Here is a 115,343-nt window from a genome sequence, read left to right as displayed (position 1 = left end):
GTAGATGGCGATATCGGTCGTACCACCGCCAATATCGACCAGCACCACGCCCAGCTCTTTTTCGTCCGCCGTCAGGCAGGACAGGCTGGAGGCCAAAGGCTGCAAAATCAGGTCCTGCACTTCCAGGCCGCAACGGCGCACACATTTGACGATGTTCTGCGCCGCGCTGACCGCACCAGTCACAATGTGCACCCGCACTTCCAGACGCAGACCGCTCATGCCGATGGGTTCGCGAATGTCCTCTTGCGAGTCCACGATGAATTCCTGCGTCAGCACGTGCAGCACCTGCTGATCGGTGGGGATGTTCACGGCCTTGGCCGTTTCGATCACGCGCGCCACATCGGTGGCTGTCACCTCTTTGTCCTTCACCGCCACCATGCCGCTGGAGTTAAAGCTGGTGATGTGGCTGCCTGCAATGCCGGTGTAGACCTCACGGATCTTGCAATCGGCCATCAACTCCGCCTCTTCCAAAGCGCGCTGGATGGAATTGACTGTCGTCTCGATATTGACGACCACCCCTTTGCGCATGCCCTGGGATTCATGCTGGCCCAGACCAAGCACTTCAAACCGGCCTTCCGGCAGCACTTCGGCCACCACCGCAACCACTTTGCTGGTGCCGATGTCCAATGCAACGATCAGGTCTTTGATGTCACGAGTCATATATTCTTTACTTCACAGGGGTAGATGAAACCGGAGCCAGCGTTATCGCAAAGCCATTCGGGTAACGTAAATCGGCACTTTGCAAAGCACGGTCGCCAAGCCGTTGCATCAAGGCAGGCCAGGCCTGCACAAATCGTTCGACACGAACCGCAAAGGGCAAGGCCCCTTTTCGGCCGTGCGGGTCGGCGATATCAGCCGCCGGGTCGCGGCCCAGGCTCAACTGCACACCGTTCGACAAAACCACATCCCAGGCATAGCGCGGGCTCAAGGTCACTTCACTGACTTGCACATCCAATGGGCCAAACCAGCGTGCCAGCTCGGCATAGCGCTGCACCACCAGACGCTCCGAGTTCGGAGGGCCACTTAACTGAGGTAAATCCACATCATCGGGCACCACCGCTTTATTAGCCGAAAATGACTCACCCCAGGTGTTGATCATCTCGTCTTCATTCCAATACGCCAGTGGCTGCTGCTCTTCAATCCGTACCGACAGGCTGTTGGGCCAGACGCGGCGAATTTGCGCGCGTCGCACCCAAGGGGCCGTTTCAACCAAAGCGCGAGACTGATCCAGGTCTACCGTAAAGAAATTTCCCTGCAAACGACCGGCAATCGTGGCTTTCACCCCTTCTGGAGTGACGTAGGCCAGACGTTCGCCTTGCGAGGACTCGATCTGAATGCGCTCGATATTGAAGTACGGACGACGCACCGCCCAAACCACAACACCGATCACCAATGCCGATACCGCTAGCAAAGCCAGCGTATTGGCGATCAGGTTGGTCAGACGGGCATCGGAAAACATGACTCAGACTCCACGCTCTATAGGCTGCGAGCAATGGCCTGCACTTTGCAGCGTGCCGTTGCCAAAATGTTCACGCACAACTGGGCGTAGCTAATACCCTCCGCTTTGGCCGCCATAGGCACCAAAGAGTGGCTGGTCATGCCAGGAGAGGTGTTCATCTCCAGCAACCAGGGACGGTTCTGCTCGTCCAGCATGAAATCGGCACGGCCCCAGCCTTCGCAGCCCAGTGCATTAAATGCACGAACCGAGAGGTCCTGAATATGCGCCGTCAGTTCAGGCGACAGATCAGCAGGACAGAAGTATTGGGTTTCGTCCGAGTAGTACTTGTGTTCAAAGTCGTAATTGCCTTGCGGAGCCACAATGTCGATCACAGGCAAGGCACGCGCCTGGGCACCCACGCCGATGATGGGCACTGTCAGCTCGCGACCACGAATGAATTGCTCTGCCAACACGTTTGTGTCGTAATGCATAGCCGTTTCGAAGGCGGCAACAGCGTCCTCGGCGCGATCCACACGCACCACACCCACAGTCGAACCTTCATGAGGCGGCTTCATGATCAGGGGAACACCCAGACGTTCCACCGCAGCGGCAACCTGGCTGACATGATCCAATTGCGCAAAGCCAGGGGTGGGTAAACCCAGATGCTGCCAGACGTGCTTGGTCATGATTTTGTCCATGGCCAGACCGGAGGCCATCACACCGCTACCGGTGTAAGGGATACCCATCCATTCCAGTGCCCCCTGCAAGGTGCCGTCTTCGCCGTAACGACCATGCAAAGCAATGAACACGCGATCAAAACCGGCCTGAGCCAGTTCGGTCAGTCCTTTCTCGCCCATATCGAACAAATGCGCATCCACCCCCATGCTGCACAGAGCTTCATGCACGCCTGCACCAGACATCAAGGACACTTCCCGTTCGGCGGACTTGCCGCCGTACAACACGCCGACCCGACCAAAATCCGCTGTCATGCCATTTCTCCCAATTGAGCAGGAATCCGGCTGATGGATCCTGCACCCATTACCAACACCACATCACCATCACGGACAAAGTCCAGAACGGCTTGTGCCATATCGCTGATTTCGGCCACAAAAATAGGTTCGACCTTGCCCAGTACGCGCACGGCGCGACTCAAGGCACGGCCATCGGCGGCCACCAGGGGCGCCTCGCCTGCGGGATAGACCTCACCCAGGAGGACAGCGTCAGCCTGGCTAAGTACCTGCACGAAATCTTCAAAGCAATCACGGGTACGCGTATAGCGGTGTGGCTGGAACGCCAACACAATGCGGCGATCAGGCCAAGCACCCCGTGCGGCCGCCAAGGTAGCAGCCATTTCGACAGGATGGTGACCATAATCGTCAACAACGGTAAACGTCCCGCCGCCTTGCGCCTGGGAAACCGGGAAGTCCCCCACCATGGAGAAGCGACGGCCCACACCGGTGAACTCTTTCAGGCCTTTGGCAATGACCTCGTCGCTGACACCCAATTCAGTGGCTACTGCAATAGCGGCCAAGGCATTGAGTACATTGTGTTTTCCGGGCAGATTCAGACACACGGACAGCAAAGGAAGCTCACCTGTTGCCCCTTTGCGCTGCACATCAAAACACATGGTGGTGCCACGGCTTTCGATGTTGATCGCGCGGACCTGAGCATCGGTATCAATACCGTAAGTGGTGACAGGGCGCGATACAAAAGGAATGATTTCGCGCACATTCGCATCGTCATTGCACACAATGGCACTGCCGTAAAACGGCAGGCGATGCGTGAAATCGATAAACGCACTTTTCAGTCGGGCAACGTCATGACCATAGGTGTCCATATGGTCTACATCGATATTGGTGATGATGGCCATCACCGGCAACAGATTCAAAAAGGAGGCGTCAGACTCGTCGGCTTCCACCACGATGTAATCACCCTGCCCCAAACGAGCATTGGCGCCCGCCGAATTCAGGCGACCACCGATCACAAAGGTCGGGTCCAGATCAGCGGCCCCCAACAGACTGGCCACCAAGCTGGTGGTGGTGGTCTTGCCGTGCGTGCCGGCCACGGCGATACCGCGCTTTAAGCGCATCAGCTCGGCCAGCATCAGGGCGCGTGGCACCACAGGGATGCGGGCTGCACGCGCAGCCAGAACTTCGGGGTTGTCGCCTGCAATGGCGGTGGAAGTGACAATAGCGCCCATGCCAGCGACGTTTTCAGCCTTGTGACCGATAACAATACGGGCACCGAGCTGCTCCAGGCGACGAGTTACCGCCGTTTCCTGGATATCCGAACCACTGATGGCAAAACCCAGGTTCAGCATGACTTCGGCAATGCCGCTCATGCCCGAGCCGCCAATCCCTACAAAATGAATATGTTGAATGCGGTGTTTCATTCCACCCTCCTTGCCGCCTGCTGACATGCTTCGGCAATTTGCTGCGTGGCATTCAACTGTGCATGTTCTTGCGCGTGGCTGGCCACGCGACTTAATTCTTCACGGTCCAGTCCTTGCAACCATTGTGCAAGCCACTGGGCCGTCAACTCCGATTGTTTCTTGAGCCACGCGCCCGAACATTCGCTCAGGTAACGGGCATTGGCGCTCTGGTGATCGTCAATAGCGTGTGGCAGAGGCACAAACAAGGCCGCCACACCGATGGCGGCGACTTCGGCCACCGTCATGGCCCCGGCACGACAAATCAGTAGATCGGCCTCTTTCATGGCCTGAGCCATATCACCAATAAAGGCTTTACAGTCCGCCTGTACCTGATGATCTGCGTAGCGTTGCTGCAAGCTCTCCAGATGCTGCTGACCGGACTGGTGTGTGACATGCGGACGCTGCTCGGCAGGGATCAGTGCCATGGCCTCAGGCACCACCTTGTTCAGTGCTGCCGCCCCCAGGCTGCCGCCCACCACCAGAATACGCAGCGGTCCTGTCCGTTTGGCATAACGTTGCGCAGCGGGGCCCTGACCTACGAAGGCATCACGCACAGGGTTGCCAACCGTCACAGCGCCAGGCAAGGCACCCGGAAAACCGGTCAATACACTGGTCGCCATTTTGGCCAAGTAGCGATTGGCCGTACCGGCCACCGCATTTTGCTCATGCACAACCAAAGGACGGCGCGACACAAAAGCCATCAGGCCACCCGGGAAGGCGACATAGCCACCCATTCCCAAAACCACATCAGGTTTGGCTTGCTGCAAGCAACGGTGTGCCTGCCAGCAGGCACTGATCAAGGTAAAGGGTAAAGAGAGCAATGCCTTCACGCCCTTGCCTCGTAATCCGGAAAATCGCAGAGGCAGCATTTTAATCCCATGCTGGGGGACCAAGCTACCTTCCATGCGCTCGGGATGACCTAACCACACCACTTGCCAGCCACGTTGCTGCATGGCCTGGGCCACCGCCAGTCCGGGCATGATGTGCCCACCTGTACCGCCAGCCATGATCAGGATGGTTGGAGTGCTCATGTGCGCTTACCTCGCATCATTTGCCGGTTCTCAAAATCAACCCGCATTAACAAGGCAAAAGCCACCAGATTCATCACAATGCCCGAACCACCATAGCTGACCAAAGGCAGCGTCAGGCCCTTGGTCGGCAAGAGGCCCAACACGACACCAATATTGATAAAGGCCTGTACGCCAAACCAAAGCGCCACACCTTGAGCAACCACACCACTGAACAAACGATCCATGGCGCAGGCCTGACGACCAATATTGAAGCCGCGCCAGATAACAAAACCAAAGGTCAGGACCAAGGCTGCAACGCCCACAAAGCCCAGTTCCTCGCCAATAACGGCAACGATAAAGTCGGTATGGGCTTCAGGCAGGTAATGCAGTTTTTCCACGCTGGAGCCCAAGCCCACGCCAAACCATTCACCTCGGCCCAAAGCAATCAGTGAGTGCGACAACTGATAGGCACTGCCATAGGCATTGTCAGGATTCCAGGGGTCCAGATACACAAACAGACGCTCACGACGCCAAGGCGAGAGCCAGATCAGCAAAAGAAAGCTGCTGACCATAATCCCCAGCAAGGCAGAGAACAATTTTCCGTTAATCCCACCAATGAAAAGAATGCCCACCGCAATAGCCACGATGACCATGAAGGCACCGAGATCGGGCTCCATCAAAAGCAGTACACCGACCAACCCCAAGGCCACCGCCATAGGCAGGAACCCTCGCACGAAAGCATGCAGATGCTGCTGTTTGCGCACCGTGTAGTCAGCGGCATACAGCACCATGGCCACTTTCATCAGCTCCGAAGGCTGAAAGTTGATGATGCCCAATGGAAGCCAGCGGCGTGCACCGTTCACTTCTCGGCCAATTCCGGGGATCAAAACAACCACTAACAGGAAAATAGCCAGTGCAAACACGGGCACAGCCAGCTTCTGCCACACCCGCAAGGGAACCGTAGCCGTGAACATGGCCAGCACCACACCCACTACGATGAACAGGGCGTGACGTATTACAAAGTAATAGCGGCCATAACTTTCATAACGCGGTCCGTCTGCCAAAGCGATCGAAGCGGAATACACCATCAGCAAACCGAACAGAGTCAGCATCAGTGTGGCGGTCAGCAAGGGACGATCCAGCACAGGCAATGCAGTACGTCCAGGACGCACCGCATTGACACCTGAGGTCAGCTCAGCAAACAGGCTCATGCCAACTCTCCTTTGTCCAACGCCATCTCGGTCACGGCAGCAACAAAGCACATGCCACGATGGTGATAGCTTTTGAACATATCCATGCTGGCGCACGCCGGGGACAGCAAGACCACATCGCCCGAGCGGGCCTGTTCGGCGGCTGCCTGCACCGCAGCTTCCAGACCATCACAAAAACGGTGACGAACATCGTGTGCGGCTAGAACAGCAGCAATCTGCTTGGCGTCCTGCCCAATCAGAAAGGCCTCAGCCACATTTTGGGCAGCAGCCACAGCCAGCGGCTCAAAATCCTGGCCCTTGCCCAGCCCACCGGCAATCAGCCAGACGCGCTGATCGAAGCCACGCAAGGCCGCGACAGTCGCGCCAACGTTGGTGCCTTTGCTGTCATCCAGATACTGAACACCATCGAGCACACGAATCAGTTCTACACGGTGCGGCTCGCCTTGATAGGTGCGCAGGCCATTGAGCAACTCCGCCCAACCCAGCCCCAGGCAGCGAGCCAGCAGCAAAGCTGCTTGAGCATTCAAGGCGTTATGACGGCCCTTGATCTGCAAAGCCTCAACCGGCATCAGACGCTTCAAGCCGCCCTTGCCACGCACGGCGGGCTCAAGCGGCGCATTACGTTTTTTCAGACCGGTGGCAGGCAGCTCAAAATCGGTAGGCTCGTTGGCCACCAGCCACTGCATACCGCCATCCGTCAACAAGCCCATATCGCCCAGCAAAGCGGGCTTGTCCAGACCGAAGCTGCGCACCGACTCCTGACCGGCATCGGGAATCATGGCCATGACGGCAGGGTCATCGCGATTGACCAAGGTCACATCGCACATGCCATACATACGTTGTTTGGACTGGATATAGGCATCCATGCCGCCGTGCCAGTCCAGATGATCCTGCGAAATATTCAGTACAACGCCAGCATCCGCCTGCAAGCTAAAGGTGCTATCCAGTTGGAAGCTGGACAGTTCCAGCACCCAGACTTGAGGCAAAGCGTTATTTTCCAGAGCGTCGCACAAGGCGGTCAGCGCAGCAGGGCTGATATTGCCCACAGCCAGCGCAGCGACACCAGCTTGTTCGAGCAAGTGGCGCGTCATGGCAGTGACCGTCGTTTTGCCATTGGTGCCGGTGATGGCCACTACGCGGCTTTCATGCCCTTGATCGGCCAAATCTTTCAGGGCACGAGCGAACAGCTCGATCTCGCCAATAACTTCAATGCCACGATCGCGTGCCTGAGCTAAAAAGTCAGCCAAGACAGGATCCACTGGCGACAGACCGGGGCTGATCACCACCGTGTGTACACCGCTCAGGCTATCGGCCTGCAAAGCGCTCTGCCCCAAACGCACATCCAGAGCCGTGCCAGTCAAGGCCTGGAGCTTGTCCAGACCTTGCACGTTTTCGCGCGTATCCGCCAAACGAATGCTAGCCCCCTGAGCCAAAGACCAACGAGCCGCAGCAAAGCCAGTCTCGCCTAACCCCAGGATAAGCATGAGACCGTCTTTACGGATCGAAGGAAAACTCAAGGCATTCATCGCAGTTTCAATGTAGATAGGCCAATCATGACCAGCATCATGGTGATGATCCAGAAACGGACCACTACCTGTGTTTCTTTCCAGCCGCTGACTTCAAAGTGATGGTGCAGCGGTGCCATACGAAATATTCGTCTGCCTTGTCCGTAACGTTTCTTGGTGTACTTGAACCAGGTCACCTGCAACATCACCGACAAGGTTTCCACCACAAACACGCCACCCATAATGAACAGCACGATTTCCTGACGCACGATCACAGCGATCGTACCCAGCGCCCCCCCCAGAGCCAGAGCGCCTACGTCGCCCATGAACACCTGCGCGGGATACGCGTTAAACCACAGAAAAGCCAAACCCGCACCAGCGATGGCCGCGCAAATCACTAGCAATTCGCCCGCACCGGGAATATAGGGAAACAATAGATATTTGGAGTAGTCCACACGGCCGACCACATAGGCAAAAATGCCCAGTGCGGAGCCCACCAGCACGGTAGGCATAATCGCCAGCCCGTCCAGACCATCTGTCAGATTGACGGCATTGCTGGAGCCCACGATCACTGCCCAGGTCAACACGACAAAACCCAGCACTCCCAGGGGGTAGCTCACAGACTTGAAGAACGGCACGATCAGATCAGCCTGGGTCGGCAATGACATGGTGAAGCCGCTCAAGACCCATTCTTTGAACAGGGGCCACAATTCGGTATTGGCAGGCACCGAAACGGCAAAGCTCAGGTACACGGCCGCCACCATACCGATCAGGGCTTGCCAGAAGAATTTCTGACGTGAGGACATTCCCTCGGGGTCACGGTTGACGACTTTCTTGTAGTCGTCAGCCCAACCAATCCAGCCAAAACCGAACGTCACCAGCAAAACGACCCAGACAAAACGATTGGTCCAATCTGCCCACAGCAAGGTGCTGATACCGATAGCGATCAGGATCAAAACACCGCCCATGGTGGGGGTACCGTTCTTTTGCAAATGCGATTCCGGACCGTAGGCACGTACAGCCTGACCGATCTTCAGTTCGGTCAGCTTGCGGATAACCCAGGGACCTGCCAACAAGCCAATTGCCAGCGCGGTGGCGCTGGCCAAAATAGCACGCAGGGTGATGTACTCAAACACCCCAAAGGCGCGAATATGATCGTCCGATAGCCAGCGTGCCAGTTCAAGAAGCATGAGTGGCCCCTTCGTTATGGGAGAAATGGCTTTCCAAGGCGGCAACCACACGCTCCATACGAGCACTGCGCGAACCCTTGATCAACACATGGGACGGCTCCAAAGCCAATAGGTACGCCACCATGTCCTCCAGCGTCTCGAATTGATGCGCACGTGCACCAAAAGCCTGAGCAGCATGGCTGGCATCGCCACCCAAGGTCAGCAATTCATCCATGCCACGCTCTTTGGCGTAGGCACCAACTTCCGCGTGCAACTCAGAGCTGTTGTCACCGATCTCGGCCATATTGCCCAGCACCAGCACCTTGCGTCCTTTCAGCTGTGCCAGCACATCAATCGCGGCGCGCACCGAATCCGGGTTGGCGTTGTAAGTGTCATCAATCAACTGGTAACCGGAAGACAACTGCTTGGGCTGCATCCGTCCCGAGACAGGACGAAAGCTCTCCAGACCTTGCGCAATCGCGCTCAAAGGAGCACCGGCGGCATGGGCGCAAGCGGCAGCCGCCAAGGCATTACGCAGGTTATGAATACCAGGGCTGTTCAAGGTCAAGGCGCAGGACTGCCCTGCCACGTGCAGCACAAAACGGGTTTGGGCCGGCTCGACAAACATATCGGCTGCAAATACCGTCTCCTGACCACTCAGGCCAAAGCGCAACACGGTGCGCTGACCGGCTTGTTCGGCCCACATCGCACTGAAAGCATCGTCATCAGGAATGACCAGCGCGCCGTCTAGAGGCAGCGCATCAATAACGGCCCCGTTTTCACGAGCCACCGCTTCCACGCTGTGCATGAACTCCTGATGTTCGCGCTGTGCGTTATTGATCAGGGCAATCGTGGGGCGAGCCATGGACGCCAGCACGGCGATTTCGCCGGGATGGTTCATGCCCATCTCCAGAACGGCAGCCTTGTGCTCGGAGCTCAAACGCAGGATGGACAGGGGTACGCCCAGATCGTTGTTCAAATTGCCGCGAGTTGCCAGGCTTTCTGCTTCGCCCAACCAGGCGCGCAAGATAGCGGCAATCATTTCCTTGGTCGTGGTCTTGCCATTGCTACCGGTCACGCCGATGACAGGGATATCAAAGCGCGAACGCCATTCGGTGGCCAAGGTCATCAAGGCACGGCGTGTATCACCCAGTACAAGTTGGGGCAGTTCAACTTCGGTATCCCGTTGAGCCACGATGGCGGCAACAGCGCCCTGCTCTTTGGCTTTCTCCAAATAGCGGTGACCATCGAATTGCTCACCACTCAAAGCCAGGAAAACATCCCCTTTGGCCAAGCTACGGGAGTCGGTGCTCAAACGCACACCACGCAACCACAGCAAGGCCGCTTTGGCCCAGTCGCAGTCATCAAACACAGAGCGTTCGCCCTGCACTTCCTGATAGGTTTCATGCCCTTTGCCGGCCAGCAGCACAATATCGTCAGGACTGGCAGCCCAGATTGAGGACAGAATGGCGCGGGCGCGATCCATTTGTACGGCAGGCGCTTCAGGCATACCAGCCACAATCTGACGAATGATCTCGGCAGGATCTTCAAAACGAGGATTGTCAGTCGTCACCAGCACGCCGTCGGCCAGACGGGCGGCTATTTCACCCATGATGGGGCGTTTGCTGGTGTCGCGGTTACCGCCACAACCAAATACGCAGATCAGCTTGCCACCCCGCACACTGGCCACTTCACGCAGTGCTTGCAGGGCACGCTCCAACGCGTCAGCGGTATGAGCGTAATCCACCACGACCAAAGGCAGAGGCTGGCGGCCAGCGGTGCTCTTGGGCGTCACAATTTGCAGGCGACCAGGAACGGACTCCAGTTTGTCCATGATGCGAGCGATCTTGGAGACGGGCCAGCCCACCTCTTGCAGCACACCGGCCACCAACAGGAGGTTGGCCACGTTATGCTCGCCCAGCAGGTGGGTCAAAATCTGTGCAGTACCGTGCGCGGTGACTAGGTTGAATACCTGGCCATCAGCCCCGGTATGCACATCCTGTGCCAACAAATCCACCTCCGGTTGGCTCATGGAATACGAAATCACACGAGCAGCCAAGCCGGACTGCATCAGCTCACGGCCGGTTTCATCGTCCGCATTCACAACGGCGCTACGCAGACCGGGCCAGCTAAACAGGCGCAGCTTGGCCTGTTTGTATTCTTCCATGCTGTGGTGATAGTCCAGATGGTCATGCGTCAGGTTGGTGAACCCGGCAATATCAATGCGGACACCGTCCAGGCGGCCTTGCTCCAGGCCAATCGACGAGGCTTCCAGCGCCACGGCATTACCACCTTGGGCGCGAATGGCGGCCAAGCTGCGATGTACGGTCAGTACGTCCGGCGTCGTCAGTACGCCACCCAGATTGGAGCCGTCAGGCAAGGTCACGCCCAGCGTACCAATGGTGCCGCAAGGCACTTGGGAATGATTCAGAGCCGAAGCCACCCACTGCACCGTGGAGGTCTTGCCATTGGTACCGGTCACCGCGACAACCGTCATTTCCTCGGAAGGGCGGCCCCACCACTGATGAGCCACTTCACCCAACAAGGCACTGAGGTTGGCAACCTGCAAAACAGGTACGCCGGGATCCACCGCCTGATCGCCCTGCTCACGCACAATCGCAACCGCACCTTGTTGCACAGCCTGAACTTCATACTCACGACCATCACCTTGATGACCAAGGCAGGCAAAAAACGCATCACCCGCCTTGATCTGGCGGGAATCCAAACACAGGTTAGCCGTGGGCGCTACATGCTGCGCCAGCCACTCCAGTATTGCTGCGGCGTTCATCGTACATTCTCCGCACCGGGGCCAACGGCCACCAGCGAATCTATGGGCGCATCAGGCTGGACACCTAGGCGTCGCAAGCTCCGGGCCACAATTTCTGAAAAAATCGGCGCGGCAATACGCCCGCCGTAATAATTGGAACTATGTGGCTCGTCAATCGTGACGGCCACCACAATGCGAGGATCAGAGACGGGCGCAAAGCCTACAAAAGAGCCGCGATACAGAGATTTGCTGTAACGGCCATCCACAATCTTGCGGGCCGTACCGCTCTTGCCAGCGACGCGATAACCTTGCACCTGAGCCAGACGGGCGCCGGCCGGGCCGGCCGCATCTTCCAGCATGGCGCGCAGTTCCGCCGCCACTTTAGGGGTATAAACCTGAACACTGGCGGGTTTGCCCTCGCGCTTGAGCAAGGTCATGGAAACCATATCGCCATTACGCGCAAACGCCGTATAGGCGTGGGCAATTTGCAGCAGGGAAACCGACAGGCCATAACCGTAGGACATGGTGGCGCGTTCGATAGGACGCCAGCGCTCCCACGGACGTAGTCGTCCGCTGGCAATACCGGGGAAGTCGGCCTGCGGAGAACGGCCAAAACCCAGCTCGGTAAATTTGTTCCACATTTCCTGCGATGTCAGACGCTCGGAAATCATGGTCATGCCGATATTGCTGGAGCGACGCAAGATTCCCGCAGCATCCAAGGTGCCATTGTGACGGCTGACATCGCTGATCACATTGCCTTGGTAGCGATACTGACCATTACCCGTATTGAACAGGGTGGCCGTGGTAATGCGGTTGATATCGAGCGCCAACCCCACCGTAAAGGGCTTCATGATGGAACCGGGCTCGAAGGTGTCGGTCAAGGCACGGTTACGCAGAGCTGGCCCTTTGCGGTCATCCCGGTCATTAGGGTTATAGGTAGGCAGATTCACCAGGGCCAGGATTTCCCCGGTTTTTACATCCATGACCACAGCGGCAGCCGCATTGGCTTTGACATCTTCCATCCCCTTTTTCAGGGCGGTATAAGCGTCAAATTGCAAACCAGCGTCAACTGACAGGTGCAAATCCTGACCGTGAGTAGGCGGGATGACAGCGCGTACGTCTTCAACCACACGGCCCAAACGGTCACGAATCACACGACGCGAACCAGGAGTGCCGGACAAGGCAGAATTAAAGGCCAACTCGATGCCTTCAATACCTTGGTCCTCAATATTCGTAAAGCCCAGAATATGCGCCATGACTTCCCCTTCGGGATAGAAACGGCGCATTTCCTCTTGCTGGTGAATGCCTGGAATTTTCAGTTCGGCAATCTGGGCAGCCACATCGACGTCCACCTGACGCTTGATGTAAACAAAATTACGGTCCTCGACGGACAAACGGCGCTCAATATCGGATGCACCCATGCCCAACAGCTTGGCCAATTGTCCGATCTGCTCGGGCTTGGCATTACGGGCATCATCAGGAATAGCCCAGATTGCCTTGACCGGCACGCTGGAGGCCAGCACCACCGAACCACTGCGATCAAACACCTTGCCACGCATGGGCGGCAACACCTGGGTGCGCTCGTAGCGACGCTCGCCTTGTTGCTGCAAGAATTCAGTAGACAGGCCTTGCAAGTACAAAGCCTTGACGATCAGGGCGCCGAAACCCAGGAATAACAGAACCAGCACCAAACGCGAACGCCAAAATGGCATCTGCACGCTCAGGGCGGGATTCTCGTGATAGCCGTATCGTTTCATGGCTGCGCTCCGGGCTGCGCCAGCGTCGAGCTGAGCTGACCACCTTGCACATAGAGAGTGCGCTCAGGAGAGCTAAGCACCAGGCCCAATTCATTACGGCCAATATCATCCACCCGGGCATTACGAGCCAGTTCGGCCCGCTCCAGTTGCAAACGACGCCAGTCCGTATCCAGTTCACCGGCTTTGGTGACCAGACGATCGGTTTGCACAAACAGTTCGCGCGCCTGATAGCGCGCCGTCACCAAAGAGATGGCCGACAGCATCAACACCAAAGAGAGGGTGATGACCAGGCGCATCATCGGCGGCCTCGCTTGCCAGCAGGCTGGCGGCTATAGGCGGCCTGTTGCAGCAGACGCTCGCTGGCGCTGCGCATCCAGTCCTGGGGGATAGGGGTGTCGGTGCGTTGCACCACACGTAATACCGCCGAGCGGGCTCGGGGGTTGTCGCTAGACTCCTGGTCGGTGGGCAAGATTCTGCCCAAAGACTGCACCAGAGGCTGGGGCAAGTCTTTTTCAAGAATAGGTAGACGTGACTGTTCCTGCGCGGGACGCGCAGCTGCGTTCATGAACTGTTTGACCATGCGGTCCTCCAGTGAATGAAATGCAATCACCGCAAGCCTGCCCCGAGTCGCCAATCGACTCAGAATTGACGGAAGCGCGTACGCGAGCTCTTCGAGCTCACGATTGAGGTAAATCCGTATAGCCTGGAAGGTCCTGGTTGCCGGATGTTGACCCTTTTCGCGCGTGCGGACGACACCGGCGACGAGCTCGGCGAGATCACGCGTTGTATGTAGCGGGCGGGATTGGCGGCGATCAACAATCGCCTTTGCAATCTGGAAAGCAAACCGTTCTTCGCCATATTCTGCAATGACCTCCTTTAAAACTTCCACGCTGACCTCGGCCAGCCACTGTTCAGCGGTCAAACCACCGCTGGTATCCATGCGCATGTCCAAGGGACCTTCGCGCATAAAAGAGAAACCTCGTTGTGCGTCGTCGATTTGTGGCGAGGAAATGCCCAAATCCATCATGACGCCTTGCAATGGCCCCACCTCCAGCTCGTCCAGAGCCTGGGCCAGATCACCAAAACCACTATGTACAACCGTGACACGGCTATCTTGTGCCGCCAGCTCCTGGGCCACGGCAATGGCCTGCGGGTCCTTGTCGATCACGATCAGGCGCCCCTGCGGGCTCAAGTGCGACAACAGCAGCCGGCTATGACCACCACGACCAAAGGTGCAATCGACGTACACCCCATCGACCAGGCCCTGGATTTCAGGGTTTTGCGCCCAGCGCCGGGCCTCAAAGGACGGATCCACGAGGGCCGCCACCGTAGGCTCCAACAGCACGGATCGATGTACCAGCGTCATGACTTACTCAGAAAGAAAAAGTGTCGAATACGTCTGTGGAGTTTTCAGCCAGATCCTGGGCCTGTCGGCGTTCCAGTTCCTGGGCATTCCACAACTCAAAATGGGTGGCCATACCCAGCAGCATGGCGTCGCGCTCCAGCCCCACTGCGGCGCGCAGTTCGGGAGCGATCAATATCCGACCAGCGGAGTCCAGATCAACGTCCTGAGCACTACCCAGCAGCAGGCGTTGCAAGAAACGGGCACTCATGGGAAAGCGGGCAATTTGTTCGCGCTTTTCTTCCCACACACTGCGCGGATACACCAGCAAACAGCCGTCGGGATGGCGAGTGAGGGTCAAGCGGCCTTGTTCCTGTTGCAAAAGCGCGTCACGGTGCCGAGTCGGAATGGACATCCGACCCTTAGCATCCAGTGTGAGTGCGCTGCTGCCTTGGAACACTTTTTTCCCCCACTTTTTTACACTATTTCCTACTTTTCCCCACTCTACGGGGGAAAGGCTTTTCGGTCAAGGCAGCGGTTGCAATTTTTTCAATCACAACAAGCACTTAGCGCACTATCCTAGAAGTGACGGAAAAAAAATACTGTGTTAAATCAAGAAATTGCGTTGCGCATTAAAAGTGAATTGTTATAAAAACGCGCACAAGCGACTCCTGCCAAGGATTCAACATCCTTAACAATTGCTTTCAAATGTACGAAATCAATGCAATTGGTGGCGAATGCCAGGAGAAGTGTGAGACAGGCCTATAGGCCGGATTCTGTATGCCAGCGGGAACCCGCTGACCGGCAATCATTCCTCTGGACCGACCATTGCTGGCCGGTTCTAGCTACCTACCCGCATACTAAGACGAGCCGCCTATCGGCTAAAAAGCCTGCGTATGCCTATTTGGTATTGCTCCGGGTAGAGGTTACCGCGTTTCACCCCACAGCACTTTGCACCGAAATGCAAGAAAACACGGAAGTGGCCGTATCTGTGCCTGCTTGCGCAAGCCCTTGCTGTGGTCTCGTCTCTGTGGCCCTAGTCCTCGGCTTATCTGACGTGATGCCAGCCTTGCCGGACGGCTGTTAGCCGCTACCCTGCTCTATGGAGTCCGGACCTTCCTCGATACTTGCGTACCGCGACTGCCCAGCCTGCCTCACAGATGCATTGTAACCTGCGACAATAGAGAAATTCGCAGGACGCGCTGTTTTATCTGGAGTCTTATGTCCAACAATCTGATTTCCCTGACCGATGTCCAGTTGGCATTCGGCCACCATCCCTTGCTGGACCATGCCGATCTGGTCATACAAAAAAACGAACGCATCGGTCTGATCGGGCGCAATGGTGCTGGCAAATCATCACTTCTGAAAATTCTGGATCAACGCCAGGCGCCTGACGACGGCCAGATCAAACGACTGGGTGGGCTGAAAATTGCCACCGTCGAACAAGAACCCGAGCTAGATCCCGAAGTCAGCATTTACGACTTTCTGTGTGGCGACTTCACCGAAACCGAGGACTGGCAACGCCCTGCCCGAGTCAATGCTCTGATGGACAAGCTGGGGCTGGACCCCGACGCCCTGACCGGCAGCCTGTCTGGCGGCCAGCGCAAACGCGTGGCCCTGGCCAATGCGCTGGTGGAAGAGCCTGATCTGCTCTTACTGGACGAGCCCACCAACCACCTGGACTTTGACGGCATTCTTTGGCTGGAACAGTTGCTGCTGGATTTTCGCGGCAGTGCCGTCATCATTACCCACGACCGCCGATTCCTGGATGTAGTAACTACCCGCATCATCGAGCTGGATCGTGGAAAACTCTTCAGCTTTCCCGGCAACTTCAGCCAATGGCAGGAACGCAAAGCAGAGTTCCTGGAAGCGGAAAAGCAACAAAATGCCAAATTCGACAAATTCCTGGCCCAGGAAGAAGTCTGGATTCGTAAGGGCGTGCAAGCGCGCCGCACCCGCGACGAGGGCCGGGTGCGCCGTCTGGAACAATTACGCCGTGACCGTGCCGAGCGTCGCGAACGTTCGGGCGACGTCAAATTCGCCATTTCTGAGGGCCAACGCTCCGGCAAACTGGTTGCGGAACTGCAAGGCGTCACACACGGCTACGATGGCCGCATCCTGATCAAAGACTTCTCGACCGTGCTGATGCGTGGCGACCGTATTGGTCTAATCGGCCACAACGGCGCAGGCAAGACCACCTTATTGCGCATCATGCTGGGTTTGCAGGAACCCAATTCCGGTGTAGTACGCCACGGCACCAAACTGAATATTGGTTACTTTGACCAGATGCGTAGCCGCCTGGACGAAAACGCCACGCTGGCTGACACCATCAGCCCTGGCAGCGAGTGGGTGGAAATTGGCAATCAGCGCAAGCACATCATGAGTTACCTGGAGGACTTTCTGTTCCCCGCCGCCCGCGCTCACTCCCCTGTACGTAGTCTGTCCGGCGGTGAGCGTGCCCGTCTGGCGCTGGCCCGTATGTTCGCCCAACCCACGAATGTATTGGTACTGGACGAGCCGACTAACGATCTGGACATTGAAACGCTGGAACTGCTGGAAGACCTGATTCAGGATTACACCGGCACTGTGCTGCTGGTCAGCCACGACCGTACCTTCCTGGACAACGTAGTCACTCAGGTCATTGCTGCTGAGGGCGACGGCCATTGGGGTGAATATGTAGGTGGCTACGACGAGTGGCTGGCACAACGTCCGCAAACCAGAACCGAGGCAGCGGCCAGCAGTGCTCCAGCGCCAGCCGCAGCCGAAAAATCTGCAACCGAGCGCAACACCAAGACTGCCAAGCCTGGCCGTCTGGCGCCATGGGAAGAAAAGGAACTGGAAGCGCTGCCCGAGAAAATTGCAGCCATAGAAAGCCAGCAAGCCGAACTGGCAGAACAACTAAGCGCACCGGATCTCTATAAAGATGGCTCTACCCTGGCCGACGAGATCAACAGCCAACTGGATCAGCTCAATAAAGACTTGGAGCAGCTATTTGAACGCTGGGAAAAACTGGAAGAAAAACGCTTAGCCAGCTAAAGGGGAGACGGAGGAATCAGGGATTCAGCCCTGTAAAGCCGAACTGATCCACAGATTCCTCTTCAGTCCGGGCAACGCGCTGACAATCGACCATGATCGGCTCGAGTACCGTGCAACAACACGGCAGAACCTCGCCTGGGCCGACATACGCTAAGGGCTGCTCTTTATAGGCAACCTTTCCATAAACAAGAGGAATACGGCAGGAGCCGCAATAGCCGCTCCTGCATTGGTACTCGACCTGATGGCCGGTTCGCTCCAAACCTTCCAACAAGGTTTCGCCGTCCCGCAACTGAAAGTAATCATCAGTTGTCCGGACTAGACTCATAGCTCAATACCGTCGAAGTCGCCAGCCGACACGGCCGAATCAATCTGACCGACCAGGTAAGAGCTCAACTCCACCTCTTGAGGTGCCACCTGCACGGTGTCCGAGGACAACCAGGTGTTGATCCATGGAATGGGATTGTGTTTGACAGACTCAAACGCAGGCTTCAGGCCCACTGCACCCATACGGATATTGGTGATGTATTCCACATACTGGCTCAGAATGTCTTTGTTCAGGCCAATCATGGAACCGTCGCGAAACAGGTAATCCGCCCACTGCTTCTCCTGCTCGGCCGCGTCTTTGAACATGTCAAAACACACCGGCTCTAGCTCATGAGCGATCTGAGCGAACTCAGGATCGTCACTACCAGAACGCAAGATATTAATGATGTGCTGCGTACCAGTCAGGTGCAGCGCTTCATCACGAGCGATCAGGCGAATGATCTTGGCATTACCTTCCATCAACTTGCGCTCGGCAAAGGCAAAGGAGCAGGCAAAGCTGACGTAAAAGCGGATGGCCTCAAGAATATTGACGCTCATCATGCACAGATACAGCTTCTTTTTTAGCTCATAGAGGCTCAACGTGCGAGTCTCGCCGTTGATCTCATGTTCACCAGCCCCCAACTGGGCGTACAACATGGTGTCACTGATCAGGTCGTCGTAATACGACGAAATATCGGCGGCACGCAACTGGATGTTCTCGTTACGCACGATGTCGTCAAAGATAACGGACGGATCATTGGCAATATTGCGAATGATGTGCGTGTACGAGCGTGAGTGAATCGTCTCGGAAAACGCCCAGGTTTCGATCCAGGTTTCCAGCTCTGGAATCGACACCAGGGGCAGGAAAGCCACATTGGGGCTACGCCCCTGGATGGAGTCCAGCAAGGTTTGATATTTCAGGTTGCTGATGAAAATGTGCTTTTCATGATCAGGCAGGTTCTGATAGTCGATCCGATCCTGAGTAATATCGACTTCTTCTGGGCGCCAGAAAAAGGACAGCTGTTTTTCAATCAGCTTTTCAAAAATCGGATATTTCTGTTGGTCGTAACGCGCTACGTTAACCGGCTGCCCAAAGAACATGGGCTCTTTGAGCTGATCGTTATCCGTTTTAGAAAAAGTACTATAGGTAGTCATGATGCTCTTTACCCTTGCTTAGATCTTGCACGCGCCGCCTGCGCAACCGTCGTCCTCTACTTCGCCATGCGAATCATCCGCTCCGTCGCGGGTGTTGTGGTAGTACAAGGTCTTCACACCGTATTTGTAGGCCAGCAGCAAGTCCCTGAGCAGTTGCTTCATCGGGACGCGACCACCCTCAAACCGCTGTGGGTCATAGTTGGTGTTTGCAGAGATCGACTGATCGACAAACTTCTGCATCACGCCAACCAACTTCAGGTAGTCGTCGTTGCCGGGCATTTGCCATAGCAATTCGTACTGATCCTTATATTTTTCAAATTCAGGCACTACCTGACGCAGGATGCCATCCTTGGATTGCTTGACGGACACCAAACCACGCGGGGGCTCAATACCGTTGGTGGCATTGGCGATCTGGCTGGAGGTTTCCGACGGCATCAGGGCGGTCAGGGTCGAGTTACGCAGACCATGCTTGACGATGTCAGCACGCAGGGCTTCCCAATCCAGGTGCAACGGCTCGTTGCAAATACCGTCCACGTCTTTCTTGTACGTGTCGGTAGGCAGCAAACCAGCGGCGTACGTGGTTTCGTCGAAGGCCTCGCAAGGACCGTATTCGCGCGACAACTGCACCGAAGCCTTCAACAGGTAGTACTGGATGGCTTCAAACGTGCGGTGGGTCAGACCCAAGGCAGCAGGATCGGAGTAGCGGGTGCCGTTCTTGGCCAGGTAGTACGCGTAGTTGATAACGCCAACGCCCAGGGAACGACGCTTGTTGGTTGCATTCAGCGCGGCCTTGACCGGGTAATCCTGGTAGTCCAGCAAGGCATCCAGAGCACGAACAATCAGTTCAGCCAGGCCGTCCAGCTCGTCCAGGGACTCCAGAGCCCCCAGGTTGAAAGCCGACAGAGTGCACAGTGCGATTTCACCTTCAGGATCGTTCAGATCGTTCAAGGGCTTGGTGGGCAGAGCGATTTCCATGCACAGATTGGACTGGCGCACAGGAGCGCGGTCAGCCTGGAATGGGCTATGCGTGTTGCAATGGTCCACGTTCTGAATGTAGATACGGCCGGTGCTGGCGCGCTCTTGCATCAGCAAAGAGAAAAGCTCCACGGCAGGCAGGCTGCGCTTGCGGATGGCGGGATCTTGCTCGTACATCTCGTACAGACGCTCGAACTCGTCCTGGTCGGCAAAGAAGGCTTCGTACAAACCGGGCACGTCATGCGGCGAGAACAGCGTGATGTGGCTGCCCTTGATCAGGCGCTGGTACAACAAACGGTTGATCTGAACGCCGTAGTCCAGGTGACGGATACGGTTTTCTTCCACACCACGGTTGTTCTTCAGGACCAGCAGTGTTTCCACTTCCAGGTGCCACATGGGGTAGAACAAGGTTGCCGCACCGCCGCGCACGCCGCCCTGCGAGCAGGACTTCACCGCAGCCTGGAACATCTTGAAGAAAGGCAGGCAACCTGTGTGTTGTGCTTCACCACCCCGAATTTCGCTGCCTACAGCGCGAATACGTCCACCGTTGATACCGATACCGGCACGCTGTGACACGTAACGAACAATGGCGCTGGTCGTGGCATTGATGCTGTCCAGGCTGTCGTCACATTCGATCAGCACGCAAGAGCTGAATTGACGGGTGGGTGTGCGCACGCCAGCCATGATGGGCGTGGGCAAGGAAATCTTGAATTGCGATACGGCGTCGTAAAAGCGCTTGATAAAGCCCAGGCGAGTATCGGCCGGGTAACGGGCAAACAAGCACATGGCCACCAGCATGTACAGGAACTGGGGACTTTCGTAGATGCGCTTGGTCACGCGGTTTTGAATCAGATACTTGCCTTCCAACTGCTTGACGGCACCGTAAGAGAAGTTCATGTCACGCCAGTGATCCAGATGCGCATCCAGCTCATCGAACTCGGCGCGCGTGTAGTCTTGCAACAGATGCGGATCGTAGCGACCCTCCTTGGTTTGCAAGGTCACATGATCAAACAGGCTGGGAGGCTCAAACTGGCCAAAAGCGATTTTGCGCAGGTGGAAAATCGCCAGGCGGGCGGCCAGATATTGGTAGTCAGGCGTATCTTCAGAGATCAGATCCGCCGCCGACTTGATGATGGTTTCGTGAATATCGCTGGTGCGAATGCCGTTGTAGAACTGAATGTGAGAGCGCAGCTCTACTTGAGAGACGGACACATTACTCAGACCTTCAGCAGCCCAATCAACTACTCGGTGAATCTTGTCGAGGTTAATAGGTTCTGTACGGCCATCTCGCTTAGTGACCATTAACTGTTCGGTTGATTGCATGTCAGTCTCGGAAATCGGTGGTGATTGACGGGGGACGCGGCTTTTGCAGCCGCCAGCGTCAGTTGATGCACACCATATATAGTGTGATATTGCCGCCATTCTACTACATATAGCGGATTGAGCGAATAGCGGATTTGTCTTTGCAACGCAAATTCAGCGCAAAAAAAATGCAACCAATCTTTGCGCCATTAACAATTTTTATTGCGTTTGCAGTTCTTGAACGCAGCGCAGCAAAGCCTCGCCATAGGCTTCTCTTTTGCGTACACCTATGCCTGTAATCGGCTCCAGATCAGCCTCTGAGCTGGGGCAACGGATGGCAACTTCCCGCAAAGTGGCGTCATGGAAAATGACATAGGCCGGTACGCCGTGTTCGCGTGCGGTAGTGGCACGCCAGGCGCGCAAAGCCTCGAACCGTCGCTGTTGATCGGGCTCCAGAGCAGGTCCGGCAGGCGCCTGACCTTTTACGCGATGGGCGGCTGGCCCACGTGTTACGGTTTCGCGCCGCAACATCAAGGTGCGCTCCCCTTTGAGCACTTCTCGGCTGGCCTCGGTCAGCAACAAGGTGCCGTACCCTTCCGGGTCGACCGCGACCAGACTATGCGCCAGCAACTGGCGCAGCACCCCGCGCCAAGCCTGATCGGTCAGTTCCTTGCCCACACCAAAGACGGTGAGCTTGTCGTGCTCATGCTCTTTGACACGCTCGGTCAGCTTGCCCAACAAAATATCAATAAGATGGCCGGCGCCAAAGCGCTGGCCACGCTCGCGCCACAATCTATAAATAGTGGACAGCATTTTCTGCGCGGCCACGGTGCCATCCCAGGCTTCTGGAGCCTCCAGACAAGTATCGCAGTTCCCACACGGTTCGATCTGCTGATCGAAATAGGCCAGCAAGCGCTGACGGCGGCAGGAAATGGTTTCGCACAGGCCCAGCATGGCATCGAGCGCATGGCCTTGCTGGCGCCGGTGTGCCGCATCGCCTTGCGACTGGTTAATCATGCGATGCAACTGCACCACGTCTTGCAGGCCATAGGCCAGCCAGGCGGTAGCGGCTTCACCATCGCGCCCTGCCCGCCCGGTTTCCTGGTAATACCCTTCTACCGATTTGGGCAGGTCAATGTGGGCCACAAAACGCACATCCGGTTTATTGACGCCCATGCCAAAAGCAATGGTCGCCACCATGACCACCCCTTCTTCTCGAAGAAAGCGAGCCTGGTTGATGGCGCGTTGCTGTGCATCCAGCCCTGCGTGGTAGGGCAAGGCATGAATGCCGTTCTTGCACAGAAACTCGGCCGTGTCCTCCACGCGAGAGCGCGACAAACAATACACAATTCCCGCATCGCCCGAGTGCTCTTCCTGAATAAAACTCAAGAGCTGCTTGCGCACCTCGTTCTTTTCGATGATGCGATAGCAAATATTGGGGCGATCAAAACTGGCGACAAAATGCCGGGCCTCTTCCAGCTTCAGGCGCTGGGCAATTTCTACCCGCGTCAACTGAGTGGCAGTCGCCGTCAAGGCAACCCGCGGCACCCCTGGCCAGCGCTGAGCCAGCAAATCCAGGCCCAGATACTCCGGGCGGAAGTCGTGCCCCCATTGCGATACGCAGTGGGCTTCATCAATGGCAAACAAGGAGACCTGGCCGCGTGCCAGCAAATCCAGGCAGCGATCTGTCAGCAAACGCTCAGGGGCGACATAGAGCAAGTCCAGTTGTCCCGTCAGAAACTCGCGCTCGACCTCGCGGGCGGTCTGCCAATCCTGGGTGGAGTTCAGATAGGCGGCATTCACACCCAATTCATTGAGCGCATCCACCTGATCCTGCATCAAGGCAATCAGAGGGGACACGACCACGCCGGTGCCGGGTCGCACCAAAGCAGGAATCTGGTAACAGAGCGATTTTCCGCCGCCGGTGGGCATCAAGACCAGGGCATCACCGCCTTGGATCAGGGTCTCGATAATCTCGTGCTGAGAACCACGAAAACTGTCATAACCAAAAACTTCCTGAAGAACCTCAAGTGCTGACTGGGCCATGCCGCCTGCTTAAAAAATCGGAATAGAAAAACGCAGCGCGATGTTCGACTGGCGACTTTCCAGATGACGGCGAGCTTGCAAACCCACCCTAAGGTGGGGACTGTACCAGAACTGCTGCGTGACCCCAAGGTAGCGATTCTGCCCACCGGCCATTGCCTGCTGCACCTCGTACTGGGTCTTGACCTCGCCCCAGCGACGCAAAGGCACGGACAGCCCCACCACCTGTCGGCTGCTGGCCGCATCGATCTTCATGCCCTGATAGCGGCTTAGATCCAGGAAGTGATCCTGGTAGCGTTCGCCTTGCCATTGCAGGTGCAAATCATCCAACACATCCAGGCCGTAAGCTGCCTGATAGCGCCAGCCCTGCCCCACCGCATGGGAAGCCTTGGCCACACTGGCCTGCCACACCCCAAAATCAGGGGAACGGTAGGTAGCTCCCACCCCGGTCAGGCCAAAATCACGCGCGCTTTCCATCTGGGTATCAATACTGGTCCTGCTGGTGACGTCGGTGCTGACCATCAAGCTGCTTGCCGACGATCCGTACACCAGATCCCCATTGTCTTGCTTGCCGGTTATATCCAGCGCACCGACGGCCAGCGCATAGCGCCAAGGACCAGCCGGGCCTTGTTCAAACTGCTGGGTAATATTGATGCCGCCCAGCTCCACAGGCCGAGCCCAGTCTGGGGCCGTCACCGTGTCATTACCTAGGGTCAACTGCAAGCCATCTTCATTGACGTAGCGCCAATTGCGCTCGCCAAACTGCCAGACCTGATCGGGTGCGCTGCTCAACCAGCGCCCATTCCAGATCGGCGAGGACTGCTGACTATATTGAATGGAGCGAGCCAGACTGGCAGTAGTGGAACCGCTCAGGCTGAAATCGGAAAAAGAAAAATCAAGGGACGCGGCAGGGTTGAGCAAATCCTGGTCGCCCTGGCGATGCCATTGCGAAGCATCAAAAAACGGCTCTACCGGGGGAAGGTCCTGAGAGGGAATCGCCTGGGCCTCATCCACACCATACACCTGCGTGGCAGACAGGTTCTCCAGCCCGACACGGTTTTGAGCAGTGGCCAATGGAACAGCGAACAGCATGGCAAGACCGACAATCAGCCCGCCTGCCAAGCCTCGCTGGCAAGCTTTGGTACGCATGGTTTATGTCACAAAAAAAGTTTAGCGCCGGGCATCCAACATCACTTCGCCGCTCGCATCCAAGGAGCGTTTGATGGCGGAGTATTTTTCCAGCACAGCAGACTTATAGACTACACCAATCAGGCGGCCCGAGCCGTCACCATTCAATACAGGCAGGCGCTCTCCAGCAAAGCTGACAAAGTGCTCCTGAGCCTCGTCCAGGCTCATATTCGGGTAGAGCGTCTTGACGAAATCCATACGCAAAATATCGCCCACCACACGCTCCTGGGCAGCGTTGTCGTCCAACAACATCCGGGTCAGGTCAGGCTGGGCAATCACACCTTGATAGATCTGCTCCTCGTCCACCACATAAAGATAGCGCACGGGATAATCCAGAAACATCTGCAAGGCATCACGCATTTGGGTGGTGGTGCTGACCACGGTATCGGCCGGACGCACCAACTCGGCCAAGGTGGTGTGACGCAATTTGTGACGTAGCAAGGCATCGCGTTCGCGCACCAGTGTGACTTCATACATGGCCACCTCGGCCACACCCCGCGAGACAAAATAGGCCATGACACAGGCCACGATCAGCGGCAACACCAACTGATAGCTCAATGTCATTTCAAACAGCATCAAAATGGCCATGAAGGGCGCACTGGTTGCCGCCCCCAAAAACGCCCCCATGCCCACCAGGGTGAACAGATACAAAGGCAAGTCCAGACCCGGCAAGATCAACACGCTCAACTGGCCAAATAAAGTACCAAAGGCGGCGCCCACAAAGATCGCGGGGGTGAACACACCACCGACAGCGCCCGAACCGACTGTCAGGCCCGTCGCCAGAACCTTGAGTGCCAGAATCAGCAGCACGCTGTACCAGGCCCAGTCGCTGTGCAGCATGGAAGACACGACACTGAAGCCGTTACCTGCCACGCGCGGCATCACGATCAGCAAAAGCCCCAGCAACAAGCCCCCCAACGCCAAACGCAAGGGCAGACCCAGGCCGGTACGCTTGAACAGGGTGCGAAACAGATTAAGCAACTTCAAAAAAGCGGGCGCAGCCAGACCAATCAGCACTCCCAGAACCAGAAAAGGCAGAATGTCCCAACCCGCAACCGCCTGCACATTGGTCATTTCATAAGGGGCGTGATAGCCGCCCAGCACACGCATGGTCAGATGGGCACTAACGGCTGCCATCAACAAGGGGCCAAAGCTGCTCATGGTCATGGTGCCCAGCACAATCTCGGCCACAAACACAGCGCCGGCAATAGGGGTGCCATAGGCGGCAGCCACCCCGGCTGCGGCACCACAAGCCACCAGCAAACGCAGACGAGCTTCACCAAACAGCGTGAAACGGCCAATCGCAGAAGCAGACAAGGAAGCCAGGTGTACCATCGCCCCTTCCCGCCCAATAGAGCCGCCCGAGGCCACCGTCATCAAAGAGGACAAGGATCGCAGCAAGCCCTGGCGAATGGACAAACGGCCATCACCAATAGCCACTGCTTCCATATAGTCTGAATTGCTGCCCGACGGCAGACGCCCCGCCAGCCACAACAAGATACCGGCACACAGACCGCCCAAGGTGGGAAACAAAAGGCGCATGTACCAAGGCAAGCTTTCCGTTACCGCGACGATGCCACCGTGCTGTCCTGTGACCACTTGCTGCACAAAGCGCATGCCCTGATGAAAGGCCAAGGTCGCCAAGGCCCCCAGGATGCCGGCCAAGACCGCCCAGGCCAGCATGGCGGGCATGTCAGACAACCACTTGAAACCCTGCAGACGCTTGCGCATCGACAGCACGGAATGGGCAATCATAAAAAAGGTCAGCCTTTAAAGCTGGGCGGCAAAGGTGGGCGGGACAATCCAAACATACGCCAATACACCCACACGTTAAATATCAACACGATGGGCAAGGTAATCACAATCGCCGACAGAATCAGGCTCAAGGCGGGTACCCCGGCGGCGGCGTCCCAGATCGTCATCTCGTCCAGAATCAAATAGGGAAAGAAACTGAAAGCCAAACCCGCCATGACACAGACCATGACGAACAAAGTCAGCAAAAAGGGCAAGGCGGTAGTGCGATAGCTGCTGTTGATCATGCGCTGCAGGCTCATTTCAATCGACACAAAGCAGCTAAGGATCAAGGCCCACAAGAACAGGACCAAGCCCCAGTAAGGCCCATCGCTCCATTTAAGCAGCACACCGGCATTCACAAAGGCCAACACCACCGAAACGCCCACCGCACCGGCCGCAAACCAACGCACCGAGCGACGCCCCCAGTTCACTGCACGGGCACGCAGTTCGCCTGCCTCGCGCATGATGAGCCAACTGGCGCCCAACAAGCAGTAAGCGGCAATAGCGCAAAAGCCCATGAAGATAGAGAACCAGATATAGCCCGCATCGCTTTGAAAACCTACCACGACTTGTGCCAACAAAACGCCATGGGAGAACGCCGTCAACCAGGAACCCAGGGCAAAGCCCATTTGCCAGCGAGACTGACGCTCTACCGGTGCACGCAGCCGGAACTCAAAGGAGACGGAGCGGACAAAGACACCCACGCCCAAGGCGCATAAAGGCGCATACAGTCCCCCCATCACTGCACCCCAGGCTTTAGGAAAGGCGCAGACAAACAAGCCCAAACCCAGAAACAACCAGAATTCGTTGGCATCGCGCCAAGGGCTAAGCAAGGACAGCATGCGCGGGCGCAGGGAATCCGGTGCCAGCAAGGACAGGCAGCCCACACCAATATCGAAGCCATCCAGAACCGTACCGGCCACAATAATCAAAAAGAACAGGGCCAAAAAGGCCAGCGGCATCCAGAACGCGGGATCATGGGCCCCCAAACCCAGCGCATTTGCAAAAGAATCAATCATGCCCGACCCCGATGACGTGCGATCGGCACCACACCAAAACGAACGGCATGTCGTAATTTCTGGAAAAAACCAATCATGCACAAGACGTAGACCAGGCTATAAAACAGCAAACCCAGTCCCACAGTAAAAACAGGTTCGGTACTTTGCACTTGTACGGCCTGAATATCGTTACCTACCAGATAAGGCAGAAAGCCCAGCAAGACATACGCTGCGCCGCCCAACAACATGATCCAGCCCAGTACAGACGCGACCACCATACCCTGGCGCTCTCTATAAGAAAGCGAATGCGGATCCAGGCCATAACGACGGGTACGCAACCAGACCCACATCAAGAGAAAAAACATCAATGCGCCGGCCAGCACCGCCACACGAAAGGACCAAAAGGTCAAGGTAACGGGGGGCATGGCTTCAGAAAACTGATCCAGACCCATCAGGATGCCACTGTCATTGCGACCCAGCCAGCGACCACCGGCGTGTGACCAGCGCAACACACCCAGGACGCTGTCCTGCATGGCCGAGGGCGCAGCGACCAGAATCAGATCAGGTTGCGAGCCGCTTTCCCAATACGCTGCCGTAGCCGCTGCCTTGGCAGGCTGATGCTCGGCTGTCATGAAACCATTGCCCACCACCGCAAAAACCAGGGCCAGCCAAGCGGCGGCGCCTAAAAACAAGGCACTACGAAAAGCCAGGCGCTCCTGATCGGTAACCGGTTTTTGCATGGTCTGCGCACAAGTCACGCCCAAAATAAAAAAGGCGACCGTCAATAAACTACCTGCAAATAACAGACCGGCATACCACGGCAAGGCCGGTGTGCTGAGCACATCCAGCCACTCCAGCACCACGTAATGGCCTTCAATAACATCCACCCCCGTTGGCACCTGCATCCAGGCCACCATCGCCACCAGCCAAAATGCCGTCACGGTGACGCCCAGGGCCACCATCAGCACCACCAGGGTATGAACCAGATTGGAGAGCATACGCTGGGCAAACAGCATGACACCCAGAAAACAGGACTTGAAGATAAACAACGACAACATGGAGGCGGCCAGCATCGGGCCAATCACATCACCTACCTGCGCCATCAGCCCTGGCCAGACGCTGCCAAACTGAATCAGTACCGGCATGGAAGCAGCAAAACTTAAAATGAACGCCAATGCGAACAGACGCACCCAAAAACGGTACGCGCCCATCCAGGCCGTTGCGTTGCTGCCGAAGGTTCTGACTTTGAAATACAGCAACACCCAGGCCAACCCCAGCTCCAGAGCCAGAAACAGCAGCATGAATCCCAGACTAAGGAAAAACTGGGCATGAGACAGGGAAAGGGCGGAGTGCGTCATAATGAGCGCTAGTGTAGGGTGAATTGGCCAGCAAACGCCACCATACTACCCCAAGTTTCCTCCTGATTTTTCAGAACACGTTCATGGGGTAAATACCCCTCTAAAACAAGAACGTGGCAAAATGGCCGATTCGTCTGTCGGCTTCTTTATTTCAAACGTGTATGACCTCTGACACCACTCCCGCTCCCGTATCTAATTTTCTGCGCACGATCATCGACCAGGACTTGAGCGCTGGCCGTTACGCACAAAAGACCTGGGCCGGTCAGCCGGGCCCGGCAAGCACCCAGGAAGGGGCGGCTGTTGATGCCGCGCGTATTCGTACGCGCTTTCCCCCCGAGCCCAATGGCTATTTGCACATCGGGCACGCCAAAAGTATCTGTTTGAACTTCGGGCTGGCCAGCGACTACCAAGGCGCCTGCCACCTTCGTTTTGACGACACCAATCCTGAAAAAGAAGAGCAGGAGTACGTGGACGCCATTATCGACATGGTGAAATGGCTGGGCTTTGACTGGACCTTCAAAAAAGAAGAAAACCTGTACTTTGCCAGCGACTACTTCGACTATATGTACCAGTTTGCCGAAGCACTGGTAAATGCGGGTCATGCCTACGTTGACGAACAGAACGCTGAACAAATGCGTATCAACCGTGGCACCCTGACCGAAAAAGGCGTGAACTCGCCCTGGCGCGACCGCCCTGCCGAAGAATCCATCAAGCTCTTGCGCGAAATGCGTGACGGCAAGCACCCCGATGGCAGTATGGCCTTGCGTGCCAAGGTTGACATGGGCTCGCCCAATATCAATATGCGCGACCCGGTCATGTACCGCATCCGCCACGCGGAACACCATCGCACGAGCGACAAATGGTGCATCTACCCCATGTACAGTTGGGCACACCCTGTGGAAGATGCGTTGGAGCGCATCACCCATAGCCTGTGCACCCTGGAGTTTGAAGACCAGCGCCCCTTTTACAACTGGATTCTGGAGCGTCTGGTCGAGCTGGGTCAGTTATCCGACCCATTGCCCAAACAATACGAGTTTTCGCGTTTGAACCTGTCCTACGTGGTCACCAGCAAGCGCAAACTGCGTCAACTGGTTCAGGAAAACCGCGTATCAGGTTGGGACGATCCGCGCATGCCTACCTTGGCCGGTTTGCGTCGCCGTGGTTACAGCGCCGGCGCCATCCGTCTGTTTACTGACCGTCTGGGTGTGTCCAAAGCCGCCCAGCACGTGGACTACAGTTTGCTGGAACAAGCTTTGCGCGATGACTTGGATCCCGTGGCCGACCGTAGCGTTGCCATTCTGGATCCGATCGAACTGATCATCACCAACTACCCCGAAGGCCACAGTGAGCTGTGCCACGCACCGCGCAATCCGCACAATCCGCAGGCCGGTCAACGCGAGTTCCCTTTCTCCGGTCGCCTGTACATCGAGCGCGAGGACTTCAAGGAAGAGCCACCTAAAAAGTACTTCCGCCTGTTCCCCGGCAATACCGTGCGTCTGAAATATGGCTATGTCGTGCGCTGCACCGGCTGCGTGAAAGACGAGCAAGGCAATGTCACTCAGGTTCTGGCTGAATACCTGCCTGACACCAAGAGCGGCACGCCCGGTGCGGACTCGGTCAAGGTCAAAGGCAATATCACCTGGATCAGCGCCGAGCACGCGATTGCCGCCGAGATCCGTCTGTACGACCGTCTCTTTGCCCATCCCCAGCCCGACGCGGCCGACCAGGACTTCCTGGAGCACATCAACCCGAACTCGCTGCGCGTGATTCAGGGCTGGCTGGAACCCGGCACCAAGGCCACCCCCGATGCTCGCTGGCAGTTTGAGCGCCTGGGCTACTTTGTGGCTGACCGTGTGGATTCGACACCAGAAAAACCCGTTCTTAACCGTACAACGACTCTGAAAGACACCTGGGTCTAAGGCTATTGACGTGAACGATCAGACTCATGCCAAGGGGCCTCAAGCCCTGGATTTCAAAAGCGCCACCCTGTACGCCGTACGAGTGGTGCTGCGTTCGGCTGATACGGCCGAGCAATTAGCCGCACTGGCTCAACGCATGAAAGACGCTGGCTCCTTCTTTGAGGACGAACCCGTCGTCATCGATGCCAGCGCCATTGACGCGCCGGTGGACTGGACCGCACTGGTGGACGCGCTGCGTCAGCACAAACTGCATCCGGTCGGCATCATTGCCCACCCCGGTCATGCCGACAACGCCATCGACAGCGGTTTGCCACACGTTGAACTGTCCAACCCACCTGCCCGCCCTCAAGCCCAGGCAGCTCCGGACAAGGACGTGCCCGTGCTATCGCAAACGGCCCAGCAACAGGTACCCGCAACGCCCACCCCACCGCCGCCTGCTCAAGCCCCGGCTGCCCTTCTCATCAACCGTCAGTTGCGCTCCGGCCAGCGTATCTATGCGCGCCACACCGACCTGATTGTGATCGGGGCAGTCAGTCAGGGCGCAGAAGTAGTGGCCGATGGCAATATCCATGTTTACGGCCCACTGCGAGGCAAAGCCATGGCCGGTGCCCGTGGCGATACCAAGGCACGCATCTTCACGACCGAGCTGGACCCGGAACTGATCGCTATTGCCGGCGTGTATCGCATTATTGAAACGCGACTGGATGCGCAGTTACGCAACAAGCCAGCCGTGGTCACGCTGGAAGACGACACGCTCAGATTTGATCCCCTGAGCCCCTGACAGTACAAGGCGCCGGCATTTGCCGGCGCTTTTTATAGTGGCTTGCACTGAGAGCCCGCCTGAGAGCAAGCAAGTGCAAGTGCAACCGTGTAAGCTGACACGGAACAAAGCAATTGATATGTTTTGTTTCTAAGCAGTAGGTAAAGTGGCAGAACGGATGTCAAAATAAGGCCCGTTATGCTTTACGATTATGTGACTTGAAAAACAAAGGAATCCGATTGTCATGGCGCGTATAGTTGTAGTGACCTCCGGCAAGGGTGGTGTGGGCAAAACCACCACCAGTGCCAGTTTTGCATCTGGTCTTGCGATGCGCGGTCACAAGACCGTGGTCATCGACTTTGACGTCGGTTTGCGCAACCTGGATCTGATCATGGGTTGCGAGCGACGCGTAGTGTATGACTTCGTCAACGTGATCCAGGGCGAAGCCACATTGAACCAGGCCCTGATCCGTGACAAACAGCTGGAAAATCTGTTCATCCTGCCCGCTTCCCAGACGCGTGACAAAGACGCCCTGACCCGCGAAGGCGTGGAGAAAGTACTGGAAGAGCTCAAGGGCATGGGTTTTGAATACATTGTGTGCGATTCGCCCGCAGGTATCGAAACCGGCGCCTTGATGGCCTCCTACTTCGCAGACGATGCACTGGTTGTGACCAACCCCGAGGTGTCCTCGGTTCGTGACTCGGACCGCATCCTGGGCATTTTGGCCGCCAAATCGCGCCGTGGTGAACAAGGCAAAGAGCCCATCAAAGAATATTTGCTGCTGACCCGTTACAGCCCCAAGCGCGTATCGGACGGCGAGATGCTGTCCTTGCAGGACGTGGAAGATATCTTGCGCATCAAACTGATTGGGGTCACTCCCGAGTCGGAAACCGTGCTGCAAGCATCCAACCAAGGAGTACCCGTTATCCATCTCAAAGAAAGTGATGTGTCCCAGGCCTATCAGGACATCGTAGATCGTTACCTGGGTGGTGAAAAACCGTTGCGTTTTGTGGATTACGAAAAACCAGGGCTATTCAAGCGCCTGTTCGGAGGAAAGTAATATGTCTTTCCTGTCCTTCCTGCTCGGTCACAAGAAAACCTCGGCAACGGTCGCCAAAGACCGTCTGCAACTGATCCTCATTAACGAACGTGGTCAAGGTGGGGTTGCCCCGGACTACTTGCCCCGCTTGCAAAAAGAGCTGGTCGAGGTCATCTCGCGCTACGTGAAGATTAATCCCGATGACATCAAGGTAAACCTTGATCGCCAGGACTCGCTGGAAGTGCTGGAAGTCAAAATCGAAATGCCGCAAATTGATGCCAGTGCGCTGGAAAACAAGTAAAGCGCCACTGGCAATCAAACGCTTGCTGCTTGAAATGGCCATCCCATGCGGATGGCCATTTTCTTGGCAGCTCCCTATACCAAAAGCAAGGCGAAAAACACCTGTGACGGCTGGCGCAATGCGGCTAGGTGGCTAATAGATAAGGTACAATTTCGCCTTGGTAATCGGCCAGTTCCGATTTTTCTTCGCGCCAGAGATGGCAAGCAATGCCATCCAATGCCCCCAGAGGCCTGGCTTATTGACCCATGCGGAGGGAATCATGACCGAGCTCGGTCAGATGGCACGTCTTGTGCCCGCTCACCCCCAGCTTCCTGTTAGCGCCTATTTTGACCATGCTCTGTTCGAGCGCGAACAAGAGCGTATTTTTCAGCAGTCCGCCTTATACGTCGGTAATGAAAAACTCGTTCCCGAGCCCGGCGACTGGCGCACCTTGATTCAGGAAAATGCCGCCCGTACGCTGATACGGAGCCACCACGGCGTAGAACTACTCTCTAACGTCTGCAGACACCGTCAGGCCCTGATGCTAGGTGGCATGCCCGGCCAACCTAATCAGGCCAGCCATGGCTCCCTGAGCAGCACAGGAGGCAACATTGTCTGCCCCTTGCACAACTGGACTTATAGCGCTCAAGGCAACTTGCTGGCGGCACCTCGCTTCAAAGACAAACCCTGTCTGAACCTGGAGCGCTACCCCTTGCAGGACTGCCATGGCTTGCTGTTTGAAGGCCCACGCGATCCAGCCAAGGATATGGCCCCCTTATTCAGCCGCCCCGAGTTCGACTTTCAGGACTATGTGCTCGATCACGTCGAAATCCACCAGTGCAACTACAACTGGAAGACCTTCATCGAGGTCTATCTGGAGGACTATCACGTCGCCCCCTTCCACCCCGGCCTGGGTCAGTTCGTGACCTGCGACGATCTGGAGTGGGAGTTCAGCGACTGGTACAGCCTGCAACGAGTCGGTGTGCATCAGGCTCTGGCTAAGCCGGGCTCACCCACCTATCGCCAATGGCATGACAATCTACTGGCCTACCGTCAGGGCGAGGCACCGGACTTCGGTGCAGTCTGGGTAACCTATTTCCCCACCCACATGATCGAGATCTACCCGCACGTACTGGTGCTCTCCACGCTGTACCCCAAGGGGCCGCAGGAAACCATGAATGTGGTGGAGTTTTACTACCCGGAAGACATCGTGGCCTTCGAGCGGGATTTTGTAGAAGCACAACGCGCCGCCTATATGGAGACCGCAGTAGAAGATGACGAGATTGCCGAGCGCATGGATGCTGGCCGCCGCGCCTTGATGGAACGCGGGGTATCAGAAGTTGGCCCTTACCAGTCACCCCTGGAAGATGGCATGAAGCACTTTCACGAGTGGTATCGTTCCATGATGGATGAGGATGCGTACCGATAGATCCGGACATGCCTGTCAGAAATCGCGCACAGGCACAGCAGCAAACGCCTGTTGAGCGCATCATGAAAAAAGCCTCAAGGTCGGGATCCATTCCCAATGCCTTGAGGCTTTTTGCTTCGGCGAGCGTGTCAGCTCAACCAAACAATCTTCAATTTAACGGTTCTTGCCGACCTGGTCGCCAATCACACCGCCAATCGCTGCGCCGCCCACAGTGCCCAGTACGCCGCCGCCAGTAATCACCGCCCCGGCCACGCCACCTACACCAGCGCCTGTAACGGCCCCCTTCTGACGCTTGCTCATACTATCCCAGGAAGAGCAGCCCGCCATCACGACGGCTAGAACCGTGGCCATACCTACTTTAGTGATAGTCGTCATTTTCATCCGTAAACCTCCGTGAAGTCTCCGTGCTTAACACGGCGTTAAAGTCTATCTTCACCCTATGGAGCAGATTAGTCCAGACCTGATTGTTAGGTAACGCAACAGATGTAATTCAGCTTTTGTTCAGTTTATTTAATCAAGGCCAGAACCTGCTTGAATGCGGGGTTAGCTGGCGTTTCCAGCCATTCAAACATGGCCATTTCAGCGCTAACGCGCTCCAGTCCGTGCATCGCCCAGCGATCCAAGGCGGCCTGGCGGGACTGGGGATGACGCGAGCCGACGCAATCGCCGACCAGTACCGGCTCATAACCACGCTCCATCAAACCCAGGCCAGTTTGTAACACACACACATGAGACTCTGTACCCAGTAACAAAACGCGCGTGCGTCCTACCGGCAAGGCGGGCAAAAAATCGGTTTCACGCGTGGCATCGAAATGGGTTTTATGCAGCACTTTGTCTATGTGGGGCAACAAGGCTGGATCAGTCGGGCCGATTTTCCCAGCCCAGTGTTCGGTTGCCAGAACCGGCACCCCTAAAAGACGGGCCGCCTGTGCCAGCTTCCCGGCCCGTTCGACCAAGGCTTGGTGGTCTGCAATGGCAGGCAACAAACCCGTTTGCATATCAACAATCAAGACGAAAGACTGGTGGGCATTGAGCACAGGCATGGCACTTTCCTTATTTCAGGGACTTGTAGCGGATACGACGGGGTTTGGCAGCATCTTCGCCCAGACGTTTTTTCTTGTCTGCTTCGTATTCCTGATAGTTGCCATCAAAGAATACGACCTGCGAATCACCCTCGAAAGCCAGAATGTGGGTGGCGATACGGTCCAGGAACCAGCGATCGTGACTGATCACCATGACCGAGCCGGCAAACTCCAACAAGGCGTCTTCCAGGGCACGCAAGGTTTCCACGTCCAGATCGTTGGACGGTTCGTCCAGCAGCAAGACGTTGCCACCAGCAATCAGTGTCTTGGCCAGGTGCAAACGACCACGCTCCCCGCCGGACAGATTGCCCACGATCTTGTTCTGATCCGCGCCCTTGAAGTTGAAGCGGCCCAGATAAGCACGTGATGGCATTTCAAAGCGGCCCACCGTCAGCAGGTCAGCACCATCGGCAATCGCATCAAACACGGTTTTTTCATTGGCCAAGGCATCACGCGACTGATCCACATACGCCAGCTTGACGGTCTGGCCCAGTTTGACCGTACCGGAATCAGGCTGCTCTTTACCGGCCAGCATGCGGAACAAGGTGGACTTACCGGCACCGTTAGGACCAATAATCCCGACGATGGCACCCGCTGGCACCTTGAAGCTCAGATTGTCGATCAGCAAACGATCGCCATAGCCCTTGCTGACATTTTCAAACTCAATCACCTCGTTACCCAGACGCTCGGCCACCGGAATAAAGATTTCCTGGGTTTCGTTGCGCTTCTGGTATTCATGCGAGGACAGTTCCTCAAAGCGGGCCAGACGGGCCTTGGCTTTAGCCTGACGTCCCTTGGGATTCTGGCGTACCCATTCCAACTCTTTCTTGATAGTGCGCTGGCGTGCGCTTTCCGAAGCCTCTTCCTGCTTCAGACGATCATCTTTTTGCTCCAGCCAGGAGCTGTAGTTGCCCTTCCAAGGAATACCGTGGCCACGGTCCAGTTCCAAAATCCACTCGGCAGCATTGTCCAGGAAGTAACGATCATGGGTTACTGCTACAACCGTGCCGGGGAACTGGCGCAGGAACACTTCCAGCCAGTCCACACTTTCAGCATCCAGGTGGTTGGTGGGCTCGTCCAGCAGCAACATATCGGGCTTGGACAGCAGCAACTGGCACAAGGCCACGCGGCGTTTCTCGCCACCTGACAGATTGGCAATGGACGCATCCCAAGGTGGCAGACGCAGCGCATCGGCCGCGATTTCCATCTGGGTTTCGATGTCGTCAGCACCGCTGGTCGCGGCGGCGGCAATAATGGATTCCAGCTCGGCCTGCTCTGCCGCCAAAGCGTCAAAGTCCGCATCGGGCTCGGCGTATTCGGCGTAGACCTGTTCCAGACGCTGGCGCGCCTCGAACACCTGGCCCAAACCGGCCTGCACAGCTTCGCGCACGCTGTGTTCGGGGTTCAGTTGAGGTTCTTGTGGCAGGTAACCGATCTTGATCCCCGCCATGGGGACGGCTTCGCCCTCGATTTCGGTATCTACCCCAGCCATGATCTTGAGCAAGGTGGACTTACCCGAGCCGTTCAGGCCCAGCACACCAATCTTGGCACCTGGAAAAAAGGACAAGGAGATATTGCGCAGAATCTGCCGCTTGGGCGGCACAATTTTACCCACGCGGTTCATCGAATAAACGTATTGAGCCATATAAACCTAAAAGGGAAAAACAGGTCGTGTTCGGAAAACTGGGATTGTAGGCTTTTGGCGCCCAAAAGGCGCGCTTCTGTCTGGTCCAGAACGAAACACCCGGCCTGAATGCAGGCCTGTCTCAGGTAATATACTCACTTTTGCCGACAATCCAAAAACGCTATGTCCACACCTGACGCCCCTGAACTTGTATTTACCACTGAAGAGATCGAAACCCTGGGCCGCACTGCCGATGCGCTGAGCGCCTACCTGGGTCGCGCCGTACTGGCCGAGATCGTGGGCGCAGAAGAAACCGGCTTTGAATGGGTCATCTTTGCCATGCCCCTGGACAAGAACGAGGACGAAAGCGAATTCACAGTGGTTCAGGTCGGCGGCGCGCAGGCCCGCATCGTGGGCAACCGCGGTGGCCTGGACCCCAAGGACAATGCTGTCTACGCCTGCCGTTACCTGTGGGCCATCCAGTTAAGCGATGCCGAGCCCGTGCGCTTTATCAAAGTGGATGAAGAAGGCGAGGAAGTCGCCTGGACAGAAACCCTGGAAGAATTGCTGCCGTTCGCCTTGAGCGAAGATGCCTTTGCTCCCGAAGACGATACGGACGAAGACGACGACGATGATGATGACAGCCCGGAACCGGGTGTTCACGGTCATACCCTGCACTGATCGTGTCCGGCTCAATTGCCCGAATCTGATGTAAAAGCCAGGGGGCCGTGTTTTGACACCGCCCTACCTGTCGCAATGGTGCGCCCCGCTCCCTGTAATAACTAGAGCCCCATAAGCTCAGGCCCGCCGCTTGTCGCGCAGATATAAAGCGACACCTGCCGGCCACATCAAAGCGACCAACAAATAAGAGGCCAGGCCTTTCAAGCCATAGCCTGGTGGTGGTTTGCGCCCGCTGGCGCGCAAGTGCAGCCCAAAGCGCGTGTAACGTGCGGCAGCCATCAAGAAAGCCTTGGGTTCGTAACGAAACCAGGGCAGGCACTTCACCACCGTATCCTGCGCCAGCAGCCACAAACCCAGTGCATGTTGCTGACTGGTCTTGCCTTGTACCGACAAAGAATCCGGGCTGTCGTGATAGACACGAAACACGGTATTTACGAAACGGTTTTTATAGCCTACCCGGGCAATGGCACGCCATACCAGGCTTTCAGGCACAAAGCCTTCGATCTGATCAGGAAAGGGAAACTTGCGCAGCACAGCGGTGCTCAAACAGCCAAACTTTTCGCCCCGCACGTGGTAGCGAAAGCTCATGTCCAGGGAGCTGGCATCAAAGACATCCTGGGGAAACATATCCCCGACAACCTTGCCATCCGGACGCACACACAGACCGGTAATGCCTGCATAGCCTGCCCGCTCTGAGGCGGGGATGTCGGCCCAGATCTGCGCCATGTCGTAGAGCGCATTGACCAGCAAGGTGTCATCACTGTCCAACGCGACGATCAGTTCTCCTTGGGCCAGGGCCACGCCGTGATTGAAAGCAGCCTTTTTGTGACGATTTTCCTGCCAGACATAGCGAATTGGAAAGGCAGCCTGCTGTTGCCAGCCCTCTACCAGCTCCCGTGTGCCATCCGTGGAGCCGTCATCAACCACAATCCACTCAAAGTCCTGACAGGTTTGCTCGCACAGTGAACAGTAGACGCGCTCCAGCGTGTGAGCGCGGTTATAACTGGGTGTCAGAACAGTGAATAAATGGCGCCATTCCATGAGCTAATGTCCCCAAAATATGCAATCAGCCGTTTTGATTATTATTACGGGCAACGCTTACTTCTGCATGAAGATGACACCATCATAAGGCAAGCTTCTTCTTGGACAAGGTACGATGTGCAACAGATTTTCCGAACTCGCAGAAAAATCAAACGCGCACAAAAAAACCACAGGCAAGCCTGTGGTTTTTTTGCTGCTGGCTGTGATTTCAAGCTGGAAAATCAGATTCCTGCCTGCCCACCGCCCAAGCCAGGCACTTAGACGCGCTTGACTTTTTCCAGCATTTTGAAAACGCCCTTGGGTGCGCGCACAAACAGACGTTTGAATGCTTTACCCAGGCAACGACGCTCCAGCGTGTTGCGGCGAGTGCGTTTGATTTCCGCCATGGTGATCTCCGATCTTAATGTAAGCCCTGCCGGATGATCCCGACAAAAGCGCAATAGCTAACCAGAAATTCTACCGTAATCCGCGTTAAGATACAAAGGCTAGAGTGAGCATCCCTGGCAACACCTTGCTGGCATATACCGCTCTGACTGGCGCATGGGGCCTGTTTGACAGGCCTTTTCGCTGCCGCTTTCCCACCCAGCCCTCTCCAGAAAGCCGACCTTGCCATGAGCTCAGAAATTCGCATTTTTGGCGCCCGCCAGAACACTCTGAAAAACCTGAATGTACATATCAAAACGGGCGAGTTACTGGTTATTACCGGCGTTTCCGGCTCAGGCAAAAGCTCGCTGGCCTTTGACACCCTGTATGCAGAAGGTCAACGGCGCTATGTGGAAACCTTCTCTCCCTATGCACGCCAGTTCCTGGATCGCATGGACAAGCCCCAGGTCGATCGCATTGAAGGCATTCTGCCCGCCATTGCCATTGACCAGGTGAACCCGGTGCGCAACTCGCGCAGTACCGTGGGCACCATGACGGAGCTGAACGATTACATCAAGCTGCTGTACGCCCGTCTGGGCGAGCTGTATTGCCGCCAGTGCGCCCAGCCTGTACGCCGCGACAATGCCGACAGCATCGCCAAACAGATTCGCCAACTGGCGGTAGACCACGACGACCCCCGTCTGGTCCTGACCTTTGCCGTCAAGGTTCCGGCCAACTTCACGCAGCAAGAGATTGAAACCTTGCTGCATCAGCAGGGCTACACCCGCCTGCACCACGAAGAGACGCAGACCATCACGGCCAGCAGCACCAAGAAAGGCAAAAGCAGCAAAGCCGCCCCCACAGAACAAAAGCTTCTCTATGTGATCCAGGACCGTTTTCGCGTCAGCTCGGTAGAACCGGAACGTTTCATGGAGGCCATTGAAGCCGCCCTGCGTCATGGCCAGGGCAAGCTAACTGTCTATGCCTCGGCCAGTGCCGACGGTCCGGAAACTGCTTGGCGTTTCAGCCAGGGCCTGCACTGTGCACAGTGTGATATTGAATACAGCACGCCGGTTGCCAGCACCTTCTCCTTCAACTCGCCCTTGGGCGCCTGTGAGTCCTGCCGTGGCTTTGGCCGGGTGATGGGGATTGATTACGGTCTGGTCGTTCCCGATCCCAGCAAAAGCCTGCTGGAAGGTGCGATCCGTCCGTGGCAGACGGCCAGCTACAAAGAATGTCAGGTCGAGATGGAGCGCTACGCTCCGGCGGCCGGTGTACGTCTGAGCGTGCCCTGGAAGGACTTGAGCCAGGAAGAGCGCGACTGGGTGATTAATGGCACCCCGGACTGGAAGGGTGGCAATCAAGCCTGGAAAACCCAGTGGTACGGCGCCCAGCGTTTCTTTGACTGGCTGGAATCACGCGCCTACAAAATGCATGTGCGTGTGTTGCTGTCCAAATACCGCAGCTACAACACCTGCCCGGCCTGCGCCGGCTCTCGCCTGAAACCCGAAGCCAGCTTGTGGCGTGTGGGCGATCAGGCCGCCCCCGCCGATTCCCGCTACCCACGTTTCATGCCCGTGCATTCCAACTGGCTGCGCGAGCAACTGGATGCCATGCCCGGCCTGAGCGTCCCGGACCTGATGCGCCTGCCTATCGAGCACGTGCGCACATTTTTCCGTGGCCTGCACTTTGGCGACGCACGCGATGCAGCTATCGATCTGCTCCTGAAAGAAACACTATCCCGTCTGGATTATCTGTGCGATGTGGGCCTGTCCTATTTGTCCCTGGACCGCCAAAGCCGCACCCTGTCTGGCGGCGAAGTACAGCGTATCAACCTGACCACGGCGCTGGGCACCTCGCTGGTGAACACCTTGTTCGTGCTGGATGAGCCTTCGATTGGTCTGCACCCGCGCGACATGCACCGCATTATTGAAGTGATGCACCGTCTGCGCGGCAATGGCAACACCTTGGTGGTGGTTGAGCACGACCCACAAGTGATGGTGGCTGCCGACCGTATTCTGGACATGGGCCCCGGCCCTGGCGAGCGTGGTGGCCAGATTCTGTTTGATGGTTCGCCCCAAGCCTTGCGCGGCGCGCAAACGCTGACTGGCCGCTACCTGAGTGGCGAGCTGAGCATCGAATCGCCCCGCCCAATGCCGGTGGCCGAGAACACGCCCCGCCTGCTGCTGGAAGACGTCAGCGCGCACAATCTGCGCCATATCTCCGTGTCCATTCCGCTAGGCCGTCTAGTCTGCGTGACGGGCGTATCCGGCTCGGGCAAATCCACGCTGATTCAGGACGTGCTCTACCCGGCCATCCTGAAACAACAAGGCAAACCGACCGAAGCCCCAGGCCCTTACGGCGCCTTGCTGGGTGCCGAGCAAATTGCCGAAGTGGTGATGGTGGACCAGACACCTATCGGCAAGACGGCCCGCTCCAACCCGGCCAGCTATGTCGGTGCCTTTGACCCTATCCGCAAGCTGTTCGCCCAGGCTCCTCTGTCCAAAGAACGCAGCTACACGCCCGGCACCTTCAGCTTCAATAGTGGTGATGGCCGCTGCCCGACGTGTGGTGGGACGGGCTTTGAACATATCGAAATGCAGTTCCTGTCCGATGTGTACCTGCGCTGCCCGGATTGCGATGGCAAACGCTTCCGCCCCGAGGTGCTGGAAGTGCGTATCGAACACTTTGGTCGCAGCGCCTCGATTGACGAGGTACTGGACATGACCGTGCATCAGGCCATGGAATTCTTTGAAGGCCTGCGCGATGTGCAAACCGGCCTGGCGCCGCTGGCCGATGTGGGTCTGGATTACCTGAAACTGGGCCAGCCTGTGCCCACGCTATCGGGCGGTGAGGCACAACGTCTGAAGTTGGCGGCTTATCTGGCCCAGGCTTCGCGCACTCGTTTGAGTCAAGTGAAGGTCGCCAAGAAAGGCAATCTGTTCCTGTTCGACGAGCCCACCACCGGCCTGCACTTTGACGATATTGCCCGCCTGATGCGCGCCTTCCGCAAGCTGTTGGCTGCCGGCCACAGCCTGCTGATTATTGAGCACAACCTGGATCTGATCCGCGCGGCCGACTGGATTATTGATCTGGGCCCAGAAGGTGGCGAACATGGTGGTCAATTGTTAGGCGCGGGAACACCGGCGGACATCATGGCCCTGGAGCACTCGCACACCGGCCATGCCCTGAAAGAATACGAGCAAGCCACCATAGGTTCAGGCTCGGCTCTGTTCCAGGAACCTGCGGTGGACTACAAGGCCAGCTCGGGCGGCAGCAACGATGGCCAGATCGCCATCCTGAATGCGCGCGAACACAACCTGAAAAACATCTCGGTACACATCCCGCACAACACCTTCACGGTGGTGACGGGTGTATCCGGTTCGGGCAAATCCACCCTGGCCTTCGACATTCTGTTTAACGAAGGCCAGCGCCGCTATCTGGAATCCCTGAATGCTTATGCCCGTGCCATTGTGCAGCCAGCCGGTCAGCCCGATGTGGACGCGATTTACGGCATTCCGCCCACTGTTGCCATTGAGCAGCGCACCAGCCGGGGGGGACGCAAATCCACCGTGGCGACCATGACGGAAATCCACCACTTCCTGCGCTTGCTGTATGTGAAGCTGGCCACCCAATACTGCCCGGACTGCCATGTGCCTGTGGCCCCGCAGACCGCCGAGCAAATCGCCGCACAACTGCTGCGTGATCACAAGGGTGAGCATATTGGTTTGCTGGCTCCCTTGGTCACGGCCCGCAAGGGGTACTACACCGACCTGGCCAAATGGGCGCAGGGCAAGGGCTATACGCATTTGCGCGTGGATGGCGAGTTCATCCCCGTCAACCCTTGGCCCCGTCTGGACCGTTACAGCGAACACACGCTGGAACTGCCGGTGGCCGACTTGATCATTGACCCTCGCCACGAACTGCAACTGCGCCAAGCCATACGCGAAGCGCTGGAACTGGGTCACGGCTCCTTTAGTGTGCTGGCCCCCTTGACGCCGTCGGGTGCCATGTCTCTGGAGCAACGCCGACAAGGTCAACCGCTGTCCAATGCCAGCCAGCAACATTTCTCCGTCAAACGGGCCTGCCCCTGCTGCGGCACCAGCTTCCCCGAGCCGGACCCGCGCATGTTCTCCTACAACTCCAAGCACGGCTGGTGCAAGGACTGCTTTGGTACGGGTTTGAAGCTGACTGGCTTCGACCAGGAACAAACGGGCGAGGAAAACAACTGGAACAACGGCTACGATGGCGAAGCGGTGGAATGCCCAAGTTGCCATGGTCAACGCTTGAACCCGGTCTCGCTGGCGTTTGAATGGCGCGACCAGTCCATTGCCAAGCTGGCCGGTCTGCCCGTGGACGAGGCACAGACTTTTTTTGGCAACCTGAACATGAGTGGCCGCGAAGCCGATATTGCGCGCGACATTCTGAACGAGATACGTAGCCGTCTGGACTTCATGCATGAAGTGGGCCTGGGTTATCTGGCGCTGGATCGTGCCGCCCCCACCTTATCGGGTGGTGAGGCCCAGCGCATCCGTCTGGCCGCCCAATTAGGCTCGAACCTGCAGGGCGTGTGCTATGTGCTGGACGAGCCCACCATTGGCTTACACCCCCGCGACAACCAGATTCTGCTCAACGCCATGGCGCGTCTGGAAGGCAATGGCAACACGCTCGTGGTCGTTGAACACGACGAAGACACCATACGCCGTGCTCAGCACATTATTGATATGGGCCCCGGTGCCGGCAAACGAGGGGGTGAAGTCATCGCCCAGGGCACACTGGCAGAAATCGAGGCCAACCCCAATTCGCTGACTGGCCGCTATCTGCGCGAACCACTCAAACACCCCATGCAGACACGCCGCCCTGTTCAGGCCGATGTGCCCATGCTAACGGTGCACGATGCCAGCCTACACAACCTGAACAAGGTAAAGGCCGGTATTCCACTAGGCAAGCTCAGTCTGGTAACGGGCGTGTCGGGCTCCGGCAAATCCACCTTTGCCCGTGATGTGCTGCTGGATAATTTGCAGCGCGTTGTCGGCAGCAAAGAAAAGCCTGTGTGGCAGGGTTGCGCCAGCATCAGCGGCTGGGAAAGCCTGGACCGCGTGCTGGAAGTGGATCAGACCCCGATTGGCAAAACCCCCCGCTCCTGCCCGGCCACCTACATCGGCTTCTGGGACGAGGTGCGCAAACTGTTTGCCAACACCAACGATGCCCGCCTGCGGGGCTGGAGCGCCTCACGCTTTTCCTTCAATACCGGCGATGGTCGCTGCCCCTTGTGCGAAGGCCAAGGCATGCGCACCCTGGAAATGAGCTTCCTGCCGGACGTAAAGGTGCCTTGTGACGCCTGCCACGGCCAGCGCTTCAATCCGGAAACACTGGCGGTGACCTGGCGCGATGTCTCCGCCGGCCAGCTTTTGCAAATGGATGTGGACGAAGCTGTTGAATACTTTGCCGCACATCCTAAAATATTGCGCCCGCTGCAATTGATGCAAAGTGTGGGCCTGGGTTATCTGACCCTGGGCCAACCCTCCCCCACCCTGTCCGGTGGCGAAGCGCAGCGCGTCAAGCTGGTCAGCGAACTGGTCAAGGCCCGCCTGGACGAGGGCCTGACCCGTACGGGCCGCGCCTACAAGGCGCCGCATACGCTATATGTACTGGACGAACCCAGCGTGGGCCTGTCCATGGCAGATGTGGAAAAGCTGATTGTGGTGCTGCACCGACTGGTCGATGCCGGTCACACCGTGCTGGTCATTGAACATAATCTGGATTTGATTGCCGAAGCAGACTGGATTGTCGATCTGGGCCCCGAAGGCGGCTCGGGCGGCGGCAGGTTGGTGGTGCAAGGCACGCCAGATCAAGTACAAGCCAACCCTGCCTCGCATACCGGCATGGCCTTGGCGGAATTTTTAAAGGAACACGGCGCATGTATGGCCGATTTGAAGACAGACTAAAAGGCTATGCGCTGGAAATGCAGGGCTACCTGGGCCATATCCAGGCCCGTCGCCCTGAAGACTTAAGTACTGCTTTTGAGAACATCGAACAAGCTCGACAGGCGGGCCACTGGGTGGCCCTGGCACTGGACTACGAACTGGCCGAACTGTTCGAACCCCGTCTACCCGCTCGTGATACTGCGCCACATGCGCTTCTGAACGCACTGGTATTTGAACAGGCACAGGAAGTGGCGTTATGGGATAGCCAGGCCACACCCGAGCTGACGGTCAAACTGCCAATCAGCCAGCAAGACTATCGGGATGCGCTGGCCCAGGTTCAGCAGGGTTTGCAGGCCGGAGATTTTTACCAGATCAACTACACCATGCCCTTGAACATTCAATCAGGCATGGCTCCGCGTGATCTCTATACCGCACTGGCCAGCCGCCACCCGGTGGCCTACGGTGCTTATCTGGATCTGGGTGATCGCCATATCCTGTCGCTGTCACCCGAGCTGTTTCTGGAAAAACGTGGGAATACCGTGCGGACCCGCCCCATGAAAGGCACACGCCCGCGCGATACCGACCCTGTTCAAGATCAGAAAAACGCCCAGGAGCTGCAAAGCAGCCTGAAAGACCGGGCCGAAAACCTGATGATTGTGGATTTGCTACGTAACGATCTGGGCCAAGTGGCCCGCACCGGCACCGTGCAAACCACCAGCCTGTTCGATGTAGAGCAATATGCCTCGGTCTGGACCATGACTTCCAGCATTCAGGCCGAAGTCGAGCCGGATTGCACGCTGGAAGCCTTGCTACGCGCCCTGTTCCCCTGTGGTTCGATTACCGGCGCCCCAAAGCTGGCCGCCATGCAATGCATACGTCAGCTGGAGACGCAGCGACGCGGTATTTACTGTGGCTCGGTAGGCTACCTGAACCCTAACGGCGACCTGTCCCTGAATGTCAGCATCCGCAGTCTGGAGCTGGACAATCACGGCCAAGGAAGGTTTGGCGTGGGTGGTGGCATCGTTCTGGACTCGGACCCAGACCAGGAGTGGTTGGAGTGCTTGTGGAAAGCACGTGTATTGCAGGCCCCTGTAACACTGACTTAAAGGCAGCATCATGAGCCAAAGCAAACCTGAATTGATAGAAACCTTGCGGGTAGACGCAGACGGCCAGATCCCCCTGTTGGAACTGCATCTGGAACGCGTGGCGCGCAGTTGCGCGGAATTGGGCTACGACTGGGACGCACAAACCTGGCTGCAAGCCATGCATACGGCGCTGGGCCAGGCTCCCGTCAATACTCCCTTGCGGCTACGCATTCTGTGGAACGCAAAAGCCAGTGCGCAGGCCGAGGCGCAGGCCTTGCCCGCTCTGGAAGGGCCCTTGCAACTATGCCTATCCAAGACCCCTTTGCCGGCCCAGGACCCACTGCTCTCTCACAAAACCACGCATCGCCCCTGGTATCAGGACGCCGCTGCCCTGCTGGAAAAGCATCCCCAACTTTTTGATGTAATTTTTCTGGATACGCAAAACCGGGTTTGCGAAGGCAGCCGCAGCAATATCTATATCCAGGATGAGCAGGGCCACTGGTGGACGCCACCCGCACAAGGCTGGCTCCTGCCTGGTGTGCAACGACAGGCGCTCCTAAATAGCGGTCTGGCGCGTGAAACGGAGCTTTTTCTGGATGACTTGCTGCATGCACGGGCGATTCGTATTTCGAACGCCCTGCGCGGCTGGCAGAACGCCTTACTGGTTCAGAATCCGGTTTAAGGCGTAGTCGGCGGCCTGCATCCCCATGCTGGCCGTAATCGTCACTCCGGAGCCATAGCCTGCGCAGGCCAAACCTTGCAGGGCACCGTCTTCAGCCTGAGTCCAGTTTTGCGGCAAACGGGTTTCCTGCTCGAACCACAAGCAATCCACTCCCATGCGGGGTACACGCTTCAAGGCACGGCCCTGGGCATCGCTGCCACGCGCAAAGCCATGCTGCTTGCGCAGGATCTGCCGCAGTTTGCCTAACAGGGCATCGTGGCGTGCCACCGACAAATCTCCCCGGCGCAAGGTTAAAGGGTCGGTTTTTCCGCCCGCCCCGCCACAACTCAATAAGGGGACGTTCAAACGCCTAGCCTGCAAGATCAGGGCGATCTTGGCACTGGCCTGATCGGTGCAATCCAGAAATACGTCGGGGCGCTGTTCCATCAGGCTGGCCGCATTGTCCTCGGTGACAAAATCCTCGATCAATTGCAGTTGACAGTGTGGATTGATCTGCGCAATGCGCTGGGCCATGGCTTCAATCTTGGCCATCCCCAAAGTGCTGTCCAGGGCAGGCAATTGGCGGTTGATGTTGGACTCGGCAATATTATCCAGATCAATCAAGGTGATTCGGCCCACGGCAGAACGGGCCAAAGCCTCCACTGCCCAGGTCCCTACGCCCCCGATACCCGCCACCATCACATGGGCGGCAGCCAGACGCTCACGCGCGCCGGCTCCATACAAACGATCCAAACCACCGAAGCGGCGTTCGGCATCCATGTTGTGCTGCTCTGTCATGCAATCTGTCCATCACCGGCCCATGCGGCCAAACCCGTTCATTCTACGTCTAATTGCGCCTGCCCAGCCCCGGAAACAGGCCTTATGCTCTGGTGGCTTGACGGCGCTCTGCCAAATAGCAACACTCATATAAGCAAATTAGTATTTTTCCTTAGTTATCAGCGGCAAAGCCCGCTACAGTGGACTGTGCTTGCTCTACAATTGCCATAGGTTTCAAGCATCTGTGATTTTGGCTTACCACTTCTTTACGCCGTGAACATCGATTCTATTTCCGCCTCGCCTTCCACCGTACCCACACCGTGCAGCTTTCGTGTCCTGACTGACGAAGAGCGCAACGCCTCTTTGCGTCAATCCCTGGAAGAGGCGCAATGGTGTGAAAAACAAGACCTGTGGGTCTACGGCTACGGCTCCCTGATCTGGCGTCCCGATTTTGAATTTGCCGAGCAGCGCCAAGCCTTGCTACGCGGCTACCACCGGGCGCTGTGCTTGTGGTCACGAATCAACCGTGGAACGCCCGAGCAGCCCGGTCTGGTCTTTGGGCTGGATGTCGGTGGTTCTTGCCGTGGCATGGCCTTCCGTATTCCTGCCGAAAGCGTACCCAAAGTATTCGATGCCCTTTGGCTGCGCGAGATGCCCAGCGGGGCTTATATCCCCCGCTGGTTGCGCTGCCGCACCAGCCAAGGCGACATTCGCGCCCTGGTCTTTACCATGAACCGCAAGACCGATGCTTACGTACCCCGTATGCCGGACGAACAGTTGCGACAGGTGGTGTATTCGGCCCAGGGAACCAACGGCCCTTGCATCGAATACGTCATGGAAACCGCCTCGGCGCTGCAACGCTCTAAAATTCTGGATAAACGCCTGCAATCAGTGGTTCAATTACTACAAAGCCAGACTGCACTGCTTAATCCTCAACAAGCCTAAGAGCGCCCCATGTCCCTTGCCGATTTGCGTAACGAATACGAACGCTTTTCCCTGAGCGAAAACGAACTGTGTGCCGACCCTCGCCAGCAATTCCAACGCTGGCTGGATCAGGCCATTGAACTGAAGGAAGTCGAACCCACGGCGATGACGCTGGCCACGGTGAACCCAGAAGGTCGCCCATCGGCGCGCGTTGTCCTGCTCAAAGCTTACGATGAGCAAGGCTTGGTGTTCTTTACGAACTACCTGTCTCGCAAGGGAACGGACCTAGACCACAACCCTTGGGCCAGCCTGTCCTTTTTCTGGTCTTCCATGCAGCGACAGGTGCGCTTTGAAGGCCGCATCAGCCGCATCAGCGCGGCCGAATCCGACGAATACTTTCACAGTCGTCCTCTGGGCTCGCGCATTGGTGCCTGGGCCTCACCACAAAGCCAACCCATCAGCCGCGCAGAGCTGGATGCCCGTGCCAAGCAGTACACTGAAAGCTTAGGTGAACATCCCGCCCGCCCTGAACACTGGGGTGGCTTCCGACTGACTCCAGACCATGTCGAATTCTGGCAAGGCCGTGCTTCGCGCCTGCACGACAGGCTGGTGTTCGACCGCAAGGACCCATCTGATTGGCAGGTGAGCCGACTGGCTCCTTAACACGTTCCCTTGGGGACGCCTGCCCTCAGACTCGATGCAATGACTGTTTTTTCTTCTACTTTCGATAGCGACTTCTTTCGTTCGGCACTGGGCCGTTTCGCCACAGGCGTGACGGTCGTGACCGGCGCCAATAAAGACCATCCGGATCAGGCCATTGGCCTGACCGTCAGCTCCTTTAACTCTGTGTCTCTGGACCCGCCTCTGGTGCTGTGGTCGCTGGCCAAACGCTCCCAGTCCCTGCCGCATTTTGTGGATGGTAAGGGCTATGTGATTCACGTTTTAGGAGCCAGTCAGCTATCGCTGGCCAAACGCTTTGCCTGGGGCAGCCAGGCCGAGCGCTTTCACGATCACCCCACTAAACGCTCCCCGCACGGCTTACTCATGCTGGACGACGAGCGTTGCAGCGCCTGGTTTGAGTGCAAGCCTTATGCCGTTCATGAGGCCGGCGACCACCTGATCTTTATCGGTGAAGTCACCCATTGCGAACGCAGCGCTCACCAGCCCCTGATCTACCACGCGGGCGACTTTGACCTGACCCCTTCCCTGGCGTGACAGGGTGTTGCAAGGCGCCCCTGACGAGGGCTGCATGGCAGGAGTACACTACGCCTTTTGCTCTTACACGCCAATAAGGTCCTGATCATGGCAAACGACGTTGATTGCATAGTGCTGGGAGCAGGGGTAGTAGGTTTAGCCTGTGCCCGACAAATGGCCCAACAAGGCATGGAAGTTCTGCTGATCGAGCAAACCGCCAGCATTGGCAATGGCGTCAGCTCGCGCAACTCAGAGGTCATACACGCGGGCATTTACTACACTCCCGGCAGCCTGAAGGCCCGCTTGTGTGTAGAAGGCAAAGCCCAACTGTATGACTACTGCCAGAAACACCATATAGACCACGCCCGTTGCGGCAAACTCATTGTGGCGACCACGCCCGAACAACAAGCCGATCTGCTGAAGCTGCAGGCGCAAGCGCGTACCTGTGGAGTGGACGATTTGCAGTGGCTGGATGCGGCCCAAGCCCAGGCTCTGGAGCCGGCCTTGAATTGCAGCGCTGCCCTGCTTTCCCCTTCTACCGGCATTGTGGACACCCATGCCTTGATGCTGGCTTTGCAAGGCGATGCAGAGAATAACGGTGCTCAGTTGGTTTTCAATACGCCCTTTGTCAGTGCTCGTGTCCTGCCCGGACAAGGCTTTGAAGTACACGTCGGTGGCGCAGAGCCGTTCAGCCTGACAAGCACCTGCCTGATCAATGCGGCCGGTCTGGGCGCTGTCGCCGCTGCACGCCAGATCGAAGGGCTGGATGCCAGCCATATCCCGAACGCCTATCTGTGCAAAGGCAGCTATTTCTCGTTGGCGGGTCGCTCCCCCTTCAAGCACCTGATTTACCCCATGCCCAATAAAGCCGGACTGGGTGTGCATCTGACGCTGGATCTGGCCGGTCAGGCCCGCTTTGGCCCGGACACCGAATGGGTGCAGGATGAGAACTACGATATGGACCCGCAACGAGGCCACTCTTTTTACGCCGCCGTGCGCGAGTACTGGCCCGCTTTACCCGATAACAGCCTGAACCCCGCCTATAGCGGCATCCGGCCTAAAATTGTGCCCGCCGGCCATGCGGCTGCCGACTTTGTCTTTTCCGGGCCTGCCACCCACGGCGTCCCCGGACTGCTGAATCTGTTCGGCATCGAATCCCCTGGCCTGACCGCGTGTTTAGCGATTGCACGTCACGGCCAGGAAACCCTGGCCCAGGCAGCTTAAAAACTTTTCTGAAATCTTTACAATACTGTTGATGAACGATTACATCTTGACCCTATCCTGCCCGGATCGTACCGGCATTGTCCACAACGTTTCGGGCTGGCTGCTTGAGCAGAACGGCAACATTGTTGAGGCACAGCAGTTTGGCGACGCCGCCACCAACCGCTTTTTCCTGCGCATCCAGTTTTCCCTGCCTGAAAAGCAGGACGTGAACGCATTGCAAACCAGCTTCGCGCCCATTGCCGAAAAATTCAGCATGGATGCCAATATTTATGACGCCCAGCGCAAAGCCCGCCTGCTGATTCTGGTCAGCCGCCAGGGCCACTGCCTGAACGATCTGCTGTTTCGCGCCCATAGCGGCCAATTGCCGGTTGAAATTGCGGCCGTGGCTTCCAACCACACCGACCACGCTGGCCTGGCTTCCTCCTACGGCATTCCTTTCCATCACCTGCCTGTGACACCGGAAACCCGTCCCCAGCAAGAGCAACAGATCATCGACCTGGCTCGTGACCTGAAGATTGATCTGGTTGTGCTGGCCCGCTACATGCAGATTCTGTCCACCAATCTGTGTCAGTCCCTGTCTGGCCGCGCCATCAATATCCACCACAGCTTCCTGCCCAGCTTCAAGGGCGCGCGTCCCTACCACCAGGCTCATGCTCGCGGTGTGAAGATTATTGGCGCTACTGCTCACTATGTGACGGCGGATCTGGACGAAGGCCCGATCATCGAACAGGACGTGGAACACGTCACCCATGCTGTCAGCCCAGCTGAGCTGACCCAGATCGGTAGCGATGTGGAGTCTCTGGTTCTGGCCCGTGCCGTGCGCGCCCACGTTGAGCACCGTATCTTGCTGAACGATCAGCGCACCGTGGTATTTCGCTAAGCGACACGATCAGGTCTGTCTCAAGACTTAAAAAAAGCCCTCAATGCTGTGGATATAGATCCACGCATTGAGGGCTTTTTACTGATCACCCATTTTTTCAAAAGCCAGACGACTTGAGCCTGCTAGCTACTTGGCAATTAGCTCTACCAGCCTCTGGCAGCGATCGACTGCTGTCTCTGCCAATCTCTGACGAGTATCTGCTTCACATCGCCAACAGCCTCTCCCGAATACTGACTGCTTCCCCAAGTCCGCCACGCGCTTGCAGCATGTCTCGTAAGCAAGACCATGTTTACCTGGGGTACACGGCTACAAGCTCTGCTTACTGCCCTAGCGCCAAGCCTTCCCGCCGAGGATCTACCCCCGCCTCCAGTCCTTCCTGGGTCCAGCGAATCACATGCGTACCGCTGGGAAAAGGCTGCTCTCGTACTTCATGACCCATCGCTCTCAAAGCTTGGGCCTGCGTGGTCACCGCCGTTCCCGCTTCCAGCTCGGTCGCCCAGTTGCGGCTGCCGTAATGCGGCAGGCTGACTGCCTGTTGAGCATCCAGATCCCACATCAACATGCCGGTCAGGGCCTGAGCCACGTAAGGAATGATGGCACTGCCACCCGGTGAACCCAGGGCAATGACTGGACGCCCCTGTTGCAACACCATCATCGGGGCCATGGAACTGCGTGGACGCTTACCTGGCTCCACCCGATTCACAGACAGGCGTCCCATCTCGTCCTTGGGACTCAAGGCAAAGTCCGTTAACTGATTGTTCAACAAAAAACCACGCACCATGATTTTGCTGCCAAAAGCAGACTCTATTGACGTGGTCATGGATACCACCTGCCCCTGAGCATCCGCTACGGATAAATGCGTGGTGGACGGCAGCTCGGGCGTGTTGTCACTGGCGGCTTGTGAGTCAGCCAACGGCTTGCCCGGTTGAGCATGCCCCATGGAACGGTCTGGCTGGATCAAGGCAGCGCGTGATTTCAGATACGCTGGAGCCAGCAAAGCCTGCTGGGGCACAGACACAAATGCCGGATCCGCCACCCAGGCATCCCGATCCGCAAAAGCCAAACGCCCTGCTTCAGAAAAATAATGAATCGCTTCCACAGATTGCGGTTCTGCGTCAGCAATGGGGGTGTGCTGCAAGATGCCCAGCATCTGCATCACACTGATAGCCCCCGAGCTGGGTGGTGCCATGCCACAGAGCGCCAACTGCTGCCAGTCCATACAGAGGGGTTCACGTCGCAGCGCACGGTACTGCTTCAAGTCGGACTCTGCCAAGTCACCCGCAATCGGGTCGGCGGCAACGGCAGCCACCATATCCTGGGCAAGCTCACCTTGATAGAAAGCCTGTGCGCCCTGTCTGGCCAAAAGGCGCAGCACCTGGGCGTATTCCTTGTTCTGTAAACGATGGCCGACGGGCCAAGGCCTGCCCTGTTCGTCCAGAAAATAGGCGCGTGTAGCGGCCTTGTCTGCCAGCTCAGGATTATCGGCAATCAAGGTATTCAAACGGGGGCTGACCTCAAAGCCGACCTCGGCCAGCTCAATCGCCGGATCAAACAAATTCGCCCACGGCAGCACGCCACCATCTTTATGCATCAACTCCAGGGCACGCAGCAAACCCGGTACGCCTACCGAACGACCACTATTGACCGCCTGTTTGAAGGACATGGTTTGGCCGTCCAGCTCGAAGCGATCCAGACTGCTGGCTGCAGGCACGGTTTCCCGTCCGTCATAGCTCATCAAGCCGGTCTTGGGCTGAAACATCAGTAAAAAGCCGCCGCCGCCAATACCGGAGGACTGTGGCTCGACCAGCCCCAGCACCAACTGGGCCGCAATGGCCGCATCCACCGCACTGCCGCCCTGGTCCAGAATGCGCAAACCGGCCTGAGTAGCCAACGGATTGGCCGTCACCACCATACTTTTTTGTGTGACGAGCTTGTCACGTTGCACGGCCCTGCTGGCGGTCTCCGGATTCAAATGCTGGCTGGCCGCTTCCCGAGCATGCGCAGGCAGCACCAAGGCTAGGGTCAAGGCCGCCGACAGCAACGCCGGTTTCCAGTGCAATCTCATGTATTCTCCTTTTCGTGCTCAAGCAGCCATTGTTCCAGCAAACGCACCGCCTCGCTGGGTTCATTGGCCGTGGGGTAACTAAAAAAGTAAGCCTCACTCACTGGCATGGCATGGTCCAGCGGCATAATCAGCTCGCCCTGCTCCAGCGCCTGCTGCACCAAAAAGCGCGGCATCAAAGCCACTCCCATATCGGCATGCAAGGCCGCCATCACCAGGCTGAACAGCTCATAACGCGGGCCGGAGCTGAGGCGCAGATCCGGCTCCAGCCCGGCAGACCGATACCAGTCCGACCAGCTATCGGGGCGTGTAGACATATGCAAGTGAATCAGCTTTTGCCAGTGGCCACTGGCAGCCAGCGTGGGCGAGCACACCGGCACCAGCTCGCCTTCGTCAAACAGCTTGATACCCTCGGTTTGGGGCCATAACTGCCGTCCATGATAAATGGCGGCATCAAAGGGATGGTCGCCAAACTGAAACGGAGTGGTACGCACAGACAAACTGACCGTAATGTCAGGATATTGCCGGGAGAAACGGGCCAGACGCGGCATCAACCACACCGTGGACAAGGTAGGCAGCACCGCCAGATGAATGCTGCGGCCCACGCCAGCACGCGCAATCAGGCTGAAGGTGTCTTTGCCGATTTGCTCCAGATGGTGACGGATACGGGCGGCATAATCGCGCCCCGCCGGGGTCAGCACCAGACGCCGCCGCACCCGCGTCAGCAAAGTCACACCCAGACGCTGCTCCAAGCCGCTTACCTGCCGGTACACCGCACTATGCGTCAAGGACAATTCCTCGGCCGCACGGGAAAAGGTCCCCAGGCGGGCCGTCGCCTCAAAGGCCTGTAATGCGCCCAGACTGGGCACGCCTTGTCTCATTAGACACTCTCCTGATTGTGAAACCTCTTCCCTGCCCACCCGTCGCTAGGCGGGATCGTTACGCCAGCACACGACATTGTGCAATTTTATCAATTGATTTGTGCGCTTTATGCACATTATGCTGAGACCTTACATGGATATCGCTTGTGCGCAGCCGCCTGACCATGCGCCACCTCTAACGCTATTGCCCACCGTTGCCAGTGCCAGCGATACTCACATGGCTCTTTTCTATTTCCCAGACCGATGGCGCCCATGTTGGCCCCACTTAACTGACCGTCTTTGATCTTCCCGGAGTACCTCTATGTCTGCCAATCCCTCTTTTCATTGGGACGACCCTCTGCTACTGAATCAGCAGTTGAGCGATGAAGAACGTATGGTGCGCGATGCCGCCCATGCCTATGCGCAGGAAAAGCTGTTGCCGCGCGTGCTGCAAGCCTTTCGTCACGAGCAGACCGACCCCGCTATCTTTGCCGAAATGGGCGCGCTGGGCTTGTTGGGAGCCACCATTCCTGAAGCCTACGGGGGTGCCGGTCTGAACTACGTCAGCTACGGTTTGATCGCCCGCGAAGTGGAGCGTGTGGATTCGGGCTACCGCTCCATGATGAGCGTACAGTCCTCTTTGGTGATGGTGCCGATTTTTGAATTTGGCAGCGAAGAGCAGAAACAGAAGTACCTGCCCAAGCTGGCCAGCGGGCAATGGATTGGTTGCTTTGGCCTGACTGAACCCAATCACGGTTCGGACCCCGGCGCCATGGAAAGCCGCGCTGTCAAAGTAGACGGCGGCTATCGCCTGAGCGGCAATAAAACCTGGATTACCAACTCCCCCATTGCCGATGTGCTGGTGGTTTGGGCCAAAGTCGTGGGTGGTGAAGACGACGGCAAGATCCGTGGCTTCATGCTGGAAAAAGGCATGAAAGGCCTGTCCACCCCGGCCATTCACGGCAAAGTAGGCTTGCGCGCTTCCCTGACCGGCGAGATTGTCATGGCCGATGTGGACATTGCAGACAGCCAAATGCTGCCGCATGTCTCGGGTTTGCGTGGTCCCTTCACCTGCCTGAACTCGGCCCGCTTCGGGATTGCCTGGGGTGCCTTGGGTGCGGCCGAATCCTGCTGGCATACCGCCCGCCAGTACACCCTGGACCGCAAACAGTTTGGCCGCCCCTTGGCCGCCAATCAGCTGATTCAGAAAAAGCTGGCCGATATGCAAACCGAGATTACGTTGGCATTGCAAGGCTGCCTGCGTCTGGGGCGCATGAAAGACGAAGGCACGGCGGCGGTGGAAATTACGTCCATCATGAAACGCAACTCCTGCGGCAAGGCACTGGATATTGCCCGTCTGGCACGCGACATGCTGGGCGGCAACGGCATCTCTGACGAGTTCGGCATTGCCCGCCATCTAGTCAATCTGGAAGTGGTGAACACGTACGAAGGTACTCACGATGTCCACGCCCTGATTCTGGGACGTGCGCAAACCGGGATTCAGGCCTTTTTCTAAGCGAAGCTCAATAAGGGCAAAGCAAAAAGCTTTGCCCTCTTTCATTCAGAATCTAATCAAACTTGCCGATTACATGCGGTGGGAGCGCATCGCCAGCTTGCATCCTTTTTACACCAAGCAAGCTCAAGGTAAAAAGTGTCCTCCAGGCAAGCAGTCTGCGAACCGTGTCGCGTGGCGACTTTTCTCTTACCACCGCGCCGTTCCCAAGATACCCCCTTCAGAGCGAGTAAGCCCAAAGCGTAGCGCGGAAGTTTTCTCGTGTCGCCAAGCCGTTCCAAAAATAAAAACCGGCCCCTCGAAGAGCAACAGGCCAAATAGATAAGTGGGTGGTCTTTCTTAGTCTTGTAAAACCTTCAACTCAAACATACTGGTGGCTTCCAGCTCCAGCACCCGTTCATCACGCTGGTTAAACACATCCCAATTCCAACGGATGATGCCTAAATCTGACCGGCTGCTGGACACACGCTTCGATATAACGGTGGCCTCCAGACGGATAGAGTCACCTGCCCGTACGGGCAGCACCCAGCGCAAACGTTCCAAACCTGGCGAGCCAAAGGACTCGGAGTCGTGCAAAGCAGAATCCACAGCCATGCGCATGGCTTTGCCACAAGTGAGCCAGCCGCTGGCAATCAAGCCGCCCCAATGGCCTTCTTCGGCTTGCTTATCGTCAATATGAAAGGACTGCGGATCGTATTTCTGGGCGAAATCGAGCATCTCTTCGCGAGTCACAGGTACAAGTGGGTGCTTGATGACCATACCCACTTCAAATTCAGCAAATTTCATGTTGTGGTGCAATGAAAAAGAGCCCCCACGCTGCACCTTCGGCTTGCTGCCCCCCCAAGGGGGAGCTTTTGCCTTGGGGCGGCCCGGCGGCAAAAAAAAAGCCCCTCGCTACGCCTTCAGCTTGCTGCCCCTCCAAGGGGAGCTTTTGCCTTGGGGCGGCCCGGCGGCAAAAAAAAGCCCCCTCGCTACGCCTTCGGCTTGCGCTCCACCTCGCGGCTTGTATGCCGCTCGGATTCGCTAGGCACACAGCAGTCCGCAATGGACTGCTGTGTGTCCAGGCTCATCCCCAAGGGGGAGCTTTTTGCCTTGGGGCGGCCCGGCGGCAAAAAAGACCGAGAGCGCCACTCTACCATCTCTGTCAAAATTTGCAGCACCTGCCCCTAAAGCGCCACAAACCGCAGCAAACTGTCCACATCGGGTATCGGGAAAAGCAAGCCTGTGCGTCCTCTACCAATCTATGGCATAAAGAGAGTTTCCTAATTACTTGAACGCCCAATTTGTTTGGGGTTTATGCACATCAACCGCTATGACAACACTAGCTTCATCTTTGCAATTTGCAAGCCTGACTCAAGGCACGCAAGCCATTGAACTGGAATATCAACGCATTTTCCCCGAGCGGGTCGCGGCCCCTTTGCTGGTGTTTCTGCATGAGGGTCTGGGTTCGATTGCCATGTGGAAAGACTGGCCAGCACAGTTGTGCGAACAAACCGGTTGTAGCGGTCTGATGTACTCACGTTACGGATATGGCCGCAGTACCCCGCGCCCCGACAATAGCCCCAAAGAGCCCGACTATCTGCACGAACAGGCACTGGACGTACTGCCGCAATTGCTGGAACAACTGGGCGAGGACGGCCAAAAGCGCCCGATTATGCTGGTCGGCCACAGCGATGGTGGCTCGATTGCCCTGCTGGCAGCCAGCGGCTTTGGCGACAAGCTGCAAGGCATTGTGGTGATGGCCCCGCACCTGTTTGTGGAAGACATTTCCTTGCGCGGCATTCTGGTCGCCCGCGAAGCCTACGAGCAAGGTTTTTTACGCGAGCGACTGGCACGCTATCACGATGATGTGGAGTCCGCCTTCTGGGGCTGGAACGCCACCTGGACGGAACCCCAATTCCGCGACTGGAATATCGAAGAGGACGTCAGCCGCATCACCTGCCCGATTCTGGCCATTCAGGGCGTGGATGATGAATACGGCACACTGGAGCAAATCCGTCGCATCAAGAAGCTGGTGCCGCACACGGAGCTGCTGGAGCTGGAGCAATGCGGTCACCTGCCCTACCGGGATAAGGAAGCGCAGGTGAACCAGGCAATTGTGGATTTTCTGAAGCGAACAGCCCGCTAAGCAGCAAACTCACTCAGTTCCTAAGCTCAGTCCCTAAAGCACACACGCCTACTAAACAGCAGCCTTACTCAAAGGCGGCGGCTGCTCGGCCCAGGCGGTCATTGACCGCCTGCCAGTCTGGCGTATCCGGGCAACGCTGCACCCAAATATGCTGATACTGGCCTTGGTCCAGACGACGCAACATGGCGTACAAATCCTGGGCATAAAGCTGCGCATCCGGGCTGCACACATACCAGTCGTGTACATCCGCCGAAAAGGGCGGCAAAGAGGCAAAGGCAACAATGGCCTGCTTGCCACCTTCGGCCAAAGCAGCCTGCACCGCTAGCGCACTGCTTTCATCAAATAAGGACAAAGGGGTACGGGGCGCATAATGCGCTTTCAAGCTGCCCGACACTTGCGGGGCTTGTTGATCCGGACTGGCAGGTTCGTAGCCGATGACCTCGGCAATCATGGCTGCCGTGATATGGCCGGGCCGCAACAGCACCGCACCCACACCTTGATGGGTACGCGAGACGTCCACAATGGTGGACTCGATACCCACTTCCGACGGGCCCGCTTCCACGATCAGCAGTTCCTCTGCACTCATGTCCGCAAATTCATCGCGCACATGCTTGGCGGCCGTAGGCGATACCTGACCAAACTTGTTGGCCGAAGGCGCCGCCACACCGGCCTGACCGCTGGGCTTGAGTTCCGCCATGCGCTTGAGCAAGGCTTGAGCCACCGGATGGGAAGGACAACGAATACCAATGCTGCTTTGTCCGCCACTGACCGTATCCGGAATAGCCGGATTGCGCGGCAAGATCAGCGTCAACGGGCCGGGCCAGAAGGCATCCATCAATTGCTGCGCCACGGGCGGAATATCCGTCACCCAATAGCGCAAATCGGCACCAGGGGCCACATGCACAATCAAGGGATGATTCGCAGGGCGGCCCTTGGCCTTGTAAATCAGTTGCACTGCAGCCGGGTTCTCTGCATCCGCGCCCAGACCGTAGACCGTCTCGGTCGGAAAGGCGACTAGCCCCCCTTGTGCCAGCACACGGGCGGCTTGCTCTATCTGCTGCTCGGAAGGGCTGGAGGGGATGTCAGTCATGATCAAAAGCGATGTGCAAAGCGGCGGCAGCTCGGGCAGTGCGTTCGCGCACTTGCTGATCCGACTCGCCCACAATATTCACGTGCCCCATCTTGCGGCCAACACGGGCCTCGGCCTTGCCATACAAGTGCAAGGACACACCAGGCACAGCCAGCAAGGCAGCCCAATCCGGCTCACGCATCTGGCCTTGTTCGTCAAACCAGATATCGCCCAGGATATTGAGCATCATGGAAGGACACAAAGCGCGGGTATCGCCCAGGGGCAAAGCGGCCATCACGCGGGCCTGTTGTTCAAACTGACTGGTGACGCAAGCATTCATGGTGTAGTGGCCGCTATTGTGCGGACGAGGAGCCACTTCGTTGGCCAGCAAACGGCCGTCTTCCAGAATGAAGAACTCCACACACAACACACCCACATAATCCAGCGTACGGGCAATAGCAGCCGCTGCCTGACGAGCCTGTTCGGACAAGGCATCGTCCTGGAACTGGGCACTGATCGTGGACACGGCCAAAATGCCGTCGCGGTGCTCGTTACGGGCACATGGGAAGGTTTTGACCTGATCGTCCAGGCCACGGGCCAGGACCACCGAAATTTCGGATTTCAAAGGTTGCAAGGCTTCCAGCACACAGGCCTGGGAACCGAACTCCTTGAAGGCAGCCAGCGCCTGCTCCCGGTCTGCCACACGCGCCTGCCCCTTGCCGTCATAACCAAAGCGCGCTGTCTTCAGAATGCCAGGGAACAAGGCGCTGTCAGCGGCCTGCAAATCGTCCAGGCTTTCGATGGCGGCATAAGGAGCCACCGGCACACCGGCCTGCGAAATAAAGGCTTTCTCACGAATGCGATCCTGCACAATGCCTACGGCATCGCCGGACGGCGTGACTCGGGTGTGCTGAGCCAGAGTCAGCAAGGACTGCGCCGGGACGTTCTCGAACTCGGTACTGACGGCTTGGCACAGTTCCCCCAGTTGAACCAATGCTTGTGCATCATCGTAGGCCGCACAGATATGCAGATCCGCCACGGCACCGGCCGGGCTATGGGTGTCGGGGTCCAGTACCGCCACTTTATAGCCCAGGCTTTGAGCGCTATGGCAGAACATGCGGCCCAGTTGGCCGCCTCCAATCATGCCCAGCCAGGAGCCAGGGACTAGTAGGACAGCATCAGTCATGGGGGTCATCATCACAAAATAAAATCAGGCAGTGGCAGGCGGAACACGCATCGCGCGGGCGGCCTCGGTCTGGCGGGCACGGTATGCAATCAGTTTTTCAGTCAGGATCGTATCGTTGACGGCCAGATTGGCAATCACGTGCAGCGCGGCATTGGCGGCACCGGCCTCGCCAATGGCGAAGGTGGCAACCGGCACGCCCTTGGGCATTTGCACAATCGACAACAGAGAATCTTCACCGCGCAGATAGCGCGAAGGCACGGGTACGCCGAACACGGGCAAGTGCGTCAGGGCCGCCAGCATACCGGGCAAGTGAGCCGCACCGCCTGCACCGGCAATAATGGCTTTCAGGCCACGGGCTGGGGCCTGGGCGCCGTAATCCACCATATCAATCGGCATGCGGTGGGCAGAGACCACGCGGCACTCATAGGACACGCCAAATTCATCCAGAATGGCCACGGCCTGGCTCATGACATCCCAGTCGCTGGAAGAACCCATCACAATGCCCACGGTGGGGGTCGCAGGAGTTTGTACGCTCATTAGAGATACGCCCTAAAAGGAAGAAGGCGCCATGCTACCAGGCGCCTTGGTCAATAGAAAAACAGCAGGGTCCATCCAAGGATGGGTTTTCCGGCGAGGCAGACTTTGCTCTGCCCATCGCCCTCCCCCAAAGCCCGGCTCGCTGTAGCAAGTCGTCCACGGACATGAGCCGCTTGGCACCCTGCTGAGGACGAGCAGGCAACTCGTTTACGATGAGTGCCTGTCCGGGCTGCAAACCGTTCACGCCGTCAGGCGTTCCAGGGCTTCACGGTATTTGTCAGCCGTACGCTGGGCCACTTCAGCAGGCAAGCGCGGTGCGGGCGGCGTCTTGTCCCAGACCTGGGTTTCCAGCCAATCGCGCACAAATTGCTTGTCGTAGGACGGTGGGCTGATACCTTCGGCATAGCTGTCGGCTGGCCAGAAACGCGAGGAATCCGGAGTCAGCACTTCGTCCATCAAATGCAGTTGGCCTTGATCATCCAGGCCAAATTCAAATTTGGTATCGGCGATAAGAATGCCACGGCTGGCTGCATAGTCGGCAGCTTCGGTATACAAACGCAGGGTCACGTCACGGATTTGCTCGGCCAGTTCCTGACCGACTTCCTTGACCACGTGAGCAAAATCCACATTCTCGTCGTGCGAGCCCATTTCAGCCTTGGCCGCTGGAGTAAACAACACGTGGGGCAGCTTGGCAGCCTGCTTCAAACCTGCAGGCAAGGTGATGCCGCAAACCGCACCAGTCGCCTGGTAGTCTTTCCAACCCGAACCAATCAGGTAACCACGAGCCACCGCTTCCACCATGATGGGCTTCAAGCGCTTGACCACCATGGAGCGGCCTTCGACTTGAGCACGCTCTTCAGGCGCCACCACATCAACCGGGTTCACGCCCGTCGTGTGATTAGGGATGATGTGTGCCAGCTTGCTCAGCCAGAATTCGGTCATCTGCGTCAAGACAGCGCCCTTGCCGGGAATGGGGTCGTCCAGAATCACGTCGAATGCCGAAATGCGATCACTGGCCACAATCAACAACTTATCCTCACCCACCGCATACATGTCCCGAACTTTGCCGCGCGCGAGTAGCGGCAAGGAGCTCAGGCTGGATTGATGTAAGGGCTCTTGCACGATTTCATCCTTAAAACGAAAACATCCCGCTGACTATGGATGCAGGCGGGACGACAATCCCGGCGCCTGCGGCACCGGGCAAAGACGCGGAGACCGAGGCGGGCAGTCGTGCTGCCCACTCCTGCCGCCGCCTGACAAAATTACTGAACGATCTGGGACAGCTCGCCGGTGCTGTACTGGCGGGCAATTTCCTGCAAAGGAATAGCCTTGATCTTGGAAGCCTGACCGGCGGCGCCGAACTGCTGGTAACGGGCCACACACACTTTCTTGGCGGCTTCGCGAGCAGGTTTCAGGTATTCGCGCGGGTCGAACTTCTCTGGGTTTTCAAACAGGAAACGACGGATGGCGGCAGTCATGGCCAAACGGATATCGGTGTCGATATTGACCTTGCGCACGCCGTACTTGATGGCTTCCTGAATTTCTTCCACAGGCACGCCGTAGGTTTCTTTCATGTCACCACCGAACTGACGGATTTCCGCCAGCAATTCCTGAGGCACGCTGGAGCTGCCATGCATCACCAGGTGGGTGTTAGGTAAGCGACGGTGAATTTCTTTCACACGCTCGATGGACAGAATGTCGCCAGTAGGCTTGCGGGTGAACTTGTAAGCGCCGTGGCTGGTACCGATGGCAATAGCCAGTGCGTCCAGTTGGGTGCGGGTCACAAATTCAGCCGCTTGCTCGGGGTCGGTCAGCAGTTGATCCAGGGTCAGAACGCCGTCGGCACCGTGGCCGTCTTCCTTGTCGCCCTGCATGGTTTCCAAAGAACCCAGGCAACCCAGTTCACCTTCAACGGTCACGCCCAGCTTGTGAGCCATATCGACCACTTTGCGGGTCACTTCCACGTTGTATTCAAAGTCGGCAATGGTTTTGCCGTCGGGCAGCAAGGAGCCGTCCATCATCACGCTGGAAAAACCCAGTTCGATGGCGCCTTTACAAATCTCGGGGGACTGGCCGTGATCCTGGTGCATCACCACAGGGATGTTGGGGTAGGACTCGACAGCAGCTTCAATCAGGTGACGCAGGAACGCTTCGCCTGCATATTTACGAGCACCAGCCGACGCCTGCATGATGACGGGGCTGTCCGTCTCCGAGGCGGCTTCCATAATGGCCTGGACCTGCTCCAGGTTATTGACGTTGAACGCTGGAATACCATAACCGTGCTCGGCCGCATGATCGAGCAGCTGGCGCATGGAAACTAGGGCCATGAGAAGACCTCCTGAAGACGAAAATAATTGAAAAACTTGGCTGGGCACGGTTCGTGTCCAGCCGATTGTTTGTAAGCGTATTAACTGGCGGTCCGACGCGCCGACTTGGGGCGGAACGCTTGCACCACATGCTCGTGAGTTTGTGCGTAAGGTCCGCCAATCAGGTCGATGCAATACGGGACAGCTGCAAAAATACCCGGCACCAATACTTGTCCGGTTTCTGTATCCCGTAATCCTTCCAGAGTTTCCTGAATGGCTTTGGGCTGCCCAGGCAGATTGATAATCAGAGCAGCGTGGTCCTGAATTTCTCGGATGACCGCAACTTGCCGCGACAAAATCGCTGTTGGTACGAATTTTAAACTGATTTGACGCATCTGTTCACCGAATCCGGGCATTTCGCGCGTTCCCGCGTCCACCGTGGCCTCCGGGGTCACGTCACGACGGGCCGGGCCAGTGCCACCGGTGGTCAAAATCAGATCGCAACCGGCGTCCACCAGCTCGACCAAAGTGCCGGTAATCTGGGCTCGTTCATCAGGAATCAAGCGCTCCAGATAGGCAGGTGCGACCGTCAAGGCGGAATCCAGCCAGCGGCGCAGCGCCGGTATACCTTGATCCTGGTACTGTCCGCTGGAGGCGCGATCCGAAACCGACACCAAGCCGATACGCAATTGATCCGGATGCTCGCGGGGAGACTGTCGATTGAATGTCATGCTTTTCCTTGGAAGCGAAATAAATTACAGGCCCTGAACGGGCCTGCCAACCGCAGGATTGTAACGAATCGCAGTGGGGCTTAAATACAACGGCCGCCATCGACCTCGATGCAGGTGCCGGTCACAAACTCGGCCTCGTCCGAGGCCAGATACAGCGCTGCCGCCGCCACGTCCTTGGGTGTGCAAAAACGGCCCAGCGGAATTCCCGCCAAAAAGCGGCTGCGATTTTCCGGCGTATCGGGCATACCCATGAATTGTTCCAGCAATGCCGTGTCACCAATCACCGGATTAATGCAGTTGACCCGAATATTATCCGGGCCCAATTCGGCTGCCATCCCCTTGCTGATCGTCACCACTGCACCTTTGGTGCCGTTGTACCAGACCAATCCGGGGCGCGGACGCAAAGCGGCGGTGGAGGCAATATTGATGAACGACCCCGAACCTTGAGCCCGCAGGTACGGCACAAAGTGTTTGGCACTCCAGTAAATGCTTTTCACATTGACGGCATAGACCAGATCGAACTCGCTTTCGCTGACCTCCAGCAAAGGCTTGTTGCGGTGTGTGGTGCCTGCATTGTTCACCACAATGTGCAGCCCACCGCACTCACGCAAAGCAATATCCAACAGGGCATGCACTTCGTCCCCTTGCGAGACATCACACGCGGCAAAAATGGCCTGACCACCCGCAGCCTGAATCTGGGCAGCGGCGGCTTTGCCCTGCTCCTCATTCAGGTCGGCAATCAATACACGCGCTCCTTCACGTGCAAAACGTTGCGCGATACCCAGGCCAAAACCCGATGCACCGCCCGTCACGATAGCCACTTTGTCTTGCAATCGCATCTTTGTCTCCTTCTGCTTTCTATATAAAAAATGGCGGCTTTGCGCCGCCATTAATGAAACCTGTTTAGCGTTCAGCTGCCATGCTGCCAGAAAACACGGCCCACCACAGCCACGCTTACCCTAGATTCCCTCAAGATCAGTTCGCAGCATGACGCAGCGCAACTGTTTTCAAGGACGTCAGCGCATACAGAGCCTCAAACCCTTTTTCGCGTCCTATGCCAGACTGGCCGGTTCCACCAAAAGGCAGCTCTACCCCACCTGCCGCGCCGTAATTATTCACAAAGACCTGCCCGGCCCGCAGTTGTCTGGCCATACGTACCTGACGGGCTCCGTCGCGGGTCCAGACCCCGGCCACCAGACTGTAAGGCGTACCATTGGCCATGGCGATCGCGTCCTCCTCGGTGCCGAAAGGCTGAGCGACCAGAACCGGACCAAATATTTCCTCCTGCGCCAGGCGATGATCAACTGGCACATGCCCCAATAAAACAGGCACTTGATAAAAACCACCAGCCGGGGCCTTGGAGTCCAGCTTGCCTTTGGCAAGCACCACAATGCCGTCCTGGTCCAGATTTTCCAGATAGGAGCGCACTCGCGCTTGCTGCTGGGCGCTGATCAGCGGACCGCAATCCAGATTGTCGCTTGCCGCCCCGGTCAGCAAGGCTTTAAAGGCCTCGATCAAACGCTCGGTAAAATCACCATAAATAGCGCGCTGAATCAGCACCCGGCTGCCTGCCGAGCACGTTTGCCCTGCGTTCTGCACAATCGCGTTGACCACGACCGGCAAGGCCGCATCCAGATCCGCATCCGAGAACACGATTTGCGGAGACTTGCCGCCCAGCTCCAAGGTGACTGGCACAAAGTTACGCGCCGCTTGCACGGCTACCTGACGGCCCGTGCCGGGAGAACCAGTGAAAGAAATATGATTGATGTCGGGATGTGCGGACAGGGCCTGCCCCGCCTCGCTCCCCAGCCCCGTGCAGATATTGAGCACACCCGCCGGCAAGCCCGCTTCGTGCAACAACTCGGCCACCCGCAGCAAGGACAGGCTGGCATCTTCCGCCGGTTTCACCACGCAGGTGTTGCCTGCCGCCAGGGACGCGGCCACGCTGCGCCCAAAAATTTGCAAGGGGTAATTCCAGGGAATGATATGCGCGGTAACCCCCAAGGGTTCACGCAAGGTAAAGGCCGTCATTTCCCAGCCCAATGGGATGGTTTGACCATGCAGCTTGTCCACCGCGCCCGCGTAGAACTCAAAATAGCGGACAATGGCAGCAGCATCGGACTGGGCCTGGCGTAAAGGCTTGCCGGTATCGCGGGACTCCAGCCGCGCCAATTCCTCGCGGGCATCAGACAGGGTTCGGGCGCAGCGCAGCAGCAATTGGCTGCGCTGGGCGGCAGTAAGATGGCTCCAGGGCCCCTGACTGGCACGTCGGGCGGCCTGTACAGCCCAATCAATATCCACCTCGGACGATTGTGCTAGCCGGGCAAAGATTTCGCCCGTGGAGGGGTCGATAACCGGTAGCAAACCACCGCCCTCCGCGCCAAGCTGCTGTCCGTCAATCCAATTGCGACACTCCATGACCGCCTCCAATGCTATTGTTATCCCAGCCAATCGAGCTTTGCTCGAGATCATTCTACTCAAGGACTTGCCGCTTTGGACTCTCGACAACGTACTTTGCTCTTAGCGGGCGCTGGCGATCTGGGCACCCGCACCGGTATGCTGGCCCGCCATCACGACTGGCCGGTGATCGGTCTGCGCCGTCATCCCCCTTTGGACGATGACAGCGGGATTGAATGGGTGCAGGCTGATTTAAGTGAGCCCTCCTCCCTGCGCCTGAAACACCGCAAAATCAGCCACGTACTTTACGCTGTCTCCCCCGGCCAGCGTAGTCAGGCTGCTTATGAACAGGTATTTCTGCACGGTCTGGAAAACCTGCTCAACGAACTGGACCTGAAAGCCCTGAAACGCTTCGTCTTTGTTTCATCCACCGCCGTCTACGGGCCAAGCAATGAATGGGTGGACGAGAACTCGCCCACCGAACCGGCACAATTTAACGGGCAAGTGCTGCTGCAGGCCGAGCAGTTGCTGCACCACCGGATTCCAGCCCAGGCTGTCGTCATCCGACCCAGCGGCCTGTACGGGCCAGGACGCACCCAATTACTGGATCGTCTGCGTGAAGGCCGCGCCACCGTGCCAGACGACCCTGAACATTGGGCCAACCGCCTGCATATTGAAGATGCTGCGCGCGCCTGCTGGCACCTGCTACGTGCTCCTGCGCCCTTCCCTTGCTATATAGGCACTGATAGCCGTCCTTACCGGATTACGGAACTGTATGACGGACTGGCTGATTTGCTGAAAGTACCGCATCCCGAACGGCGTCAGTCCAATGAAGGTGGCAAACGCCTGAGCAACCAGCGACTGCTGGACAGCGGCTTTCAGCTGGACTGGCCCGATGCCATGCAAGGGTATGCGCAGTTGATTAAAGATGGGGCGTAAGCGCAGCTCATGCTCTATCCCATCCACGTACACAAAGAAGAACATAGCGCCTATGGTGCATCCTTTCCGGACTTTCCAGGTTGTTTTGCGGCGGCTGACGAATTACAGGATCTACCTAAGGCGGCTCAAGAAGCCGTTGAGGCCCATTTCTTCGGCGACAGCTCATCCATTCCTGCTCCAACCACACCTGAAAGCTGGTCTTGGCACGATGACTATAAAGACGGATTTTGGATGATGGTTGATATTGACCTATCCAAAGTCAACAACAAAGCCATTCGCTTGAATATCAGTCTGCCGGAGTCCTTAGTCCACCGCATTGATGCTGTCGCAAAAGCCCAGCATCTATCCCGCTCTGCATTCCTGGCAAAAGCTGCTGAACGCGAAATGGCCAATATCTGAACCATAAAAGCTATGCACACAAAAAAGCCAGTCAACGCAAGTTGACTGGCTTTTTCTTATGCAGCCAAAACTGACTTAAGCCTTGTCTTCCAACGCAGCCACAGCAGGCAAACGCTTGCCTTCCAGGAATTCCAGGAATGCACCGCCGCCGGTGGAGATGTAGTCCACATCCTCACCAATATTGAACTGGGCAATCGCGGCCAGGGTGTCACCACCGCCAGCAATCGAGAAGGCCTTGGAGTCTGCAATCGCGCGTGACAGGGTTTCGGTGCCTTGTGCGAAGGCCGGGAACTCGAACACGCCCAGAGGGCCATTCCAGACCACGGTGCCAGCCTTGGCAATGATGTCAGCGATCTGCTGAGCCGTTTGTGGGCCCACGTCCAGAATCATGTCATCGTCCTGGACTTGATCAGCAGCCTTGATTTCAGCCGCTGCATCAGCAGCAAAGGACTTGGCGCACACCACATCCACAGGAATAGGCACTTCCGCACCGCGCTCTTTCATGATGCGGATCACTTCGCGGGCTTCTTCCAACTGGCTGTCTTCCACCAGGGATTTGCCCACGGACAGGCCGCTGGCCATCATGAAGGTATTGGCAATGCCGCCACCGACCACCAGTTGGTCAACCTTTTCCGCCAAAGCGCGCAGAATGGACAGTTTGGTGGATACCTTGGCACCACCCACAATCGCGACCAGAGGACGTGCAGGCTGATTCAGGGCACGGCCCAAGGCTTTCAACTCGGCTTCCAACAAGGGACCGGCGCAAGCTACAGGAGCAAAGCGGGCGATCCCTTCGGTAGTCGCTTCAGCACGATGAGCCGTACCAAAGGCGTCGTTTACGTAAACGTCACACAAGGCTGCCATTTTGCGAGCCAACTCGGGATCGTTCTTCTTTTCCCCTACGTTGCAGCGGCAGTTCTCCAGCAAGACCACCTGACCGGGCGACACTTGGACGCCATCGAGCCAATTGCGACGCAGCTCAACGGGCATGCCCAACAACTCGGATAAACGTTGCACCACGGGTTCCAGCGAATCCACAGGCTGGCACTCGCCTTCTTTAGGGCGACCCAGGTGAGACGTGACCATCACCGCAGCGCCGGCATCCAGCGCCATGCGAATGGCAGGTACCGAGGCACGCACGCGCGTGTCTTCGGTAATACGTCCGTCTTGCAGAGGGACATTCAGATCAGAGCGGATAAATACCCGCTTGCCTCGCAGCGCGTCCGTTTCGGCCAGCGCAGACAAGGTCTTGATGCTTGTAGACATGGTTTTTTGTTCTGGGAATTAACGTGACAGGGGCGGGAAATCCCGCCCCTGCTATTCAGATCTTACTTGGCCGACATCAGTGCGATGGTGCTGTCGAGCATACGAATGGAGAAAGCCCATTCGTTGTCGTACCAGGCCGCCACTTTGACCATATTGCCGCCGGTAACTTTGGTCAGCAGGGAATCAACCGTGCTGGAAGCGGTGGTGTGGTTAAAGTCGATGGACACCAGAGGTTCGGTGCAGTAGTCCAGAATGCCCTTCATGGCGCCTTCCGAAGCTGCCTTCAGAATGCCGTTCACTTCTTCAACGCTGGTGTTGCGGCTGGCCACGAAAGTCAGGTCAACCATGGACACGTTGATGGTAGGAACGCGCACAGCGTAACCGTCCAGCTTGCCATTGAGTTCTGGCAACACCAGACCCACAGCCGCAGCCGCGCCGGTCTTGGTAGGAATCATGCTGCTGGTGGCCGAACGGGCACGGCGCATGTCCTTGTGACGCACGTCGGTCAGGACCTGGTCGTTCGTGTACGCGTGGATGGTGGTCATCAGACCGCTGACCACGCCCAGTTCCTTGTGCAAAGGAGCAACCAGGGGAGCCAGGCAGTTGGTGGTGCACGATGCGTTGGAGATAACGGTGTCGGTGCTTTTCAGAATGTCGTGGTTCACGCCGTACACGATGGTGGCATCCACATCCTTGCCACCGGGGGCCGAGATGATGACTTTCTTGGCACCGGCTTGAATGTGCTCACTGGCTTTTTCCTTGGTGGTGAACGCGCCGGTACATTCCAGCACCACGTCCACACCCAGTTCAGCCCAAGGCAGGGTCAGCGCATCGCGCTGGCTCAGCAGGCGGATACGGTCACCGTTGACCACCAGGTAGTCGCCATCCAGCGACACATCGGCGTTGAAACGGCCATGCACGGAGTCATAGCGAGTCAGGTGTTCATTGATCTCGGCACCGCCCGAGGCGTTGATGGCCACGATCTCGATATCGTGTTTTTTGCCGTACTCGTAGTGGGCACGCAAGATCATGCGGCCGATACGACCATAACCATTGATTGCGACGCGAATCGTCATGTCAGACTCCAATTACAAAATTTCTTGAACGGCCGCAGCGACCTTCTCTGCTGTCAGACCAAAATGCTTGAACAGGACGCCAGCCGGGGCGGATTCACCGTAGGTATCAATACCCACTACGGCGCCTTCCAGACCCACGTACTTGAACCACAGACCGGTGGTCCCGGCTTCAACTGCAACGCGTGGAATGCCTGGGGTCAGGACCTGATCGCGCCACTGCTTGTCTTGAGCATCGAACAGGTTGGTACAAGGCATGGACACCACGCGGGTCGCAATCCCTTGCTGAGCCAACTGTTCCTGGGCTTGCAGCGCCAAACCGACTTCCGAGCCGGTTGCCATGATGATGGCGCGCGCATCTTGCGCGTCACGCAGCACGTAGCCACCACGACGGATGTTCTGGATGGTTTGCGCATCGCGTTCGACGAAGGGCAGATTCTGGCGCGACAAGAGCAAGGCGCTAGGACCGCCGCTCTGTACGTCCATGCCGATGCTGGTAGGACGCTCGACCGAACATGCCCAGGCCACGGCAGTTTCCGTGGTATCGCAAGGACGCCAGACGTGCAGGTTGGGGATCAGGCGCAGGCTGTTGGCGTGTTCAATGGACTGGTGAGTAGGACCGTCTTCGCCCAGACCGATGGAGTCGTGGGTAAAGACGTGCACAACGCGCTGCTTCATCAAGGCAGCCATACGAATGGCGTTACGCGAGTAATCGGAGAAAGTCAGGAAGGTGCCGCCAAAAGGCAGGTAGCCACCATGCAGGGCCAGACCATTCATGATGGCGGCCATGCCGAATTCACGCACACCGTAGTTGATGTGGCGACCAAAATGCAGACCATCGGCGTGAGCGCGAACCGCTTCGGCCCCCTTCCAGTCGGTGAAGTTCGAGCCGGTCAGGTCAGCCGAGCCGCCCAGCATTTCTGGCAGCACATTGACCAAGGCGCTGATGGCCAATTGCGAGGCTTTACGCGATGCAATGGTTTCGGCTTTCTGAGCGGTTTCTTCAATAAAGGCCTGGACTTTGGCGCTGTAGTCAGCAGGCAGTTCGCCTTTCAAACGACGGGCCAGTTCGGCGGCCAGTTCAGGATAAGCCTGGCTGTAGGCGTCAAAACGCTTTTGCCATTCGGCTTGCTGAGCACCGCCTTTTTCGCGGCCATCCCAGCCTTGGTAGATTTCCTGAGGAATTTCAAACGGACCGTGGTTCCAGTCCAGTGCAGCACGGGTGGCAGCGATTTCATCAGCGCCCAGTGGAGCACCGTGGACTTTCTCGGAACCGGCGGCATTAGGAGCGCCCTTGCCGATCACGGTACGGCAGCAAATCAGGGTAGGACCCGTGCCCTCTTTCGCGTTGCGGCGAGCCTGTTCAATCGCGCTATTGATCGAAGTGGCATCGTGGCCATCAACCGCGCGAATCACATTCCAGCCGTAGCTTTCAAAGCGGGCGGGAGTGTCATCACCAAACCAGTTCTCGACCTTACCGTCGATGGAGATGCCGTTGTCGTCGTACATCACGACCAGCTTGGAGAGCTTCCAGGTACCGGCCAAGGAGCAAGCCTCGTGCGAGATACCTTCCATCAAACAGCCGTCGCCAGCGAAAACCCAAGTCAGGTGGTCGACCACATCGTGGCCTTCGCGGTTGAACTCGCGCGCCAGCAAGGCTTCAGCCAGAGCAAAACCGACCGCGTTACCCAAACCCTGGCCCAAAGGACCCGTGGTGGTTTCCACGCCAGCGGTAATACCCACTTCAGGGTGGCCCGGAGTGCGCGAATGCATCTGACGGAAGTTGCGCAGCTCGTCCATGGGCAGGTCGTAGCCGCTAAGGTGCAACAAAGCGTAGATCAGCATGGAACCGTGGCCGTTTGACAACACAAAACGGTCGCGATCAAACCAGGCAGGGTCGGCAGGGTTGTGTTTCAGGTGCCGGGACCAGAGAACCTGGGCGATATCGGCCATGCCCATGGGCGCACCGGGGTGGCCCGAATTAGCTTGTTGCACGGCATCCATAGACAAGGCACGGACGGCATTGGCTAGGGTTTTATCAGAGGCTGACGCAATATCCATTAGAAGCTCATTGGGGCGGCGGCGCGACAATTCCGGCAAGCGGACGGCTCACGACCCTGATTAGTTTATAAAACGCGCTATTTTAGCATCGCTGGCGCTAAATCGCCCCCACTAGAGCTGGGGCCTTGTGCTTTCTCCCCCAAGCCCGGGTACGGTATGCTTGTGCGGTTTTTTATGCTTGATGGTGTCTTGATATGGCAGCTCCCCGCTTCTACCACCCCTTGGGCCTGACGGCCCAGACCGAGATCGCCCTGCCCGAGGCACTGGCGCATCATGCCATCCGGGTGCTGCGTTTAAAGGACGGCCAGGACATCGTCCTGTTTGACGGACTCGGGACTCAATACCCCGCCACCTTGCGCATTGATGGCAAAAAAGGTTTCGCCGCCCTGGGCGCTGCCCAAACACCGGTCCGCGAGCTGGCCGGTCGCATTACCGTCCTGCAAGGCATTGCCTCCAGCGACAAGATGGACTGGATTATCGAAAAAGCCGTGGAAATGGGCGTCAGCCGCCTTGTGCCGATTCGCGCGCAACGCAGCGTACTGCAACTGAATGCGGAGCGGCAGGCCAAACGCATGGGCCATTGGCAAAGAGTGATCGAGTCGGCCAGCGAGCAATGTGGTCGCAACCGCTTGATGGAACTGTCTGCGCCGCTGACATTGGCCGAGTACTTTCGCGAGGCTGAAACTGGCCTGCATCTGTTTTGTGATCCCGATGCGCCCCTGCAACTGGCGCAGGCCATTGGACCGCAAGATCAGGCCATGACGATATTGATTGGCCCCGAAGGCGGTTGGTCGCCCGAAGAGCAAAAGGTGGCACTGGGTGCCCAGGCTCGGGCGATTCGTTTCGGGCATCGCGTGCTGCGAACCGAAACCGCCGCCTTGGCGCTGACAGCAGCGATCAGCGCCTTGCAAGGCTGGGAATAAAACCGATAACTTATTCCTCGTCCTGGCTGGAGTAGGAAGCAGGCGTCTCGCCCGGTTCGGGGTCAGGGTGCTTGCCAGCGTGTAGAACGACACAAACAAAACGGCGCTCGTTGTTCGAGGCCCAGGCATGTACATCTTCACACACGCCCAAAATAGCCTGAGCGTCTTTTTCCAATGCGGGATCACCACTGTGCAGATTGTCCAGCCACAGGGCCAGGCCTGCTTTCTGGTCCAGCACGGTGTCACACAGGCAATCGTAGAGCGCATCCAGATTGCCACCAAAAAACTCAGGGTAATCGACAGCCTTGGCGACTGCTCGCAGCACAGCGGAACGATTGCGCGCACGATCGCAACTTACTTCCAGGGCGGTAAGCCCCTGGTCCTGTGCCTGCTCCAGAAAATCAGCAGCCGTCAGGCCCGTTGCGTCGAGCACGCCGCCTTGTTGCAAAGCCTCTTGCAAAGTCAGGGATTGGCTCATCAGGACGCTTCCTTAAAAAACGCTAATACTTCTTCACGACGACTCATGGTATCGGTCTTTCCTAATTCGATCAGCTCTTGGGTATAGCCGGACTCGAATAACAAATATGAGATTAATGCACCGCCTGTGGTCGGACCGGACTTTGAAGATACACCAAGTACTCGAAATAGGGTACGTGCAGCAGTTGGCATCTGATGAATATGCCGAGTGGCAATTTCATCCAGCGAGCGGCTGGGAGTGATGGCAAACGTGCTGACAGGACGCAGCGATTGGCTTTGTAATACATTTGCAGGCATATAGGCAAGCAATGTATTGATGCGTTCCATACGCTCAATATCCGTTGACACACTATCGAGGAATATGTTGGATAAGGCATAGCCACTGATCTGCGCCAAAGAGGGATAGGGCGGATCCTTGCACTCTTGCTCATGGTAGGTGTTGTCCGCGTATCCCGTCCCTACAATCAGGACCTTACGCGCCCCCAGATGAATCGCCGGGCTGATAGGGGCCAACTGACGCATCGTCCCGTCCCCACACCACTGGGTTTGCTTGCCCACTTGCAAGGACTGGGCCGGAAACATGAAGGGAATCGCGCTGGAAGCCATCAGGTGATCCACCCCGATCACACCTGGGATGGCGCGGCGCAGATTGCGCGTCCATGGTCGGATACGCTCGTCACACTGATAAAAAGTCAGGTGCTCACCCGTGGTGTAAGCAGCGGCCGTAATCGCCAGCGCGCCGACATGCTGCTGGGCCAGATTGCGCTGCAAGCGATCAAAGTCCAGACTCTTTTCCAGCAGGTCACGCAACGGTGAGTTGTCCAGCATGGAGTGCGGCACATGGTCACGCAGACGCGGGGCCAGCCAGCCCAAGGCCAGCGTGGCCACCCAGTGCACACTGGTCGCCAGCAACTGCAAGGGGTCGGCATGAAAAATATCGTTAGTGTGCAACGACCCCCACAGCTGTTGTATATGATCGACAGCCTCGTGAGGCTTGTCAGCGCGACACGCTAATCCGGCAGCATTGATGGAACCGGCCGACGAGCCACAAATAATATCGAAAGGGTTACGAAACTGAGGGTTGCGGTCCGGGTCCAGAAGCTCCAGCAAACCAGCCAACACCCCGGCCTGATACGCGCCGCGCGCCCCGCCCCCATTCAAGATCAATGCCACGGAAGCGGGAGAGCGCTGGATCATGACAGGTATCAGCCTTCAGTAGCAACGTTGGCATCGACCACCGTGACCGCCGTCATATTGACGATACGGCGCACCGAGGAGGTGGACGTCATGATGTGAACCGGTGCCCGTGCCCCCAACAGGAAGGGACCGATCGCCACGTTGCCACCGGCCGCCGTCTTGAGCAGGTTGTAGGCAATATTGCCCGCTTCCACGTTGGGGCAGACCAGCAAGTTCGCCTCGCCAGTCAGGGCCGAGGTGGGCAGGATTTGATGGCGGGCCTTTTCATCCAGCGCGCAATCGCCGTGCATTTCCCCGTCCACCTCCAAACTGGGATCGAGCTTGCGCACGCGCTCCAGCGCACCACGCATGGTGACCGCCGCAGGCGAATCATTGGTCCCGAAGTTCGAGCTGGACAGCAACGCCACCTTGGGTTCGATATTGAACTGGCGCATCTTGCGAGCCGCCGCCAAGGTGATCTCGGCCACCTGATCCGAATCGGGATCGTGGTTGATATGCGTATCGGTCAGGGCCACGCTGCGCTCACTGAGCAGCAGAATATTCATGGCGGCATAGGTTTTGACGCCGGGGGCTTTGCCAATTACCTGATCCACCAACTCCAAATGGTTTTCGTAACGCCCCACCGTGCCGCAAATCATGCCATCGGCATCGCCCAGGTGCAGCATCATGGCGCCGATCAAAGTCGGACGACGACGCATTTCAACACGTGCCATCTCTTTGCTGATGCCACGACGCGACATGATTTCCCAATAGCTGGTCCAGTAACGGTGAAAACGATCATCCTGCTCGGGGTTGGTCACTTCCACATCAATGCCTAGACGCAGGCGCAGGCCGTAGCGCTCAATACGTTGCTGCAGGACAGCGGGACGGCCCACCAGAATGGGGCTAGCCAGCCCTTCGTCCACAATAATCTGTACGGCACGCAACACGCGCTCGTCCTCGCCTTCGCTGAACACCACACGCGACTTGGCGCCGTCTTGCACCAGGCCACGGGCCAGCGAGTAAATCGGCTTCATGAACGAGCCGGACTTGTAGACGAACTGACGCAACTGATAGATGTAGCTGTTCAGATCCGCAATCGGACGGGTCGCCACGCCCTCTTCCATGGCCGCTTTGGCAACCGCAGGAGCGATACGCACAATCAGGCGCGAATCAAAAGGGCGGGGAATAAAGAAGGACGGACCGAAAGACACTTCTTCCAGGCCATAAGCGGCAGCAACGCCTTCATCCTGCTCTTCACGTGCCAACTGACAAATGGCCAGCACAGCGGCTTTTTCCATGCCGCGCGTAATCGTGGTGGCGCCCACGTCCAGTGCGCCACGGAAGATATAAGGGAAGCACAGCACATTATTGACCTGGTTCGGATAATCCGAACGGCCAGTTGCCATAACCACATCATCACGCACGGCGTGAGCATCTTCAGGCAAGATCTCGGGGTTCGGATTGGCCAAGGCCAGGATCAAGGGCCGGGGAGCCATTTTCTTCAGCATCTCGGGCTTGAGCACGCCACCGGCGGACAAGCCCAGAAACACATCGGCCCCATCAATCACGTCACTCAAAGTACGGGCGTCGGTCTGTTTGGCAAAGCGGGCCAGCTCGGGCACTGGATTTCCGGGACGGCCTTCGTGCAACACGCCATCAATATCCGTCACCCAGATATTTTCCAGTGGCAGCCCCATATCAATCATCAGGTCCAAACAAGCCAGCGCGGCAGCACCTGCACCCGAGGTCACTACTTTGACCTGCTTAAGGTCTTTTTCCACCACGCTCAGGCCATTCAGAAAGGCGGCTGTCACGCAAATTGCGGTGCCATGCTGGTCGTCGTGAAAAACAGGAATGCTCATGCGCTGGCGAAGCTTGCGCTCTACCTCGAAACACTCGGGCGCTTTGATGTCTTCCAGATTGATGCCGCCAAAGGTCGGCTCCAGGCCTGCAATAATATCGACCAGCTTGTCAGGGTCGGTTTCATTGATCTCGATATCAAACACATCCAGACCGGCAAAGCTCTTGAACAGCACGGCCTTGCCTTCCATAACCGGTTTGGCAGCCAGAGGGCCAATATTGCCCAGGCCCAGCACCGCAGTGCCATTGGAAATCACTCCAACCAGATTACCCCGACCGGTATAGCGAAAGGCATTTTGCGGGTCGTTGACGATTTCCTCACAAGCAGCCGCAACCCCGGGCGAATACGCCAGCGCCAGATCCCGCTGGTTAGAGAGTTGCTTGGTCGGCGTGACCGATAACTTTCCGGGCCTGCCCTGCTCATGATATTCCAGAGCTGCTTTCCGAAAATTGGCGTCCATGCTGTATACCTACCAAAAAATCCATTTAAAACGGACCGGGATCGCCAGAAAGCGGCCATTGCCTGTCAGCGTAAATTCAAACAAGCGCGTGGCTTGATACGCTAAATGCTGTTCTTGTCTCCGAAACCCCGATCGCCTTGCCTGGCCCTCAAGGCCAAAGCAAGGACCATTCTAGCCCTTGAGTTACAAGCTGGGTCAAGCGCAGGCCAGGACAAACTTACAGCGTCTGGCCTGGGTAAGAAAACCGGTCAGTAGGATCAAACAACGCCTTGATACGGCTATCCACATCCTGAGCCTGCCAGGATTGCTCCTGATTCGGCCAGGACCAGTCTTGCGGGTCTGAGCCGCTTAACACAGCCTCATCCAGCACCAGCCATTCCACCCAGGCCAAATCACCGCCGTGGCCTAGCATTAAATGAGCCAGATTAATGCCCTCGCCTTCAACCGGTTCCAGCGCGTCCAGCCTATAGCGGCAAGGCCATTGCTCTTGTCGCAGGGCCTGGGTGTCCGACTCGCCCATCAACTGGAACAAGGCAGGAATCAATTGCTGCATGCGCAGGCTATCAAGGGGATTGCGATTGTCCTGTCCAAAAGGGCCCAGGGCCGCTTGCGTGTTGTCCGCCAGAATGACTGAACAATGCAACACACCTGACAAGGCCGTGCGACCACTGGGCCAATCATGCTGACGCCGGTCGGCCAACCAGGCAGCGACGGTCATGCCTGCCGGGGCATTGGCCAGACCTTGAAAACCTTTGGCTTCCATCTCGCCCAGCAGACAGCCGGGCTGTACAAACCAGCGATTGGAGTTCGGTTCCAGACGGTCACAGCGGGCCATCTGTCGGCCTGGGGCCAGGACTATCATGGGGTCATCGGTTTCACTGGCCTGCGGCACGCCTTCCAGACACACCGTCACGCCGTACTCGGCCGCCAGCGTCAACACCATATGCACGTCCGCACTGGAAGCGGGCTCCAGACGAGCCTGCTCGTGATGCGCTTCAGTGCCAAGTTCGGACCACTGGCCCTGCACTCGGGCTTTCAGGCGCGAACAAAATGTCTGCCAAGCCGTCTGGGGAGGACGACGCCCCATCAAAAATGCACGCCGCGACGAAGAAACCATAGACTTTTCCTGCAACAAACCTAAACTTGAGTCTCACTGGCCCGCCGGTTTGCACCCCTACTGGGCACACGCACACGCCACAGCCACCTGACGCCCTTTTGAGCAAGGTCCTACAATACACTTTTTACCCGAGATTTGCCGCATGTCCCGCCTCGCCCGTCGTACCGAGCACGTTCTTCCCTTTCACGCTGTTGAACTCTTCAAACAGGCCAATGCCTTAAAGGCCACTGGCCGCGACATCATCAGCCTGGGCATAGGCGAGCCGGACTTTACCGCCCCGCAAGCCGTGGTCGATGCACTGCATCAGGCCAGCAATCAAGGTTTAGGCCAATACACCGCCCCTGCCGGTCTGACCGCTCTACGTGAACGCATCGCCCTGTATTACGAGCAGCAGTTCCAGGCCCGTGTCGACCCCTCGCGTATTGTGGTCACGGCGGGCGCATCGGGTGCCCTGTCTCTGGCTACGCTGGCCCTGATCAATCCCGGCGACGAAGTCCTGATGCCCGATCCGTCCTACCCAGCCAACCAGAACTTCATCATGGCCGCTGGCGGCACAGCCCGCCTGATTCCCGCATCGGCAGACGAACGCTTTCAGCTAAGCGCCCAGCATATTCGTGAACACTGGGGTCCCAAGACCCGTGGCGTTCTGATTGCTTCGCCCAACAATCCCACTGGCGCGACGATTTCCCGCCCTGCCCTGCAAGAACTGATCAAGGAAGTGCGCGCCCGTGACGGCTTCATCATCATGGACGAGATTTATCTGGGTCTGTTTTATGAAGAAGCACCCCTGAGCGCCCTGACCTTGGATCAGGACATTATTGTGATCAATAGCTTTTCCAAGTATTTCCACATGACAGGCTGGCGTCTGGGCTGGTTGATTCTGCCCACCTGGATGACCGAAGCCTGCGAGCGCATGGCCGCCAGTCTGGCAATCTGCGCCCCCTCCCTGGCCCAACATGCCGCCCTGGCCTGCTTCGAGCCGGAAACCATGGCCATTTATGAAGAGCGTCGTCTGGCCTTTAAACAGCGCCGTGATTACCTGCTGCCCGAGCTGGAGCGTCTGGGTCTGCGCGTGCCCGTACGCCCGGATGGCGCTTTCTATATTTATACGGATATTCGCGAATACAGCCAGGACAGCGATGCCTTCTCGCAGCAACTGCTGCACGAGGCGGGTGTGGCGGCGGTGCCGGGCCGGGACTTTGGTACGGCTCATGCGCCTTATACCTTGCGTCTGTCCTACGCAACCGGCATGGATCGCCTGCAAGAAGCGATCAGCCGTCTGGGGCAGTTTCTGGGCCGCTAAGCCCAGCCTCTTTTCCGTCTGTCGGGCGATCAAGCCCGATTCCATAAAAGTATTTCGGGCCGCAAGGCCCGATTTCTTTTTCTATCCAGACTGCTTAGCGTGCCCGAATCGGAATACCCGAGGCCAAGGCAATACGACGGCGTTCAGCCAGTACCTTCGCGCCATAACCACCATCGCTAGGACCGGTGGCTCCCACATAACAGGCCAACCCCCCCTCCAAAGACCCACGGCGACGGATGCAGTCCGACAGAATCTGCCCGCCCACCCGAATATTCGCTTCCGGGCTAAGCACAGCCAGCGTGCCTTCCATATAGATATCGAACTTCTCTTTATGGACTTTGGTCATCACCTGCATCAGGCCCTGCGCACCCACATGGCTTTCTGCATAGGGGTTGTAGCGCGACTCAATGGCAATCACCGCCAGAATCAGTTGCGGGTCCAGGTTCTTTTCCTTGCCCACAATAAAAGCGGTGTGAATCAAAGCACCCGCCACCGAATAGGCAATCTTGTACTTGCGCGCCAGGTAACTACGCAAAGCCTGCTGCTGAGCCGCCGTGACGCCGGCAATAGGCTGCCCGGTGACCGACGCACGCAGATTCTTCATAAAGCCCTGATAGGTAGAGACCGCTTGCTGCTGCTCCGCCTGACTCAAGTCTTCGCCTCCTTCCGACAGGTTGGGCTGAGTTTTATCCGCAGGCCAGACTGCCTGGCTGTACGCATCGTATTTCAGCGCCTCGGGGCGCAGGGTTTGCACGAGACCGGTGTAAAGCTGGTTAAACTGAGCGCGCATCGATGGCACAACCACACAAGCTGCGATCGTGACCAGTACGGCAATGCCCAGGTACATGGCACATACGTGCACAAACTCGCCGATGCGATACGTCAGGGTGCGGGCCGAGCGACTAAGTACATAGTCCATATCTTGGAAGCCCATGGGATCATCCTTAGTATTGCTAACTGCCCGATGTTAACCTTAGAACCTGTTCAAGGTCTTAACCAAAAATATCTGCAAGCGGAGCCCCGTTCTTCTGTGAAATACCGTGACTTGAGAGACTTTATTGCCCAGTTGGAAGCCAAGGGCGATCTGAAGCGGATTACGCAGCCAATTTCCACCTCGCTGGAAATGACTGAAATCAGTGACCGGGTACTGCGTGCCGGTGGTCCGGCGCTTTTGTTTGAGAACGCCCAGCATCAAGGCGCTAAAGCTGCCATGCCGGTCTTGGCCAATTTGTTCGGTACGCCGCAACGCGTCGCCTGGGGTATGGGCGCGCAGGATGTGTCGGCATTACGCGACACTGGCGAACTGCTGGCCAATCTGAAAGAGCCGCAAGCGCCCACCGGAATGCGCGATGCGCTGTCCAAAGTGTCCATGCTCAAGTCCGCCCTGTGGGATATGAGCCCCAAGAACGTTCGCTCTCCCGCTTGTCAGGAAGTGGTGCTGGAAGGCAAGGATGTGGACCTGAACCAGATCCCCTTGCAACTATGCTGGCCCGGCGACGTGGCCCCCTTGCTGACCTGGGGCTTGGTGATTACCAAAGGCCCCCATGCCAAACGCCAGAACCTGGGCATTTATCGCCAGCAACTGATTGGCCGCAACAAGCTGATCATGCGCTGGTTGTCCCACCGAGGCGGGGCGCTGGATTTCCGCGATCACGCCCTGACCAACCCCGGCAAACCCTTCCCGATTGCTGTGGCTCTGGGCACTGACCCTGCAACTATTCTGGGTGCAGTCACCCCCGTGCCCGATAGCCTGTCCGAATACCAATTTGCCGGTTTGCTACGCGGCTCGCGCACCGAAGTGGCCAAAGCCTTGGGGAGCGACCTATCCGTGCCCGCCTGGGCCGAGATTGTGCTGGAAGGCCATATTCTACCCAGCGATCACCCGGAAGCTCTGGCCCCCGACGTGCCCGAAGGCATGAAACCGCCCGCAGACAGCAGCTATGAAATGGCACTGGAAGGCCCTTACGGCGACCACACCGGCTACTACAACGAGCAGGACTGGTTCCCGGTCTTTACCGTTGAACGCATCACCATGCGCCGTAACCCGATTTACCACAGCACCTACACTGGCAAACCACCCGATGAACCTGCCGTTCTGGGCGTGGCACTGAACGAAGTCTTTGTGCCCCTCCTGCGCAAGCAATTGCCTGAAATTGTGGATTTCTACCTGCCACCCGAAGGCTGCAGCTATCGCCTGGCCGTCGTGTCGATTCGCAAGCAATACGCAGGTCATGCCAAGCGCGTGATGTTTGGCGTCTGGAGCATCTTGCGCCAGTTCATGTACACCAAGTTCATCGTCGTGGTGGACGAGGATGTGAACACGCGTGACTGGAAAGAAGTGATCTGGGCCATGACTACCCGTATGGACCCGGTGCGCGACACCGTGCTGGTGGAGAACACACCTATCGACTATCTGGACTTTGCCTCGCCGGTATCGGGACTAGGCGGCAAGATGGGCATGGATGCCACCAACAAGTGGCCCGGAGAAACCCAGCGCGAATGGGGTACGCCTATCAAGATGGATGAGGCCACCAAGAAAAAAGTGGACGATGTGTGGGGATCGCTGGGGCTGTAAACCAGAACGCACCTTCATCCGGCGCATTCAAAAATAAACAAAGACCATCACCGCAAGGGTGCATGGTCTTTGTTTTATTCAGCTCATCAAAGCGGGCTATTCAACACGTAACCCGAAACCAATATCAGGACGGCAAGGCCAGCGGCTCCACCAGCTCAATCAGGTACTCATCCGGGTCAAGCACAAAGGCAATCGTGCGTTTGCCGTGATTCATCTGCTTGGGAGGCGTCTTGACCCTGACGCCCTGCTCTTCCAGATAACGCACGGCCTGATGCACGTCCTGGACCATCAAGGCCAGATGACCAAAAGCCCCGCCCTTCTCATACGACTCTTTTTGATCCCAATTCCAAGTGAGCTCCAGACTGGACTGCGTGCCCTGATCAAAACTGAGAAACACATTGGTGAAGCGGCCGGACTCATAGTCCGTATGGCGCACAACATGCATGCCCAGAATATCGCGGTAGAACGCCAGGGATTGTTCCAGATCCAGGACGCGCAACATGACATGATCAAGGCCAAACTGTATTTCGGAAGTGCTCATAGCGAGGGGCAGAGGGTGGAAAATTGCAATGTAGCAAAACCGCCCCCCTTGCATCATGACCGCTCATCAAGGGTCCATGAGAAATACTCAAGCCTTACGCACTGGCCGCCATCAGCTCCGACGAGATGGTCTGGATGAATAAAGGCACACAGGGATTGGCATTGCTTTCCTGCCACATGATGTTGATGAAGGACTGCGGATGCTGCCCCGATAAGTCCAGATCAATGGCCACCAAATCACGGTGTACGTACTTGCGCAAGGACTGCGACAAGACAGCAATGCCAATATTGGCCGCCACCATGCTCATGATGCCGGTAATGGTGCTGGCTTCCTGCACGGAATTGGGATGAAAACCAGCATGTCGGCACAGTGAATAAAAATAGCGCCGCCAGACCTGCCAATGCGTCTTGCTGCCCACCACAAAACGCTCATTGGCCAGTTCCACCAAGGGGATGGATTTTTCCTTTGCCAAAGGGTGATCGCTCTGCAAAAGAACGATAGGGTCATCATGACAGACCGGCTTCCACTGCACGCCCAGCTCTTCGGGGTCATCAGAGAAAGCAAAGCCAAAGCCCAGGTCCAGGCTGCCCTGCTGCAAGCCCTGAATTTGCTGCTGCGTGGGCATATATAACAAATCGGTTGTGATGTTCGAATACTGCTGCTTGAAGTGCTCCAGCGTTCTGGGTAACACGTCCTGCACCGCGTAGTCGTTATAGGCAATGATCAGGTGTCCGATATCGCCAAACTTGGCTTTCTGGGCCAGTTCGATACCGCGCTCCAGATGCACAAAAACCTGCTCGATTTCCTGCAGCAGCAAAAAGCCTGCCGCTGTCAGCCTGACTTGGCGGGTGCTGCGTTCAAACAGATCCACCTGCAAGTCCTCTTCCAGCTTTTTGATGATGCGCGTCAGCCCCGGTTGCGTGATGTGCAACCGCTCCGCCGCCTTCTTGAAATGCAACTGTTCGGCCACCGTTTTAAAGGCGCGCAGGTGATGCAAGTCCAGGCGTGCGGGAATCATGGTTTCGCTCATTTTTTAGATTGATAACATCGCGATCAATAATAGTGCGCGAATAGTGAATGGACAAGCAATTTGCAGAGGATTAGCTTATCTAGCACGCACTGGATGGCGCTTTGCAAGCATGCCAGGAGCGGATGCCCAGCCCCACAGAAAGGAGGAACTCATCCTGTTGCAGCCGATGCTCTAACCGAGCTTTCAACCAATACCAAGAAAAGACAGACACGTATAAATAATAAAAAAACCAGCTACCCCCACAGGGTTTGATTTCAAAAAACAGATAGTCCCAATACTTGAGGAGACATAAGTATGCAAAGGGAAAGCACCGTGGCCGAATCGGAACATACCGATACGGGTCACATCAAGAAAGTAATGATGGGTTCAGCGGCCGGTACGATCGTTGAATGGTTCGACTTTGCCTTGTTCGGCTATATGGCCGTGTACATTGCACAAAACTTCTTCCCCACGGAAGACAAGATGGCGGGCTTGCTGGCCACCTTTGCAGTATTTCTGGTGTCCTTTATTGTCCGTCCCCTGGGCGGTATCTACTTTGGCAGGCTGGGCGACCGTATTGGCCGCAAAAAGATTCTGGCCCTGACCGTCTTGCTGATGTCCGGCTCGACCGCGGCCATTGGTCTGATTCCAACCTATGACAGCATTGGCATCTGGGCTCCGGTTCTGCTGATCATCATCCGCTGTATTCAGGGGCTGTCGGCCGGTGGCGAATATACAGGCGCCACCATCTACACCGTTGAACACAGCCCCATGAACAAGCGCAACTCCTACGCCTGGGCCATGTCCGGCGCCACCTACTTTGCGTTTGCACTGGCAGCAGGGATCAGCGCCGGTCTGGCCGCCATTGTTGGCACCGAGGCCATGGGCGATTGGGGCTGGCGCACCATCTTCCTGCTGGCCGTTCCCATGGGCATCGTGGCCTTTTTCATTCGCGACCACCTGGCCGAATCGCCCGAGTTCCAGCAGATGCGTGCGGAAAAGAAAGGTCAGCTCAGCTACAGCGCTTCTCAGGTGTTCAAGGCAGAGGGTTCCAATATTGTGAAGCTGGGTGGCTTTATCGTGCTGTACGCCCTGTCCTTCTACATTTTCTCTACCTATATGAACACCTTCCTGCGCACGGTCATTGGCTTGTCCTCCGTCCAGTCCCTGACCGCGAACATGGTTGCCCTGCTGTTCGTCACTGCCCTGACCCCGCTTGCCGGTGTGATCTCGGACCGGGTGGGCCGCCGTCGCATGATGCAATTTGCCGCTGTCTGGCATGCGCTGTTCACCATTCCGGCCTATATGATCGTCAGCAAGGGAGCTTCTTTGGAGGCCGCTATTTTCGGCATGCTGATTATCGGTATTGGTCAGGTGGCAGCCAGTGTGGTGGCCGTCACTCTGCTCTCGGAGATGTTCCCCACCGACATGCGCTATACCGCTTCCAGCATGTGCTACAACATCACCTTCGCGATTTTTGGTGGTACTGCACCGTACCTGGCCATCTGGCTGACGGCGCAGACAGGCAGCTATCTGGCCCCGGCGTTTTATGTCACGGTGGTCGCGGTTCTGTGCTTTTTCTGGGTGACGGTGCTGATGCCCGAAACCGCCAACAAGCCTTTACGCCGCTATCACACCGAACCGGCTCATGATGCCAAACCGGCAGTCAGCATAGGCAAGGCAAGCGCCAGTTAAGCCTTCTTTATTCCTGCTGGTTTTCCGCTATCAACAGCCCTGTTTTACAGGGCTGTTTTTTTATGGAAAAAGAGCATTGATTTACATTAAAAGCAATTCACATAAAGCTGATTCTGCCTATACAGAAACCGTATTACCATACCGGCTTCTATAGAATAGCCTTCTATAGCCCGCGTCAAATATAGACTCACCTCCTGCCTTAAGCAGGCAGAAGAATACGCTTGCACTGCCCAAGGAATTTGCACCATGACCACCATCAGCCTCACCAACGTAACCGTAAGCAGCGACGCCAACTCGCATGCCCAAGGGTGGCTGACGGTTCAATTCAGCAATGGCTACAGCATCCAGGCCTACTGCCCCGAAAGCAGTGACAACTGGGCCCAAGGAGCCCGGCAGCTGTGCAAACCAGGACATCACGACGGTCTGGCCCCCACGCAGGTAGACGAGCTGCTGATGCAAGCGGCCGACGATGGCAGCTATGTCGTCCTGCAAGCCACTCTGCCCAAGGCTGCCGTTCCCATGACTTATGCCCGGCCCGCTGACGAGCACGTCTATATGGAGCTGTCCCACAAACAGCAAAGCGTTTTCAGCGCGGATTTCCTGGCCATTGCCGCGATTATTTTCGGGGCGCTGTATGGTTTGAAATGGTTATTTGAAAAGTATCTGCTGCCAAAACTATAAAAAAACGCAGCCTAAAAAAAAAGCGCCCTGTAAAAACAGGACGCCTAAAAGAAAAAAGAAATCTACACCGTCAGCACTGAGCTGCTATTTAAAAAGCGCTGCTGCAACTGACGCGCCTGTAAAAGCAAAACATCATCCTGATGCGGTTTACCAATCAACTGCAAACCCATGGGCAGTTTCTGGAAATAACCCAAAGGCAAGGACACCACGGGCAAGCCCAATAACTGCCAGGCACGACTCATGAATGGCGCCCCCGTTCCTTCGGTTTTATAAGGCGCAACACCGGCTGCCGCAGGCGCCAGAATGAAATCCGCCCCACTATCTGCAAACCACTGCAACACTGCCTGTTTGAGCGTGTCCGCTCTTTGCAAGGCAGCAATGTACTCCATGTAGGGAAAAGCCAGACCCGTGCTCATCAAGGACTGCATATGGGCACTCAAGGTTTCATGCTGCTGTTGCTCGTACACCAGATTCCGGGCCACTTCATAAGCCATGATCTGGGCATGCAAGGCCGTCAACTCAACGACGGCATCCTGCAAGGGGAAATCAACCAACGTATGTCCCTGTTCCGACAAATCCTTCTGGCACGCCTGCAAGGTCTCCAGCATCTTGCCCTGAACTTCGCCCAATGCTTGCCCAGAGAAAACACCGAACACACAAGCCGCCTGCGCTCCCGGCGTGCTCAAACTCAAGGGTTTGTGCAGCAGGATATTGCGCAGCAAGAGCGTGTCGAGCACATCGTTGCTGAGTATGCCCAAAGAATCCAGCGACTGCGCCAGCGGTTGAATATTACGCAAGGAAAACTCGTTCTTGCTGCCTACATAGCCAATGCAGCCGCAGTAGGATGCGGGCCGTATGACCGATGCCGCCGTCTGTGTGCCGAAGGCTACCGGCACCATGAAATCGGCCACGGCAGCAGCAGAGCCGCTGGAGGAGCCGCCGGGTGTACGTTCAGCATCATGCGGGTTATTCGTCTTGCCAGCCTGAAAGTAAGCAAACTCGGTTGTGACCGTCTTGCCCATCAAAATGCCGCCTGCCGCTTTCATCGCGGTAACGCAGGAAGCATCCATATCCGGAATCCGATCCTGGTGAATGGCTGAGCCCATTGTGGTGGGAATACCGGCCGTATCAATTACGTCCTTGACCGCAAAGGGCAGGCCCATCAAGGGCGAAGCCTTGTAAAAATCGCTGCGGCTTTCGTACTCGGCCAGATAGTCGTCTTGATCAATCAGATACTGCCAGGCACCAATCTTGTCATCGCGTGTGGCAATGCGCTCGTAGAAAGAAGCCACGATCTCCGGCAGACTGGCTTCGCCCGTATGCAGAGCGTGCAGCAATTGATGCAAAGGCAGCTTAAACCACTGTCGTTTCATGCTGCCACTCCTTGAGAGCTTGAAATAAAGAGGCATCCACCGTCGCCACTCCACCGCCAATACGACCGCGCTCTCCGGCACCGTCGATCATGCCCAGCAACACCAAAGGCCCGGTATTGCTGGCAATCACTTGCGCAAAATCACTGATGCCATTGCGCCCGGCCAAAAAGGGCAAGCGGGTTTTCAGAAACAGGCTTTGACGAGTCAGGTAGTTCGAGGGCAAAAAGGCATGCAAATTCTTCGCACTAATCCCGGCCAGATCCAGACACTGACCACCCAGCCCTACAAAATCCACCACCGCACTATCGCCCAAGGCTCCCAGCGCGTTTGCCTGTTCATTGCCGGGTTCTTTATTGCCAGCAATAACAGGGGCATCCGTAACCAACCAAGTTGTCGAACTGGCCAATTGCAGACCAAAGCGCAAGCCATTGCCGCCGACTTTAACGATAGTATCCGCGCCATCAGCGGGCGTCTGGTTTGCCAGAATCAAGGCACTGGCGGCCATCCAGTAATTCAAGGCCCAGGCCATCGCACCGTACAGAAAGCTCTGGCTGGCTTGGTCATTAATGCCCCAGGAGACAATAATGTCGGCCAGTTGCCTGGAGCCATGCATGGTACGAGCATGGCCATCATCACCATTGAGCAAGGAAGCCTGGACGATGGGGGCCAGATCTACCAGTCCCTGAAACTGTGCAGCCAGCCGTGCGCCCAAATCCTGATGCAGCCAACGCAGATGCGGCACCATTTCATCAGCAAAAACACCCAGGCGGGTGCACCACTGCATGCCTTCATTCAGCACCGAGTACTTCTTGTTTTCGGGCTGATTGCTGTCGCTGACCTCAATCAAATACATGGACGGCGTGACGACTCCGGCCAATGGCACCACCACGCCGTAATCCTGCGCGGGAGCCAGTTGCACGCCCCCTGCGTCCAGCAAGGCTTGCGCCTCTTGTTTGTTGCCCGCCCAGCCCTCATACAGAATGCCGATCAAAACCGAATTTCGGATTGCGGCAGGCAGCTCCTGCGCATCCCGAAACGGTGGCCCGGCATGCAAGACCAGGCGGCTTTGCGAGGACAAAATGGATTGCAGGGGACGGACTCCCGTCCAGGCTGGCATCACGGCCTGCGTCTCTACATGCTGAGCCATATCGTCTCCTTACGCTACGCGCACCCAGGTTTCACTGTTCGCCAGGCTGGCGGACTGCGCACGCGAGCCGTTAAAGTCTCGCTCTATGGTGTTGCCTGGCAAGGCCTTGCCATTGATCAGCACTCTGGCTTGCTGCGCCGGATGGAATACACACATCATTTCGTGCTTCTGGGTTTGGGTCTGGCTTTGCGGCAGGTCCACACAAATCGCGGGCTGCGTCATTTGATGCCATTGCAATTCCACCGTCAGACCTGCACTGGCGGAGGAGACAGACTCGCTGACCAGCTCAGGGAAACGGTTCACCGTCTGGAAAACGCCGTCACCCAAGACCTGCAACTTATCCAGCGCCACCGCCTTGCGAAACAAGCCAAAATGGCGCACAAAATCCCGTACCAGATACTCGGCCAAAGGCTGGTTGTCTGTAATCAGCAAACGTGCGTCGCTGTCCTGCCCGTCCTCGTAGGGCTTGTCCAGAACCAGGATGGCCTGGCCGCTGCCATACGCCGAGCTGGCAATGCGAAAGTACAGGGACAAGGACGACCAATCCTGCTCAGGGTCGGTCTTCAAATAAATAAAAGGGTTGTCACCCGTCCAATCCAAGGTGCCGGTTTTAATGCCCGTCATGCTCAAGTCTCCGTATTCAATTTGTTCGTCAAGAACGCCTGGACGTTTCACGCCAGGTCTTTTTCCACCGCGTATTCCTGGCGCAATTGCTGAAAATCCGTACTTGGCTGCCAGCCCAGAATTTCCTTGGCCGCATGGCTGCTGAAAATAGAGGCACGGGGATTGTTCTGATACCAGCGCGGGTTCTTGATTTCAGGCACAGGGCCAATAATCTGCTGATACCAGTCTGTGGTTGCCAGAGGGTGGGAGCTATCGTCTGCGCTGATGAAAAACACGCCGTAGCGCAAACCTTGCAGATTCACGGCGGCCTCAAAAGCACGCGCCAGATCCGCAGCCCAGATGTAATAAAACAGCCAGTTGCGCTGCGGGCTGTCAACGAACTGGATGTACTCGGCAATGGTTTCCGGCAGCACCACGGCCAGCGGACGCAGGCAGATCACTTCCATATCGCTGGCATCGCTAAAGCTTTTTGCCATCTGCTCCATGACAATCTTGCTGACGCTGTAGGCCTGATAAGGCTTGTTTTCATGGGCCTCGTCTACAGGCAGATACTGAGGTTTCCAATCGGCGCGCATCTCCGACAGACCGCAGGCTGAAATACTGGAACACAGCACCACTTTCTTGACGCCGTTTTCACGACAGGCTTGCAGCACATGCCAGGTGCCGCGCACATTCACGTTGATGTACTGCTCCTCAGCAGCCTTCCAGTCGAAATCAATCGCCGCCAGGTGAATCACGGCATCGGCGTCTTTGGTGGCCGCACGCACGGCCTCCAGATCCATCACATCCGTTTGAATAAAAGAAACCTGATGCTGGCTGGGTTTCAGATCCGCCACGACCACATCCATGGTCTGCATCAATTGCTGTACGACGTACGAGCCCACACGGCCCGAGCCACCTGTAACCACCACTTTCTTCATGGTGTTTCTCCTGTTTATTGTTATAGATCCAAAACCAATTCAGCCGACAAGGCGCGCGAAACGCAGATCATCATGGTTTCATTCAGCCGCCGTTCTTCTGGCGACAGCACAAAATCCCGATGCTCCGGCAAGCCGGAAATCACTACGGTCTCGCAGGTGCCGCAGGTGCCGTTCTGGCATGAGCACTTGACCCGTATGCCTTCCCGTTTCAAGGCGGCCAGAATCGTTTCATCCCCCGCTACCGCGATGCTTTTGCCCGACTTCTTCAGGGTCACGGTAAAGCCCTTGCCTTGCAACATGGCCGGATCGGTCTCTACCGAGAAGCGCTCCAGCACCAGTTGCCAGCCAATATCGGCCTGTTCCTGTTGATAGTTTTCCAAGGCGGTCAGCAAAGGCTGCGGACCGCAGGAATAAACGACGGTTTGCGCATCCAGCGCTTGCAATGCGCCTTGCAGATCAAACAGACCGTCCTGATTGGAGGCATGCGTGGTGATACGCGCGCCATCCACTTCTTGCAGCTCTTGCAGAAAAATAAAATCCGCTGCGTTTCTTGCCAGATACAGCAAGTGCCAGTCCAGACCCGCTGCCGCAGCGGCCTGGACCATGGGCACGATAGGCGTGATGCCTATGCCCCCGGCAATAAAGAAGCACTTCTTGTTTGCAGCAAAGGGAAAGTGATTTTTCGGAATGCTGACGGCCAGTGCATCACCTTCCTGCAATACCTCATGGATATACGCAGAGCCGCCCCGCCCGGCATCCTCTTTCAGAACGGCAATTTGCCATTCGCGGGTATTGGCCTGTTGGCCACACAGCGAATACTGACGGTAAAGCGGCTCGGTCTGCGACACCGCCAGTTCCAGCTCAATGTGCGCCCCTGGCTCCCAGACGGGAAACGCGCCCCCGTTTTGCAAACCCAGAGTCAGACCCACAACGCGCTCTGACAGCCTGGTTTTCTTCAGCACGCGTGTTTGCAAAGTTTGCTGCATGATGCTGCTCCTGCTCCCTTAGGCAATCGCTCGGATCGGCAGTACCCGGCTTTGCTCGTCCGCACGGCGCTCTTCGGCGCGGTACAGATCAATCAGCCAGTTTTGCAAACGCTTGATGACCAGCTCTTCATTGGTCAAGCGGCCACGGGAGGCAAAGTTCGATTGCATGCCCTGATGCGAACGACGCCAGGCAAACAAATCCTCGATCATCACGGGGTACAAATCATCGTGTTCCTGATCGAACTTCTCTTTGTGATCCTCGCGCTCCAGTGTTTCTTGCGGATACATCCAGGACACGCCGTAGGTCGATTGCTTGGCGCTTTTGGGTAGCCACATGAAGTACTTCACCTTATCGGGCATGGCCACCAGCAAGAGGTTAGGAGCCACCGTCACGTAAGAAAGCTGGGTCCGCTCCTGATCGGTCAGACCATCCATGGGCGGCTGCAAGATGGAACCGGTATGCGTCGGCGCGGCGTCCTTGTGGGTGGAGAGCAGGTTGTAGGACACAATGCCATTGGCTACGTCATTAAAGACAGCAGTTTCATCGACACGATCCGGATTGGTTTCGTACATGCCGCCCCAGGACGAAGCATGCAGGAAGCTGCAGTGGTAGCACTCGTCATTGAAGATCTTCCAATTCCAGTCGAAGCTCTCCATCTTCAGAGGCTCCGAGGACTTCAACTCGGACATGCGGTAGTTCGCCAGTTGCTTACCCAAATTGCCCAGGCGGGTATGCAAGGCAGGCGCCATGGCGTCGTAGTTGATGAAGATGAAGCCTTCCCAAACCTCGGCACGGATTTTGGGCAGACAGACGCTCTTGGGGTCAAAGCTGGCGCCGGTATCAGTCAGACCAGGGGCGGAAACCAGTTCACCTTCCATGTTGTAGACCCAGGCGTGCAAAGGGCAACTGATACGGCGCACATTCCCTGCCCCTTCCAGCAACAGCATATTGCGGTGACGACAGACGTTGGATAGCACATTGATGCCACCTTCACGAGTGCGGATAGCGAACAGCGCATCATTACCTACGTCAAAGGTGAAAAAGTCACCAGCATTGGGAATGTCAGTCGCACGGCCCACACAGAACCACTGTTTTTTCCAGACGGCATTCAGTTCGAACTGAAAAAACTCTTCCGAGTTGAAACACTCGGGGGGCAAGGCGAAAACCTCATCGGTTTCCTGCTGAAAGTAGCTGCGGTCAAATTCTTCAATCGCAATGGGTGAGCGTAGAGCGGGAGTCATCTCAATATCTCCTCTGGTTTGCATGAGCACCATGAATGGCTTTTATTAGGTCAGGCCAATCATGCGACAGGGAGCGACCCTTGAAAATTGAGCAAATTTGACGGAACGATGAGTTTTTTTTGTTGTTGAATTGGACTAAGGGAAAGCGGTGGATCGCAATCACTACAAAATGAGGCCGTTCTTGACGACGTAAAGCCCGATTGAGGGCTGCGTGTCAGCCATTTGGAACCAGGGATGAGCGGTGTGAGAACTAGGCGGAGCTTGATAAAACCTCCAGCCACGCGCGTCAGATCGGGTTTCCACACCCTGATCGATGAAAAATGAGCAATGAACGATGTGCGATGTGCGATGTGCATCCAGCCTGGTTCGGGAAGGCCGATACATAAAAAAACCTGCATATTTGCAGGTTTTTTAAAGACGCAGGCACAGCGACACGGTCAGCAAAGAACAAAGAAAGCCCAGTCACCGAACGCAGTATAGGGGCGTCGCCAATCAACTACCGCCTAACGAATTGCAATCGACGCGACCCAATCCACAAACTCCTGCTCCTGTCGGCTAAGGTTCGCCTCCTTGGGGTAGGCCAGGAAATAAGCGTACTCTTCCAGGCAAACATCGAAAAGCTGGACGATCTCTTTCTTGTCGATCAAAGGTTGCAGCAAGGCCGGACAGCCCAGCATCACCCCTTGGCCGTTCAAGACGGCATTCATGCGTACATTGGTGTCATCAATGTGAAAGCTCTTCTTGGCCGTCAGCTCCTGCCCCGCCGCCTTGCGTAACCACTGCTCCCAACAAAGCTGATTTTCTTCGTGAATCAGCACATGCTGGTTCAGATCCGCCGGAAATGTGATCTGGCCATGCGCTTGCAAATAAGACGGCGCACACACAGGCGTCAAATTGCCGGGAATGATGCGCAAGGTCTGCAACTGCGGCCAGTCGCCCTGCTTGCCCCAGACAATTGCAAAATTGATGTTGTCCCTGAAAAAGTCCGGTGCCTGCAACCTGTGCAGCAAGTTGATTTCAATGTCCGGATGCTTCAACCAGAAATCCCCCAGTTGCCCGGTAAACCACATGCTGGACACAAAGGGCCGCAGGGACAGATTGATGCGGCTCTTGCCGTGCGGCATGCGCAATTCACTCAAGGCCTGATTGATCTCGTAAAAAGGCCGCTGCAAACGGTCGAACAAAAACTGGCCCTGATCCGTCAACTCCAGGGAACGGTTTTTACGCAGAAACAGCTTGCAGCCCAGATACTCCTCCAGCACCTTGATCTGGTGACTGACTGCCGAAGGAGAGACCAGCAGGTCTTCTGCCGCCTTGGTAAAGTTCAACCTTTGCGCGGATACCGTAAAGGTTCTTAAGGCATTCAGTAATGGCACCTGCATAACGGGCTATGTCTCCTGATGTGGCTAGCTTTGTTCTGAAATTATTTATTATCGGAGCATAAGCCTTGCCGTCTTCAAAAACCAGTCGGCTGAACACGGGGTCCCTCAAGCGCGCATAAAAAAACCGGCCTGGGCCGGTTTTTGAAAATACAAACAGACTTACTCGTTCGCATCGGTTTTGCGCCGTACCGGAACCAGAACATTGCGTGCTTGCTCGCGTGCCGACTTGGAAGCATCAAACAATTTCCAGGCTCCCAGAGCCAAGGCTCCGATACGCAGCCAGCGCCCGCCAAAGCTACTGAGCACCGCCGAGGCACCAGATAACAGAAACGGATAACGGCGTGACAAGGACAATGCACTGGCCACCACACCGCCCATGCTCAAACCCGACGGCTTGACGCTGTTCCACAAGTTGCCGGGGCTTAAATCTTCCCCCAGGGAATGGATCTGGGACGACATGGCCTGCCGCTCCAAGGAGGCGCGGACTCGCAACAGTTCAATACGCACCGCCCGCTCCTGGGCGGACATGCTCTCTTGCTTCGTGCTCATTTCCCGTCTCCCTCGGAATCCCTCAAGCGCTCAATAAACGCGACATCGCGACGCAGCTCGGACAAGGTCGCTGAAAAAGGAATTGGACCTGTCGTCAGACGACGACGTACGGCCAGGAAAAGCCCCACTCCCAAACCGGCATACAAAACGACCAGTCCCCCCAAGGCCCAGTAACGATACTCCGTAGGCCAGAAGTACAAGGCCAGCAACAAGCTAAACACCAGCACCGCCAGAGTGGAGAACAGCAGTGCGCCAAACACCATAGTGAAAATAGTGATCAGGCTCGCCTTTTGCTGGCCGGCCTCCAGAGCAAACAGCTCCAGCCGAGTACTGACAGCTCCTATCAAGGTAGAACCAAGCTGACTGATAGTTTGCCTAAGCGCCATGATTTATCCCTGCTCTGCGACATCTTGTCCTTACCTGCAAGGACAAGAGCCTGGTTTCTAAAAGGCTGCCGATCTGGACGGCAAAGTCCAGATCGGCAGGGTCGCTTTTTATGCTGCTGCAGCCCTACGAAAGGCCCGCAGCGCAGAGCACAGACAGATTAACGACGACTGATCAGCATGCCGAACATCAGGCCCACAATACCGGCCACGCCAATAGCTTGCCAGGGCTTGTCGTGGACATAATTGTCGGTTGCTTTGGCTGCACGCAGGCTGTGATCAACCACCGCTTCCTGGGCATCGTGCAAGGAATCCCGGGTCAGACGCAATGAGCGCAAGGCTTTTTCCCGCAATTCACCGGCTTTGTCGCCCGTGGCTTCGGCTGCTTCACGCATCAGTTGTTCTGCTTCATCCAAGCTCGCTTTCACTTCCTCGATGAATTTGTCTCCGCTGTTTTCCAGACTTTTCTTGGTAGCCATAAATAACTCCTTGCCGTTGAAAGGGACACGCGACAAATACGTATCGCCAAGTGAATGGCGCCATAGCAGCGCCGCACAAAATTCTTTAACCCGCACTTTTCAGGATAAAGATACTCGGTGAACCTGTGAGATATTCATCACAAGCTTACTTCAGTTGGGTTACCTCTACCGTAGACGGTACACCGTTCTGAATACTTTCTTGCTTCATGACCATCTGCACCTCCGGACAATACCAATCGGTAACCTGTGAATTGATTCCCGGAATAGGCAGGCTGATGCCACTGAAACTGGCCTGGGTAGGCTCAATCTCGCGTTGATAGCGGATAGGCCAGCACTGGTAATTGCCCAATGCAGTCTGTATGGATTGTTGGGAGCCGACCGTCTTGGCACCAGTATGGATGCGCAGAACATTGGCCTGGCTACGCTTGTCCAGATTGATCTGATAGCTCTGACGGGGGAAAGTCTGTCCGTCTTGCAGACCACCATGTTCGTAAGAGAACAGCCCCAGCAAACGCAGGTCGAACGAGCCTTGAACGGCTTGCAGACCACCCCGGCCATCATCACGTTGGAAACGGGTGCGACCATCGCGCACGGTCATGACATAGTCAATATTAGGCTTGCTGGCAGGCAAACCCGCCAAGGCCACGCTGGCCTTGCCCTGTACGCGAGCCTGGCACTGATCGCCGCCCTGCTTTTTCACATCAGAAAACGCCAGATCAGCGCCCAAGGCCAGAAAACCCGAGCCAGTCAGCTGCACCTGCCCGCCGTCACGCATAAAGGGGACGTCACACAAGCCGGCCTGGGCCGAACCCAGGCCCAAGGTAAGCAACAGAGGAGCAGCCATCCAAGCATTCAGTTTCATATGCATTCTGGATTCAGTGAAACGTAGACTTAACGCTTTATTATGCCTATCCCCCCTGCCATGCTGGCAAGGGATTGTAAAAAAGCACAACAAGTTCCGGAATTACACCTCGCCGTCCTGAACCTTCTGACGCGTACCAAAAATACGGTCGCCCGCATCGCCCAGGCCCGGCACGATATAACCGTGTTCGTCCAAATGCTTATCAATGGACGCGGTATAAATATGCACGTCAGGATGGTGTTTTTCAAGAGTGGCGATGCCTTCAGGGGCCGCCACCAGCACCAGGGCACGAATATTCTTGCAACCCGCTTTTTTCAGCAGATCGATCGTGGCAACCATAGAGCCGCCGGTGGCCAACATGGGGTCGATAATCAGGGCCAGACGCTGGTCCAGCTCACCGACCAACCGTTCCAGATAGGTCTGGGCCTCAAAGGTTTCTTCATTTCGGGCGATACCGATCACGCTGACCTTGGCGCCGGGAATCAAGCTCAACACCCCGTCCAACATGCCAATACCGGCGCGCAAGATGGGAACAACCGTCACTTTCTTACCAGCCAGCTTTTCCACTTCCACATTGCCACACCAGCCTTCAATGGTGGTGGGTTCCAAGGGCAAATCCTTGCAAGCCTCGTAGGTCAGCAAAGAAGCAATTTCCTGGGACATTTCGCGGAAATTTTTTGTGCTCAGATCTGCCTTGCGCATCAAACCCAGTTTATGGCGGATCAAAGGGTGGCGTATTTCGTGTATGGGCATGATTGCTTCATCAAATTAGGGACTAACTAAAAACGGGGCTGCTGCACAGCAGCCCGCACTATCGTGATCGTTAACGCACTGCCAACCACTTCACCACCGAGTCAAAAAAGGGCCGGGCAGCGGCAGAACGTTCGTCATTGACCATCATGACAACAATATACCGCTTTCCACTGGCTCCCAGCACGTAACCAGCCAGCGCACGACTATCGCGCAGTGTGCCGGTTTTCAGGTGAGCACGGCCCTGAACCTCGTCATCGCGCAAGCGCGAACGCACCGTGCCATCCACACCGGAAATCGCGAAGGAGGAAATGTACTCGGGCATCCAGTTCGAGCGCCAGGCAACCTTCAGCATGTCGGCCATCCCGCCCGCCGTAACGCGTCCATTACGCGACAGACCGGAGCCATTGTCTACCGTCCAGCCAGCCGTGTTGACACCCTGACGGCCTAATACTCCCATGACTGCCCGTTCACCACTGGCGACGGTCGCACCCGGACCGCTCATCTCAGCGCCCACGGTCAGCAAAATGGTCCGAGCCATCACGTTATTGCTTTGCTTATTAACAAGGCGAATCAAATCAGACAATGACCGCGAATCATGCCAGGTAATCGCCTGGGCACGGGCAGGCACGCGGCCTGTCTTGATATCGCGGGCCAAGGTGCCGCCCAGATCGCGCCACAGGCTACGAAACAGTTTGTCGAAAAATTCGGTTTGGGAATGCACCAGTCGGTACACGCTGAACTCACCGCAAGAAGCAGCGGCCTTGCCACTGACACGCACCACCATGCCACCGGCTTCAGGCTGAATCTGGGTTCCAACTACAGGCGAACCAGGGCAGGTGGCCGTCGACCACTCGACTTCACCCTGAACGCGCACACCCGGCAGGGGCGGGTCAATAATCGCAATCCATTTGCGCGCCTGGGTATCGGGTTGGAACACCAGGCGGGACGCCCCCAGCCCTACCATCATGGCGTCCGGGCTGGCGTTATAGGGACGGTCACCCGCATTATCGAAGTCGCCCGGATTGATGGTGACGTTACCGAAGATGGAACGATCCACAATAACGTCGGTCAGATTCTTCACCCCACGCAAGCGGAGCTCGCGCAACATGTCCCACAACTGCGGCACGGTCAAAAACGGATCGCCCCCGGCCTTGATATACAAAGGCCCTTTCAGCGTGCCTTGCTCGTCCACTTGCAGGCCATCCTGGGCCATCAAGGTCGTGCGCCACGTGTATTCTGGCCCCAGAGCGGACAAACCAGCCCAGGTGCTGACCAGTTTCATCACCGAGGCAGGGTTACGCGGCTCTTGGGCGTTGACGCCAATCAGACGCGGGCCATCAGCCTCGTCCACCACGATGGACAGGGACGATTGTGGCAAACGGCTGGCATTCCAGACCGAAGCCAGCTCGGGCGGCAAGGCCTGGGCCAGGGCTAGCGATGCGCCTTGCACCATGAGCAAGGTGGCCAAAGCCACATGCTTGCAACGACTCAAAACAGGCTTTGCCTTTAAAACGCCCATGCCCTCGTCTCCAACAGATCAATTCAGGAAAGATCCAAGCATACCGAAAGAAAAACACCACGGATATGGCCGTTTCAGCAATCTGGCGGCAAAGCGTTAAAATAGTCGGTTACCCCACCAGGCCCGGTCTTTTGGCCCACGGCCCTTTACGACAAACCATGAGCATCGACCCCTCTTTAACTATCGCCCAGTTCGACTACGAGCTTCCCCCTGATCTGATCGCTCAAAGCCCGCCGGCCCAGCGCCAGGGCAGCCGTTTGCTGCATCTGGACAGTGCCAGCCAATTGCATGACCGCCAATTCACCGACCTGCCCAGCCTGCTGCGCAAGGGTGACCTGCTGGTCTTTAACGACACGCGCGTCATCAAGGCCCGCCTGCACGGCCAAAAAAGCAGCGGCGGCAAGGTGGAAGTGCTGATCGAGCGCGTGACCGGCCCTGATACGGCCCTGGCCCATATCCGCGCCAGCAAATCCCCCAAACCCGGCACCTTGCTGGAACTAGCCGAAGGCCGCGTACTGGCCGACTGCACCGGACGGGAAGACGCCTTGTTTGCCCTGCGCTTTCACGAGCCTGTGCTGGACATGCTGGAGCAGTACGGCGCAACACCTCTGCCGCCCTACATTACCCACGCGGCCGATGAACAGGACGACTCGCGCTACCAGACTGTCTACGCCCGTCACCCCGGTGCCGTAGCCGCCCCCACAGCGGGCCTGCACTTTACCGACGACATGCTGGCCACCTTGCGCGAGCAAGGCGTGGACCAGGCCTTTGTGACCTTGCACGTGGGTGCAGGCACGTTCCAGCCTGTGCGCGTGGACAATATCAGCGAGCACGTCATGCACGCCGAACGCTACCACGTCCCCGCCGCCACCCTGACCAAGATTGAAGCCACCCGCGCTGCTGGTGGCCGCGTCATTGCCGTGGGCACCACCAGCGTGCGTTCGCTGGAATCTGCCGCCAGCAAAGAGCCCGGCATGAACCAGCGCTGCGCCGATGGCAGCATTGAAGGCGACACGCGTCTCTTTATTACCCCCGGCTTCCAGTACCAGTGGGTAGATGCGCTGATCACCAACTTTCATTTGCCCCAGTCCACCTTGCTGATGCTGGTATCGGCTCTGGCGGGGATCGAACCCATACAACGTGCCTACCAGCACGCCGTCCAATCCCGGTATCGCTTCTTTAGTTACGGCGATGCTATGTTCATTGAGCCCCCTACCCCATGAGTGGACTGAAGTTTGACCTTTTAAGCACCGATGGCGGCGCTCGCCGTGGCCAGATCACCCTGAACCACGGTGTGGTGCAGACCCCCATCTTCATGCCGGTAGGCACGTATGGCAGCGTCAAGGCCATGATGCCGCACGAGTTGAACGAGATTGGCTCGCAGATCATTTTGGGTAACACCTTTCACCTGTGGCTGCGTCCAGGCACGGAAGTCATGGACAAGTACCAGGGCCTGCATAACTTCATGCAGTGGGACAAGCCCATCCTGACGGATTCGGGCGGTTTTCAGGTGTTCAGCCTGAAAGGCATGCGTAAAATTACCGAGGAAGGGGTGAAGTTTGCCTCCCCCATCACCGGCGAGCGCCTGTTTCTGACACCTGAAGTGTCCATGCAAATCCAGTACTCCTTGAACTCCGACATTTCCATGGTGTTCGACGAGTGCACTCCCTACCTGATTGATGATCGCCCCGCTACGCATGATGAAGCGGCCAAATCCATGCGTATGTCTCTGCGCTGGGCGCGTCGTTCGCGCGAGGAATTCAAGCGTCTGACCAACCCCAATGCCCTGTTTGGTATTGTGCAAGGCGGCATGTACGAAGATTTGCGCGACGAATCCCTGGCGGGTCTGACCGACATCGGCTTTGAAGGCTACGCCATTGGTGGCCTGTCCGTAGGCGAGCCCAAAGAAGACATGATGCGCATTCTGGCGCACACCACACCCAAACTGCCCACCAACGCCCCCCGCTATCTCATGGGAGTAGGCACACCTGAAGATCTGGTGGAAGGGGTCAGCCAGGGTGTGGACATGTTTGACTGCGTGATGCCCACCCGCAACGCCCGCAATGGCTGGCTTTTTACGCGCTACGGCGACATCAAAATTCGCAATGCCCGCTACCGTGACGACACACGCCCGCTGGACCCAAGCTGCACTTGCCATACGTGTCAGCATTTCTCACGGGGCTACTTGCATCATTTGCAGCGTTCCAATGAAATTACCGGCTCGCGTTTGAATACCTTGCACAACCTGCATTTCTATCTGCAGATCATGCAAGAGATGCGTGATGCCATTGAGCAAAAGCGTTTTGCGGCCTGGCGCGAGCAATTCCACCAGGATCGAGCACGCGGCATTGAATGACACGCGGTTTGTGATACCGCAATAAAGTGCCGCTACAATACACCGTTAGTTTTTGACAACCCACACAAAAAAATCCTCAGGAGCCCCACATGTCCGCTGTTGACATTCTGACTCTCATCCCCGCCCAGGCAGCTGCCGGCGGCGAAAATGCCTTGATGGGCATGCTGCCCATCATCTTGATGTTCGTTGTGCTGTACTTCTTGATGATTCGCCCTCAAATGAAGCGTCAGAAAGAGCACCGCAATCTGGTGTCCAACCTGGCCAAAGGCGACGAAGTCATCACCTCCGGCGGTTTGCTGGGCAAAGTCAGCAAAGTTCACGACAACTACCTGACCGTTGAAGTGGCCAACCTGACCGACAAGCCTGTTGAAGTTCTGGTCCAACGCGTGGCCGTTACGACTGTTCTGCCTAAAGGCACCATCAAGTCGCTGTAATGCCTCCGACCCCGGACCTCGGTCCGGGGTTGCCATTTCTGCACCCGTCGTAGATATCCCATGAATCGTTATCCCCTCTGGAAATATGTCATCGTCTTGGTCGCGCTGGCGATCGGCCTGATCTATACCTTGCCCAATCTGTTTGGTGAGTCTCCTGCTGTCCAGGTTTCCAGCGCCAAATCCACGGTCCGGCTTGAAACCAGCCTGATCAGCCATGTTGAAGAGCTGCTCAAGCAAAACAATATTCCTACGACGGGCTCGTATTTTGAGCAAAACGGACCCAACGCCACCGCGCGTTTCCGTTTTGAGTCCACCGATGTTCAGCTCAAAGCCAAAGATCTGATCGAGCGCGAGCTGAACAAGGACTCCACAGCGACCGCTCCCGACTACACCGTCGCTCTGAACCTGGTGTCCGCGTCGCCTGCCTGGCTGACCGCATTGGGCGCGCATCCCATGCACCTGGGTCTGGACTTGCGCGGCGGCGTTCACTTTCTGCTGCAAGTCGATATGCAGGGCGCACTGCAAGCCCGCTACGACTCCATGGTGGCTGATGCCCGCAGCGTGCTGCGCGAAGCCAAAGTACCTGTCGGGACCATCGAGCGCGATGGCCAGTCCCTGCGTATGGACTTTGCCTCGGCTGAGAATCGCGACCGCGCCCAGTCCGAAATGCGCCGCGCCATGCCTGATCTGGAGTTCATTCCTGCCGGCGATAGCGGCTTGACCGCTCGTTTGACGGAAACCGCCACCATCCAGGTGCAGACCAACGCGCTGACACAAAACATCACCACCTTGCACAACCGCATCAACGAGCTGGGCGTGGCCGAACCCGTTATTCAACAACAGGGTTCGGACCGCATCGTGGTTCAGTTGCCCGGGGTACAGGATGTAGCGAAAGCCAAAGAAATTCTGGGCCGTACCGCCACGCTGGAACTGCGCATGGTGGAAGACTCCCCCGCTGCCGTTGCCGCGTTGAACTCGGGCACCGTGCCCTTTGGCCTGGAGCGCTACACCGAACGTGGCGGTGCTCCTTTGCTGCTGCGCCGTCAGGTCATCCTGACCGGTGAGAACCTGCAGGACGCCCAGCCTGGCCGCGACTCGCAAACCCAGCAGCCCACCGTCAACCTGACGCTGGACAACAAGGGCTCACGTATCTTTCGCGACATTACCCGCAACAATATCAACAAGCGCATGGCTATTGTGCTGTTTGAAAACGGTGTGGGCGAAGTGGTGACGGCTCCGGTTATCCGCAGCGAAATTCCCAATGGCCAGGTACAGATCAGCGGCAGCATGAATGCTCAGGAGGCCGCCGACATTTCCCTGCTGTTGCGTGCCGGTTCGCTGGCCGCCCCCATGAGCATCATTGAAGAGCGCACGATTGGCCCAAGCCTGGGTGCCGACAATATTCGCCAAGGCTTTAACGCCACGCTGTACGGCTTTATTGCAATTGCCATCTTCATCATGCTGTATTACCACTTGATTGGCCTGTTCTCCACCATTGGCCTGACCTTCAACGTGCTTTTGCTGCTGGCTGTGCTGTCCATGCTGCAAGCGACTTTGACCTTGCCCGGTATTGCGGCCATTGCCTTGACACTGGGTATGGCCATTGACGCCAACGTGCTGATCAACGAGCGTATCCGCGAAGAATTACGCAATGGCGCCTCACCGCAACAAGCCATTCACCAGGGCTTTGATCGTGCCTGGGCCACTATTTTCGACTCCAACCTGACCAGTCTGATTGTGGGTGTTGCTTTGCTGGCCTTTGGCTCGGGCCCCATCCGTGGTTTTGCGGTGGTACACGTGATCGGCATTCTGACCTCCATGTTCTCTTCGGTGGTTGGGGTCCGTGCCCTGGTCAATCTCTGGTATGGCAACCGTCGTCGCCTGCAAGGGATTTCTATCGGCCAGGTCTGGAAGCCACAGGACAAGAAGTAAAGCGCCGGGGCCGGTGCAAACCGGCCAGGCACAACTACAGGCATAAAGCATCATGGAATTTTTTCGTATTCACCGCACTATCCCGTTCATGCGCCATGCTTTGGTGCTGAACCTGATCAGTTTTCTGACGTTTATCGCAGCGGTCGTTTTCATTATCTTGCGCGGCTTTCACCTGTCCATCGAATTTACCGGTGGTACGGTCATCGAAGTGCACTATCAGCAAACTGTACAGGTTGAGGATGTGCGCCGCTCGGTTCAGTCTTTGGGCTATACCGATTTTCAGGTGCAGAACTTTGGAACGTCGCAGGACATCATGATCCGCTTGCCCGTTCTGGACGGACAAGATTCGACCCAGCAAAGCGAACAAGTGCTCCAGGCCCTGAAGCAGCAACACTCAGATGTAGAGCTGCGCCGCGTGGAGTTCGTCGGCCCTCAGGTCGGGCAGGAGTTGTTAAATAACGGCTTGATGGCCCTGGCCTTTGTGGTTGCAGGCATCTTGCTGTACCTGGGTTTTCGCTTTGAGTGGAAGCTGGCTTTGGCATGTGCCCTTGCCAACTTGCACGACGTGGTCATCATTCTGGGCTTTTTCGCGTTCTTCCAATGGGAGTTCTCACTGTCAGTGCTGGCCGGTGTTCTGGCTGTCCTGGGTTACTCGGTGAACGAATCCGTTGTGGTGATGGACCGTATCCGTGAAAACTTCCGCAAGCAGCGCAAGATGTCGGTATCGGAGATTATTGACCTGTCCATTACCCAGAACATCTCGCGTACCATCATCACCCACGGTTCTACCCAGATGATGGTGCTGTCGATTTTCTTCTTCGGTGGCCCCACGCTGCACAACTTCTCGCTGGCGCTGACCATCGGTATCTGGTTTGGTATTTACTCCTCCGTGTTCGTGGCCGCCGCTATTTCCATGTGGCTGGGCGTGAAACGTGAGGACCTGGTCAAGCCAATCAAGAAAGACGAAGGCGGCGAGGTTGTAGAAGGTTAAGTTGCTTCTTTAGTCGTTGTTCAAGACTAGCCCGACATTGTTGTGATGTCGGGCTTTTTTGTTTCTGGAGCTGCTAGATTGCGGGTAATAGGGTGGCAGACGTTTGTTTTATTGAGGGCCGGAGCAGGTCGGCGGGCGAGTCAGGTTGTTCGCCGCGGGCGGAGGCTGGATGCGGGGTACAAGGGTCGTGCTGTTTGAGGAGCACGCTTGCGGTTTGTCCGGGGGACAAACCGCGCTCCGAGTTCACGACCCGCCCGCATCTGGCCTCTGACAAGGGGACCCATGCGTAGCACGGGCGAATAACCCGCCAAGCCGACCTGCTCCGGCCCTCAATAAAACAAAAAGGGGTTTACTGCTGCCACCCTATATTCGGAATACTTCGGCACGATGGCTATATAACAAGCGATATTGCGATGGCAATATGGCGGAACTTCACTACTGTAGCGATCACGACAATGTCTACAGAGAAGCTCATTTCCATCAGGCTGATAGAACTTGCCGCAGTCATTTTCAGATCACAAGCAGCAAGGATCGGATAAGGCACGACAAGCCGACGGTGTGGGGAACGAAATAAGCGCAGACGACTTAATTAATGCGGGATGGTTTCATCCGGCCGCAACGTCAATACGCGCACACCACTTTCCGTCACAGCCACCGTGTGTTCAAACTGTGCCGACAGCAAGCCATCGCACGTACGTACGGTCCAGCCATCTTTCCCGGTTTGCACCGCATGGCCGCCTTGATTCAGCATAGGTTCAATGGTGAACACCATGCCCTCTTTCAGTCTCAAGCCTGTCCGCGGTGTCCCCCAGTGCAGGACCTCGGGCGCTTCGTGCATTTCTCGCCCGATGCCATGCCCGCAGTAATCGCGCACAACGGAGTAGCCATTCTTGCGTGCGTACTGCGAGATGGCAAATCCTACATCGCCCAAAGTCGCACCGGGACGCACGGCTTGTATGCCCTTCCACATCGCCCTATAGCAGGCATCGACCAGTTTTTGCGCAGCAGGAGCAACCTGCCCCACCATGTAGGTTTTGCTGGAATCCGCAATAAAGTCGTTCTTCTCCAGGGTGATATCGAAGTTCACGATGTCTCCCTCTTTGAGCACATCCGCCGTGGACGGCATACCGTGGCACACCACCTGATTAGGCGAGGCATTCAGAACATAGGCATAACCGTACTGCCCTTTGCTGGCGGGCCGGGCTTGCAGATCTTCAACGATGTAGCTCTCGACCAGATCATTGATCTGCATGGTACTCATGCCAATCAGATCCAACTGATCCAGGTGCGTGAACACTTGAGCCAACAAACGACCTGACTCGGCCATCAAGGCAATTTCATCCGCCGTCTTGATCATGCTGACTCCATCTGATCCAGCGGCACAGCAGGCTCACCCAAACCGGCCGCCTTCATTTCACGAGCAACAATGTCGTTAAAGCTCAAGGTCGGATTCAGTTCGCACAGCAGTCCCATACGTATCCAGAAAGCGGCCTGCGCATTGATGGAGCGACATGAAACGGTGCTCGCTTTGCGTAACTGATCGTGCAGCTCGTCATCAATATTCACGATACCCATTTCTCAATTCCTATATGATTCATATACGAATCATATATTTCACAAAAACAGGACGCAAGCAAAACCTGGCCGAGAATCCTTATCCAACTCGATGCCCTGGCAAGGCTGCTTCCAGTTATCACCAGCCAAAGGGCGGCTTGTCTGCAACAAGTCCCACCACAGGAATCCCTGCTTGCTTGTGGCTCAAGCGAAGCTGGGCGTTATAATGCTCGATTCATCATTTTCAATGGCCCGCGGGATATACACCCGTCACGGCTCCTTCTATGACCGACACCACAATCTCTCCCCCCGCCAGCGCGGACGCTGCCACCAAGCCTGCCCGCAAGCTCTTCATCCGCACCTTTGGCTGTCAGATGAACGAGTACGACTCCGAAAAAATGGCCGACATCCTGAATCAGGATCGCCCTGTGGAGTTAACCACCAACCCCGAAGAAGCAGACATCATCCTGTTCAATACCTGTTCGGTGCGCGAGAAAGCGCAAGAAAAGGTGTTCTCGGATCTGGGCCGGGTTCAGCATCTGAAAGCGCTCAACCCTGATCTGGTGATTGGTGTGGGTGGCTGTGTCGCCAGTCAGGAAGGCGACACGATTATTCGCCGTGCTCCCTACGTGGACGTGGTGTTCGGGCCACAGACCTTGCACCGCCTGCCCGAGCTGATCGTCAAGCGACGCAACAGTGGCCGCTCGCAAGTGGACATCAGCTTTCCGGAAATCGAAAAATTCGATGCGCTGCCCCCAGCACGTGTGGAGGGATACTCGGCCTTTGTGTCCATCATGGAAGGTTGCAGCAAATACTGCAGCTTCTGCGTGGTGCCCTATACTCGTGGCCCCGAGGTCTCCCGCCCCTTTGACGACGTCCTGATGGAAGTGGCCGATCTGGCCGACCAGGGTGTGCGTGAAGTCACACTGCTGGGCCAGAATGTGAACGCCTACCGTGGCCCGACCGACGTCGCGGGCGAGATTGCCGACTTTGCCATGCTGCTGGAATACGTACACGAGATCCCCGGTATCGAGCGCATTCGTTACACCACCTCGCACCCCAAGGAAATGACCTCGCGCCTGATCGCCGCGCACGGCAACCTGCCCAAACTGGTGCCCTTCCTGCACTTGCCCGTACAGGCCGGCAGCGACCGTATTCTGGCTGCAATGAAACGCGGCTACACTTCGCTGGAGTTCAAATCCATCGTGCGCCGCCTGCGCGAAGCCCGCCCAGACATTGTCTTGTCCTCGGACTTTATCGTGGGCTTTCCCGGTGAGACTGAAGAAGATTTCCAGAAAACACTGAAGCTGATTCGCGATGTGAATTTCGACCAGTCTTTCTCTTTTGTATATTCCCGTCGCCCCGGTACGCCTGCCGCTGACCTGGAAGACACCACCACCAAAGAGGAAAAGCTGGACCGCCTGCATCGCTTGCAAGCGCAAATCAACGAGCAGGCACAGGCCATCAGCCAGGCCATGATTGGCAGCGTGCAACGCATTCTGGTCGAAGGCACCTCGCGCAAAGACGACTCGGAACTGAAAGGCCGTACCGAAAACAACCGCATCATCAACTTCCCCGGCGATACTCGCCTGATCGGACAAATTGTGGATGTGCATGTGACCCAAGTACTGACCAACACCCTGCGCGGAGAAATTGTGACCCATGACCGGGTTGCAGGAGCCTAATCGATGACTAGCCAACGCCGCCGCATGCCCACTGCCTTGCGTCTGGATGGAGACAATACCCATCTGGCCAATCTGTGTGGCCCTTTGGACGAAAACATCAAGCAAATTGCCATTGCCTACGGGGTCACCTTGCGTCGGCGTGGCAGCCATGTTTCGATTGAAGGCGAGCGCGCGGACGAAGCCGCCAAGGCCATTGACTGGTTCCATTCGCGTGCCGTACACCGTGCGCTGAATATCGACGATATTCAATTGGGCCTGGTCGAGCTGGGTGCCAGTCGTAGCCACGAAAAAGAGGACAAACCCGAGCCCCTGCCCGAGCTGCCCCCCGTAGGTCAGGAAGAAATTTCCCTGCGGACCGCCAAGCGCGACCTGCGTCCTCGCACACCCGGCCAACGCGAATACCTGCGCAATATTCTAAGCAACGACATCAACTTCGGCGTCGGTCCGGCCGGTACCGGAAAAACCTGGCTGGCAGTGGCCTGCGCCATTGATGCTCTGGAGCGCGAAGCCGTCCACCGTCTAGTGCTGACACGGCCCGCCGTAGAAGCCGGTGAGCGTCTGGGGTTTTTGCCCGGCGATCTGGCCCAAAAAGTAGACCCCTATCTGCGGCCACTGTACGACGCGCTCTACGACTTGATGGGTGTGGAAAAAGTACAGCGTCTGTTCGAGAAGCAAGTCATCGAGATCGCACCACTGGCCTATATGCGCGGCCGCACCCTGAACCACGCTTTTGTGATTCTGGACGAAGCCCAGAACACCACACCGGAACAAATGAAAATGTTCCTGACCCGCATCGGTTTTGGCAGCAAGGCCGTAATTACCGGCGACCCCACCCAGGTGGACTTGCCCAAAGGCCAGCGCAGTGGTTTGAATCACGCCGTCCAGGTACTGGAAAACGTGCAGGGTATTTCCTGCTCGCGTTTCAGCAGCCGCGATGTGGTGCGTCACCCCCTGGTGGCGCGAATTGTGGACGCCTACGAGCGAGCCGGTGATGCCTGATCTGTCCCTGAGCGTCCAGTACGCTGTTGATTGCCCCGAGCTAAGCCGCTCCCGTATCCGCCGCTGGATGCAGCGCACCATTGACATGGCCGTTGAACGCATCCACCCCGAGGATCGCTTCACCGCCCTGTGCGCCACTTTGCGCATTGTGGATACCGAAGAAGGCCAAAGCCTGAACCTCAGTTACCGGGAACGCGACTACGCCACCAATGTGCTGACTTTTGAATATGGTCAGGACGAAGACGGTGTGGTCAGCGGCGATATCGTGCTTTGCCTGCCAGTGCTGGAACGTGAAGCCCAGGAACAGCAGAAACCGTTTCTGCACCACGCAGCCCACCTGGTCGTGCACGGCTGTCTGCACTCCCTGGGCTACGACCACCTTGAAGAGGATGAGGCCAAAGACATGGAAGCACTGGAAACTGCAATCCTGGCCAGTTTTCACATCCCCAATCCCTATGAAGAGCGCTAGACCATCTGGGTACAGCGACTCGCGGTCAGCCATCAAAAAACAGCCCCAACACTGACCGTCCTGTGCGCATTCCGAATGATGACAGGTACATACCTTGTCATCGTTTTTCGGTTATGCTTAATTATTCCTTAACTCGTCCTTCGGACAATGTCAGACTCTGCTCCCGACCCCGAGCCCCGTCCTTCAAAGACCAGCTCAAGCAATCCCATCTCTCGCTTAAGTGCTTTTTTCAATCGGCGTCACGAACCCGAAGACCGAGAAGACCTTAAGTCTGTCTTGGTTGCGGCCCACGCCCGCAACGTTATCGACGACGAATCGCTGTCCATGATTGCCGGCACGTTGGACATGGCCAACAAAACCGTGGCCGATATCATGGTGCCACGATCCAAGATAGATATGCTGGACATCGCCAAACCGTTGACCGAGATGCTGCCCATCATTATTGAGACGGGACACAGTCGCTTTCCGATCTACGAGACAGAACGCGACAACATCATCGGTATTTTGCTGGCCAAGGACTTGCTGCTCTCGATTGCCAATCCCACGCTGGATTTGCGACCGCTGATCCGTCCTGCCGTATTTATCCCCGAGACCAAGCGCCTGAACGTCTTGCTGCACGAGTTCCGTGGCAGCCGCAACCATCTGGCCGTCGTGATTGACGAGCACGGCGGTACGGCAGGCCTGGTCACCATGGAAGACGTGCTGGAACAGATTGTGGGCGACATCGAAGATGAATACGATGAGGACGCCGAGCAGACTATCTTCCAGGCCGGCCCCGACAGTTGGCGTGTCATGGCACTGACTGAAATTCCCGATTTCAACGAAGCATTCCATACCAGGCTTCCTAACGACGACTTCGATACAGTCGGTGGTTGGCTGGCATCCGAATTAGGGCACATCCCTCGCCGGGGCGATGTGGCCCAACTCGATGGCATCAGCATCACCGTTGTACGCGCCGACGCCAAGCGAGCCTTATGGTTGCACGTTCAGCGAGCCACACCCGCCGAGCCCGATCTTGAACAAAGCTGATTCCAAACCCTTACCCCAGGCGCTAAGCGTCGCTTTATTGCTGGTCCTGGGGGGCTTGCACGCCCTGTCCTTCTCCATTGGCCCGCTGCCATCCTGGCTTCTGCCCTTCTACCAGATCACCTTGCTGGCTATCGCCTGCTCACAGATCATGGGCTCCAGGTCGGTGCGCCAAGCGTTTGGACGCAGCTACTTGTTTGGGCTTGGCCATTTTGGTGTAGGAATTTACTGGCTATACATCAGCATGCACCAATATGGTGGCATGCCTTCCTGGATGGCCGCTTTGGGTGTTCTATTGCTAGCCGCTGCCCTGGCCCTCTTTCCGGCCCTGGCTTCAGCGGTCTGGCAAAGATTGCGACCCAAGCACGATAGTGATTCCTGGTTACCACGATTGCTATTGTCCGCAGGCTGGGCAAGCTGTTGGGCACTCAGCGAATGGCTGCGCGGCAATTTACTCACTGGTTTTCCTTGGCTCAATATCGGCTACGCCCACGCGGAAGGGATGTTTACCGGCTGGGCACCCGTTGTGGGTGTATATGGTCTGGCCTGGTTGTCGGCTTTCAGTGCCGCTGTGATTGCACAATTTGCCGCGTCCAAAGACAAGAACCAAAGCCCGTCCAGCGCGATCGGCATTGGTATCGCCATGATTTTCGGCCTGATCGGCATCAGCCTGCCGCATATTGCCTGGGTCCAATCGCATGGCGCGCCCTTTATTGCCCGCCTGGTGCAAGGCAATGTCGACCAAAGCGCCAAGTTCGGCCCTGATATGAGCGAGGGCATAGAGCGTTACTACGAGCTGGCGAACTTGCCCGCCAAATCCCCCGAAGACGCTCCGCGACTGATCGTTCTACCTGAAACCGTCATCCCTATCTTGCAAAACCGCTTAGAGAGCAGCTTCTGGCTGCGCTGGACGGAACTGGCACAGCGACATCAAGCCAATCTGGTGCTGGGCGTCCCCATGGACCGTGGCACCGTCAACGGCAAGCTCAGCTATACCAATAGCGCTTTGCTGATCAGTCCCGAAACTCAACCCCAAGACATCATCAACAGCACGGCCAGCTACTACGACAAACATCATCTGGTGCCTTTTGGTGAATTCATCCCCACCGGCTTTCAATGGTTTGTGGACATGATGAACATCCCCCTGGGGGATTTCCATCGCGGCGCTTTACCTCAAGCCCCCTTCAAAATGGCAGAGGGCCGAGTGGCCCCCAACATCTGTTATGAAGACGTGTTTGGCGAAGAGATCATCCGGGCTGTCCAAGGCGGCCCTGATCAGGAAGGTGCCACTTTGCTGCTGAACATCAGCAATCTGGGTTGGTTCGGCGATTCCTGGGCTTTGAGCCAACATTTGCAAATCTCCCGCATGCGGGCTTTGGAAACTGGCCGCCCCATGCTACGTGCGACCAATACCGGCATGACAGCCGCCATTGATCCTTATGGCCGTATTCGCGCAGTCTTGCCACCGTTGACCCCAGGTGTGCTGGATGTGGAAGTACAAGGCACCACCGGCCTGACGCCCTATGTCAAGTACGGCAATTTTCCCTTTTTGATTTGGGCGGGTCTGATTTTGCTTGTTTTCGCCTGGCGGTCTCGCCGCCACCAACCTTAAGCGGCACACACGCCCTCGCAGGCGTTGCGACTTGCCACTGAGCATGAAACGCCTCTACTACTGCAAAGTCTGGGGGGCATTGGCGGTGATATTGAGTCGCCCCACGAACCCGCCTGCCTGCCTTTGGTTCCAGGCTTTACACCAGTCCACAAATTCATTGGCTGGGATAGGTGCGGAACACAAATAGCCCTGCATGAAGTCGCATCCCGCGCCGTTCAACAAATCCAACTGCTCTTGAGTGGTCACCCCTTCTGCCACGACATGCAAGCCCAGCTTTTGGGCCATGACGATCATGGCCTGGGTCAGTACCAGATCCTCGCTACTCAATGCCAGATTGCGGATATAGCACTGGTCGATTTTGAGCACATTGATAGAAAACCGCTTCAGGTGCGACAGAGACGAATATCCCGTACCAAAATCATCCAGCGCCACACTCATACCGTATTCACGCAAGAAGCTTAGTTGTTGCAAAGCCTGCCCTTGATCGTCCAACAGCAAGCGCTCGGTAATTTCTACCACCAGCGCATCGCCCGGGATACCTTCGGCTTGCAAATACTGCACCCATTCGCGCGCACAAGAGCCATTCAGTTTGAATTGTGCAGGCGATACATTCAAACTGACTCTGAAGGCAGGGTCCAACTCTTGTCGTAGCTGAACAGCGGCCTGAGCAGCCGTCTCAAACACCCACTCACCGATCAGGACAATCAGCCCGGAATCCTCGGAAAAGGGGATGAACTCTGACGGTGGCACCAAGCCCAGTTGCGGGTGCTCCCAGCGAATCAGGGCCTCGGCACGCGTGACACGCCCGGTACGCAAATCGACAATGGGTTGGTAATAAAGCTGAAACTGCTGCTCGCTCAAGGCGTTTTGCAAATCCTGGGAGAACCGAAGACGCGCCTCCACGGCTTCGCTCATGGCTGGCAAAAAGCGGCAGTATTGATTGCGGCCACACGCCTTGGCGGCGTACATGGCCATATCCGCATTTTTCAAAAGCTGCCCAGCATCGTCGCCATCCTCGGGAAACAGAGTAATGCCCACGCTGGCAGAGACGGATACCGAGTTATTGTCCAACTGAAACGGCTCCTCAATCGTATCCAGCAAACAGCGACAAGTACGTTCCACAATTGAAGTATCACTGATATCCGAGATGATGACAGTAAACTCGTCCCCGCCAATTCTGGCCACGGTATCCGTTACCCGCACGCAGCGCTGCAAGCGCTGCGCCACTTCCTGCAAAAGTACGTCGCCCTTTTCGTGCCCCAAGGAGTCGTTCACATCCTTGAAAAAATCCAGATCCATAAAGATGAGCGCAAAGGGCAAACCGGTGCGGCGGGAGCGTTCTCGAGCTTGCTGCAAACGATCCTGGAACATCTGACGGTTGGGCAAACCCGTCAAATGATCGTAATGCGCTTGCTTCCACATCTGCGCTTCACGCTTTTTATGACTGGTAATGTCGGTGAACAAGCCAATGTGGCGATACACCGTACCATCCGGATTCCAGGCGGTACTGATAGTCAAACGTTCGGCAAAGTCCTCACCATTCTTGCGACGATTCCAGATATCACCCTGCCACCGCCCCGTCTCTAAGATCTCGCGCCACATCTTGCGATAGAACTCGTTGTCCTGCCGTCCGGAATTCAAAATAGACAGGGTACGGCCACGAACTTCGTCCAGCTCATAGCCCGTAATGCGGCTGAAAGCCGGGTTGGCATCGACCACATGACCAAAACGATCCGTCACCACGATGGCTTCACAGGTGTTCTCATACACTACGGCGGCCAAGCGCCCTGTCACCTCATTGCGCACCCGAGTGGTGATGTCCTGCACCACCGCCACCACGGCCATACGTCCGTCCAGTTGGATGGGAATAGCACAAATCTCTACATCAATGGATTTGCCGTCATAGCGCAATGCCCGTGTTTCATAACGCAAACTGCTACCACCAGAACGCGAATCAGGCACTACTTGTGTCAGGGACGGGAATCGAGGTGACAAAAAAACTTGATCAACCGTGAACTCCTGACGCAATTGTGAACGGCTATAGCCCAATGTTTCAGCAAGCTTTTTATTGACGAAATCAAAGCGGCCATCGCGGGATATATAAACCCCCAATAAAGGGTTGTGACTCAAACTACGGTATATGGCGTTGAGCTGAGATAAATGACGTTGCTGAATAGAAAGCTGTGCATCCAGCTGTTGGATCTTCAAACCGCAGGCATTCAAAATTTGCGACAAATAGCGCGTTTCGCTGGTACCGGAACTGGTACTTTTGGCCCGATAATTACCATTCGTAAAGGCATGCCCTTGAGTCATCAACTGTCGCAAGGGATCGGCAGCCCAGGCACGCAACATGAAGTAAAACAGGCACAAAGCGACCAAATCCAGACTCAACATGAAAAACACGGTCCAGCGGTGCTGAGCCAGTGTGCTTTCGCGTGAGGCGTCAAAGGCATCCAGCAATTGCTGGGTATTATGGCGAAACAGGGAGTCTTCCGCATTCAGGCTGGCAGCCGGCAAGAGCACCTGTTCCGAGCTGACCGGAAAGTCCAGACGCATCAAACGCCGCTGCCATTCATTGGTCAGCTGTGACACCAGCCCCAGCAAGGGTTTGTCCAACGGCAGCAGCATGACGCCATCGACCATGCCCCCTTCTCTGAGCAGATGCACTACCCCCTGGAACTGTTGATCCACTTGACGCAAGCGAGCGGGGGTTGAACTGGACGGTACCGCCAAGGCGACGGAATAGCTGATATCCGAGAGCTGGCGCAAGAGACCGCTACTGGCTTGCAGACGCGTCTGTGCCTGATTCTGCTTGTAAATGACCGTAACCGTTGCCGAGATCAACAACAACCAGGCCAACAGCACCCAAATCAGCAAGGCACTCAAACTGATTCGTCTTTGTGCATCCACTGGAACTGGCAGAGGTGATGATATGCACTGCTTTGCTGACATAGCGCCATTAAATAAGAAAATGCAGGCTAAGAGATCGACCTACAAAACGTAATTATTGCAGGTGAAATGTTACTCAACGAAGCATAACATCATTAGATTACAGAGCAGCGAAAATTTCCTATAAACCCTTCATTTATGCGCCTAAGGAGCGGCTTAATGTTCCTTTGAAGGAACAAAAAAGCGATGCTAATACAGGAAATCATTTTCTTTTATTAGCCCATAAATGAAATACTACGACACAAATAGGCACAAAATTTTGTAACAAATAAAAAGATACAAGAACCTCCCAGGACTAGGCCCCCCCCCTGTCCCCCCTCCCCCGGCTGGGACATCATTTTCTGCCCCCCCTCAAACCGCTTCATCTAAAGTTTTTTCACTTTATTTTGTTTTTTTTCTTCAAAAGACTTGCACAAAGGCAAAAACATCTTCATAATCTCAATTCTTCGTTGGTGGTCAACACAAAGAACACCGAAATGGGGGTATAGCTCAGCTGGGAGAGCGCTTGCATGGCATGCAAGAGGTCAGCGGTTCGATCCCGCTTACCTCCACCAAAACGAAGATTAGCTGTAAGTCCTGTCCCCTTCGTCTAGAGGCCTAGGACACCACCCTTTCACGGTGGGTACAGGGGTTCGAATCCCCTAGGGGACGCCAAAGCTTTTGCTTGGCAACCGCTGCGGAGCGGTAGTTCAGTTGGTTAGAATACCGGCCTGTCACGCCGGGGGTCGCGGGTTCGAGTCCCGTCCGCTCCGCCAAAAGATTTTAAAAATCAGTCTTGTACTGGTTTTAGCAGTTTGAAGTGGCAAGCCTCGTCAAGCCTGACACTTATTTCGATACTTGGGTGTTTTGACACAGTCAAAATACAAAGTAAAGAAAATTGGGGGTATAGCTCAGCTGGGAGAGCGCTTGCATGGCATGCAAGAGGTCAGCGGTTCGATCCCGCTTACCTCCACCAAAACGACGATTAAGTTGTAAGTCCTGTCCCCTTCGTCTAGAGGCCTAGGACACCACCCTTTCACGGTGGGTACAGGGGTTCGAATCCCCTAGGGGACGCCAAAGCTTTTGCTTGGCAACCGCTGCGGAGCGGTAGTTCAGTT

Annotated in this window: 98 protein-coding genes, 5 tRNA genes and 1 other RNA gene (1 of these 104 running past the window's edge); 39 read left to right on the top strand and 65 right to left on the bottom strand. The window is 56.7% G+C overall.

The annotated features are described in order from the left end of the window. From ftsA to rnpB, 14 genes are all read right to left on the bottom strand, one after another. On the bottom strand, positions 1 to 660 hold the 5' portion of the coding sequence (gene ftsA / locus AB7E06_RS00520) for a cell division protein FtsA (RefSeq protein ID WP_189391907.1). Its footprint begins 567 nt before the window's first position; the window shows 660 of its 1,227 coding nt (coding positions 1-660); the start codon lies at positions 658 to 660; its stop codon lies beyond the left edge, outside the window. A 7-nt stretch (positions 661 to 667) separates the two neighbouring features. Beyond that, a complete protein-coding gene (locus AB7E06_RS00515) occupies positions 668 to 1,459 on the bottom strand; it encodes a cell division protein FtsQ/DivIB (protein ID WP_094195756.1) in 792 nt (263 codons plus the stop codon). Positions 1,460 to 1,476: 17 nt separating this feature from the next. Next, positions 1,477 to 2,427, bottom strand: coding sequence for a D-alanine--D-alanine ligase (locus AB7E06_RS00510; RefSeq protein WP_094195755.1), 951 nt, complete (start codon positions 2,425 to 2,427; stop codon positions 1,477 to 1,479). Then, entirely contained in the window at positions 2,424 to 3,830 is a 1,407-nt protein-coding gene (gene murC / locus AB7E06_RS00505) for a UDP-N-acetylmuramate--L-alanine ligase (protein WP_094195754.1), read from the bottom strand. The genes AB7E06_RS00510 and murC overlap by 4 nt, the downstream gene beginning before the upstream one ends. Next, entirely contained in the window at positions 3,827 to 4,900 is a 1,074-nt protein-coding gene (murG, locus tag AB7E06_RS00500; protein WP_108728034.1) for an undecaprenyldiphospho-muramoylpentapeptide beta-N-acetylglucosaminyltransferase, read from the bottom strand. The genes murC and murG overlap by 4 nt, the downstream gene beginning before the upstream one ends. Beyond that, complete coding sequence (gene ftsW / locus AB7E06_RS00495) at positions 4,897 to 6,090, bottom strand: putative lipid II flippase FtsW (RefSeq protein ID WP_264672457.1); 1,194 nt, start codon at positions 6,088 to 6,090, stop codon at positions 4,897 to 4,899. Before ftsW ends, murG begins: the two co-directional genes overlap by 4 nt. Beyond that, on the bottom strand, positions 6,087 to 7,616 hold the full coding sequence (gene murD, locus AB7E06_RS00490) for a UDP-N-acetylmuramoyl-L-alanine--D-glutamate ligase (RefSeq protein ID WP_094195751.1): 1,530 nt from the start codon (positions 7,614 to 7,616) through the stop codon (positions 6,087 to 6,089). The genes ftsW and murD overlap by 4 nt, the downstream gene beginning before the upstream one ends. Beyond that, on the bottom strand, positions 7,613 to 8,785 hold the full coding sequence (gene mraY, locus AB7E06_RS00485) for a phospho-N-acetylmuramoyl-pentapeptide-transferase (protein ID WP_094195750.1): 1,173 nt from the start codon (positions 8,783 to 8,785) through the stop codon (positions 7,613 to 7,615). Before mraY ends, murD begins: the two co-directional genes overlap by 4 nt. Continuing rightward, on the bottom strand, positions 8,775 to 11,552 hold the full coding sequence (gene murF / locus AB7E06_RS00480; protein ID WP_094195749.1) for a bifunctional UDP-N-acetylmuramoyl-L-alanyl-D-glutamate--2,6-diaminopimelate ligase MurE/UDP-N-acetylmuramoyl-tripeptide--D-alanyl-D-alanine ligase MurF: 2,778 nt from the start codon (positions 11,550 to 11,552) through the stop codon (positions 8,775 to 8,777). Before murF ends, mraY begins: the two co-directional genes overlap by 11 nt. Further along, the gene (locus tag AB7E06_RS00475) at positions 11,549 to 13,288 is read right to left on the bottom strand and encodes a peptidoglycan D,D-transpeptidase FtsI family protein (RefSeq protein WP_094195748.1); all 1,740 of its coding nucleotides are present in this window, start codon (positions 13,286 to 13,288) and stop codon (positions 11,549 to 11,551) included. The genes murF and AB7E06_RS00475 overlap by 4 nt, the downstream gene beginning before the upstream one ends. Further along, entirely contained in the window at positions 13,285 to 13,587 is a 303-nt protein-coding gene (gene ftsL / locus AB7E06_RS00470; RefSeq protein ID WP_094195747.1) for a cell division protein FtsL, read from the bottom strand. Before ftsL ends, AB7E06_RS00475 begins: the two co-directional genes overlap by 4 nt. After that, positions 13,584 to 14,654: a 16S rRNA (cytosine(1402)-N(4))-methyltransferase RsmH gene (rsmH, locus tag AB7E06_RS00465; RefSeq protein ID WP_094195746.1), complete on the bottom strand. Its 1,071-nt coding sequence runs from the start codon at positions 14,652 to 14,654 to the stop codon at positions 13,584 to 13,586. The genes ftsL and rsmH overlap by 4 nt, the downstream gene beginning before the upstream one ends. Before the next feature lie 7 nt (positions 14,655 to 14,661). Beyond that, positions 14,662 to 15,090, bottom strand: a complete 429-nt coding sequence (mraZ, locus tag AB7E06_RS00460) for a division/cell wall cluster transcriptional repressor MraZ (protein ID WP_003803565.1) — start codon at positions 15,088 to 15,090, stop codon at positions 14,662 to 14,664. A gap of 289 nt (positions 15,091 to 15,379) precedes the next feature. Next, positions 15,380 to 15,786: RNase P RNA component class A (rnpB, locus tag AB7E06_RS00455), an RNA gene on the bottom strand. Positions 15,787 to 15,851: 65 nt separating this feature from the next. Here rnpB and AB7E06_RS00450 point away from each other — a divergent pair. Further along, positions 15,852 to 17,666, top strand: a complete 1,815-nt coding sequence (locus AB7E06_RS00450; protein ID WP_094195745.1) for an ATP-binding cassette domain-containing protein — start codon at positions 15,852 to 15,854, stop codon at positions 17,664 to 17,666. Between the two features lie 16 nt (positions 17,667 to 17,682). On the opposite strand, the gene yfaE is transcribed toward AB7E06_RS00450, so the two are convergent. From yfaE to AB7E06_RS00410, 8 genes are all read right to left on the bottom strand, one after another. Then, positions 17,683 to 17,991 (bottom strand): class I ribonucleotide reductase maintenance protein YfaE, encoded by a 309-nt coding sequence (yfaE, locus tag AB7E06_RS00445; RefSeq protein ID WP_094195744.1) that lies wholly within the window; start codon positions 17,989 to 17,991, stop codon positions 17,683 to 17,685. Then, positions 17,988 to 19,124: a class Ia ribonucleoside-diphosphate reductase subunit beta gene (gene nrdB, locus AB7E06_RS00440; RefSeq protein ID WP_094195743.1), complete on the bottom strand. Its 1,137-nt coding sequence runs from the start codon at positions 19,122 to 19,124 to the stop codon at positions 17,988 to 17,990. Before nrdB ends, yfaE begins: the two co-directional genes overlap by 4 nt. A gap of 18 nt (positions 19,125 to 19,142) precedes the next feature. Next, on the bottom strand, positions 19,143 to 21,422 hold the full coding sequence (gene nrdA / locus AB7E06_RS00435) for a class 1a ribonucleoside-diphosphate reductase subunit alpha (RefSeq protein WP_094195742.1): 2,280 nt from the start codon (positions 21,420 to 21,422) through the stop codon (positions 19,143 to 19,145). 198 nt (positions 21,423 to 21,620) lie between these two features. Then, positions 21,621 to 23,447, bottom strand: a complete 1,827-nt coding sequence (recQ, locus tag AB7E06_RS00430; RefSeq protein ID WP_094195741.1) for a DNA helicase RecQ — start codon at positions 23,445 to 23,447, stop codon at positions 21,621 to 21,623. 9 nt (positions 23,448 to 23,456) lie between these two features. Beyond that, a complete protein-coding gene (locus AB7E06_RS00425; protein ID WP_094195740.1) occupies positions 23,457 to 24,593 on the bottom strand; it encodes a hypothetical protein in 1,137 nt (378 codons plus the stop codon). Positions 24,594 to 24,614: 21 nt separating this feature from the next. Next, a complete protein-coding gene (locus AB7E06_RS00420) occupies positions 24,615 to 26,387 on the bottom strand; it encodes a ClcB-like voltage-gated chloride channel protein (RefSeq protein ID WP_094195739.1) in 1,773 nt (590 codons plus the stop codon). Between the two features lie 8 nt (positions 26,388 to 26,395). Next, complete coding sequence (locus AB7E06_RS00415) at positions 26,396 to 27,445, bottom strand: cytochrome d ubiquinol oxidase subunit II (protein ID WP_094195738.1); 1,050 nt, start codon at positions 27,443 to 27,445, stop codon at positions 26,396 to 26,398. Further along, positions 27,442 to 28,782: a cytochrome ubiquinol oxidase subunit I gene (locus AB7E06_RS00410; protein ID WP_094195737.1), complete on the bottom strand. Its 1,341-nt coding sequence runs from the start codon at positions 28,780 to 28,782 to the stop codon at positions 27,442 to 27,444. Before AB7E06_RS00410 ends, AB7E06_RS00415 begins: the two co-directional genes overlap by 4 nt. Positions 28,783 to 28,943: 161 nt before the next feature. On the opposite strand from AB7E06_RS00410, the gene AB7E06_RS00405 reads away from it, so the two are divergent. The 5 genes from AB7E06_RS00405 to AB7E06_RS00385 all read left to right on the top strand — a co-directional run bounded on the left by AB7E06_RS00405 (position 28,944) and on the right by AB7E06_RS00385 (position 34,209). Beyond that, positions 28,944 to 30,701 (top strand): glutamine--tRNA ligase/YqeY domain fusion protein, encoded by a 1,758-nt coding sequence (locus AB7E06_RS00405; protein WP_427954675.1) that lies wholly within the window; start codon positions 28,944 to 28,946, stop codon positions 30,699 to 30,701. Between the two features lie 10 nt (positions 30,702 to 30,711). After that, a complete protein-coding gene (gene minC, locus AB7E06_RS00400) occupies positions 30,712 to 31,482 on the top strand; it encodes a septum site-determining protein MinC (RefSeq protein WP_321277692.1) in 771 nt (256 codons plus the stop codon). 223 nt (positions 31,483 to 31,705) lie between these two features. Next, positions 31,706 to 32,521, top strand: coding sequence for a septum site-determining protein MinD (gene minD / locus AB7E06_RS00395; RefSeq protein WP_094195734.1), 816 nt, complete (start codon positions 31,706 to 31,708; stop codon positions 32,519 to 32,521). A 1-nt stretch (position 32,522) separates the two neighbouring features. Further along, on the top strand, positions 32,523 to 32,801 hold the full coding sequence (gene minE, locus AB7E06_RS00390) for a cell division topological specificity factor MinE (RefSeq protein ID WP_042483380.1): 279 nt from the start codon (positions 32,523 to 32,525) through the stop codon (positions 32,799 to 32,801). A gap of 259 nt (positions 32,802 to 33,060) precedes the next feature. Continuing rightward, a complete protein-coding gene (locus AB7E06_RS00385; RefSeq protein ID WP_094195733.1) occupies positions 33,061 to 34,209 on the top strand; it encodes an aromatic ring-hydroxylating oxygenase subunit alpha in 1,149 nt (382 codons plus the stop codon). Between the two features lie 153 nt (positions 34,210 to 34,362). Here the strand turns inward: AB7E06_RS00385 and AB7E06_RS00380 are convergent, their stop codons facing one another. The 3 genes from AB7E06_RS00380 to ettA form a co-directional block, all read right to left on the bottom strand. Further along, the gene (locus AB7E06_RS00380; protein WP_094195732.1) at positions 34,363 to 34,590 is read right to left on the bottom strand and encodes a glycine zipper 2TM domain-containing protein; all 228 of its coding nucleotides are present in this window, start codon (positions 34,588 to 34,590) and stop codon (positions 34,363 to 34,365) included. 125 nt (positions 34,591 to 34,715) lie between these two features. After that, positions 34,716 to 35,252 (bottom strand): isochorismatase family protein, encoded by a 537-nt coding sequence (locus AB7E06_RS00375; protein ID WP_427954670.1) that lies wholly within the window; start codon positions 35,250 to 35,252, stop codon positions 34,716 to 34,718. Between the two features lie 10 nt (positions 35,253 to 35,262). Continuing rightward, a complete protein-coding gene (gene ettA / locus AB7E06_RS00370; protein WP_009455087.1) occupies positions 35,263 to 36,936 on the bottom strand; it encodes an energy-dependent translational throttle protein EttA in 1,674 nt (557 codons plus the stop codon). A gap of 162 nt (positions 36,937 to 37,098) precedes the next feature. Between ettA and AB7E06_RS00365 the strand changes: the two genes are divergently transcribed. Beyond that, positions 37,099 to 37,596, top strand: a complete 498-nt coding sequence (locus AB7E06_RS00365; protein ID WP_321267857.1) for a hypothetical protein — start codon at positions 37,099 to 37,101, stop codon at positions 37,594 to 37,596. A gap of 117 nt (positions 37,597 to 37,713) precedes the next feature. Here the strand turns inward: AB7E06_RS00365 and AB7E06_RS00360 are convergent, their stop codons facing one another. Next, positions 37,714 to 38,637 carry a glycosyltransferase family 2 protein gene (locus AB7E06_RS00360; RefSeq protein ID WP_406611762.1) on the bottom strand — a complete coding sequence of 308 codons (924 nt, stop codon included), beginning with the start codon at positions 38,635 to 38,637 and terminating at the stop codon, positions 37,714 to 37,716. 257 nt (positions 38,638 to 38,894) lie between these two features. After that, positions 38,895 to 39,023 carry a hypothetical protein gene (locus AB7E06_RS00355; RefSeq protein ID WP_003803595.1) on the bottom strand — a complete coding sequence of 43 codons (129 nt, stop codon included), beginning with the start codon at positions 39,021 to 39,023 and terminating at the stop codon, positions 38,895 to 38,897. 225 nt (positions 39,024 to 39,248) lie between these two features. Between AB7E06_RS00355 and uvrA the strand changes: the two genes are divergently transcribed. The 3 genes from uvrA to AB7E06_RS00340 are packed head-to-tail and all read left to right on the top strand — an operon-like array spanning position 39,249 to position 46,694. Beyond that, the gene (gene uvrA, locus AB7E06_RS00350; protein ID WP_406611761.1) at positions 39,249 to 44,948 is read left to right on the top strand and encodes an excinuclease ABC subunit UvrA; all 5,700 of its coding nucleotides are present in this window, start codon (positions 39,249 to 39,251) and stop codon (positions 44,946 to 44,948) included. Beyond that, positions 44,921 to 46,033 carry an aminodeoxychorismate synthase component I gene (gene pabB / locus AB7E06_RS00345; protein WP_406611760.1) on the top strand — a complete coding sequence of 371 codons (1,113 nt, stop codon included), beginning with the start codon at positions 44,921 to 44,923 and terminating at the stop codon, positions 46,031 to 46,033. Before uvrA ends, pabB begins: the two co-directional genes overlap by 28 nt. Positions 46,034 to 46,043: 10 nt before the next feature. Continuing rightward, on the top strand, positions 46,044 to 46,694 hold the full coding sequence (locus tag AB7E06_RS00340) for an aminotransferase class IV (protein WP_094195726.1): 651 nt from the start codon (positions 46,044 to 46,046) through the stop codon (positions 46,692 to 46,694). Here AB7E06_RS00340 and AB7E06_RS00335 read toward each other — a convergent pair. Then, positions 46,671 to 47,471 (bottom strand): tRNA threonylcarbamoyladenosine dehydratase, encoded by an 801-nt coding sequence (locus AB7E06_RS00335; protein WP_427954665.1) that lies wholly within the window; start codon positions 47,469 to 47,471, stop codon positions 46,671 to 46,673. The two genes, AB7E06_RS00340 and AB7E06_RS00335, sit on opposite strands and share 24 nt — an antisense overlap. Before the next feature lie 252 nt (positions 47,472 to 47,723). Here AB7E06_RS00335 and AB7E06_RS00330 point away from each other — a divergent pair, with 252 nt between their 5' ends. The 5 genes from AB7E06_RS00330 (at position 47,724) to purU (ending at position 51,672) form a co-directional block, all read left to right on the top strand. Continuing rightward, the gene (locus tag AB7E06_RS00330; protein WP_427954663.1) at positions 47,724 to 48,395 is read left to right on the top strand and encodes a gamma-glutamylcyclotransferase; all 672 of its coding nucleotides are present in this window, start codon (positions 47,724 to 47,726) and stop codon (positions 48,393 to 48,395) included. Positions 48,396 to 48,404: 9 nt separating this feature from the next. After that, positions 48,405 to 49,037, top strand: coding sequence for a pyridoxamine 5'-phosphate oxidase (gene pdxH / locus AB7E06_RS00325; protein ID WP_094195724.1), 633 nt, complete (start codon positions 48,405 to 48,407; stop codon positions 49,035 to 49,037). Positions 49,038 to 49,076: 39 nt separating this feature from the next. After that, positions 49,077 to 49,589 carry a flavin reductase family protein gene (locus tag AB7E06_RS00320; protein ID WP_094195723.1) on the top strand — a complete coding sequence of 171 codons (513 nt, stop codon included), beginning with the start codon at positions 49,077 to 49,079 and terminating at the stop codon, positions 49,587 to 49,589. Positions 49,590 to 49,676: 87 nt separating this feature from the next. Beyond that, a complete protein-coding gene (locus AB7E06_RS00315; protein WP_346549060.1) occupies positions 49,677 to 50,792 on the top strand; it encodes an NAD(P)/FAD-dependent oxidoreductase in 1,116 nt (371 codons plus the stop codon). Positions 50,793 to 50,817: 25 nt separating this feature from the next. Further along, complete coding sequence (gene purU / locus AB7E06_RS00310) at positions 50,818 to 51,672, top strand: formyltetrahydrofolate deformylase (protein ID WP_166727032.1); 855 nt, start codon at positions 50,818 to 50,820, stop codon at positions 51,670 to 51,672. Between the two features lie 319 nt (positions 51,673 to 51,991). Here purU and ggt read toward each other — a convergent pair whose 3' ends face one another. Together ggt and AB7E06_RS00300 are read right to left on the bottom strand one after the other, a co-directional pair. Further along, positions 51,992 to 53,737: a gamma-glutamyltransferase gene (gene ggt, locus AB7E06_RS00305; RefSeq protein WP_264672447.1), complete on the bottom strand. Its 1,746-nt coding sequence runs from the start codon at positions 53,735 to 53,737 to the stop codon at positions 51,992 to 51,994. Continuing rightward, the gene (locus AB7E06_RS00300) at positions 53,734 to 54,615 is read right to left on the bottom strand and encodes a LysR substrate-binding domain-containing protein (RefSeq protein ID WP_108728047.1); all 882 of its coding nucleotides are present in this window, start codon (positions 54,613 to 54,615) and stop codon (positions 53,734 to 53,736) included. Before AB7E06_RS00300 ends, ggt begins: the two co-directional genes overlap by 4 nt. Positions 54,616 to 54,916: 301 nt before the next feature. Between AB7E06_RS00300 and AB7E06_RS00295 the strand changes: the two genes are divergently transcribed. Beyond that, a complete protein-coding gene (locus tag AB7E06_RS00295; protein WP_427954659.1) occupies positions 54,917 to 56,110 on the top strand; it encodes an acyl-CoA dehydrogenase in 1,194 nt (397 codons plus the stop codon). Positions 56,111 to 56,446: 336 nt separating this feature from the next. Here the strand turns inward: AB7E06_RS00295 and AB7E06_RS00290 are convergent, their stop codons facing one another. Beyond that, a complete protein-coding gene (locus AB7E06_RS00290; protein WP_094195718.1) occupies positions 56,447 to 56,893 on the bottom strand; it encodes a MaoC family dehydratase in 447 nt (148 codons plus the stop codon). A gap of 526 nt (positions 56,894 to 57,419) precedes the next feature. On the opposite strand from AB7E06_RS00290, the gene AB7E06_RS00285 reads away from it, so the two are divergent. Further along, a complete protein-coding gene (locus tag AB7E06_RS00285; RefSeq protein WP_094195716.1) occupies positions 57,420 to 58,235 on the top strand; it encodes an alpha/beta fold hydrolase in 816 nt (271 codons plus the stop codon). A 64-nt stretch (positions 58,236 to 58,299) separates the two neighbouring features. Here AB7E06_RS00285 and AB7E06_RS00280 read toward each other — a convergent pair whose 3' ends face one another. From AB7E06_RS00280 to AB7E06_RS00245, 8 genes are all read right to left on the bottom strand, one after another. After that, positions 58,300 to 59,325 carry an L-threonylcarbamoyladenylate synthase gene (locus tag AB7E06_RS00280; RefSeq protein WP_346549059.1) on the bottom strand — a complete coding sequence of 342 codons (1,026 nt, stop codon included), beginning with the start codon at positions 59,323 to 59,325 and terminating at the stop codon, positions 58,300 to 58,302. Next, positions 59,318 to 60,490: a 5-(carboxyamino)imidazole ribonucleotide synthase gene (locus AB7E06_RS00275; RefSeq protein ID WP_094198263.1), complete on the bottom strand. Its 1,173-nt coding sequence runs from the start codon at positions 60,488 to 60,490 to the stop codon at positions 59,318 to 59,320. The genes AB7E06_RS00280 and AB7E06_RS00275 overlap by 8 nt, the downstream gene beginning before the upstream one ends. Before the next feature lie 24 nt (positions 60,491 to 60,514). Beyond that, entirely contained in the window at positions 60,515 to 61,027 is a 513-nt protein-coding gene (gene purE / locus AB7E06_RS00270; RefSeq protein WP_162496909.1) for a 5-(carboxyamino)imidazole ribonucleotide mutase, read from the bottom strand. Positions 61,028 to 61,267: 240 nt separating this feature from the next. Next, positions 61,268 to 62,149: a phosphoribosylaminoimidazolesuccinocarboxamide synthase gene (locus tag AB7E06_RS00265; RefSeq protein WP_230019047.1), complete on the bottom strand. Its 882-nt coding sequence runs from the start codon at positions 62,147 to 62,149 to the stop codon at positions 61,268 to 61,270. Between the two features lie 140 nt (positions 62,150 to 62,289). Next, positions 62,290 to 63,354, bottom strand: a complete 1,065-nt coding sequence (gene fba / locus AB7E06_RS00260) for a class II fructose-bisphosphate aldolase (RefSeq protein ID WP_094195714.1) — start codon at positions 63,352 to 63,354, stop codon at positions 62,290 to 62,292. 80 nt (positions 63,355 to 63,434) lie between these two features. Continuing rightward, positions 63,435 to 64,064 (bottom strand): molybdopterin adenylyltransferase, encoded by a 630-nt coding sequence (gene mog, locus AB7E06_RS00255; protein WP_108728051.1) that lies wholly within the window; start codon positions 64,062 to 64,064, stop codon positions 63,435 to 63,437. Between the two features lie 80 nt (positions 64,065 to 64,144). After that, on the bottom strand, positions 64,145 to 64,903 hold the full coding sequence (locus AB7E06_RS00250; RefSeq protein WP_094195712.1) for an SDR family oxidoreductase: 759 nt from the start codon (positions 64,901 to 64,903) through the stop codon (positions 64,145 to 64,147). A 136-nt stretch (positions 64,904 to 65,039) separates the two neighbouring features. Then, the gene (locus tag AB7E06_RS00245; protein WP_108728052.1) at positions 65,040 to 66,482 is read right to left on the bottom strand and encodes an aldehyde dehydrogenase family protein; all 1,443 of its coding nucleotides are present in this window, start codon (positions 66,480 to 66,482) and stop codon (positions 65,040 to 65,042) included. 75 nt (positions 66,483 to 66,557) lie between these two features. Between AB7E06_RS00245 and AB7E06_RS00240 the strand changes: the two genes are divergently transcribed. Together AB7E06_RS00240 and AB7E06_RS00235 are read left to right on the top strand one after the other, a co-directional pair. After that, positions 66,558 to 67,400: an NAD-dependent epimerase/dehydratase family protein gene (locus AB7E06_RS00240; protein WP_230019045.1), complete on the top strand. Its 843-nt coding sequence runs from the start codon at positions 66,558 to 66,560 to the stop codon at positions 67,398 to 67,400. A 9-nt stretch (positions 67,401 to 67,409) separates the two neighbouring features. After that, positions 67,410 to 67,799 carry a type II toxin-antitoxin system HicB family antitoxin gene (locus tag AB7E06_RS00235; protein WP_427954653.1) on the top strand — a complete coding sequence of 130 codons (390 nt, stop codon included), beginning with the start codon at positions 67,410 to 67,412 and terminating at the stop codon, positions 67,797 to 67,799. Positions 67,800 to 67,874: 75 nt separating this feature from the next. Here AB7E06_RS00235 and AB7E06_RS00230 read toward each other — a convergent pair whose 3' ends face one another. The 3 genes from AB7E06_RS00230 to tkt form a co-directional block, all read right to left on the bottom strand. Next, complete coding sequence (locus AB7E06_RS00230) at positions 67,875 to 69,065, bottom strand: phosphoglycerate kinase (protein ID WP_275263375.1); 1,191 nt, start codon at positions 69,063 to 69,065, stop codon at positions 67,875 to 67,877. A gap of 62 nt (positions 69,066 to 69,127) precedes the next feature. After that, positions 69,128 to 70,141 (bottom strand): type I glyceraldehyde-3-phosphate dehydrogenase, encoded by a 1,014-nt coding sequence (gene gap / locus AB7E06_RS00225; protein ID WP_094195708.1) that lies wholly within the window; start codon positions 70,139 to 70,141, stop codon positions 69,128 to 69,130. A 12-nt stretch (positions 70,142 to 70,153) separates the two neighbouring features. After that, positions 70,154 to 72,199: a transketolase gene (gene tkt / locus AB7E06_RS00220; RefSeq protein WP_427954650.1), complete on the bottom strand. Its 2,046-nt coding sequence runs from the start codon at positions 72,197 to 72,199 to the stop codon at positions 70,154 to 70,156. Between the two features lie 194 nt (positions 72,200 to 72,393). Between tkt and AB7E06_RS00215 the strand changes: the two genes are divergently transcribed. Continuing rightward, complete coding sequence (locus AB7E06_RS00215) at positions 72,394 to 73,122, top strand: 16S rRNA (uracil(1498)-N(3))-methyltransferase (protein ID WP_108728056.1); 729 nt, start codon at positions 72,394 to 72,396, stop codon at positions 73,120 to 73,122. Between the two features lie 10 nt (positions 73,123 to 73,132). Here the strand turns inward: AB7E06_RS00215 and AB7E06_RS00210 are convergent, their stop codons facing one another. The 4 genes from AB7E06_RS00210 to AB7E06_RS00195 form a co-directional block, all read right to left on the bottom strand. Further along, entirely contained in the window at positions 73,133 to 73,600 is a 468-nt protein-coding gene (locus AB7E06_RS00210) for a barstar family protein (RefSeq protein WP_009455142.1), read from the bottom strand. Further along, positions 73,600 to 74,796 carry a patatin-like phospholipase family protein gene (locus AB7E06_RS00205; RefSeq protein WP_427954647.1) on the bottom strand — a complete coding sequence of 399 codons (1,197 nt, stop codon included), beginning with the start codon at positions 74,794 to 74,796 and terminating at the stop codon, positions 73,600 to 73,602. Before AB7E06_RS00205 ends, AB7E06_RS00210 begins: the two co-directional genes overlap by 1 nt. Before the next feature lie 8 nt (positions 74,797 to 74,804). Further along, on the bottom strand, positions 74,805 to 77,099 hold the full coding sequence (locus AB7E06_RS00200; RefSeq protein WP_125277054.1) for an NADP-dependent malic enzyme: 2,295 nt from the start codon (positions 77,097 to 77,099) through the stop codon (positions 74,805 to 74,807). A gap of 217 nt (positions 77,100 to 77,316) precedes the next feature. After that, positions 77,317 to 78,216, bottom strand: coding sequence for a hypothetical protein (locus AB7E06_RS00195; protein WP_125277055.1), 900 nt, complete (start codon positions 78,214 to 78,216; stop codon positions 77,317 to 77,319). A gap of 142 nt (positions 78,217 to 78,358) precedes the next feature. Here AB7E06_RS00195 and AB7E06_RS00190 point away from each other — a divergent pair, with 142 nt between their 5' ends. Then, positions 78,359 to 79,519, top strand: a complete 1,161-nt coding sequence (locus AB7E06_RS00190) for a pyridoxal phosphate-dependent aminotransferase (RefSeq protein WP_094195702.1) — start codon at positions 78,359 to 78,361, stop codon at positions 79,517 to 79,519. 94 nt (positions 79,520 to 79,613) lie between these two features. Here AB7E06_RS00190 and AB7E06_RS00185 read toward each other — a convergent pair whose 3' ends face one another. Continuing rightward, on the bottom strand, positions 79,614 to 80,453 hold the full coding sequence (locus AB7E06_RS00185; protein WP_094195701.1) for a lytic transglycosylase domain-containing protein: 840 nt from the start codon (positions 80,451 to 80,453) through the stop codon (positions 79,614 to 79,616). 96 nt (positions 80,454 to 80,549) lie between these two features. Here AB7E06_RS00185 and AB7E06_RS00180 point away from each other — a divergent pair, with 96 nt between their 5' ends. After that, positions 80,550 to 82,094 (top strand): UbiD family decarboxylase, encoded by a 1,545-nt coding sequence (locus AB7E06_RS00180; protein WP_249461210.1) that lies wholly within the window; start codon positions 80,550 to 80,552, stop codon positions 82,092 to 82,094. Between the two features lie 124 nt (positions 82,095 to 82,218). On the opposite strand, the gene gloA is transcribed toward AB7E06_RS00180, so the two are convergent. Beyond that, a complete protein-coding gene (gloA, locus tag AB7E06_RS00175; RefSeq protein ID WP_427954643.1) occupies positions 82,219 to 82,635 on the bottom strand; it encodes a lactoylglutathione lyase in 417 nt (138 codons plus the stop codon). Between the two features lie 94 nt (positions 82,636 to 82,729). After that, positions 82,730 to 83,653, bottom strand: coding sequence for a LysR family transcriptional regulator (locus AB7E06_RS00170; RefSeq protein WP_238988587.1), 924 nt, complete (start codon positions 83,651 to 83,653; stop codon positions 82,730 to 82,732). Positions 83,654 to 83,959: 306 nt separating this feature from the next. Here AB7E06_RS00170 and AB7E06_RS00165 point away from each other — a divergent pair, with 306 nt between their 5' ends. Together AB7E06_RS00165 and AB7E06_RS00160 are read left to right on the top strand one after the other, a co-directional pair. Next, positions 83,960 to 85,339 (top strand): MFS transporter, encoded by a 1,380-nt coding sequence (locus AB7E06_RS00165; protein WP_427954641.1) that lies wholly within the window; start codon positions 83,960 to 83,962, stop codon positions 85,337 to 85,339. Between the two features lie 246 nt (positions 85,340 to 85,585). Next, on the top strand, positions 85,586 to 86,020 hold the full coding sequence (locus AB7E06_RS00160) for a hypothetical protein (protein ID WP_094195698.1): 435 nt from the start codon (positions 85,586 to 85,588) through the stop codon (positions 86,018 to 86,020). A gap of 62 nt (positions 86,021 to 86,082) precedes the next feature. Here the strand turns inward: AB7E06_RS00160 and AB7E06_RS00155 are convergent, their stop codons facing one another. The 13 genes from AB7E06_RS00155 to dacB all read right to left on the bottom strand — a co-directional run bounded on the left by AB7E06_RS00155 (position 86,083) and on the right by dacB (position 98,239). After that, complete coding sequence (locus AB7E06_RS00155) at positions 86,083 to 87,393, bottom strand: amidase (RefSeq protein WP_094195697.1); 1,311 nt, start codon at positions 87,391 to 87,393, stop codon at positions 86,083 to 86,085. After that, complete coding sequence (locus tag AB7E06_RS00150; protein WP_427954638.1) at positions 87,374 to 88,540, bottom strand: DUF1116 domain-containing protein; 1,167 nt, start codon at positions 88,538 to 88,540, stop codon at positions 87,374 to 87,376. The genes AB7E06_RS00155 and AB7E06_RS00150 overlap by 20 nt, the downstream gene beginning before the upstream one ends. 9 nt (positions 88,541 to 88,549) lie before the next feature. Further along, entirely contained in the window at positions 88,550 to 89,164 is a 615-nt protein-coding gene (locus AB7E06_RS00145; RefSeq protein WP_108728757.1) for an NAD-dependent dehydratase, read from the bottom strand. Between the two features lie 47 nt (positions 89,165 to 89,211). Then, on the bottom strand, positions 89,212 to 90,084 hold the full coding sequence (locus tag AB7E06_RS00140) for an NAD-dependent epimerase/dehydratase family protein (protein ID WP_035271165.1): 873 nt from the start codon (positions 90,082 to 90,084) through the stop codon (positions 89,212 to 89,214). 20 nt (positions 90,085 to 90,104) lie between these two features. Then, on the bottom strand, positions 90,105 to 91,070 hold the full coding sequence (locus AB7E06_RS00135) for a PDR/VanB family oxidoreductase (RefSeq protein WP_249461200.1): 966 nt from the start codon (positions 91,068 to 91,070) through the stop codon (positions 90,105 to 90,107). Between the two features lie 18 nt (positions 91,071 to 91,088). Beyond that, complete coding sequence (locus tag AB7E06_RS00130; RefSeq protein ID WP_427954634.1) at positions 91,089 to 92,312, bottom strand: aromatic ring-hydroxylating oxygenase subunit alpha; 1,224 nt, start codon at positions 92,310 to 92,312, stop codon at positions 91,089 to 91,091. Between the two features lie 503 nt (positions 92,313 to 92,815). Continuing rightward, the gene (locus AB7E06_RS00125; protein WP_094195693.1) at positions 92,816 to 93,694 is read right to left on the bottom strand and encodes a LysR substrate-binding domain-containing protein; all 879 of its coding nucleotides are present in this window, start codon (positions 93,692 to 93,694) and stop codon (positions 92,816 to 92,818) included. Between the two features lie 159 nt (positions 93,695 to 93,853). Further along, the gene (locus AB7E06_RS00120) at positions 93,854 to 94,243 is read right to left on the bottom strand and encodes a hypothetical protein (RefSeq protein WP_094195692.1); all 390 of its coding nucleotides are present in this window, start codon (positions 94,241 to 94,243) and stop codon (positions 93,854 to 93,856) included. Continuing rightward, positions 94,240 to 94,629: a phage holin family protein gene (locus AB7E06_RS00115; protein WP_094195691.1), complete on the bottom strand. Its 390-nt coding sequence runs from the start codon at positions 94,627 to 94,629 to the stop codon at positions 94,240 to 94,242. Before AB7E06_RS00115 ends, AB7E06_RS00120 begins: the two co-directional genes overlap by 4 nt. Positions 94,630 to 94,787: 158 nt before the next feature. Further along, a complete protein-coding gene (locus tag AB7E06_RS00110) occupies positions 94,788 to 95,105 on the bottom strand; it encodes a DUF883 family protein (protein ID WP_094195690.1) in 318 nt (105 codons plus the stop codon). Between the two features lie 145 nt (positions 95,106 to 95,250). After that, positions 95,251 to 95,967, bottom strand: a complete 717-nt coding sequence (locus tag AB7E06_RS00105) for a hypothetical protein (RefSeq protein WP_094198257.1) — start codon at positions 95,965 to 95,967, stop codon at positions 95,251 to 95,253. A 102-nt stretch (positions 95,968 to 96,069) separates the two neighbouring features. Next, the gene (gene upp, locus AB7E06_RS00100; RefSeq protein ID WP_094195689.1) at positions 96,070 to 96,720 is read right to left on the bottom strand and encodes a uracil phosphoribosyltransferase; all 651 of its coding nucleotides are present in this window, start codon (positions 96,718 to 96,720) and stop codon (positions 96,070 to 96,072) included. A 70-nt stretch (positions 96,721 to 96,790) separates the two neighbouring features. After that, entirely contained in the window at positions 96,791 to 98,239 is a 1,449-nt protein-coding gene (dacB, locus tag AB7E06_RS00095; protein ID WP_094195688.1) for a D-alanyl-D-alanine carboxypeptidase/D-alanyl-D-alanine endopeptidase, read from the bottom strand. 158 nt (positions 98,240 to 98,397) lie between these two features. On the opposite strand from dacB, the gene queA reads away from it, so the two are divergent. The 5 genes from queA (at position 98,398) to secF (ending at position 103,952) form a co-directional block, all read left to right on the top strand. After that, positions 98,398 to 99,462, top strand: a complete 1,065-nt coding sequence (gene queA, locus AB7E06_RS00090) for a tRNA preQ1(34) S-adenosylmethionine ribosyltransferase-isomerase QueA (protein ID WP_094195687.1) — start codon at positions 98,398 to 98,400, stop codon at positions 99,460 to 99,462. Further along, positions 99,459 to 100,595 (top strand): tRNA guanosine(34) transglycosylase Tgt, encoded by a 1,137-nt coding sequence (gene tgt, locus AB7E06_RS00085; RefSeq protein ID WP_094195686.1) that lies wholly within the window; start codon positions 99,459 to 99,461, stop codon positions 100,593 to 100,595. Before queA ends, tgt begins: the two co-directional genes overlap by 4 nt. A gap of 89 nt (positions 100,596 to 100,684) precedes the next feature. Further along, positions 100,685 to 101,029: a preprotein translocase subunit YajC gene (gene yajC / locus AB7E06_RS00080; protein WP_003803689.1), complete on the top strand. Its 345-nt coding sequence runs from the start codon at positions 100,685 to 100,687 to the stop codon at positions 101,027 to 101,029. 60 nt (positions 101,030 to 101,089) lie between these two features. Next, positions 101,090 to 102,961, top strand: coding sequence for a protein translocase subunit SecD (secD, locus tag AB7E06_RS00075; RefSeq protein WP_094195685.1), 1,872 nt, complete (start codon positions 101,090 to 101,092; stop codon positions 102,959 to 102,961). A 52-nt stretch (positions 102,962 to 103,013) separates the two neighbouring features. Further along, the gene (gene secF, locus AB7E06_RS00070) at positions 103,014 to 103,952 is read left to right on the top strand and encodes a protein translocase subunit SecF (protein ID WP_108728069.1); all 939 of its coding nucleotides are present in this window, start codon (positions 103,014 to 103,016) and stop codon (positions 103,950 to 103,952) included. A 589-nt stretch (positions 103,953 to 104,541) separates the two neighbouring features. On the opposite strand, the gene map is transcribed toward secF, so the two are convergent. Both map and AB7E06_RS00060 read right to left on the bottom strand, forming a co-directional pair. Continuing rightward, positions 104,542 to 105,309: a type I methionyl aminopeptidase gene (gene map / locus AB7E06_RS00065; protein WP_406611756.1), complete on the bottom strand. Its 768-nt coding sequence runs from the start codon at positions 105,307 to 105,309 to the stop codon at positions 104,542 to 104,544. After that, a complete protein-coding gene (locus AB7E06_RS00060) occupies positions 105,306 to 105,527 on the bottom strand; it encodes a ParD-like family protein (protein ID WP_094195682.1) in 222 nt (73 codons plus the stop codon). Before AB7E06_RS00060 ends, map begins: the two co-directional genes overlap by 4 nt. Before the next feature lie 263 nt (positions 105,528 to 105,790). Between AB7E06_RS00060 and miaB the strand changes: the two genes are divergently transcribed. The 5 genes from miaB (at position 105,791) to lnt (ending at position 111,297) form a co-directional block, all read left to right on the top strand. Next, the gene (gene miaB, locus AB7E06_RS00055) at positions 105,791 to 107,191 is read left to right on the top strand and encodes a tRNA (N6-isopentenyl adenosine(37)-C2)-methylthiotransferase MiaB (protein WP_094195681.1); all 1,401 of its coding nucleotides are present in this window, start codon (positions 105,791 to 105,793) and stop codon (positions 107,189 to 107,191) included. 3 nt (positions 107,192 to 107,194) lie between these two features. Next, a complete protein-coding gene (locus tag AB7E06_RS00050) occupies positions 107,195 to 108,190 on the top strand; it encodes a PhoH family protein (protein ID WP_125277061.1) in 996 nt (331 codons plus the stop codon). Then, complete coding sequence (gene ybeY / locus AB7E06_RS00045) at positions 108,183 to 108,659, top strand: rRNA maturation RNase YbeY (protein WP_427954624.1); 477 nt, start codon at positions 108,183 to 108,185, stop codon at positions 108,657 to 108,659. Before AB7E06_RS00050 ends, ybeY begins: the two co-directional genes overlap by 8 nt. Before the next feature lie 147 nt (positions 108,660 to 108,806). Next, positions 108,807 to 109,688: an HlyC/CorC family transporter gene (locus AB7E06_RS00040; protein ID WP_094195678.1), complete on the top strand. Its 882-nt coding sequence runs from the start codon at positions 108,807 to 108,809 to the stop codon at positions 109,686 to 109,688. Beyond that, complete coding sequence (gene lnt / locus AB7E06_RS00035) at positions 109,675 to 111,297, top strand: apolipoprotein N-acyltransferase (RefSeq protein ID WP_427954622.1); 1,623 nt, start codon at positions 109,675 to 109,677, stop codon at positions 111,295 to 111,297. The genes AB7E06_RS00040 and lnt overlap by 14 nt, the downstream gene beginning before the upstream one ends. Before the next feature lie 57 nt (positions 111,298 to 111,354). On the opposite strand, the gene AB7E06_RS00030 is transcribed toward lnt, so the two are convergent. Next, on the bottom strand, positions 111,355 to 114,183 hold the full coding sequence (locus tag AB7E06_RS00030) for an EAL domain-containing protein (protein ID WP_094195676.1): 2,829 nt from the start codon (positions 114,181 to 114,183) through the stop codon (positions 111,355 to 111,357). 541 nt (positions 114,184 to 114,724) lie between these two features. Between AB7E06_RS00030 and AB7E06_RS00025 the strand changes: the two genes are divergently transcribed. The 5 genes from AB7E06_RS00025 (at position 114,725) to AB7E06_RS00005 (ending at position 115,302) form a co-directional block, all read left to right on the top strand. Next, positions 114,725 to 114,800 (top strand) — tRNA-Ala (locus AB7E06_RS00025). A gap of 24 nt (positions 114,801 to 114,824) precedes the next feature. Beyond that, a tRNA-Glu gene (locus AB7E06_RS00020) sits at positions 114,825 to 114,900 on the top strand. 24 nt (positions 114,901 to 114,924) lie between these two features. Further along, positions 114,925 to 115,001 (top strand) — tRNA-Asp (locus tag AB7E06_RS00015). 124 nt (positions 115,002 to 115,125) lie between these two features. Next, positions 115,126 to 115,201: transfer RNA gene (locus AB7E06_RS00010), tRNA-Ala, on the top strand. Between the two features lie 25 nt (positions 115,202 to 115,226). Then, a tRNA-Glu gene (locus AB7E06_RS00005) sits at positions 115,227 to 115,302 on the top strand. Positions 115,303 to 115,343: the final 41 nt, after the last annotated feature.

This window comes from Alcaligenes sp. (assembly GCF_050255915.1).
Lineage (GTDB): Bacteria > Pseudomonadota > Gammaproteobacteria > Burkholderiales > Burkholderiaceae_B > Alcaligenes > Alcaligenes aquatilis.
Note: the sequence above shows the minus strand (reverse complement) of the source record. Positions and strands in the feature narration are given on the sequence as shown.

What these genes read in the sequence shown, in the direction of transcription:
- AB7E06_RS00515 (WP_094195756.1), bottom strand. Translation starts at nt 1,459, where the DNA reads ATGTTTTCCGATGCCCGTCTGACCAACCTGATCGCCAATACGCTGGCT.
- AB7E06_RS00510 (WP_094195755.1), bottom strand. Translation starts at nt 2,427, where the DNA reads ATGACAGCGGATTTTGGTCGGGTCGGCGTGTTGTACGGCGGCAAGTCC.
- murC (WP_094195754.1), bottom strand. Translation starts at nt 3,830, where the DNA reads ATGAAACACCGCATTCAACATATTCATTTTGTAGGGATTGGCGGCTCG.
- murG (WP_108728034.1), bottom strand. Translation starts at nt 4,900, where the DNA reads ATGAGCACTCCAACCATCCTGATCATGGCTGGCGGTACAGGTGGGCAC.
- ftsW (WP_264672457.1), bottom strand. Translation starts at nt 6,090, where the DNA reads ATGAGCCTGTTTGCTGAGCTGACCTCAGGTGTCAATGCGGTGCGTCCT.
- murD (WP_094195751.1), bottom strand. Translation starts at nt 7,616, where the DNA reads ATGAATGCCTTGAGTTTTCCTTCGATCCGTAAAGACGGTCTCATGCTT.
- mraY (WP_094195750.1), bottom strand. Translation starts at nt 8,785, where the DNA reads ATGCTTCTTGAACTGGCACGCTGGCTATCGGACGATCATATTCGCGCC.
- murF (WP_094195749.1), bottom strand. Translation starts at nt 11,552, where the DNA reads ATGAACGCCGCAGCAATACTGGAGTGGCTGGCGCAGCATGTAGCGCCC.
- AB7E06_RS00475 (WP_094195748.1), bottom strand. Translation starts at nt 13,288, where the DNA reads ATGAAACGATACGGCTATCACGAGAATCCCGCCCTGAGCGTGCAGATG.
- ftsL (WP_094195747.1), bottom strand. Translation starts at nt 13,587, where the DNA reads ATGATGCGCCTGGTCATCACCCTCTCTTTGGTGTTGATGCTGTCGGCC.
- rsmH (WP_094195746.1), bottom strand. Translation starts at nt 14,654, where the DNA reads ATGACGCTGGTACATCGATCCGTGCTGTTGGAGCCTACGGTGGCGGCC.
- AB7E06_RS00450 (WP_094195745.1), top strand. Translation starts at nt 15,852, where the DNA reads ATGTCCAACAATCTGATTTCCCTGACCGATGTCCAGTTGGCATTCGGC.
- yfaE (WP_094195744.1), bottom strand. Translation starts at nt 17,991, where the DNA reads ATGAGTCTAGTCCGGACAACTGATGATTACTTTCAGTTGCGGGACGGC.
- nrdB (WP_094195743.1), bottom strand. Translation starts at nt 19,124, where the DNA reads ATGACTACCTATAGTACTTTTTCTAAAACGGATAACGATCAGCTCAAA.
- nrdA (WP_094195742.1), bottom strand. Translation starts at nt 21,422, where the DNA reads ATGCAATCAACCGAACAGTTAATGGTCACTAAGCGAGATGGCCGTACA.
- recQ (WP_094195741.1), bottom strand. Translation starts at nt 23,447, where the DNA reads ATGGCCCAGTCAGCACTTGAGGTTCTTCAGGAAGTTTTTGGTTATGAC.
- AB7E06_RS00425 (WP_094195740.1), bottom strand. Translation starts at nt 24,593, where the DNA reads ATGCGTACCAAAGCTTGCCAGCGAGGCTTGGCAGGCGGGCTGATTGTC.
- AB7E06_RS00420 (WP_094195739.1), bottom strand. Translation starts at nt 26,387, where the DNA reads ATGATTGCCCATTCCGTGCTGTCGATGCGCAAGCGTCTGCAGGGTTTC.
- AB7E06_RS00415 (WP_094195738.1), bottom strand. Translation starts at nt 27,445, where the DNA reads ATGATTGATTCTTTTGCAAATGCGCTGGGTTTGGGGGCCCATGATCCC.
- AB7E06_RS00410 (WP_094195737.1), bottom strand. Translation starts at nt 28,782, where the DNA reads ATGACGCACTCCGCCCTTTCCCTGTCTCATGCCCAGTTTTTCCTTAGT.
- AB7E06_RS00405 (WP_427954675.1), top strand. Translation starts at nt 28,944, where the DNA reads ATGACCTCTGACACCACTCCCGCTCCCGTATCTAATTTTCTGCGCACG.
- minD (WP_094195734.1), top strand. Translation starts at nt 31,706, where the DNA reads ATGGCGCGTATAGTTGTAGTGACCTCCGGCAAGGGTGGTGTGGGCAAA.
- minE (WP_042483380.1), top strand. Translation starts at nt 32,523, where the DNA reads ATGTCTTTCCTGTCCTTCCTGCTCGGTCACAAGAAAACCTCGGCAACG.
- AB7E06_RS00385 (WP_094195733.1), top strand. Translation starts at nt 33,061, where the DNA reads ATGACCGAGCTCGGTCAGATGGCACGTCTTGTGCCCGCTCACCCCCAG.
- AB7E06_RS00380 (WP_094195732.1), bottom strand. Translation starts at nt 34,590, where the DNA reads ATGAAAATGACGACTATCACTAAAGTAGGTATGGCCACGGTTCTAGCC.
- AB7E06_RS00375 (WP_427954670.1), bottom strand. Translation starts at nt 35,252, where the DNA reads ATGCCTGTGCTCAATGCCCACCAGTCTTTCGTCTTGATTGTTGATATG.
- ettA (WP_009455087.1), bottom strand. Translation starts at nt 36,936, where the DNA reads ATGGCTCAATACGTTTATTCGATGAACCGCGTGGGTAAAATTGTGCCG.
- AB7E06_RS00365 (WP_321267857.1), top strand. Translation starts at nt 37,099, where the DNA reads ATGTCCACACCTGACGCCCCTGAACTTGTATTTACCACTGAAGAGATC.
- AB7E06_RS00360 (WP_406611762.1), bottom strand. Translation starts at nt 38,637, where the DNA reads ATGGAATGGCGCCATTTATTCACTGTTCTGACACCCAGTTATAACCGC.
- AB7E06_RS00355 (WP_003803595.1), bottom strand. Translation starts at nt 39,023, where the DNA reads ATGGCGGAAATCAAACGCACTCGCCGCAACACGCTGGAGCGTCGTTGC.
- uvrA (WP_406611761.1), top strand. Translation starts at nt 39,249, where the DNA reads ATGAGCTCAGAAATTCGCATTTTTGGCGCCCGCCAGAACACTCTGAAA.
- pabB (WP_406611760.1), top strand. Translation starts at nt 44,921, where the DNA reads ATGTATGGCCGATTTGAAGACAGACTAAAAGGCTATGCGCTGGAAATG.
- AB7E06_RS00340 (WP_094195726.1), top strand. Translation starts at nt 46,044, where the DNA reads ATGAGCCAAAGCAAACCTGAATTGATAGAAACCTTGCGGGTAGACGCA.
- AB7E06_RS00335 (WP_427954665.1), bottom strand. Translation starts at nt 47,471, where the DNA reads ATGACAGAGCAGCACAACATGGATGCCGAACGCCGCTTCGGTGGTTTG.
- pdxH (WP_094195724.1), top strand. Translation starts at nt 48,405, where the DNA reads ATGTCCCTTGCCGATTTGCGTAACGAATACGAACGCTTTTCCCTGAGC.
- AB7E06_RS00320 (WP_094195723.1), top strand. Translation starts at nt 49,077, where the DNA reads ATGACTGTTTTTTCTTCTACTTTCGATAGCGACTTCTTTCGTTCGGCA.
- AB7E06_RS00315 (WP_346549060.1), top strand. Translation starts at nt 49,677, where the DNA reads ATGGCAAACGACGTTGATTGCATAGTGCTGGGAGCAGGGGTAGTAGGT.
- ggt (WP_264672447.1), bottom strand. Translation starts at nt 53,737, where the DNA reads ATGAGATTGCACTGGAAACCGGCGTTGCTGTCGGCGGCCTTGACCCTA.
- AB7E06_RS00300 (WP_108728047.1), bottom strand. Translation starts at nt 54,615, where the DNA reads ATGAGACAAGGCGTGCCCAGTCTGGGCGCATTACAGGCCTTTGAGGCG.
- AB7E06_RS00295 (WP_427954659.1), top strand. Translation starts at nt 54,917, where the DNA reads ATGTCTGCCAATCCCTCTTTTCATTGGGACGACCCTCTGCTACTGAAT.
- AB7E06_RS00290 (WP_094195718.1), bottom strand. Translation starts at nt 56,893, where the DNA reads ATGAAATTTGCTGAATTTGAAGTGGGTATGGTCATCAAGCACCCACTT.
- AB7E06_RS00285 (WP_094195716.1), top strand. Translation starts at nt 57,420, where the DNA reads ATGACAACACTAGCTTCATCTTTGCAATTTGCAAGCCTGACTCAAGGC.
- AB7E06_RS00280 (WP_346549059.1), bottom strand. Translation starts at nt 59,325, where the DNA reads ATGACTGACATCCCCTCCAGCCCTTCCGAGCAGCAGATAGAGCAAGCC.
- AB7E06_RS00275 (WP_094198263.1), bottom strand. Translation starts at nt 60,490, where the DNA reads ATGACTGATGCTGTCCTACTAGTCCCTGGCTCCTGGCTGGGCATGATT.
- purE (WP_162496909.1), bottom strand. Translation starts at nt 61,027, where the DNA reads ATGAGCGTACAAACTCCTGCGACCCCCACCGTGGGCATTGTGATGGGT.
- fba (WP_094195714.1), bottom strand. Translation starts at nt 63,354, where the DNA reads ATGGCCCTAGTTTCCATGCGCCAGCTGCTCGATCATGCGGCCGAGCAC.
- mog (WP_108728051.1), bottom strand. Translation starts at nt 64,064, where the DNA reads ATGACATTCAATCGACAGTCTCCCCGCGAGCATCCGGATCAATTGCGT.
- AB7E06_RS00250 (WP_094195712.1), bottom strand. Translation starts at nt 64,903, where the DNA reads ATGCGATTGCAAGACAAAGTGGCTATCGTGACGGGCGGTGCATCGGGT.
- AB7E06_RS00245 (WP_108728052.1), bottom strand. Translation starts at nt 66,482, where the DNA reads ATGGAGTGTCGCAATTGGATTGACGGACAGCAGCTTGGCGCGGAGGGC.
- AB7E06_RS00235 (WP_427954653.1), top strand. Translation starts at nt 67,410, where the DNA reads ATGCTCTATCCCATCCACGTACACAAAGAAGAACATAGCGCCTATGGT.
- AB7E06_RS00230 (WP_275263375.1), bottom strand. Translation starts at nt 69,065, where the DNA reads ATGTCTACAAGCATCAAGACCTTGTCTGCGCTGGCCGAAACGGACGCG.
- gap (WP_094195708.1), bottom strand. Translation starts at nt 70,141, where the DNA reads ATGACGATTCGCGTCGCAATCAATGGTTATGGTCGTATCGGCCGCATG.
- tkt (WP_427954650.1), bottom strand. Translation starts at nt 72,199, where the DNA reads ATGGATATTGCGTCAGCCTCTGATAAAACCCTAGCCAATGCCGTCCGT.
- AB7E06_RS00215 (WP_108728056.1), top strand. Translation starts at nt 72,394, where the DNA reads ATGGCAGCTCCCCGCTTCTACCACCCCTTGGGCCTGACGGCCCAGACC.
- AB7E06_RS00210 (WP_009455142.1), bottom strand. Translation starts at nt 73,600, where the DNA reads ATGAGCCAATCCCTGACTTTGCAAGAGGCTTTGCAACAAGGCGGCGTG.
- AB7E06_RS00205 (WP_427954647.1), bottom strand. Translation starts at nt 74,796, where the DNA reads ATGATCCAGCGCTCTCCCGCTTCCGTGGCATTGATCTTGAATGGGGGC.
- AB7E06_RS00200 (WP_125277054.1), bottom strand. Translation starts at nt 77,099, where the DNA reads ATGGACGCCAATTTTCGGAAAGCAGCTCTGGAATATCATGAGCAGGGC.
- AB7E06_RS00195 (WP_125277055.1), bottom strand. Translation starts at nt 78,216, where the DNA reads ATGGTTTCTTCGTCGCGGCGTGCATTTTTGATGGGGCGTCGTCCTCCC.
- AB7E06_RS00190 (WP_094195702.1), top strand. Translation starts at nt 78,359, where the DNA reads ATGTCCCGCCTCGCCCGTCGTACCGAGCACGTTCTTCCCTTTCACGCT.
- AB7E06_RS00185 (WP_094195701.1), bottom strand. Translation starts at nt 80,453, where the DNA reads ATGGGCTTCCAAGATATGGACTATGTACTTAGTCGCTCGGCCCGCACC.
- gloA (WP_427954643.1), bottom strand. Translation starts at nt 82,635, where the DNA reads ATGAGCACTTCCGAAATACAGTTTGGCCTTGATCATGTCATGTTGCGC.
- AB7E06_RS00170 (WP_238988587.1), bottom strand. Translation starts at nt 83,653, where the DNA reads ATGATTCCCGCACGCCTGGACTTGCATCACCTGCGCGCCTTTAAAACG.
- AB7E06_RS00165 (WP_427954641.1), top strand. Translation starts at nt 83,960, where the DNA reads ATGCAAAGGGAAAGCACCGTGGCCGAATCGGAACATACCGATACGGGT.
- AB7E06_RS00160 (WP_094195698.1), top strand. Translation starts at nt 85,586, where the DNA reads ATGACCACCATCAGCCTCACCAACGTAACCGTAAGCAGCGACGCCAAC.
- AB7E06_RS00155 (WP_094195697.1), bottom strand. Translation starts at nt 87,393, where the DNA reads ATGAAACGACAGTGGTTTAAGCTGCCTTTGCATCAATTGCTGCACGCT.
- AB7E06_RS00150 (WP_427954638.1), bottom strand. Translation starts at nt 88,540, where the DNA reads ATGGCTCAGCATGTAGAGACGCAGGCCGTGATGCCAGCCTGGACGGGA.
- AB7E06_RS00145 (WP_108728757.1), bottom strand. Translation starts at nt 89,164, where the DNA reads ATGACGGGCATTAAAACCGGCACCTTGGATTGGACGGGTGACAACCCT.
- AB7E06_RS00140 (WP_035271165.1), bottom strand. Translation starts at nt 90,084, where the DNA reads ATGAAGAAAGTGGTGGTTACAGGTGGCTCGGGCCGTGTGGGCTCGTAC.
- AB7E06_RS00135 (WP_249461200.1), bottom strand. Translation starts at nt 91,070, where the DNA reads ATGCAGCAAACTTTGCAAACACGCGTGCTGAAGAAAACCAGGCTGTCA.
- AB7E06_RS00130 (WP_427954634.1), bottom strand. Translation starts at nt 92,312, where the DNA reads ATGACTCCCGCTCTACGCTCACCCATTGCGATTGAAGAATTTGACCGC.
- AB7E06_RS00125 (WP_094195693.1), bottom strand. Translation starts at nt 93,694, where the DNA reads ATGCAGGTGCCATTACTGAATGCCTTAAGAACCTTTACGGTATCCGCG.
- AB7E06_RS00120 (WP_094195692.1), bottom strand. Translation starts at nt 94,243, where the DNA reads ATGAGCACGAAGCAAGAGAGCATGTCCGCCCAGGAGCGGGCGGTGCGT.
- AB7E06_RS00115 (WP_094195691.1), bottom strand. Translation starts at nt 94,629, where the DNA reads ATGGCGCTTAGGCAAACTATCAGTCAGCTTGGTTCTACCTTGATAGGA.
- AB7E06_RS00110 (WP_094195690.1), bottom strand. Translation starts at nt 95,105, where the DNA reads ATGGCTACCAAGAAAAGTCTGGAAAACAGCGGAGACAAATTCATCGAG.
- AB7E06_RS00105 (WP_094198257.1), bottom strand. Translation starts at nt 95,967, where the DNA reads ATGAAACTGAATGCTTGGATGGCTGCTCCTCTGTTGCTTACCTTGGGC.
- upp (WP_094195689.1), bottom strand. Translation starts at nt 96,720, where the DNA reads ATGCCCATACACGAAATACGCCACCCTTTGATCCGCCATAAACTGGGT.
- dacB (WP_094195688.1), bottom strand. Translation starts at nt 98,239, where the DNA reads ATGGGCGTTTTAAAGGCAAAGCCTGTTTTGAGTCGTTGCAAGCATGTG.
- queA (WP_094195687.1), top strand. Translation starts at nt 98,398, where the DNA reads ATGAGCATCGACCCCTCTTTAACTATCGCCCAGTTCGACTACGAGCTT.
- tgt (WP_094195686.1), top strand. Translation starts at nt 99,459, where the DNA reads ATGAGTGGACTGAAGTTTGACCTTTTAAGCACCGATGGCGGCGCTCGC.
- yajC (WP_003803689.1), top strand. Translation starts at nt 100,685, where the DNA reads ATGTCCGCTGTTGACATTCTGACTCTCATCCCCGCCCAGGCAGCTGCC.
- secD (WP_094195685.1), top strand. Translation starts at nt 101,090, where the DNA reads ATGAATCGTTATCCCCTCTGGAAATATGTCATCGTCTTGGTCGCGCTG.
- secF (WP_108728069.1), top strand. Translation starts at nt 103,014, where the DNA reads ATGGAATTTTTTCGTATTCACCGCACTATCCCGTTCATGCGCCATGCT.
- map (WP_406611756.1), bottom strand. Translation starts at nt 105,309, where the DNA reads ATGATCAAGACGGCGGATGAAATTGCCTTGATGGCCGAGTCAGGTCGT.
- AB7E06_RS00060 (WP_094195682.1), bottom strand. Translation starts at nt 105,527, where the DNA reads ATGGGTATCGTGAATATTGATGACGAGCTGCACGATCAGTTACGCAAA.
- miaB (WP_094195681.1), top strand. Translation starts at nt 105,791, where the DNA reads ATGACCGACACCACAATCTCTCCCCCCGCCAGCGCGGACGCTGCCACC.
- AB7E06_RS00050 (WP_125277061.1), top strand. Translation starts at nt 107,195, where the DNA reads ATGACTAGCCAACGCCGCCGCATGCCCACTGCCTTGCGTCTGGATGGA.
- ybeY (WP_427954624.1), top strand. Translation starts at nt 108,183, where the DNA reads ATGCCTGATCTGTCCCTGAGCGTCCAGTACGCTGTTGATTGCCCCGAG.
- AB7E06_RS00040 (WP_094195678.1), top strand. Translation starts at nt 108,807, where the DNA reads ATGTCAGACTCTGCTCCCGACCCCGAGCCCCGTCCTTCAAAGACCAGC.